We start from the raw sequence: 97,557 nt of genomic DNA, 5'->3' as shown, positions 1-97,557 counted from the left end.
CGGTACAGTGACTATGGGGCTATAGCTGCATGAAACTGTCCGAAGTGTTGATAAGAGTAATGGGCAATCGGGGGCTGAGCTTCGTCTGCGGGAGTGGCGTCCAGTGGATCTAAGTCACCGCCTACCGGGAGGTGGCTATATTTCCACGCCCAGTGATCTGGTAAAGCTCGGTGCTCGCTACCTCGATGAAACCTACATAAGCGCTGAAACCCGGGAAATTTTTTGGGCACCACAAAAGCTAGCGAATGATGAGGTGAATCAGCAGGATTACGCTTTGGGGTGGCGTTATCGCGAACAAGAAATCCCTGGAGTGGGATTATTACGTCACGCTAATCACGGTGGTGTTAGCCGCGGCAGCCAAAGCTGGCTGATGGTAATACCGGATTACAACCTGTCTGTTGCGGTGAATATTAATCGTAAAACCGAGGTATTTTGGGACTTTGGCCGTGTCTCGCTGGATATTGCCAGCGCTTTTATCCGTGCGCAGGCTTCTGCGTCCTGCCAATAAAAAGAGCCGGCCAAAGACTGATCTTTGGCCGGCTACAAATTGAAATGTATTTCCTAGCTTTAGTGGCGGAACCGTTTTTTTACTGGGTATTTACCATTATTTCGGTTTCGGCGAAGCTTTTTTCGCCGTTGCCGTGGATCAAAATACCCAGTGCGCGGGTGTTTGGAGTGAGGTTAATCCAGTCCAATGAAATCGAACCGTTGGTATTTATCTGTACCTGGGTCGGTGCATCCACAGTGGTATTACCGGCATCCCCAGCCAGGTTAAAGTTGAACAGACTGAAGTTGGTTGGGCCTGCTGCAGTCGCATAATCGACAACGACAGCGGCATATTGCCCCGCGCTGGGACTCACGAGAGTGACAGATTCTGCGGAGGTGGCGTTGCCACTGGTTCCCACTTCCGGATAGTTGGGGGCGGGTCCATAGACCTCAAGGTCCAGATCATCGCCACCGCTACCATCGCCGACATCGGCATCAAACATAGCGATATGAGCTTGTTGCGTTCCCTCCGGGATATCAAAGAAGATAACTTCAATATCGCCATCTTCGATGGTGGTTGCCGTGACCTCTCCCTCAGCCAAGCCGATCAGGTCTACCTGATAGTCACCGTCATAGCCGAAGTGCACATCGAGATCGAGGCTGCCATCAGTGCCGGAGGCCGAGAGTTGTTTCGGCGCAGACAAGGGCACAGGCCGAATCGCAATAGGGCTGCGCACATCGATCTGGGTACCTACCGATTTCCAGGTCAGCTCACCAAAAACCCATTCATTCATTGCTGCGGAATCTGTACTGGTGACAGTAATTTCAAACTCGGCACTTTCCCCCTCCCTGAGACGCAACACTTTCGGATTGACGCTTACATCGATACCTTGAGGCGCATTTATCGTAGCCCAGTACCAGCGCTGGCCCGGGGCGACACTGGTCACACGACGCTTGATGGTTTGGCTGCCAACCAGATCCGCAACAGCCATGGAGGCCAAGTTGAGGTCGCTGGAATCCAGGGAATAGCCAAGAGACGTCAAGGTGTCACAGGTGGCGTTATCAACCATTTGCGGCTGAAATTCTGCACCGCACAGGAAAGCGAGATAGTCATTAAAGCCAGCATCGTAAACCAGTCCGGGCTTGAAGGCGTCCGTGGGGGCTATGGCTCCTGCGCCGATATCAAATGGGTCTGCATCGACAGGTCCATAGGACTTAAGCAGATTGTTGCGCGCGGTCGTCATCAGTGCAGATTTGGCCATGGCGGGGCTCCAGTCCGGATGCGCCTGTTTTAACAGCGCCATAATGCCGGCTACATGGGGACTGGCCATGGAAGTACCACTTTTCACGCCAAACAGGCTGCCACCGCTCAGCACCGGAGAAGTACCGGCGAGAATACCGACACCCGGTGCCGCGATATCGGGCTTAATAATATCAGGAGCTCCGGCGTTGTAGCCACGGGATGAGAAATTGGCCGTGCGGTCTTCACGGGGAACCTGCAGACCTGGGTCCAGTATGCCGTTAAGTCCGCTGAAGCCAGCGAGCAGCTCTCCATCGGCATAGCGGATCATCATACCGGGAATAGCGGTGTCCGGTGCCGACATCACGATGGGGTCCATACGGTCTTCTGCTGTGCCGTCGTTGTACACAACAATGGCCACGGCACCGGCTTGCGCGGCGTTGAGGTATTTATCGGTAAAGGAGCAACCGCCCCTTTTTACCAGGGCTATCTGTCCCTCCACTGCTTCACTATTGGTCAGTTCGGAGCAGGCCTCCAGCGGCTCACTGCGCACAACTGCACCCGACAGGGCACCGGTGGATTCCAGGCCTACCGAGCCATTGCCTTCTCGCCCCTCGTAAGTCCCTGAAATCGCTTCCGATGAGACTTGTAAGGCCAAGCCATAACTCTGCTCATCCTCAGAGGCCCCCACCGCAGTGATCCAGGGGACACCGGAGGGGGTGCCCATGGTTTGAGGCCCAGGTCCATTATTGCCGGCCGATGTGGCGACAAATACCCCGGCATCGGCGGCAAACAGGAAGGCTATATCGTCAGCACCATTAAAAGTGGTGCTGGCTCCACCGATAGAGAAGTTTATGACATCGACACCATCGGCAACGGCTTCGTCAATGGCCGCCATTGAGTCTGCAGATGAGCAACCACTGTCATCGGGATCTGGAGCGTCCCAGCACACCTTGTAGGCGGCGATCCGGGCTCTGGGCGCCATTCCGGTGAGGACCTTTCCATCCGGGGTTACTACGCCGTAATTGCCCGCGGCTGTAGTGGCGGTATGGGTGCCGTGCCCATCGGCATCTCGCGCCGACATAAATTCATAATCCGCCAACACATTGCTGGAAAGGAAAGCTTCGGAAAATGACTTGGCTTTGATCAGTTTGTTGTTGCAGGAAAACTCTGCATCGCTGGGGTTGTATTCGACGTTGCCAAATTCACAACCCTCACTGGTGAAAGTGTCTGGAATTGGTCCGTAGGGAATCTCACGTCCCAAGTTGCCTTGGCGTGGAGTCGCCATATCGGCGACGCTGAGGTGCTCTGGGTGAATTCCTGAGTCGATGATCCCCACCACTATATCTTCTCCGGTAATACCCCACAGCCAGGGGCTGGGCATGCGGGTGATACCGAGAAAATCGGCAGTGGAATCGGTATGAGGTTTAAGCAGACGATCTTCCCAGACCCCTTTTACATCTCGTCGGTTGCGCAGTGCGGCCGCGTCTTTTTCACTCATAACGGCGGCAAAACCATTAAATGCCGTATCGTATTCATGCACTTTGTGTGCGCTGGGAATAGCGGATAAAACCTGTTGGCGACGGGATTTGAGAAAATCTGAATAGTGTCTATAGCTACTGCTGTGGGGGTCGAGCTTGCCGCGATTACTGGGCTTGGTCGCCGACAAACCGGGTATGGTGCCACTGTAGGAAGATAGCGGTGCTCCATCGAGTTGTACGATATAAACCTTGCGCTGTTTTTCGGATCTAAGGTTAAGCCCCCCGCTGTCCGATGCAGCCATGCTGCCGCCGGATAACAGTAAGCCGGCCAACAGTGCGGATATCACTTTGATTTTCATTGAAGTATCCCTTTTGTTGTTTTTTGTAGGTGGCAGCAAAACAAAAGGCTTAAAGGTGGGCTCTCCGCAGAGGCGACAAGTATCAACCCCTCCCCCCGGCAGAACTGCTAAGCGCGTCTTATAGGCCTTGCCCTTCCATGGTCTGGCATAAATCGCTGATACAACACTGGGCTTGCCACCCTGCCAGTCGCTTTTATAGGAATCTGTCGCGCAACTCAATAACTTGGCGCTGGCTTTAACATCTTGTGTCGAATAGGGAGCACCAGGTCGGATACTGGGCGTTTATATCATCCTGACACTATGGCAAGAGAACAGCTATTGAGGGAGTATAAAGTCTGAGAAATGCGCTAGATCTGCAAAAACGGATGTAGTAGCCAGACGGGGTTCCGGCTGGGCGATCAGGTGTTGCAAGGTTTGCTCACCCGCGCCGGTTTTCACTAGCACCGGCTTACATCCCTTTTCCAGGGCAAGGTACAGGTCTGTCAGCTTGTCCCCCACCAAATAGCAATTGTGTAGGCTGGTATCGAATTCAGCCTCGATAGCATCGAGCAGGCCCGCCAGAGGCTTGCGGCAGCGGCAATTGTCTTCGGGACCATGGGGGCAGTAGAAAATTGCGGTAATCTCACCGCCGGCATCCTCCACTTTTGCACGCATCTTGGCGTGTATTGCCTCCAAATCGTCCAGGTCAAACTGTCCCAGGGCTAGACCGCTCTGGTTCGTGGCAATCACCAATTGGTAACCGGCAGCGCTCAGCGCGGCCAAAGCCTTAATGCTGCCGGGCAGGGGCTGCCATTGGTCAGCGGATTTGACGAAGTGATCGGGATTATCGTTAATGATCCCATCGCGCCCGAGAATAATAATTGGCATGACTGACTCGCCCTGTTTGTTTGAATCGGGGCCTATGGCCCCGGTTCAGTTGGCTTTTACTTGGCGGGCACCAGTAGCGAAATGTCGGCAACCTCGAGGAATAGCGCACGCAATTGGGCCAAAAGGGCCAGGCGATTGTTACGTAGCTGCTCGTCGTCGCTCATCACCATCACGTGGTCGAAGAAGTTGTCGACAGTTTCACGCAGTCCAGCCAGGCCGGCGAGGCCCTCGGCGTAGAGTGCATCACGATATAGCGGCTCCACTTCGGAACGGGCTACCTGCACGGCGGCGAACAGGGCTTTCTCCGCTTCTTCTTGCAGCAACAGTTCATCGGCATTGCTGGGTACGGCGGTATCCAGCTTGGCGAGAATATTGGAGACGCGCTTATTGGCAGCGGCCAGGGCACCGGATTCCGGCAGCTGGCTAAAGGCATTTACAGCATGTACGCGGTTGTCGATATCCAGCGGGCGTGACAGCTTGCGCGCGGCCACCGCCATAAACACCTCGGTGGCGATGCCCTGGTTTTCGTAGCGGGCGCGGAAGCGCTCCAATACGTACTGCAGAGTTTTTGCCACGACAGTGTCGTACTGGCCCAAAGCGGTGCGCGGGTAATTGTCGCGAGCCAACTCCAACAGTTCGTGCAGATCCAGGTCGAGACGCTTCTCCACCAGAATACGGATAACGCCCAGACTGGCGCGACGTAGGGCGAAGGGGTCGCGGGAGCCGCTGGGCGGCTGGCCGATACCGAATATACCCACCAAAGTATCCAGGCGATCCGCCAGCGCGGTTACGGTACCGGTATCGCTGGCGGGTAGCTCGTCGCCGGCAAACTTAGGCATGTATTGCTCGTACATGGCCTTGGCCACATCCAGCGGTTCACCATCGTTTTCGGCATAGTAGTAACCGGCGATGCCCTGCATATCGGCGAACTCGAACACCATCTCGGTGACCAGGTCCGATTTACACAGGCGGCCGGCGCGTTCGGCCCAATCGCCGTTATTACCGAGTTTTTCTGCAATGGCGCGGGCCAGGGTGGAAACCCGCTCGGTCTTGTCGTAGATGCTGCCCAAATGCTGCTGGAAGACGATTTGGCGCAGTTTCTCACGACGCGATTCCAGGCTGATCTTCTTGTCGGTCTCAAAGAAAAAGGCAGCATCGGCCAGACGTGGGCGGATGACGCGCTCATTCCCTTGGATTACCTGGGCGGCATCCTGGCTCTCGATGTTGCAGATGGTGATAAAAAACGGCAGCAGTTGGCCATCCTCATCGACAACGTGGAAATATTTCTGGTGTTCCTTCATCGAGGAGATCAGTGCTTCCGCCGGTACTTCGAGGAACCGCTCCTCGAAGCGACCAGTCAGGGCTACGGGCCATTCCACCAGCGCGGTCACCTCGTCGAGCAGGTCGTCGTCAATGACCGCATCTCCGTTGACGTTGTTGGCCTCAGCGATCACCTGGGCGCGAATCGCCTCGCGGCGCTCGGCAAAGTCGACCATCACGTAACCGGGTTCACGCAGCACCTGGGTGTAGTCGTGAGCGGAGTGGATTTCCAGCTCGCGGTTACAGTGGAAGCGGTGGCCGCGGCTCCTGTTGCTGGCTTTGAGGCCAAGCACTTCACCGTTGACGACTTTGTTACCGAACAGCATGACCAGCCAGTGTACCGGGCGCACAAATTCCTCGCGGCGCGCACCCCAGCGCATGCGCTTGGGGATGGGCAGTTGCGCCAGTGCTTTGTCGACAATCGCCGACAGCAGGGATTCGGTTTCAGCGCCCTTTTGCTCACTGACAAAAGCCAGTCGCTCGCCCTTGTCGGTGTCCTTGCGACCCAATGCCTCTACGGTTACCCCGTTACTGCGGGCGAAACCCTCGGCGGCTTTGCTGGGCTTGCCCTCTTTATCGAAGGCGGCCTTGATGGCCGGGCCCAACTTTTCAATCTGTTTGTCCTGCTGCTTGTCCGCCAGGCCGAACACGGCCACCGCCAAGCGACGTGGAGCAGCGTAGGCTTTGACTTCGCCAAAGGACAGCTCGGCGCTTTTTAGACCCTGGGTGATACCGTCGGCGAAGGCGTTCATCAACTTGTGCAACGCTTTTGGCGGCAGCTCTTCGGTGCCCAGTTCTACCAGAAAATCCTGAGCCATTACTGCTTCTCCTGTTGCTCGGCGTCATCGGCCAAAATATCTGCGCGGAGCGCATCATCTGCTAAGGGGAATCCCAGCGCGCGGCGCGCATCGTAGTAAGCCTGCGCCACTGCGCGGGCCAGAGTACGCACGCGCAGGATATAGCGCTGGCGTTCGGTGACCGAGATAGCGTGGCGCGCATCGAGTAGGTTAAAGGCGTGAGAGGCTTTCATTACCTGCTCATAGGCGGGTAGCGGCAGGCCCAGCTCGATCAAGCGGCTGCTCTCGCGCTCGCAGTGATCGAAGGTGGCAAACAGGAATTCCACATCGGCGTGTTCAAAGTTGTAGTGCGACATCTCCACTTCGTTTTGGTGGAAAACATCACCGTAGGTGATGGGGCTGCCGTCCGGGTTGCGGGTCCACACCAAGTCGTAGATCGATTCAACCCCCTGAAGGTACATGGCGATGCGCTCAAGGCCGTAGGTGATTTCACCGGTAACCGGATAGCACTCGATCCCACCGACTTGTTGGAAATAGGTGAACTGCGTTACTTCCATGCCGTTCAGCCACACTTCCCAGCCGAGGCCCCAGGCACCCAAAGTCGGGGATTCCCAGTTGTCTTCTACGAAGCGGATATCGTGGACAGCCGGGTCTACGCCCATGGCGCGAAGGCTGTCGAGGTACAATTCCTGGATATTATCCGGGGACGGTTTCATTACTACCTGGTATTGGTAGTAGTGCTGCAGGCGGTTGGGGTTCTCGCCGTAGCGCCCATCGGTGGGGCGGCGGCAGGGTTGTACATAGGCCGCGTTCCAGTTTTCCGGGCCTATGGCGCGGAGGAAGGTCGCCGGATGAAAGGTGCCGGCGCCCACTTCCATATCCAGAGGCTGTAGAATGACGCACCCTTGGCGCGCCCAATAATCCTGCAGGGCAAATATAAGTCCCTGAAAGGTACTGAGATCGTATTGCTTGGACACCGCTATCTCCAGATCAGTATCTGCTGTGGGCAAAGGGGCGCAATTATAGCGGCAGCGGCTCCCGTGCTTAAAGCGCTATAGCTGTGCCGAACGGGTTCAATGGCCATACTTGGCCAACACAACCGCTGTAAAGCGGCTTTTTGGATAGGAAGTAATTCAGTGGATATTAAGGGGCGCCTTGCTGTAGGGGCACTGAAACTTATCGGTAAGCTGCCGTTGCACTGGTCGCGGCGCCTGGGTTGGTTTGTCGGTAGGATGGCGGTGTGTAGCCGTTCTGAGGGGCTGCGCTTAAGTAGAATTAACTTGGCGCTTTGCTACCCGGCGATGGATCCCAGACAGCGTGAGCGGCTGGCACGCGAAAGCGTGATCAGCACGGCGATGACCGGCTTTGAGATGGCCGCACTGTGGAGTAAGCCCTGGGCAAAAAATGAGAATGCGATAGTGCGGGTGCGCAACCAGCAATTACTCAGTGCAGGTGAAGCCGAGGGACGAGGTACCATTGTGTTGATGCCACATACGGGAAACTGGGAAATTTTTGGTTTATATGTAGGCACTCTGGCTCCTTGTACCGTGCTTTACCAGCCTCCCAAGATCGAGGCTCTGGACCCGGTGATTCGCGGCGGACGGGAAGTGACTGGTGGCAAGATGGTCCCCACTAACGTGCATGGGGTACGCGCGCTGCTTAAGTCTCTCAAGGCTGGTAACTTGGCTCTGATTCTTCCCGATCAGGAACCGGATATGGGCGGTGATTTTGCCCCTTTCTTTGGCCGTCCCGCGCTGACGATGACCCTGATTCATAATCTAATACAGCGCACCCATTGCCATGTGGTATTTGGTTTTGGAAAGCGAGTAGAAGGTGGATTTGAGCTGGTTTTTGTCCCAGCGGAAAAAGCTATTTATAGTGATGAGCAGAAAGTTTCCCTGGCAGCGATGAACCGGGGTGTGGAGGCCTGTATCGCCCAGGCACCGGAACAGTATCAGTGGGAATACAAGCGCTTCAGAAAGCAGCCGGAAGGCAAGAGCAAAGTTTACCGCAAGAAAAAATAGGGGCTCCTGAATAGAAGCCCACATTTAAAAAGTGATTAAGTCGCGTGCCGGAATGCGACTACGACCGGCATGCGCGCCGCGCGCCAGGCGGGAAAAAATCCACTGATAAACCCTATCACCAGCGCTAGAACAGCACCCTGGACAAACAGATCCGGGGACATTTCAAAGCTGAACACTACTTGGGTAAAACTGCCCCCCAAGGTTGATGTGTTGAGGCCATCGAAGAACAGATAGGCGGCCAGCGAGCCCAGCAGTCCGCCGGTGGCCGCCAGTACCATGGCTTCAATGATGGTGCCGCAAAAAGCGGAGAAATTGCTGAAACCGAGAGCGCGCAGAGTGGCGATTTCACGGGCGCGATCTGCCACTGAGGTGTACATGGTATTGAGAGCCCCGGCTAGGGCACCAAGCGCCATCACAGCACTGATAATCCAGCCAAAGGTGGCGATGTATTGCAGCTGCTTACCCTGGCTGGCGAAATATTCCTGCTCGGTTTGAACCTCCAGGTTGAGGCGTGGTTCCCGCTGAACCGTCTCCTCAATCGGCTTCAGGTCGCCGTTATTTTCCAGCTGTAAGCGGATCGATTGGTAACTGCTTCCCCGGTTGTAGTGGCTCTGGATAATTTTAACATCTGCCCACAGCTCACTTTCAAAGATATTGCCCCCTGTGGAAAAGGCCCCGACAACTGTCCACAGGTTTTTCCCAAAGCGTACTTCTTTACCAATATCGAAACCGTCAAATTCGCGCAGTACCCCTTCACCGACAATCATTTCGTTGGTGCCGGGGGTAAACATACGCCCCTCTACCAAGTGCATATTGCTACGCATGGCCATGCCGATTTTATTGAGACCGCGCAAGGGGATATTAGCTTCAGTTCCAGTGGATTTCTTGATACCGTCGACAATGACGTAAAGTTCCGGTGAAACCAGCGGGCCGTTGGCGTCCCTGGTCACGCCAGCCGATTCTGCAATCAGGTTGACCTGATCCTGCAGAATAACGGAGTTGAGCTCAGTTGAAGACCCCTCGCGCATCAGGATCGCAATCTGGCTAGAGCCGGCTCCACTCATGGTTGCTTCGAAACCTTTGGCCATCGCGAGAAATGCCAGCAAGATTGCGACGACAACAGCAGAGGCAAATACCATCGCCAGAGACATCCACAGGCGCCGCCGCAGGCTGCCCAGGTTCATTAAGGTTACCGAAACAACTTGTGCAATAAGAGAACCCATAATTTCCTCTCCTTAAAGGCGTCCCCAGTGAAATCCGCTTTATGGATTCAGCGGGTCTGGCCCAGTCTTATTGTTGTCGGTTAAATGCGGTCACTATGTTGAGACGCAGTGCCTGAAAAGCCGGCATCAGCCCGGTGATCAAGCCCAGTAGCAACATAAACAGAATTGCCTGCAATGCGATATCCCCACCCAAAATTAAATTGGGCAGGAATCGGGCCAGGAAGGTTTTTACCCCCTCTACCAGCAGCCAGGCTGCGGCTAAGCCGGAAAGGCCGCCGACAAAGGCAATTAACAGGGACTCAGACAGCACCATGCGGAAAATACGGGTGCTGGAAAACCCCAAGGTTTTCAGCACGGCGATTTCCCCTGTGCGCTCGCGAATAGTCAGAGCCATAGTGTTGCCAACCACCACCAGAATGGTAAAGAAGGCGGTAAAAACTACAGAAAAAATAATCAGGCCGATATTGCCAATTTGCTCAATAAAAGCCTTGTTAAAAGCTTTTTCTGTACTGGTATCGGTTTCGCTTTGGGAGTTGGCAAAATTATCATCGATAGTTTTTGCCACGGTTTCGTTAATGGCGGGATCGTCAGTGGTCAGTGCCATCCAGCCGATCCAGTCATTGCCAAAGGTCTGTGTTTCCATAAAATATTTGTAGTGAAGCAATAACTGACGCGTATCGTACTGCTCAGTATCGCCTTTAAATATTCCAGAAACCACAAGCTCCCAAGTATACCCCCCATCATTGTGAGTAAAAATGTTGGAGGATAGAGGGATTCTATCACCGATTTTCCAGGCGTAAATTTCCGCGAGTTTTTCCCCGACCAAGGCTCCTTGGCGATTGTTAAACCAAGCCTGTTTTTGATCTTCAGGAACAACTATTTCTTCATAGACTTTTAAATAAGACTCTGGATCTACGGCCATTGACACCACTTGCCTGCTCGGTTCCTGATAGTAACCGCCAAACCAATTCAGGTGAGTCACATTTTTTACCCCGTCGACTGCGGCAACCTTTTGAACATAGGCAATTGGCAATGTCTGGGTGAAATTGATCCGGTTAAAGACTACCAGTCGATTGTCAGCAGATAATTCCACACTGGAATTTAATGCAGACTTGAGACTGGTTACAGCGCCAAAAATCAGGAAGGCAATAAAAATTGCGAAACAGGTGAGGAACAACCGCAAGGGTTTCCTCGTCATGTTTTTGTAGATTAAATAAAAATCGCTCATGCCACTATTTCCCTCTGCACAAACTGTCCCTTATCGAGATGCAGGGTGCGATTTGCATATTTTGCAGCGGCGGGGTCGTGAGTAACCATCACGATAGTTTTACCATGATCGCGGTTTAGCAATTGCAGCATTTCCAAAATTTCATCTGCAGTAGCCCTGTCCAGGTCGCCTGTGGGTTCGTCACACAGAATCAGTTTGGGATCGGAAACGATAGCACGGGCAATGGCAACCCGTTGTTGTTGTCCACCGGACATCTCGCTGGGCATATGCTTGGCGCGATCACTCAACCCCACCAGCGCCAGCGCAGTCTCCACATTATGGCGACGCTGGGACTTGGATAAATTAGTCAGTAATAATGGCAGTTCCACATTGCGCTGGGCATTGAGCATCGGCATCAAATTATAAAACTGAAAAATAAAACCGATATTTCTCGCCCGCCACTGGGTCAGTGCACCTTCGCTGAGGGAGTCTATGCGCTCACTATCAAACCATACTTCACCACCACTGGGCTGATCGACACCGCCGAGCATATTCAAAAGTGTTGTTTTCCCCGAGCCCGACGGTCCCATGATGGCAACGAAGTCACCACAATCAATTTCCATATTCAGAGACTCAAAAATGGAAATGGTCTCTTTGCCTTTCACAAAATTTTTGCTCACACCCTTTAGCTGAAACAACACTTCCTCTGACATCTCAAATACCCTCGTATAAGAATAAAATCTCTTTTGTGTTTTTCCGTGTTCCTAGGGTGCTGCAACCTCTCCAGCGAGAAAGCCCACCTTAACACCCATATCCGGCAGGATTCGGACGTCTTTATTATCGATTGCGATTCGTACCCGGACGGTGGCCTTGGCCCGGTCGGCAGTTGGGATTATGGCGATAACAGTGGCTGGGATATTCCAGTTCGGGTAGGCATCCAAGTTAGCGTTAACTTTCTGGCCTTTGGCAACCCGGCCAATAAAGGCCTCATTCACATCTACTTCTATCTCGAGTGAACTCATATCTACGATGGTGCAGATACCGGTGCGGGTAAAACCGCCGCCGGCGGAGCTGGGCGCGACTATCTCGCCAGGTTGAGCGTTCTTTGTGGTGACAACACCGGCAAAGGGAGCACGGATAGTATGGTCTGCCAAGCGTTCACGCTGTCTTTCCGCTTCGAGAACAGCGACTTGTATATTGGCCTGGGCGCTGTTTAGGTCAGCCCGGAGCCCTTCCACAGAAGCTTCGCTCTGGGTTAACTGTGCTTTGCTGGAATAATTTTTGTCGCGCAATCCAGCGAAGCGGCGGTACTGGCGTTCAGCTTCTTTCAGTTTCGCGTGGATACTTGCTTGCTGGGCCTGAAGAACCAGGATTTGTGCTTGGGCGAAATCCAGTGCTACCCGCGCCTTGGCATCATCCAAACGGGCCAGGACCTGACCCTCTTCGACCTGCATACCCTCCTCGACATCGACACTGCTGATCAGGCCCATTACCTCTGCAGAGACAGTGGCCATACGCCGCGGTGTTATATAGCCGGAGGCATTGAGTATGGTTTCACGGAATTTGTCCTCTCGGGGGATCAGCGTGAGAGTATTGGCTTGGGGCTCACGGTTTTGGGGGAGAACTGGCGCTTTATCCTCTGCGAAGAGAGAGGCACCGGCAAGACCAATAACAATGCCGGTAATTATGCCGACAGATGCCGCCAATAAAATTTTTCGCGATGAGGATTTGGGCTCGGGCGCTGTTTCCCGATCAATCTTGAGTTGACCGAGCAACGCACTGGTGTCTCTGCTCATACAGCCTTTTTTATGAATTACTTCCTGTAAACAACTACTGTGGCAGAAACTAAAAAATATTGCCACGCGTTAACGTGGCTATGAAATATTGTGTCGTTAATGGCGCCAAAAAGCCGGGGTAAGTAGTACTAGCAGGGTAAAAATTTCCAGACGCCCCATCAGCATGGCGAGGATCAGGAACCACTTGGCGACCTCATTGACTGCGCCATAGTGAGCGGCAGCTTCGCCCAGGGCGGGGCCGATGTTACTTAGGCAGGAAGCCACGGTAGTAACAGAAGTGACGAAGTCCTCGCCAGTGGCAATCACAATAATGGCGAGAATAAAGAACGATGAAACGTAGACCGCGAAGAAGCCCCAGACTGCATCGGTAACCCGGTCGGGAACTATTTTGCGATTGATCTTGATGGGAATCACCGCATTGGGGTGTACCAATCGATTCAGTTCGCGCATACCGGATTTCATAATCAGCATACCGCGCACGGCTTTAATCCCCCCCGACGTGGAGCCGGCACAGGCACCAAGAATGCCCAGTAGCAACAAAACATAGGGCAAAAATACCGGCCAGGCAGAAAAGTTCTCCGAGGCGAAACCGGCGGTGGTACTGATAGAAACCACCTGGAAAAAGCCATGTAGCAGGCTGTTGCCGGGAGAGAAAATATTCAATATCCACAGGTAACAGCTAATCAGCAAACCGGCGCCAAGGATCAGCATGACATAAAAGCGAAACTCTGAATCGCGCCAATAGTGCCTCAGTGTTTTGTTGCGGAAGGCGAAGAAATGCAGGCCAAAGTTAATGGCTGCAGTAAACATAAATACGATGCAGATAATCATGATGGCGCGGTTGTGGGCATAGAAGCCCATGCTGGCATCGTGGGTGGAGAAGCCCCCATTGGCCACGGTGGAATAAGCGTGGCCAATGGCATCGAAGACCGTCATGCCCGCCCACCAGTAGCCGATACCGCAAAGGATGGTGAGGATGATGTAGATAACAATCAACGCCCGCGCCGTTTCGGCGATACGGGGGGTCAGTTTGGTGTCTTTGACCGGACCGGGAATCTCCGCTTTGTACAGCTGCATACCGCCGATACCGAGCATGGGCAGAATCGCCAAGGCGATAACAATTACGCCAATGCCGCCAAACCACTGCAATTGTTGTCGATAGTAGAGGATGGCCGGGGGCAGGGAATCCAGCCCGGTTATGACCGTAGCACCAGTGGTAGTGAGGCCGGAGATGGATTCAAAAATAGAGTCGGTAACACTCAGGTCCGGTTGTGGACTGATAATAAAGGGAAGGGCACCGAAGCTGCCTAGTAGCAGCCAGAACAATGAGGTCACCACGAATCCGTCACGGGTGCGCAGGTCTTCGCGCAAGTCGTGTACCGGCAACCACATAAAAAGGCCGGTAAGCAGGGTGATTACGAAGGCGGCGACAAATGCGCTGTGGGTACCATCTTCGTACCATAGGGAGACCCCTATCGGTGGCAGCAGTGTCAGGCTGAACACCGTCAGGAGAATTCCAAAAACTCGCGCAATTACCGCAATTCGCATTGGCGCTTATCAGCCTATTGTTATTTGTTGCAATGTTATCTGGACGACGCAGGTAGTTGTCACCGGATGATGAAAAAAATTCAGGAGATCAGAAAAAACCAAAACCCACTTGGAACAACTGTTCTACATGCCGGGTTTGGCGGCGATCGATCAGGAAGACAATTACGTGATCATCGCTTTGTACAATGACATCATCGTGGGCCATTAGCACTTCGCTGCCGTTCTCTGTCTCTCGAACTATGGCGCCGATTGATGCGCCTTCGGGCAGATCGATGTCCTCTATTTTACGCCCCACCACTTTGGACGTGCGCTCATCACCGTGGGCGATAACTTCGATCGCTTCTGCGGCACCGCGGCGAAGCGAGTGTACGTTGACCATATCCCCGCGGCGCACATGGGTAAGCAGGCTGCCGATAGTATTTTGTTGGGGAGAAATCGCAATATCGATTTCTCCCCCCTGCACAAGGTCGACATAGGCACGGTTGTTGATCAGGGTCATTACCTTGCGCGCACCCAGGCGCTTGGCCAATAGCGACGACATGATATTAGCTTCGTCGTCATTGGTGAGGGCAAGAAAAACATCGGTATCCTCGATGCTCTCTTCGAGCAGGAGTTCCTGATCGGAGGCACTGCCATGCAAAATGATGGTGTGAGATAACTGCTCGGACAAAAATACACAGCGCTCGTGATTCTGCTCGATAATTTTTACCGAGTAGCGATTTTCAAGGCGCGTGGCTAGGCGCAGACCGATATTGCCACCGCCGGCAATAACCACCCGCTTGTAGCCGTGCTCAAGTCGGCGCAATTCGCTCATAACCGCGCGAATATCCGCTCGTGCGGCAATAAAAAATACTTCATCGCCAGCTTCAATCACCGTATCACCCTGGGGAATTATCGGGCGGTTACGGCGGTAGATAGCGGCCACACGAGTATCCACTTTGGGCATATGCTCGCGCAGATAGCGCAACTGCTGCCCTACCAGCGGGCCACCTTGGACGGCCAGCACTGTGACCAGCTGTACGCGGCCACCAGCAAAGTCCAATACCTGCAGTGCACCGGGATGTTCCATCAGGCGGGAGATATATTCCGACACCAACTGTTCCGGGCTAATCAGGACATCGATGGGAATTGCCTGGGTATCAAACAACTCCGGATACTGCAGGTAAGAGGAGGCGCGCACTCGCGCAATCTTTGTGGGTACGCGAAACAGCGAGTGCGCAATCTGGCAGGCCGCCATATTGGTCTCATCGTTATTGGTGACCGCTACCAGAATATCGGCATCCTCAATACCGGCCTCCATAAGGATATTCGGATGAGAGGCGTGGCCGAGTACCACGCCAATATCGATGCGGTCGCGCAGTTCGCGCAGGGTTTTCTCGTCGCTGTCCACCAGGACAATATCATTGCGCTCAGAGGCTAATGCCTCTGCCAGAGAGCCGCCTACCTGGCCGGCGCCGAGAATGACAATTTTCATATCGGATGAGACTCGCGGCTAGTGCCGCTGTTATTCGGCTTTGCTCAGCAGAGCGTAGTAGAAACCGTCACCGCCACCGGTTTGGGGAAGAAGCTGCATACCCGCAACTTGTTTCTCTCCCCAGGGCTTATCGTTCAGCTGTTCAGGAGTATTGTCGCTCGCATCTTCAGTGTCCGCAATGAACGCGGCGACGACTTCACTATTTTCTGTGGGTAGGCTGGAGCAGGTGGCGTAGACCAACTGACCGCCGGGTTTGAGTAGTGGCCACAGAGTGCGCAGGATTTTGCTTTGTAATGTCGCTAGCTCGACAATATCGGTTTCACGACGCAGCAGTTTGATATCCGGATTGCGGCGAATAACCCCGGTTGCTGAGCAGGGTGCATCCAATAGAATATGATCGTACTGCTGTCCGTCCCACCAGGCATCTGGCTGTGTAACATCGGCACAGATCAATTCTGCATGCTGTCCACAGCGTTGTAGATTTTCCTCTATCCGAACCAGACGCGTTTCCTCAATATCCAGTGCACTCAAGTGAATGGAAGCTTGTTGCTCCAACAGATGACAGCTTTTGCCACCTGGTGCGGCACAGGCATCCAGTACTCGGGCACCTTCAAATGGGGCTAACAGCAGGGCTGCCAGTTGTGCAGATTCATCCTGCACACTTACTAAGCCCTCGGCAAAGCCCGGCAGTATGTTTACTGATACCGGCTCGACCAGGGTGATACCCACTGGTGAAATAGCACAAGCCTCGGCGGACAGTCCGGTGTCGTCCAGTTGTTGCAGATACTCGGCGCGGGAGATTTTGGCGGTGTTTACCCGCAGAGTCATGGGTGGGTTGGTATTGTTGGCGCGGAAGATGTCCGACGCCTGGCTGGGCCAGGCAGCCTTGATTTGTTGTTGCAGCCAAGCCGGGTGCATGGAACTGAACTGTGGGTTGCCGGACAGTTTGCGCTGTAATTGCTCAGCGTTGCGTAGGGCGTTGCGCAGCACCCCATTAATCACGCCGGTAGCGCGATCGAGACCCAGACTGCGTGCAGCATTGACGGTGGCGGAGATCGCGGCGTGATCGGGAATGCGTGTGTACTCGAGCTGGTAGAGCCCCAACAGGATCAGTGCGTTGACTGCGGCATCGGTGGGCTTCTTGCGCAGCAGCTTTGCGGCGATCAGTTGCAGGCGTGGTGCGGTGCGGGCGCAACCATAACAGAGTTCTCGCAATAGAGAGCGATCGCGCTCTTCCACTTTGTCCTCAGCTGCCGGCAACAATCTTGCCAGCGAGCCACGCTCTTCCAGTAATGCGGTAATGACTCGGGCGGCCACAGCGCGTACATCTCTGCTCATAATTATCCCAGTTGTGTGCCCGGGGTAAATTGCTCCCGGTAGCCTTTCAAAATTTCTGCCGCGGGCAGTGCTTTCTTGCCCGGCAGTTGTAGTAATTGCAGCCGCAGGGCCTCGCGGCCACAGGCCACCAGGATGCCCTCGTCATCGCAGGCGAGAATAGTGCCGGGTTGATCGCTGTGACAGCCGCGTTCAAGCGCAGCACTGTAGATGCGCAGGCGCTGCTCGCCTTTTTTGTCCTGATATGTCGTCCAACATACCGGGAAAGGATTAAAGGCGCGTATCAGCCGATGCAGTTCCTCGGCGGGGCGCTGCCAGTCAATTTGCGCATCTTCCTTAGTGATTTTATTGGCGTAGTTGGCCCGCGTATCATCTTGTAGTTGTGGGTTGGCATTGCCGCTTTCCAGCAATGCCAGGGCCTTGAGGAGAGATGGTCCGCCGAGTTCGGCCAGCTTGTCATACAGGCTGCCACCGGTATCGGTATCAGTGATTGCGCAGCGACTCTCTATCAATACCGGCCCGGTATCCAGTCCGGCTTCCATCTGCATGATGGCCACGCCACTTTCGTTGTCGCCGGCTTGGACTGCCCGCTGAATGGGCGCGGCACCGCGCCAGCGCGGCAGCAGCGAGGCGTGTACGTTGATGCAACCCCGTCGCGGGGTATCCAATACTGCCTGGGGCAGTATCAGGCCATAGGCCACCACAATCATGATATCTGCCCCGAGCGCTTTCAACTCCGCTTGCGCGCTTTCATCGCGCAGACTCAGGGGTTGATACACCGGGATATCGTGAGAGAGCGCCAGCTGTTTTACCGGGCTGGCAAGCAGCTTCTTACCGCGCCCGGCGGGTCTGTCTGGCTGAGTGTAAACGGCGATAACATGGTGCTCACTGTCGAGCAGGGATTGCAGGTGCACGGCGGCAAAGTCCGGCGTGCCGGCAAAGAGAATGTTCACTGGCTTGCTCTCAGATAATAAGGTAGGGAAGCTGCCGGCATCGGGCAGCTCCGGGCTCCTGTGGTCTGCGCGGATCAGGCGCGACGGCGCTGGGACTTTTCCAGTTTGGAGCGAATGCGGTTGCGCTTGAGCGGGGAGATGTAATCCACAAACAGTTTGCCGTCCAGATGGTCGACTTCATGCTGAATGCACACTGCCAGCAATCCCTCTGCCTCCATAGCAAAAGGCTCACCGTTACGATCAAGAGCCTTTACGCGCACTCTGCGCGGACGTTCCACGGTTTCATAGAAACCGGGCACCGACAGGCAACCCTCATCGTACTGATGGATCTCCGGGTCCAGCACTTCGATCTCCGGGTTGATAAAACCGAAAGGTTCGCTGCCATCTTCGGATATATCAACCACGACAATACGTTCCTGCACATGGACCTGAATAGCGGCGAGGCCGATGCCGGGCGCGTCGTACATGGTTTCAAACATGTCGTCGAGCAGTTGGCGGTGAGCGTCGGTCACTTCAGCGACGGGTTTAGCGACCTCGCGCAGACGCGGATCGGGAAATTCCAGTATCTCGAGTTTAGCCATAACACCTGTGACAAACTTCTAGTATTCGTTGAACGTGCGCTGATAACATTATGATCGCGCTCAAAATTTACCGAGTGGACCCCTGTTTTGCCAGCGCTGCGCGCCCGGGTCCGGTCTCACTCTCCTTGCGGGAGTGACCCGGCGCTGAGAATTATAGCGATAAAGAGCATAGGAATGCTTCCATGAAAAAAATTATCCTGGCCGCGGTTTCGATGTTAGCGGTTGCCTTTGGCGTCGAAGCTCAGGATCAAGTTCGTCTGAACCCCGGCCACACCGATGCCTACGTGGTGCAAAAGGGCGATACGCTTTGGGATATTTCCAGCCAGTTCTTGGTTCAGCCCTGGTACTGGCCGGAGATCTGGCAGGTGAATCCTCAGGTGGAAAACCCACACCTGATATATCCCGGAGACAGCCTGTACCTGGTTTACGTCGATGGCCAGCCGCAGTTGCAGTTACAGCGCGGTCCCCGCGCTTACCACCTGTCGCCGGGAGCCGACGGTAATCGCCTATCTCCCCAGGTCCGCCGCCAAGCGGTAGAGGATGCGATTCCAGCGATTCCGTTGGATGCGATCAATGCCTTTTTATCGCGCACCCGTATCGTCGAACCCGGCGCCTTTGAAGGGACACCTTATGTGGTTTCTGGCTCCGACAACCATATCCTAATGGGCTCGGGTGACACCCTTTATGCCCGCGGTGACTTTGGTGCGCCATTGCCCTCCTATGGACTCTATCGCCCTGGCCCTGTTTTTGAGGACCCACTTACCGGCGAAATCCTCGGGCGCCAAGCCCTCGGGGTGGGCGCTGTGGATCTGCTGCAATTGGATCCGGACAGCCTCCCCGGTTTTTCTGTGGCGACCATGGGCGTGCGCAATACTTCGCGGGAGATTCGCCTGGAAGATCGTCTGATGCCGGTGGAAGAACGTTCGATCGACGCCCTGTTTCACCCCAGTGCGCCGAGCATCACAGTCGACAGCCTGATTGTGGGAGTCGATGAAGGCGTTAGCCAGATTGGTAAATTTGATGTGGTGATACTAAACGCCGGTGATCGCGACGGGCTGCAAGCGGGCAATGTCCTGGCTGTGTACAAGAGTGGTTCTGTGGTGCGCGACCGCATTGCCGGTGACAGCGTAAAGCTTCCCGATGAGCGCGCTGGCGAAATGATGGTATTTCGCACCTTTGAGAAAATGAGCCTCGCTCTGATTCTGGATGCGCGACGGCCGCTGGCAGTGATGGACTTGGTGCGCAACCCTTAGCGAGACCGCGGTATTAATCCCGCGGCAGGCGTTGCTGTTTGCCCTGCTGCGATTTCTTCAAGACAGAGTAATGGTATGTCGCATGGATGCGTTAACCGCCAGCATGGCATTGCTGCGTTTGGAGGGCATAGGTCCGGCCCGCTATTGGCAGCTTTTGGAGCACTTTCCCAGTTCGGTCGAAGCGCTGTATCAATTTCCCCAGGCGCTATTACACAAGTTACCCGTTCGCGCTCAATCTCAATGGCGTGAGTTCTCGCAAAAAGAGGCATGTAGCGAATTAATTGCTTGGGTGGAAGAGGAGCGCGCTCGCTGTGCAGAGCTGGGAGTGGAATTAGTTTGTCATTGTCACAGTGACTACCCCCCGCTATTGGCAGAAATCTCTCGACCTCCCCCTATCCTCTACGTTCGTGGAGACAAAACAGCTCTGCACCGCCCGCAGATAGCGATGGTCGGTGCACGTCGCGCTACCGTTGCTGGGCTGGATAATGCGCGGGCATTTGCTGCAGAGCTGGCCTCGGCCGGATTTGCCATTACTTCAGGCCTGGCACTGGGTGTCGATGCGGCCGCCCACCGCGGTGCCCTGCAGGGCGGTGGCAGCACGATTGCAGTGCTGGGCAGTGGGGTAGATTGCATTTATCCGAGGCACAACCGCACCCTGGCTGCGGATATGCTCAGCGCGGGGGGCACTTTAGTCAGTGAGCTGCCCATCGGCACTCGGGCCGAAGCAAAAAACTTTCCCAGACGCAACCGAATCATTAGTGGCCTCTCCATGGGGGTGTTACTGGTGGAAGCTGCGTTACGCTCCGGCTCACTGATAACAGCGCGTCTGGCCCTGGAACAAAATCGCGAAGTTTTCGCTATCCCTGGCTCCATTCACAATCCGATGGCCCGTGGCTGTCATCACCTGATCAAGGAGGGCGCTACGCTGGTGGAAACGAGTGGAGATATCGCCAGTCAGTTGGGTGGACTGTTAGCCGTGCCCACCGTCACCGATACTATTGCGGTAGAACGGCTGCCCGCATCCCAGCAGTTATTGATCGATGCCCTGATCGGTGGCCCCCGCAGTATCGAAGTACTGGCCCGCGATAGCGGCGAAGGCTCGGGAGAGTTAATGGCGCTGCTGATGCAAATGGAGTTGGACGGCCTGGTGGAACAACTGCCCGGTGGGTATCAATTGACGTTAAAAGGCAGCGCCTATTCCCAAGCATTGTCAGTTGTGGAAACAGCAGAGGATATCGAGTGAAGGTGTAGCCGCCGCTGGGTTCGCGCAGATTGATAGGTGCGTCAATACTCAGGGGATTCCAATACCGGAGGTTGACCATGGCGGACAAACCAAAACTCACCACCGATGCCGGTGCGCCCATACCGGATAATCAAAACGGTCTCACCGCGGGGCCGCGTGGTCCCCTCTTAATGCAGGACTACCAGCTGTTAGAAAAGCTGGCTCACCAGAATCGCGAGCGTATCCCCGAACGCGCTGTACACGCTAAAGGTTGGGGGGCCTACGGTATTCTTCGGGTTACCGGGGATATATCTCGCTACACCTGTGCGCGGGTATTACAGATGGGTGTGGAGACGCCGCTACTGGCTCGTTTCTCGACGGTGGCCGGTGAGCTGGGTGCCGCTGATGCGGAGCGGGATGTACGCGGATTTGCGGTGAAGTTTTATACCGAGGAGGGCAACTGGGATATGGTCGGCAATAATACGCCGGTTTTCTTTGTACGCGATCCTTACAAGTTCCCGGATTTTATCCATACACAAAAGCGACATCCGCGCACGCACCTACGCTCCCCCACAGCCATGTGGGACTTTTGGTCTCTGTGCCCGGAAAGCCTTCATCAGGTCACTATTCTTTTTTCTGATCGAGGTTTACCGATATCCCCATTGCATATGAATGGCTACGGGTCCCACACTTACTCTCTGTGGAACCAAGTCGGTGAGCGCTTCTGGGTGAAGTTTCACTTCAAGACCCAGCAGGGCCACAGACACTACACCAACACTGAGGCTGAAACGGTGGTCGGGCAAAGCCGAGAAAGCTACCAGGAGACGATGTACCGCACGATAGAAGTGGGTGATTGCCCCAAGTGGACAGTGCAGGTGCAGATACTGCCAGAGGCCGACGCGGGGCAACTCCCCTTCGATCCCTTTGACTTGACCAAGGTTTGGCCCCACGCCGAATTTCCCCCTATCGACGTGGGCACCATGGAGCTGAACCGGAATGCTGAAGACTATTTTGCCGAAATCGAGCAGGCGGCTTTTTCCCCTTCCAATATAGTGCCCGGTATTAGCTTCTCACCGGACAAGATGTTGCAGGCGCGTATTTTTTCTTACGCCGATGCCCACCGCCATCGCCTCGGCACCCACTATGAAAGTCTCCCTGTAAATGCGCCGCGCTGTCCTGTGCACAATTATTATCGCGATGGTGAAATGAACAGCACCGGTATCCGCAGCGGCAACCCGGATGCTTTCTACGAGCCTAATAGTTTTTCTGGTGCCGAAGAGGACCGGACAGCGATGGAGCCTCCGCTACCCGTTTCGGGGGCAGCTGATCGATATGATCACCGTAAAGGCAATGATGACTACAGCCAGGTGCGGGCCCTATATAATCTTTTCGATGAAGAGCAAAAGCAGCGCCTGTACCGCAATATCGCAGAAGCGATGGCGGGTGTGCCGGATGAAATAGTGCAGCGACAACTGACCGAGTTTAGCAAGGTGCATCCGGACTACGCGACAGGAGTGAATGCGGCGCTGTGACCTGAGAGAAATTCCACAGGCGTTGTGCGCAGAATGTCACGATCTTTTGGTGAGAGCGAATCGATAAGGGGAGTGCGGCGGTTACAACTTGTGCCCGGCAGCGCAATCCGCTAGATTGCCGCGCTTCCCCCGCTTTGACAGCAAAGAGAGTTGAAATGAGCAAGCCTTTTGTAGCGATCCTGATGGGGTCCGACTCCGATCTGCCAGTAATGGAAGCCGCCTTTGGTGTTCTGGAGAAATTCGATATTCCATTTGAGGTGAAAGTTACCTCTGCCCACCGCACCCCTGAAGCCACCCACAGCTATGTTACCGATGCTGACAAGCGTGGTTGCGCAGCATTTATCTGTGCTGCAGGTATGGCCGCTCACCTGGCCGGTGCTGTTTCTGCCACCACCCTGAAACCTGTGATTGGTGTACCGATCAATGGGTCCCTGGATGGCCTGGACGCGCTGCTCTCTACCGTTCAAATGCCCGGTGGTATCCCTGTGGCAACGGTTGCGATTGGCAAAGCTGGCGCTAAAAACGCTGCCTACTTGGCCGCTCAGATCATTGGCTCTTCTGACGCAGAAATGCATCAGAAACTGGTAGATGAACGTCGTGCCAACGCCGAGGCGATTATCGCCAAGGACGCGCAGCTGCAAAAAGATTTGCAACAGCGCAACGCGAAGTAAGACAAGCGTTGCGATGAAGTACTCACCCCTCGCCGTAAAACAGGCCGTCCGCGCCCTGGCGGCGGGTGGTGTTATTGCCCACCCCACAGAGTCTGTGTGGGGGCTGGCCTGTGATCCCAACAACCTACAGGCCGTCAGGCGCTTACTGGAACTCAAGCACCGCCCGCTGGAAAAGGGGCTGATCCTGGTCTCCGGTGACACAACCCACTTCGCCCCCTTTCTGGAAAATCTCAGCGATGAGCAACAGAAACGGCTGGACGGGAGTTGGCCGGGGCCCGTGACCTGGCTTTTACCTCATCGGGATCGAATACCCTCCTGGGTTTGTGGTATGCACAGATCCGTAGCCCTGCGTTGTACCGACCATCCGTTCACCGCAGCGTTAACGCGCGCCTTTGGTGGTGCTATTGTATCCACTTCTGCCAATCCGGCCGGGGCTCAGCCCGCCCGAAACAAATACCAGGTACTGCGTTATTTCGGTAGCAGCCTCGATTTCGTCGGCGGTGGCGCAACCGGAAGCCGCAGCGCCCCCAGTGAGATTCGCGATCTGCTTAGCGGCCGTGTGCTGAGGGCGAGTGTCTGATCTCAAAACAGAGACGTAGTGTTCGCATATGAGTGAAATTGATACCAAGGAAGTAAAGGCCTACCTGCTCGATCTACAGGATCGCATCTGCAGTGCGCTGGGACAGGAAGATGGTCAGCTATTTCGCGAAGATAACTGGGACAGGTCCGGTGGTGGTGGCGGTAGAACTCGGGTTCTGGAAGAGGGCATTTTGATCGAAAAAGGCGGAGTGAATTTCTCCCACGTTTACGGGGAGGGACTGCCGCCATCTGCTACCGCGAATCGACCAGAACTTGCCGGCTGCTCTTTTGAAGCGATGGGAGTATCTCTGGTGATTCACCCGCGTAACCCCTATGTGCCGACAAGCCACGCGAACGTACGGCTATTTGTTGCTAAAAAGCCAGGAATGGAGCCGGTTTGGTGGTTTGGGGGCGGTTACGACCTCACACCATATTACGGTTTTCAGGAAGATGTAGAGCACTGGCACCAAACTGCCAAGAACGCCTGTGAGCCCTTTGGGAGTGATGTCTACCCGCGCTTCAAGCAATGGTGCGACAAGTATTTTTACCTGAAACATCGGGACGAGGCCCGCGGAGTTGGTGGACTTTTCTTTGATGATTTCAATGAAGGAGGCTACGACAACGCTTTTGCGCTGATACGTGCCATTGGCGACAGTTACCTGGATGCTTATCTACCTATAGTGCAGAAACGCAAAGACATTGAATACGGTGAGCGCGAACGGGATTTCCAACTCTATCGCCGCGGCCGTTATGTGGAATTCAACCTGGTATTTGATCGCGGTACACTGTTTGGACTGCAAAGTGGTGGGCGTACAGAGTCAATCCTGATGTCTCTGCCTTCACAGGTGAGCTGGAAATACGACTGGCAACCGGAGCCGGGCTCAGCAGAGGAAAAGCTGTATACGGATTTCCTCCCGCATAGAGACTGGGTATAGACAGGCAACTTGTCACAAAGGAGGTTTGCTGTGCAACCATCGCGACTGGAAGGTATCAATTCTTTGTTCCTCGATTACAGACGGCACTTTGAGACAGGAGATGTCGAGCAGATAGCAGACTTTTATCGTTTCCCCTTGCTCTACTATCGGGAAGATGGTGTCAAACTTTCAGTGAACCGCGATGAATTTATCCAGCAGGTCGCCAAGTTACTGAATGCCTATTGTCGCCTTGGTGTCTGTCAGATCCTCGGTACGGTTACTGAGGTGATCGAACTCAATGACTACTGCACGCTGGCCAGCGTGCGCTGGACTCTGCTGCACCCACAAGGAGATGACAAAGCCATTGAGCTGTACAGCTCCCACACTCGCTATTTAATCACCGAGGCCGGTGAGAGTCTGCAAATAGATGGCCTGATAATCGTCGATGAGAGCGCCAAAATCCGCGAAGCGGCACGTGCGCGCAAGAGGGCGCAGCGATGAGTGAGCGCTATGCGGTCGTCGGTAATCCTATAAAACATTCTCTCTCGCCACAGATCCACAGCGCCTTTGCTGCGCAGACCGGCGAGGATATTGTATATAGCAAACAACTTGTTCCCCTGGATGGTTTTGCCGACTTTGCGCGCAGTTTTTTCGCTGAAGGTGGCCGGGGGCTCAACGTTACTGTTCCTTTCAAGTTGGAAGCCTTTGAGCTGGCGGATACCTTAACGGATCGAGCGGCCTCTGCCCGTGCAGTAAATACACTGCTACTGGATGAAAAGGGCGAAATTCTCGGTGATAACACCGATGGCGCTGGCTTGGTATTCGATATCTGCAACAATCTCGGTTGGCAAATCAGAGGTAAGAAAATTCTTTTGCTGGGGGCTGGCGGGGCTGCCAGAGGTGCACTTTTGCCATTGCTCGCCGCGCAGCCAACACATTTACATATCGCCAACCGAACCGCAGAAAAGGCTGTGCAGCTTGCCGCAGAATTCTCTCAGTTAGGCGAGCTGAGTGGTGGTGGCCTAGAGGCATTGAGAGGCTGTTACGACCTGATTATTAACGCGAGTTCCGCCAGCCTGGACAAGGTGTTGCCACCCCTGCCAGAAGGATGTGTCGCTGATCAAGGCAAAGCCTATGACATGATGTATGGGGCAGACTTAACGCCCTTTAGCCATTGGGCTCAGGCCCAGGGTGCGGATGTCGCCGATGGTCAGGGGATGTTGGTAGAACAGGCCGCGGAGTCATTTTTTTTGTGGCGCGGTGTGCGTCCTAAAACGACTCCAGTGAGGGCCAAGCTGCGCCAGGACCTGAATAAAACAAGCCATAAATAATAAGAGAGAAAACGTTGTGCGTGAAATTGTGCGAAACCTGTCGATTTGTTTTGCAGTAGGCAGCTTCGGCGGTCTTTGCTATGCCTTGGGCCTCTGGGCTATGGGCCACTACGGTATTACTCAGTGGCTGGGTGTCGATCTAGCACCGTCGCTCAGCAACGCCTACCTGTATCAGCGTGTGGTCTGGGGGGGCGTATTTGGTCTGCTGTTTTTGCTGCCCTGGCGAAATGCCTGGCTGATGCGCGGGGCTCTATTGTCATTGTTACCGGCAGGGTTAATGCTCTTATACCTCCTGCCTCAGCGAGGTTATGACTACGGCGCCTTGATCTTGGGTCAGATGACACCCCTGGTCATTATCCTCGCCTGCGCTATTGGCGGCATCGCTGCATCGGCCCTGCTGCGTTTACAGGGTAAATAATGGGCCCAGAACCCCCAGGGCCCTGACTCGAATTATAGTTTCAATTCAATATCCATCAGGCTGCAGCTCTGGGTCTCACCCATTGCCCGCTTGATGGTAGGGAACACAGAGGCGGTCGCCACACTGACGCCCATTTCGATACGCTGTCTCCTATCGAGTTGCGTGTCGATACGTTGGCTTAGCGTCGGATCAATGGCCTTGTAACTGGCCACAGCTGTCGCAAAATCAAAAATATCCTTGAGGTTCTCGGGCAGGCCACTGCCGCCCTGAATGCAAGCTTTGACTAAGCGCGCTTCAACGCCCTCCTCCAGCGCCATACGCACATTGAGTTGCAGGCACATGCCACAGTCGGCCACTTGCATCGCGGCGATCTTACTCACCCAAAATACGTCTCGGGGCAGAAACTCCCGGTGCATCGCCAGTGGCTTGAAATTGGCGAACTTCTCAAACCCTTCCGGGCTGCTTTCAAGAAATTCCCGCAGGTAATTCATATCGTATTGATATTTACGCGAGAAGGTCTCCATTTCCTCAAGGTGTTGTTGTGTGGACATAATATCGGCTCCAGGTGTCAGCAGATTTGATCAATGGCTCTCAGCCACCGAAGCCAATTTTTATGTAAAAATTTGATAGGTGAAAGTTAGTTTCTATCGGTAATTTCGATAGGTGGGCTGTAATAGTTCCCGTAGAGGCGACGGGCCTCTCGCGCAAACCACTGGCCAGCTGAGCCCCGAGGGATTTGGTTGGCGCAGAGCAGATCGACCCCCAGGCACCAGGTATTGAGTGCATTGGTTAAATTGAGTTCGATCAGCCTGCCACTTTTCAGGAAAGGCCGCGCCAGCTCATAGGGGGCGTTGACCCAACCGATGCCTTTGCACGCCAGGTCCAGCGCCTGAAGCAGAGAATCACAACTCCACATCTGTGCCGACAGTTGCCAGCGGTGCCGGTGGGCGTCCGATGCCGTAACAATCTGTCGATGGCGGGCTGCCTCTCCCAGGGAAGATTGATTTTGCTGTGCCAGGGGATGTTCGGGGCAAGCCAGGCTCAACACCCTTTGTTGACCCAGATTAGTAAAATCGAGAGCGTTGGGATAACTGTCTCTTGAGGTCACAAAAGCAAAATTCGCTTCTCCTCGAGCCACTCGGGCAACCGCGTCCTCACCGCTGGTACTGCTCAATTGCAGTTGCGTGTGGGGGAAGCGATTGCCGAAGCTAGCCAACATATCGTTGAGTCTGTCCGGCATCACTAGCTCTTCAAACAAAATATTGAGCGAAGATTCCTCACCGCGCTCGTATGAGTCTGCAGCTTGCTGAAAGCGGTGCAACTGTCCTAACGATTGGCGCGCTAAGGGAAGTAATGCTAATGCAGCGGCAGTGGGCCGAGGGTATTTCCCCTCGCGATCGAACAGCACCAGTCCCAAGTCCAACTCCAGGTTTTGGATTTGATGGCTGACCGAAGACTGAGCCCGCCCCAGCTCTCTGGCCACCGCAGAAAAAGACCCCATTTCGCAGGCGCGAATAAAAATATGAAGCTGGTCCATGTTCAGGTTGAGCATACTGGTGGCAGGTCCCAGGTTAAGGTTGTTCTTTTAGGCGGTATTGATCTTTTAACTGAACGTAATTTTCAGCGGAATAGCGGAAGAAAGCCTTTTCTTTGTCGGATAAAGGGCGAGCCTTTTTACAGGGAGCTCCGACGTAGAGGTAGCCACTTTCAAGGGTTTTTCCCGGCGGAACCAAGGCCCCTGCTGCTAGTACCACCTCGTCTTCAATCGTTGCGCCGTCAAGTACGATAGAACCAATTCCAACCAAAACCCGGTTGCCGATGGTACAACCGTGCAAGCAGGCGTTGTGACCGATGGTGACATCATCACCGATGGTCAGTGGCCAACCGTCAGTATTAAACGGTCCGGCATGGGTGATATGTAACACGGCTCCATCCTGTACACTGGTGCGCGCGCCGATACGAACTTTATGCATATCCCCGCGTACAACGGCCATCGGCCATACGGAGCAATCGTCCCCGAGAATAACATCGCCGATCACGGCCGATTGAGGATCGATATACACGCTGTCGCCAAGTTGCGGAAATTTCTCGCCAAGGGAATTATCGTGGCTACGCAGTGGGGACATAAAGAAGCTCCTGTACAATGAATCCTCTATCATAGCGTTATCCTAATTCGAGCACAGAGTCTTGTATGTCCAATCCACTGTTGAATATCCCACTGTTGCCCCCTTTTGAAAAACTTGAGCCAGAGCTGGTGGAACCGGCCATTGCCGAGCTTGTGAAGACGTGTGAGCAAACCTTGCAACAGGGATTGAAGGCGCCGAGTTGGGAGAATACGTTGGTGCCATTGGAACAGGCTCAGGATCAACTCAATAAGGCGTTCTCGCCGGTAAGCCACCTTAACAGTGTGCTGAGTGGCCAATGGCGGGCGCCCTATGAGGCGGGTCTCACTCAAGTGACCGCTTACTGGACCGAGCTGGGACAAAATCGTGCACTTTACGACGTCTATCGCCAACTGGCCCAGTCCGCTGAATTTGAAAATTGGCAGCAGCCACGCAAGCAGTCGATCGAACTGGGCTTGCGAGACTTTGAGCTGAGCGGTGTTGGATTACAGGGGCAAGCCCGCGAACAGTTTGCCGCGAACAGCCGGCGCTTGGCAGAACTGTCCAGCCAGTTTGCCAACAATGTTCTGGACGCGACCAGCGCCTGGACCTGGCACACAGAAGATGAGTCCCAACTATTCGGATTGCCGCAAACGGCACTGGCCGCTGCACACAGTGCTGCAGAGGCCAAGGGCCTGGACGGCTGGCTGATTACTCTTGAAGGCCCCAGCTATTTGGCGGTAATGACTCATGCTGAAAATCGGGAATTGCGCCGAGAGGTACATACTGCCTTTATCAGCCGCGCCTCGGATACTGGGCCCCAGGGAGGCGAATACGATAATTCTGAGGTCATGGAGGCCATTCTCACGTTACGCGCAGAGCAAGCTAATCTACTCGGAATGAAAAACTATGCTGAATTCTCCCTGGCCAGCAAAATGGCAGCAGATGCCGAGGCGGTGCTGGAGTTTCTCAATGACCTGGCTGAGCGCGCTAAGCCTGCTGCACGCAGTGAAATCTCTGAGTTACGTGAATTCGCTACGGATAAGCTCAATGTCGATGCGCTACAACCCTGGGATATCGCCTGGGTAGGGGAAAAACTAAAACAGCAGCGCTATGCCATTAGTCAAGAGGAGCTTCGCCCCTACTTCCCCTATGCCAAGGTGCTGAGCGGTTTGTTTACGGTGGTTGAAAAACTATTTGCTGTGACGGTTGAAGAAGGCACCGACATCGCCACCTGGCATTCGGATGTACAGTTCTTCTGGTTGCTTAAAAATGGCGAAAAGATCGCGGGCTTTTACCTGGACGCCTTTGCGCGTGAAAAGAAACGAGGCGGTGCCTGGATGGATACGGTTAGCAGCCGCCGTCAAACACCAGAGGGCCTGCAGCTGCCTATCGCGTACCTCGTCTGTAACTTCAGTCCGGCAGTTGGCGCTATGCCTTCGCTGCTTACCCATACCGAAGTGACTACACTGTTCCACGAGTTTGGCCACGGTCTGCACCATATGCTGACACAGATTGATGTAGCAGCGGTTTCCGGTATTAACGGTGTGGCTTGGGACGCAGTGGAAATGCCCAGCCAGTTTCTGGAAAATTGGTGCTGGCAACCGCAGGCAATCGCTATGATTTCTGCACACTATGAAACTGGGGAGCCTCTTCCCGAGGTTCTACTGGAAAAAATGCTTGCTGCAAAAAATTTCCAATCAGCAATGTTTACTGTGCGTCAGCTAGAATTTGCACTGTTTGATTTCCGTCTGCATGCCAGTGACGCACCGCTGAAAGCAGAACAGGTACAGTTACTTTTGGACGAGGTGCGCGAGGAGGTCGCCGTAGTGCCAATCGCTTCTGAGAACCGATTCCAGCACGCTTTTAGCCATATTTTTGCCGGTGGTTACGCAGCAGGCTATTACAGTTACAAGTGGGCAGAAGTGCTCTCCTCAGATGCTTTCTCGCTCTTCGAGGAAGAGGGCATTTTTGATCGTAAAACCGGTGAAAAATTCCTCCACAATATACTGGAGCAGGGTGGCAGCCGCGATGCACTGGACCTATTTGTACACTTTAGAGGCCGTCAACCTAACATAGATGCCCTGTTGCGCCACTCCGGTATAGAGCAGCAGGAGTTGAATATCAGTCCCTCATAAGGGACTGTGTATCATGAAATATTGAGTAGTAATCATGATGAAAAAAGAAAGTTCCCCTCAGCCTGGTAAGGCTGTAAAAAAAAGATTTATCGCTGGAGCCGTGTGTCCCCGATGTAGTGAAATGGACAAAATCATTAACTATCTCATGGACGGGAAAAATTACCGGGAATGTGTTTCCTGTGGGTTTAAGGATGAAATTCGGTTGCAGTCAGGGCCAGCAGAATTGTCGACTCGCTTAACTAAAGATAAAGAGGTTCACGAGCAGACAGTGGCATTAATCCAGCCCACAAGTAATAGAAAAAAGTGAAAAAAATATATTTATTAGCACTGGTGGTTTTGGTTGCTCTAATGGTTTTGGGCTTGTACGGCCTGGATCACTATCGAAAAAATAAGGAGCGGCAAAGAGAGCAAACGGCACATCTGCTGACAAGTTGTGTCAATCAGGGTATTTTAACTCTGTTTAGGTTACAGGCTAATAACTGGAAAGAGCAGCCTGACTTCTATATTGAAGAAGAAAAACGCCTGAATGCCAAGATTGAGGCGCTCCCGGCAAAGATACTCGATGATGCGCCTTATGAGAATTGGAATTACGCGGTTAAAATGTGTGGAAAATTAACCAGAAACAGTAATTTACAGCATGTTACCATTTTCCACCCACTGGGGGATTTCGCTTCAGCTGATATTACCAATGTTAAAGCTTTGAAAGATCGAGGCGCACTGCGGAAAAGAAAAAAAGTAATTAACGCATTATATGAGTCCTCAGAAGCGGCTGACCGCTATATGAAAGATCTGCGGCGAGATATCAATACTCAACTTAAGGCGTACCGATTCTCCAAGCAGGATAGGGAAGCAGTACTGCAACAGATAAGTTCTGAGGTTCTTGATTACTATCAAAAGGGTAGTTTTTCAAAAAGGCAAGTAGATACCTATCTGGAAAGAGTTTCCCAGTTTTATAAAGTTATGGCAGAAAACCCAAAGTCTTATAGCGCCAGAAATGGCAGCTTATTCTTCTATAAAAAGGGCTTGAGAGAAGAAGTTGAAGGTATATATGGTGCCGTAATGCAGGGAGAGGGGCCTTTTTATGCTAATTTTAAACAAATATTAGTGCATAAGCAGGTTCAATCTTCAAGTCTTTAAAAATGGCGAGCTGGCTTTTTAATTTATAATTATACCCGCTCAGTATTTACCATCCTGAGATAATTTTTCTTGTGTTTTCTGGGACATCTCTGTAATAAGGATTTAGAGGTGGTTTATTTTGTGCTCTAACCTGTAAGAATATAGATTACTCCTCAGTTAACGTCCTTTTGAGTAATGTAACGTATATTTTGCGATAATCGCGCGTCAAGAATTATCTAGGGAAGCTCTGAAAAGCAGCTTCTACTCCTTCATCACCTTTTACAAAATCAAAAAACGCTTATTTTTTAGTCGAAACTCAGGTTTCCATGCGTATTTATCTCCATTTCTATTGCCCAAAATCCGCATTTTACAGATTTTGGGCGCACTGACCCTAGGTCACCAGATATTTTTTCCCAATTAACAAGTTGGTGAAGCCTGCCAAGAGGTACAAGCGCTGAGCGTTTTTTTCTAAACCTCGATAGCGTACTTTTCCATACCCGAAGATATTTTTTATATATCGGAATGGGTGCTCTACTTTTGCCCTAATCTGCGCCTTTATTTTTTCTACCTTTCTCAACTCAGCACGCCCCGGACGATGTTTCAAGCGACTTCGTTTCTCTGCAATGTGCCACTCCACCTCTTTAGATTTAAGCTCTTCGCGCTTTTCCGCACCCGTGTAGCCAGAGTCTCCCCAAACACGCTTCTCTTTACCATGTAGCAATTTACCTGTTGCGGTAATGTCATGCTGGTTAGCGGCTGTTATGTCGAGGCTATGTATGAGCCCAAGGGTGTCATCTGTACCAATGTGCATCTTCATACCAAAGTGCCACTGATTCCCTTTTTTAGTTTGATGCATTTCTGGGTCGCGCTCCTTCTTTTTATTCTTCGTCGAAGTTGGTGCGGAGATAATCGTGGCATCTACAATGGTACCTTCACGCAGTGCCAGGCCATTCCCCGCGAGATGCTTATCTATTTCCTCAAATAGAGCTGTACTCAGCTGATTGGACTCCAATAAGTGGCGAAAGTTAAGAATCGTTGTCTCGTCGGGAATTGGGCCACTCAAAGTCAATCCAGCGAAATTACGCATTGATTCAATTTCATAGAGGGTATCTTCCATAGCAGGGTCGCTGAGATTGTAAAACAGCTGCATACAGTGAATGCGGAGCATGACACATCAATGGATACGGCTGCCGGCCACGTTTGCCTCGTGGATAACAAGGTGTTATCCGAGCTTCTAGTCGCTGCCATGGGATGAGGGTATCCATCTGAGAAAGAAACTTCTCTCGGCGAGTTATACGGCGCTTTAGATTGTATTCTGCTTCGGCAAAGGTGACTTGGTGCATGATCTATCGTAGTCTTGACGGGTAACTGAATACTACCAAATTAGCTCGGAATTATTCAGAGGTTCCCTAGTTGTAATAGACTTCTTAGCCTATTACTTTATATTTCTAGCCAAGTATTTCAGATCCATCAGCTTTGTTTGTGCAACCAAGAATTGGTTACAGTGTAGTAGTGATAATAGCTAATAAGGCCCAAAGATCGTGTGCCAATCCATAAAAATAAGCTAAACCAAATGCCAGTGTTGCCCCAGCCCCTGGTTAGCCACCAACAGGGAAAGAAAATTACTACAGAAGCGATAAACATCGTATTGCGCATATCACGGCTTTTTCCCGCACCGATAAATACACCATCGAGCTGATAACTCCATACCGCAATCAAAGGCAGAGCACAAAGCCACCAGTATACTTGCTCAGCCTGCTCGATCACCGATTCAATATCGGTAAATAACGATAGTATCAGGGGCTTACCTAGCGTCAGTATCACCGTAATCAAGGTGGCGCTGGCCAGCGCCCAAAGACCAGCGCTGCGCACTGTAGCTTCAAATAAGCGTTGAGATTTCTTGGCCATTGATTCGCCGACCAATGCCTCGGTTGCATGGGCAAATCCATCCAGCGCATAAGAAGTCATCATAAGCAGCTGCAGCAGTATCGCGTTAGCGGCAAGGACCGAGTCGCCTTGAGCGGCTCCCTGAGCGGTAAAGAATGTCAGGGTTAAGAGAAGTAGGCAGGTTCTGATAAAAAGATCAGCATTTATCTTCATCAGGTTTAGCCAGGGGGTGGAGTCAATCCACGGAAGAAAATTTTTCTTTCGAATCTCTATGCAGATATAGGGCCAGATGTTTTTATTGACGCGAGAAAGTAAATATAAGCCCAGTAGGAAGGCGAAGACATCAGCGCAGACCGTAGCTGCGGCTGCTCCTCTGGCCCCCAGACCAAGGCCAAGGATAAGAAGGAAATCCAGCGCGATATTGAGTAGATTGGCCGCTAGAAGAATATACAGGGGGGCACGACTATCCTGCCGACCAATAAAGAACCCGAGAATGGCAAAATTTGCCAGAACTAAAGGTGCAGAGAGCAAGCGAATATTCAGGTAGGCAAGTGCATGGGGACCGGCCTCGAGACTGGCGTTCATCCAGCTGACAATAAAGCCAAGCAGAGGAAAAGCGATAAAAATAACTAAAATACCCAGCCCGACAGCCAATATCAACGCGCGTAGTAACCACTGGATCCCCAAGTCCTCACTTCTGGCGACTAGCCCGGTAGTTCCCATGCGCAGGAATCCAAATGCCCACAGAAGCATAGACATCACGCTAGCGCCGATCGCCACTCCGGATAAATAATCGGGGGAGGACAGATGCCCGAGTATTGCAGTGTCCACGATACCTAGCAAAGGAACTGAAATATTACTGAGAATCATTGGCCAAGCCAGGTTCCAGACTCGTGACAAAGGTTGAGAATCTGTGTGTGCAGTAGACATAGCTAACAATGACTGATCAAAAGAGTGAACACTTGTTGAAGTGCGTAAAGACTGAAGTTGAACTGATACTTATGAAATCACATCATGGACTGTATGACTTCTTGTGTTGAGATAGCAGCAAACATTATTCACCAAGTTTCACGAATTTTTTACTCTAAACAACGCAACATCATAGGTTGATTTGGCGTCCGTTTCATTGGACCGGAGAGGAGATAGTACAAGAGATAACCACATGCTGGAAAACTTATTCGCATCAAATTCACGCAAATAGAGAGATACGGGTCCTGTCCATTTCAAAGAGTGCTTGATTTGTTGCAAAGTGAGTGCAGGAATACTCCTTTAACATTCAGCTATATCGTGGCTGATGGACTTTTATCCCCATTCTTTCAGGTAACCGAGAGTCGATGCTTGTTGTCATAATTTAGTATTAAGAATTTTTGACATTCACAGCAGTACTCAGATATCGAGTAGATTAAAAGCTTGCCTGGGATTGGGTGTGTATAAACTGGTAGAAAGTTGTCATATTTTGCCAAACAAGTTGTTCTAGTTTAATAATTTCCTCACTCTCCGAGCAAGTAGAAAAATATTCCAGCTAAGTGGTTGAATTTATTTGTTGATTTCACCAATTTCAGAAATAAAGCTGAATTTTTCTAACAATACATCTGATTGACTTTTCTGCAGCAATGTGTTCCTTTTGTACCTGCAGTAGTTGCAATAAATAAAGAAAAAACTGGTTGTTGGTTGTACCTTTCCGGACGACGACATCTGGAGTAAAAAATCTTTTATTAAGAATAACAAGTTGCACTGTCGGCAGTAGCGCGGGGAGATCTCCTCGCCCAGTGTATGTTGTCTTGTGTTACTACAGTATGTCCACAATTTTTGTGTGGGATTAATCCTGTAAGACAGTTAATACAGGTGAGATTCGTTTATCCGTGAAGGCCAGTGGCCAAAATAGAAATTACGGGTTTCGCAAGGAGACCCGCAACCACGGAGATCTGTAGGCGATGTTGAGAGGCTTCGATCGGCTGTTCGCCTTGCTGGCTACTTCGCTATCTGTACAAGCTGTCTTAGCGGACGAGCAGGATGTTGAGCGCTGGGGTTTAAATATGCCCCGGGGGGTGACGGAAGTTGCCCAGACCACCTACCAGTTACACATGTTGATATTCTGGATTTGTGTAGCCATAGGTGCGTTGGTGTTCGGCATTATGTTTTACAGTATGTGGCGTCACCGCAAGAGTAAGGGTTACAAAGCAGCACAGTTCCATGAGAGTACAGCTGTGGAGTTGATTTGGACCATCATACCCACCGTTATCTTAATTTTGATGGCAATACCGGCCACCAAAACACTTTATGATATTTATGATACTGAGGAAGCAGACCTCAATATCCTGATAACCGGGTATCAGTGGAAGTGGAAATACGAATACCGTGGGTCTGAGGTTTCATTTTTTTCCAATCTCTCCACTCCTAAAGCAGAAATTGATAATCTGCAACCAAAGGGGGTTAACTATCTTCTCGAGGTAGATGAACCTCTCGTTGTTCCCATCAAGAAAAAAATACGTTTTCTGATCACAGCAAATGATGTGATCCATGCTTGGTGGGTGCCAGATTTGGCCGTCAAACAAGATGCGATCCCAGGGTTTATCAATCAATCCTGGACGCGCATTGAGGAGCCGGGAATCTATCGTGGTCAGTGTGCTGAACTGTGCGGCAAAGATCACGGTTTTATGCCTATTGTAGTGAAAGCGGTCCCGCAGGCTGAATATGATACATGGTTGACTTCTCGCGCCGCCGATGCGGTCAAATTGAAAGAGCTTACCGCAAAAACTTTCACTTTCGATGAGCTGTTTGCTCAGGGAGAGAAAGTCTACAGTCGTACGTGTGCCGCCTGCCATCAGCCAAATGGGCAGGGTGTTCCCGGCGTGTTCCCCGCGATTGCGGGTTCCAAAATCGCCACTGGCCCACTTACTGGCCACATGAATATCGTTATCGACGGTTCCGAGGTGAATCCCGCAATGCAAGCCTTTGGTGAACAACTGTCAGAGGTTGATCTCGCAGCAGTGATTACCTACCAACGAAACGCATTCGGTAATGAGATGGGTGATACGGTGCAGCCCGTAGATATTCTCAATTTTAAGAATAAGCAGTAAGCGCTCGGAGGAATTTTACAATGGCACATGGCCCTCAGCCCGGTTTAAAGCGTTGGCTCTATACAACCAACCACAAAGATATCGGTTCTATGTATTTGTGGTTCAGCTTTGCAATGTTCTTACTCGGTGGGTGTATGGCCCTTGTCATACGTGCCGAACTGTTTGAACCCGGCTTGCAAATTGTTCAGCCGGAATTCTTTAACCAAATGACAACTATGCATGGCCTTATCATGGTATTTGGAGCAGTCATGCCAGCCTTTGTCGGCCTGGCAAACTGGATGCTTCCGATGATGATAGGTGCACCCGATATGGCATTACCACGCATGAATAACTGGAGCTTTTGGATTCTTCCTTTTGCTTTTGCCATGCTGGCTTCCACGCTATTTATGGAAGGGGGCGCTCCAAATTTTGGATGGACATTTTATGCCCCGCTATCTACTGAGTATGCCCCACCCAGTGTGACCTTCTTTATCTTTGCCATCCATATAATGGGTGCATCCTCGATTATGGGAGCGATCAATATTATTGCAACAATCCTGAATATGCGTGCTCCGGGTATGACCCTGATGAAAATGCCGCTATTCGTATGGACCTGGCTAATAACCGCCTACCTATTGATTGCAGTAATGCCGGTTTTGGCTGGTGTTGTGACCATGATGTTAATGGACATACATTTTGGAACGAGTTTCTTTAGTGCGGCAGGCGGCGGCGACCCGGTATTGTTCCAGCATGTATTTTGGTTCTTCGGCCATCCAGAAGTTTACATCATGATCTTGCCAGCCTTTGGTATCATCTCTGCAATTATTCCAACCTTTGCTAGAAAGCCACTGTTTGGATATAGCTCCATGGTTTATGCAACGGCAGCCATCGCATTTTTGAGCTTTATCGTATGGGCGCATCATATGTTCACTGTGGGGATGCCGATTGCCGGTGAGCTATTCTTTATGTATGCCACAATGTTGATTGCCGTACCCACCGGAGTGAAAATTTTTAACTGGGTCTCAACCATGTTTCGCGGGTCCATGACTTTCGAAACTCCAATGTTGTTTGCAATTGCGTTCATAATTCTGTTTGCAATCGGTGGTTTTTCCGGCTTAATGCTAGCGATTGCTCCAGCCGATTTTCAATATCATGATACCTACTTTGTTGTTGCCCACTTTCACTATGTACTGGTTCCTGGAGCAATTTTCTCCATCACTGCTGGGGTCTATTACTGGCTGCCAAAGTGGACCGGGAATATGTATAGCGAAGTCATGGGGAAAGTACATTTCTGGCTGGCGTTTATAGGTCTAAATGTCACCTTCTTCCCAATGCATTTTGTCGGTCTCGCTGGTATGCCAAGACGCATTCCGGATTATGCACTGCAGTTTGCTGATTTTAATCAAATTTCCAGTATTGGTGCATTTTTGTTTGGTGCAGCACAGATCGTATTCCTATTTAATGTTGTGCGCACAGTGATGGGTGGCAAGAAAGCCTCTGATGAAGTTTGGGATAATCCAGAAGGCTTGGAATGGACCGTACCTTCACCGGCTCCCTATCACACTTTTAGTACACCACCGGTTATTCGCTAACCTATGAGAATCGGAGAAAATACAAAGATTTCCATCAAACTGCTGGCGTTTGCAGCCAGCATGTTAGTTTTCTCTATTTTTATTTTGCCGCCAATCTATGATGCATTCTGTGAAATTACTGGATTAAATGGAAAGACTGGCGGACGTTATCAAGCGGTACCAGCGACCGTCGATAAAAGCAGGATAGTTACCGTTCAATTCGTTGCTACCAACAACGAGAATATGCCATGGGAATTTCGACCAAGCGTCATATCGATGAAAGTTCATCCTGGTGAAGTTAAAGATATGGTGTTTATTGCCGCTAACAGTACTTCAAGAAATATGGTCGCCCAGGCAATCCCAAGCCTGGTTCCATTTAAGGCGGCGCAGTATTTCCATAAAACAGAATGCTTTTGCTTTAACCAACAGGAATTAATGGCGGGAGAAAGTGCCGAATTACCATTGCGTTTTATCGTAGATCCAGATCTTCCTGACGGTATTAATACAATAACTCTTTCCTATACTCTGTTTGATGTGACGGAAAGATTTGCCAATAAAACTGATAAGAATGAGATCGACCCCGAGCGAGAGGGATAAATACTATGGCGAGTGAAAGCAGTTATTACGTTCCAGAGCAGTCTAAGCTTCCAATTTTTGCAACGCTAGGTCTATTCATGATTGCCTTCGGTGCGGCTAATTGGATCACTGGCGGAAGTTCATATATTTTCTTCACCGGCGCCTTGACGATGTCAGCGGTCTTGTGGTTCTGGTTTGCAGCGGTGATCAAGGAAAATATGGCGGGTTTAAATAGCGCCCAACTGAAAAGATCCTATGTGTGGGGCATGGGATGGTTCATCTTTTCTGAAGTGATGTTCTTTGCCGCTTTCTTTGGCGCACTGTATTACATTAGAAATTTCACGGTGCCATGGCTGGGTGGTGAGGGAGACCGGGGTATTTCGAATATGCTTTGGGAGGGGTTTGAAAGTAGCTGGCCCCTATATGTAACCCCAGATGCAGCTGTCCATGGTGAAACAGCAAAAGTAATGGGCCCTAAAGATGTAATTGATCCATGGCATCTACCGCTATGGAATACCATGATTCTTCTAACCTCCAGTATTACTGTGCATTTTGCGCATGTTTTTTTGAAGAAAAATCAAAGGAAAAATTTTAATATTTTGCTGGCGCTAACGGTAGCTCTGGGCGGGATGTTTATTTTCCTACAAGCCAAGGAGTACTATGAGGCGTACCAACATCTAGGATTAACACTAGAGTCTGGGATTTATGGAACAACCTTCTTTATGCTAACGGGTTTCCATGGGGCACACGTTACGCTTGGTACCATAATGCTACTTATCATGCTGCTAAGATCAGTGATCGCCAATCATTTTAAGCCTGATGATCATTTTGGATTTGAGGCTGCCAGCTGGTATTGGCACTTTGTGGATGTGGTTTGGGTGGGATTGTTCATTTTTGTCTACGTTTTGGGTGCATAGTATTAGAGCCTTTCTTTGTGTGCTGAAATCACATCAAAGGAAGGCTAATACTAAATTAATATTTGTCTGCCCAGGGAGCAGTCTTTGAAAGAATACCGCTTTCAAAGCCGTACCAAATAGAAATTAGTAGCAGAACAGCAAGAAAAATTCTGATGCCCAGTGCATAAAGTGTACGTTTGGATTGAGTGGTTCCAATATCTTTCAACAGAAAAAAAAGAGCGCTTGACAGACTAATAAGCACTGATAGGAACAAAATAGCAATAACAATTTTCAGCCACATTTATTATTTTCCATTATTTATGTAGTTGCACATGAAAGTAGAGACACCATCAGTTTTCGCGAAAAAATTCAGTTTACCACTGATTCGCAATTGGCCCATCACTATCTTTTCAGTGGGTATGTTTTTTCTATTCATTCTGCTAGCTGTCTGGCAACTACAAAGAGCAGAGCAAAAAACAATTCTGCAAACAGAGATGGATGCAAGGCTTTCTGCTCAGCCTCAAATGCCTGAAGATCTATCTGACCTTAGGGCCTATAGAACGGTCAAATTATATGGCTATTATCAAGATGCGATCTATTTTTTAGATAATCGAACGCGAAATGGTCGAGTTGGTTATGAAGTTCTTCAAGTTTTCTCAACACCAGACTCTAACTGGCTAATCAACCGCGGCTGGGTGGCCCTTGGGGATGGCAGGAAATCTTTACCTAAATTAAATATCCAAAAAGGGTTTCACCTGGTGCATGGTTATTTATACCCAGTCGATTCTATTAGTAATCTAAATCCTCCTCTTTCTGATAAATTAAATAGAAGAATTCAAAAAGTTGACAGAAATTTCACTCAAGGTTTGCATGTGTCAGAAAAAAATTGGTCTGTGCGGTTATTTGCTGACTCAGCAACGGCACTAGTAACAGAGTGGAATTTTTTGAATAGCGGACCAGAAAGACATAGAGCCTATGCTTTTCAGTGGTTTTCGATGGCTATCGCAATACTCTTTCTTTGGGCGTATACAGCAACTAGGTTTGTACAAAATATAAAATATAAGATATGCAGCAACAAAAATAGGGATTTTAAAAGTGAAAAATAGTATCCACTCGACGCCACCAGAAAAAAATGTGAAAAAAACTTTATTTGGTGGGAGGAAGATACAGAGTATTTCCATTATTGCATCGGTGGTTCTTCCAATCGTAGCTGCATATATTGTTTTTTATACGGGTATCGGTATGCCGAATAATACCGCAAATCAAGGTGAGCTATTACAACCAGCATTTGATATTAATACTATTAAAATTATTAAGCATGGAGAGGAGCTACCAATAATTACTAGAAATTCCGCAAAGTGGCGCTATCTGATCTTAAGTGATAGAGATTGTGGAAAAGATTGTGAAGATTTACTGTACATTAGTAGACAAGTACATATTCGTCTTGGTGATAAAGCCAATCGTGTAGAGCGTGTTCTTGTCGTCAGTGAAATGCTTGATAGCAAGAGACAAAAACAGTTGCAGATAGAGCATCCTAAATTAAAAATTGTTAGTTTAAATAGTAATACATTTCTTGAATTATTAGAAAATACAGACAATGACCGGGTTGCCTTAACTAAAACGATTCTTGTTGACCAGGAAGGATTTGCAATGATGGCTTATGATAGCCAGCATAGTGGAAATCAGCTATTGAAAGATATAAAACGGTTATTGAAATACTCCTACGAGAAATAATGGATGGAGTTTCGCTAGATGCACACTCAAAAATCACTCAAGCGGTTAACACAGTGTATTGTAGGGGCTGCATGTGTTATTACAGTCGTCGTTGTCACTTTAGGAGCATTTACCCGCTTAGTGGATGCGGGTTTGGGTTGTCCAGATTGGCCAGGGTGTTATGGACATCTGACTTGGCCAGTCGAACAAAGTGAGATTAGAGCGGCTAATAGTGTATATCCAGAATCACCGGTTGATGCCAGTAAGACTTGGCCAGAAATGGTGCACCGATATTTCGCAGGTACCCTACTTCTGCTGGTAGGTTTTCTAGTTTTCCTGATGTGGAAAAATCCAAATACCCCAACCTTTAAGCAAACGCATATTCTATTATTGGTTATCTTACTACAAGCTGCGTTTGGTATGTGGACAGTGACACTAAAGTTGTGGCCCCAGGTAGTAACAGCACATTTACTCGGAGGTATGGCAACGTTATCCTTGTTGTGGATTATTTACGAGAGATTACACCAACGTGAGTGGCGTGTACCCATAGAGCAACTTCGGGCTTTAAAACGTCTACGACCTTTGGCACTAGTTGCAGTTGTAGTAGTGATACTGCAAATAGCTTTAGGTGGCTGGACCAGTTCTAATTATGCGGCACTGGCTTGTCCAGATTTCCCAACTTGTCACGGCGAATGGTTGCCCAGAGCCGATTTTTCGGCAGGATTTAACATCACCCAAAAAATTGGTCCCAATTATTTAGGGGGAGCACTCGAAAATGATGCCCGCACGGCTATTCATTTCGCGCATCGTTTAGGGGGCCTACTAGTGACTTTAATCGTTCTTATCCTGGCCACTTATACATGGCGTACCGGAGCAATTCGTTGGGCTATTTGGCTTTCTGGAGTGCTAACTCTCCAGTTGAGTTTGGGGATTGCTAATGTCGTTATGTTTTTACCCTTAGGTATTGCAGTTGCCCACAATGCGGGAGCAGCCCTTCTGTTATTAAGTATTCTGACTTTTATATATCGAATAGGTATATTGAAGGCAGCCAGAATTGATCGGGATGAGATTCAACTTGGGAGAAGCGTACAAGAAAGTGCAATAACGCTTGATTCATGAATAGATATTAAAAAAACAATAGATAAACTGAATAGTAGGTGTGACTATGGCCATCAATACAGCCCGGATTACCGACCTGCAGTGGCGCGATTATTATGAATTAACCAAGCCTCGCGTAGTTATGTTAATGCTCCTAACCTCTTTAATTGGGATGCTATTGGCTGTGCCTGGAATGGTTCCAATAGATATATTGATATTTGGAAATCTGGGCATTGCATTGTGTGCCGGTAGTGCGGCGGCAGTGAATCACTTGGTTGATCGACATATCGATATAAAAATGGCACGAACCAGTAATCGGCCAATCGCCAAAGGCAGAGTTGAACCGCGCAGGGCAATAATATTTGCACTGACACTCGGCATCGCGGGGATGTCTGTTCTATTGGTTTTTGTCAATGTTCTAACTGCCTGGCTAACTCTAATATCATTACTTGGCTATGCAGTTATTTATACCATGTTTCTTAAGCGGGCTACCCCTCAAAATATTGTGATTGGTGGTCTCGCCGGGGCAGCACCACCTCTTTTGGGCTGGACGGCGGTTACTGGAGAGATTCATGGCCATGCATTGTTATTGATGCTGATTATCTTTGCATGGACGCCGCCACATTTTTGGGCATTGGCGGTACACCGCAAAGAAGAATATGCGCGTGCGGATGTACCCATGTTGCCAGTCACTCACGGTATTCCTTACACAAACCTGAATATTGTTCTGTACTCCTTCATCTTATTGGCGGTAAGTCTATTGCCATTTGCTACCGCAATGTTTGGCTGGCTCTATCTACTTGGTGCTGTAGTGCTCGGTCTCGGGTTTATTTACTGGAGTTTCATTATGCTTCTAGGGAGAAATCCAAATGCCGGCATTGAAACTTTTAGGTATTCCATAATCTATCTAATGGCTCTATTTTGCATCATGCTTTTGGATCACTATTTAGTTGCTGTATGAGGCATAAATGAAAAATCAATCAATGGGTATGGAAAAGCACACTGCCTTGAATAATCAAAAGCGTGGAATTAGGATTACTGTTTCTGTTCTTCTCGTATTTATACTGGCTGTACTTGCTGGGTTTATGCACAAGTTAGGACAACCCCGAGTAATCAGCGATACTGAGCTAAGGATTAATGGAACTGTAAAGCTACAACGTCCGAGGGTAATAGATAACATTGAACTATTATCTGATGACAGTAAACCTTTCCACACGGAAAATTTTCAAGGCCGGTGGACGTTGGTATTTTTTGGTTTTACCCATTGTCCAGATATATGCCCGACAACTTTATCCACACTCAATACCTTCTATAAAACGTTAGATCGGAACACCAAGGAAAATACGGATGTTGTTCTTGTTTCTGTCGATCCAGGCAGGGACAATCCTGAACAGTTGAGTCACTATGTTCGTTATTTTAATCAAGAATTTCGTGGTATTACCGGTGATTTTTTTAAATTGAAAAGATTCGCAACGCAGCTTAATGTACCTTTCAATAAAGTAACTCTAGAGGATGGGGGCTATACGATAGATCATGGATCACAAGTTGTTCTAATTAATCCTCGCGGACATTATCATGCCTTTTTCAAAGCTCCTTTAGATCCAGCAAAGATGAAGTTGACCTATAGATCAATACGAGCAACATTTAAAGGGTAATGTAATCTTTTGTTTTTTGATTAAACAAGCGGCAGAGTTATAAGGGAAATAATGCGAAATGGGGTAGTCGATAAACAGGCAGATCAATACCCGGGGCAAGTACGAAAAATTAGCCCCTGGGCGGCCCCCCTGTTATTATTGTTATGTATTATCCCATTTGGTTGGACCGGGCTTGTTGCTCCTCTGACGTGGATTGCTTTGGTGGCAATAGAGTCTAGTAGCGGCTGGAAACGCGCTCTGTCATTTGTTTCTGTGGCTGTATTAATGCTGGTTACAGGTCTTAATTTTCTACCAGGAGGTGAACATATACAGATTACTGCTCCTTATTCAGATGCGGATGGTAACTTGGTCTATGCGAACTTAAATGGTGGGAAGGCGGTCATTGCAATCGCGTTGCTGGCTTTTATGCTGCGATTAAGACAATCATTCCGATTTTCTGATTTACCATTCCTTCTTTTAGCGATATCGCTTCCTATTCTCGTTGGGCTTTTCATCTACCCTTTGTCCTTAAAGTTTTCATGGGCAATACTAATATATGCGTTAATCAATTTACTGGTTGTTTGTATTAGCGAAGAAGGATTTTTTCGCTGGATCTTGCAGCGAGGAGCTGGGGAAGTATTGGGAGGATGGCGCTGGTTATCCGTGCCAATGGTAGCTTGTATATTTGTACTACTTCATGGAGGTAGGTCTACAGATATTGCGGCATTCTTGTTATTAGGATTTGCTTCTTTATCCTATGCCTTGCTCTGGTATCTACGGCAAAATTTTTGGATTTGCGTATTTGCACATTGGGGAGTCAACCTCCTGCACATTCTGTTATTGCCATATCCCCTGCCAGGATAGAGCAATACTGTCTAAGGCACCCTTTCGGTATCAGTTCACAGCTCCATTTTAGAGATGTTCTAGTAGTACCCTGAGAATCTGCCAATTCACTACGGTCTGAAAGACATTTCCGAATCCTCTTCTGGCTTAACTGCTTTAAATGAGGTATTAAAAACATAGCTTAAAGATAGTAGTCGTTTGATGAAATCAGAGTTGAAAATTATTTCTAATAGATCATTTAAGGAGATTATAAATTGAAAGCCAACTTTTTAGCCGGTGCCTTATGTATTGTCGCTAGTGGTTTTGTGTTCTCAGGAGAAAACAAAAATCTGGCAGAAGAACTGACAAAAAAGCATCTTATTATTGATGGACATGTGGATGTTCCCTACCGGTTAACTCATAGTGAGGAAGATGTTGGGGTTAGTACAAAAGGAGGGGATTTCGATTTTCCGCGGGCCAAGATCGGAGGATTGAATGCACCATTTATGTCTATTTATGTACCAGCTGAGAAGGAAGCTCAGGGCAATGCAAAATCTTATGCCGATTCACTGATAGATAAGGTGGAAGCGATGGTAAAAAAGCACCCTGATAAGTTTGCTATACCCCGATCTATACAGGAGCTACAAGCTCAGGTAAAGACGGGACTTATTTCTTTGCCGCTCGGAATAGAGAATGGCGCTCCCATTGAAGGAGATCTTGCAAACCTGCGCCACTTTTCTAAAAGAGGGGTGCGATATATAACTTTGACTCATTCAAAGAGTAATCATATTTCTGATTCCTCCTATGATGAAAATCGTCCCTGGGAGGGTTTGAGCGCTTTTGGCAAGCGGCTAGTCCGTGAAATGAACCGAGAGGGGGTTATGATAGATATATCGCATGTTTCGGATGATGCTTTTTGGCAGGTTGTTGACCTATCCGCAGTCCCTATAATTGCCTCGCATTCCTCTGCCCGACATTTCACCCCAGGATTTGAGCGAAATATGAGTGATGAGATGATCAAAGCGCTCGCTGATAATGGAGGCATAATTATGGTTAATTTTGGCTCCACTTTTATTAGCGAAATATCGCGTGATTCTTATGCTGAAATCAGTGCATCAGTGGAGAAATTTATCAAGGATAAAGGGTTTTCTAAAGATAGTACTGAAGTGAAGGAATTTACTGACAAACTTTCCAGTGAAAAATTTATTTTCGCTGATTTAAAAGATGTCCTTGATCATTTTGATCATGTTCGAAACTTGGTGGGTGTGGATCATATTGGAATCGGTTCAGACTTTGATGGTGTTGGTGATAGCTTGCCAACGGGTTTAAAAGATGTTTCTCAATACCCGAATCTGGTACAAGGTTTACTGGAGCGAGGTTATAGCAAAGATGATATTGAAAAAATATTAGGTGCCAATCTGGTGAGGGTTTGGCAAGCCAATGAAGAATATGCCAAAAGCCGCAAAGGGTAGAAACTGTCTTTCCGGTTGATTGCAGATGCACTATTCTATCGGTAGAAATTTGCTCGGTGAAATCTTTATGCTGGAAATAATCACAGAATATTCATTTGGCTAGCTATTTTCGATTAAAGACAACGCGGTTGATCTTCGGGTGGATAGGTCTGCTGATAGCAGGTTTAGTCTTTCTGTGGGCCATAATCGGATTTCTCGATTTTGTTCCCTCCATTTTAGATGTTTTTGGTGTGTTGGGGTTAAGAATTCCGGCAGGTATTGCTGTATTTGGATTGCTATTGGCTGCAGTCGGATTTTGGGATTTTGACGAAGATTCGAGGGAATGAAAGGTGCTTAAAGCGTCAGATTTTTTTATCTTATTGGCGGTTTTTATTTGCTTTGTTCTAACTGCATGGCTTTGGTTCAGTGGATACAAAGAGCAGGGTATTTTTACTGCTCTTTGGATACCTACGGTGCTGGTCTTGGGTATTTATTTTAAAGTATCGGCGCTGTTAGCTCGCAGGAATTAAATATGCCAGAAATCTACCTGCTTTTTATTGGTCTGGCAGTGTCATTGTTTGAGTTTATCGGTATCTTGTTGGGAATCCACGAATTCCGAAAGGCGGGGGTGGAGTTGGCCAAACAGCGTTTATCTCTCGAAGCAGAGGCAATAAAAAGAAAGCGAGGTAAAGTTAAATAGTAACTATGTACAAGAATAACGCTGTATCCAAGGGATAAAAAGGGAAGCCACAGGCTTCCCTTTTTATCTGGCAACCAATTCCTACTAGCTTTTAGAAGCTGTAAGTCATTTTGCCATAGATAAAGCGGCCGCGTGGGTCGTGCTGTGATTCGACATAGCCATAGAGGTCTGAATTACCGTCACCGATCGCGAAGGGTGGCTCTTCATCCAGGATATTATCCGCACCGAGGCTCAGCACCATATTTTCCAGGCCGGTGTAACGAGCTTGTAGGTTCATGGTGAGGAAAGAGTCCACAGTACGAGAGCTGTTGGTGTCGTAATCGAGGGTGCCATCGAAATCGATATCCGGGGTATCCTCAAATTCACCGATATAGCTAAGCCCTGCACTAAAGCCGAAGGTGTCAAAAGTCCAGTCCGCGGTAGCGTTCCAGCGGTGTTGAGGGTATTCATACTCCCCCGCTAAGTCACGAGTGATAAAAGCGTTGCCGGAAGAGTTGAGCTCAACACGCTCAAATTCAGCCAGGTAGGAGTAGTCCAAACGCAGGCCCAGATCGCCACCTACCAGTTCTATCCCGCTGTACACAATACTTAAATCAATACCAGAGACCTCTTGCTCACCGATATTGGTGAAACTGCTGTCAATGGACTGAAGGGCACCGAGAGACTCGCCATCGAGAGGTGTGTCCCGGCGGCACACAGTGCTGTCCTGGTCCCAGCAGTAGAGGGTGTAGATATAGCCGAAGGGAACTTCGTCAATCTTACCTTCCTGAGTGATATTCCAGTAGTCGAGAGATAGTTGCAGGTTTTCGATAGGTTCAAAAACGGCGCCGATATTATAAGACTCGGACTCTTCCGCATCCAGATCCGGATTACCGGAGAAAATGATGTTGTAGTCGGTGCTATTACAGTAGGTTGGATTAACCTCGCAACCATAGGAATCGATAAAGAACAGAGACTCCTGCGATGGGCCCAGACCTACTTGTGCCAATGAGGGGGCGCGGAAGCCTGTTCCCCAGGAAGCGCGTAGAGACAGTGCATCCGTCGCGGTCCATAGCAAGTTGGCCATAGGATTGGTGGTGCTGCCGAAATCACTGTAATCGTCATAACGAGCCGCCAAAGTCAGGTCGAACCTAGCGGGAAGAGGAATAGCGAACTCGACAAAAGCTGAGGATATATCTCGGCTGGCATTAGCTGATACTGACTCAGTGCCAAAAATCAAACCGCGCTGAAACTGGTCGTCCGGAGTGTCCGATGCTTTTTCTTCACGGTATTCCAGACCCGCAGCCATAGCAATGGTGCCATTAGCGGTATCGAACAGGTCTCCGCTGATAGAAAAATCGTAGCTGGTGAGATCGGATTTTCCCTGACGCACTAGACTCGTAGTGATGTCATTAATCACTGAATCGGGGTTTTGTACGCCGCCAAACGGATTGTAGCGTCCGGCATTAATTTCCTCTTGTAGCAGGTCGGTACGAACCCAGCCCTGGGATCGGCCGCCGGTCTGAGTAGATTCACTGCGAGCGCGCTGCACGGAAGCCTCCCAGTCCCAGTCGGCGATAGTACCGCGCAGGCCAAAAACACCGCGCAGATTGTCTGTTTCGATATCCCACTGGCGCGGTCCGGCATCTACCGTGCGATAGCGGAAAATATCCACATCCTCGCCAAACGGATTGTTGGGGTGATCTGCAAGTACGTAGAGCCCTGCGTCACCGTCCAGGGGCGTGGGAGCGCCCTGCGCCACTGAGGTATTGTGTTGAACAGCGATCTCGCTGAAGAACTCCACCCCTTCCGTCAACTGGGTATGGCCCAGCATAATCAAGCCGGTGCGCTCAGCTTCGGGTGTAATGAGCGTCCAGGGGCCGTAGTCGTACACACAGACCTCACCAGTATCACGCTCCTCGGGACAGTTTGGATCGGGAACAATAGTACCATTAACGCTGAAGCTGCCGGGATATCCTCTGGAGGAACGGAAATCCATGCCACCACGGCTGGATTGATTGGCGGTATCCAGTCCACTGCGTTCGGTGCTGGATAGACGGCTGTTTTTATGGTGATCAAAAATGACAGTTAGGTTTGATTCATCACCGTTGACCCCCCATATCGCAGAAACTGATTGCTCGTCGTAGCCATCGGCACCGCCGTAATCGACAGAGACTTCAGCGCCCTCAAAGTCCTTGCGTAACACCAGGTTCACTACACCGGCGACAGCATCGGAACCGTAGATCGCAGAAGCTCCGTCCTTTAATACTTCGACTCGCTCAATGGCGGCGAGTGGCACACTATTGATATCGACAAAGCTGGTGGTGATGCTCTCGGCAAAAGCACTGATAGCCACGCGCCGACCATTGACCAAGACCAGGGTCGCATCGGCGCCCATACCACGCAGGCTCACGGCCGCAGCGCCATTGGCGGTGGAGTCCTGATTGTTTCCGCGGGTAGAAAAAGTACCGTTACCTGCAGCAGGGTTTTTCTCAAAAAGTTGTTGCAGGTTGGTGTAACCGGATTTCTCAATGGCTTCACGATCCATAACCTGGATAGGTGTGGCTGTTTCGAACTCCGAGTTACGGCTGATGCGCGAACCCACGACGGCGACTTCTTCCATCGTCTGGTCTTCAGCAGCAAAGAGTACCTGCGGGGTGGTGGCTGCCGTTGCAGCCAGTATGGCAGTTGTTAATACCTTGCGGTGGAGAGAGAATTTTTCCATATCGTTGCTCATCCATTTTATTGTCATTATCCGTGACTGGCCTAATGGGGCTGGTCGTCGGGCAACACTAGCAATGGCGGAAAACTGACACAATTGGCGAATGGCTAGCCATCCGCTTATTGCGGAAATTGGTGACCAAAATCTCATTATTTGGTGGATTAAGGCGACAATTTGCGACAATTGCCTTTTAGGAATAGGAATTTAGGATGAGTTTGTCGTCACCGATTAATCAGGTGGGGCGCGCTTGTGAAGCGAGGAAGAACACTGCAGCGGCGAGGACTATGGAAGGACCTGCGGGGGTATTCCACAGGACAGAGGCGAGGAGGCCGAGCACTACCGCAAGGCAGCCGATCATAGAGGCCAGTACTGCCATGCGTTCCGGCGTGCGGGATAATTTGCGCGCCGCAGCGGCAGGAATAATCAGAAGAGCGGTAATTAACAACACCCCCACCACTTTCATGGCGATGGCAATCAGTATGGCCAACATCAACATCAGGGCGATGCGCAAGCGCTCTACCGGTACGCCCTCGACGGAAGCCAGCTCCTCATGAAGGGTAAATGCCAACAACTGTTCCCATAAAAAGTACAGCAAAATCAGGATTGCCGAGGCGGCAATGGCCATCAATACCAGATCCTGACTGCTCACGGCGAGCAGATCTCCCAATAATAGAGACAGCAAATCCACTTTAATCTGGAAGAAGCTGACAGTGACAATCCCCAATGCCAGCATTGAGTGAGACAGGATACCGAGTAGGGTGTCTACCGCCAGTTTCTGGCGGCGCTGCAGATACATCAACAGTAAAGCGAGTGCGCAACAGGTAATCCCTACCGCGAGGGTTGGCATTATTTGAAATACAAAACCGAGCGTAACGCCCAGCAGAGCGGAGTGTGCGAGGGTGTCACCAAAATAGGCCATACGTCGCCATACAGCGAAGCATCCCAAGGGACCGCTAATAATGGCGACCAACAGGCCGGCGGCGAGGGCGTACCAGAGAAATTGGCTTTGCAGTAATTCGCCGAAATCGACCACTTATTTTTGCTCTTTATTTTTTGGGGTTGAGTCTGGGTGTCGGTTAGACGTGTTGCCAGCCACTGCAATATCACCACTCAGTTTGTGTTGGTGGTTGTGCTGGTGAGTATATGGCGCCACTTTGTCGCCGAATAACTCCAGATAGGCTGGATGGCGGCTCACCTGCTCGGGGTGGCCGTGGCAACAGATATGCTGGTTGAGGCAAAGAACCCGGTCAGTGGCAGCCATTACCAGATGGAGGTCGTGGGAAACCAGTAAAACACCACAGTCCAGTTCGTCGCGAAGTGTAGCAATCAGTTGATACAGCTCACTCTGCCCACCCACATCGACCCCCTGAGTTGGTTCATCGAGTACCAATAGCTGGGGCTTGCGCGATGCCGCCCGAGCGAGTAATACCCGCTGCATTTCGCCTCCAGACAGATTGGCAAGTGTGGCGCCGATCAATTGTTCGGCACCGACTCTTTGCAGGGCCGACCTGGCTTGGGACAACTTCATCCTCGGCTGGCCCAGTTGCAGGAAGCGCTCCACCGACATCGGCATAGAGCCATCGATATGCAGCCTTTGGGGCATGTAACCAATGCGCAGCCCCTCTCTGCGCCAAATACGGCCCTGACTCGGTTGGCTGAGGCCCAGTAAAAGACGTAGTAGGGTGGTCTTTCCAGCACCATTGGGGCCGATTAAGGTGACAATCTCGCCTTGCGACAATTCAACCGTGATGTCCTTGAGTAGCTGCCTGCCGCCCACCAACAGGGCGATATTGTCAGCAGTGATAAGCGGCTGGAGTGGGTTCAGGGTGCAATCTCCGAGGGGAAACATATAAGGTATTTGGCTTAATGGCACTGGTGCAGCACACCGATCATGGCCGACTGGACTGGCGGCTTGGGGCCGGTTGTGATTATATCGCAATTTTGCTTCGCCTAATGTTTCTTATGCCTCCGTTCAAATGCCGTATTAAGTACTCTTTGATGTTATTGCTCGTTCTCAGCCTAGGGGCTTGCAGTAAACCTGATGCCGGTGAGGAGCGCGCGCTGGTTGTCAGCGTACGTCCCCTGGCGTTGATTGCCCAGGAGATCACCGGTGGTGATATTCCGATACGGGTGCTTATCGAAGGTGCTGACCCGCACCACTATGCGCCTAGCGTTTCAGATCGGGCTGCGCTGGAGCGAGCCCTGTTGCTGGTGTGGTTGGGACCACAAATGGAGGGGGTGCTGGCTAAGCAGGCAGCTTTGCTACCTATCGAAAAGCGAATGCAATTACTGGGGGGGAGCGCTTTTGAATATCAGGGGGCCAGCCCCTCAGATCCCCACCTCTGGCTGCGCCCCCGCAATGCCGCAATAGCGGCGGCACAGATTGCTCAGCGCTTGGCAGAACTGCGCCCACAGCAGGCAGAGCTGTTTATAAGGCGCGCGAGGGTATTTTCCAGCGCTATGGCAAATTTACAAAAGGTGCTCGACCGGGCTTTGTACGGGTATCGCCAAGTGCCTATCGTTGTTACCCACGATGCCTATGGTCATTTCTTTGGTTCAGCGGGCGTGGTGACACTCCCCCTCGGCGATGGCAGTGGTGGCGGACATGGTGCCAGGGCGATGTTAGCGCTTTCCTCGGTTGGCAATGGTTGCCTGTTTGGGGAAGTACCCGCCAATGACCGCGACCGTCAGCTGGCGGAGAACCTGGGATTACGTTATGCCGCATTGGACCCATTGGGTGAGCAGCTTGGCCCCGACGCCAACTATCGAGACCTGATTGAGTCGCTCCTCACCCAGGCCCGCAGCTGTTTGAGCGAGATTCCCGACAATGGTGGGGATTAAAAGTAATTCCAAGGCGTAGCGGGAAGCATAATAACCCCGCCCAAGGCCCAAGTCGGCGGGCGGGATTGCAGTAACCGAGGCGATGTCAGGATCTGTCTTTTATCTCCTGGAGCTTCTCTGTGCGGACAGCATTTCGCTCAGCCTGCTGCTGTAGTTTTTCAAGATGGCGCATCTGCCTTTGCAGCAGGTCATTTTCCTTTTCACGCATGGCTTGTTTGAGCATAAGCTCGGGGTTCCTTTCCTCTGGTCGCTTGGCTTGCGCTTCCCCGGCTGTCCCAGCCTGGGTAGTAAGCCCAGTATCGCAATCCGAAAATGCACTGGCGGGAATAGCCAGTACATTGACGGTCAGCAGTAGGGCCGCAGGTATCACTCCTCTCATCTTTAGAATCCTTCCTTCAACATCAGGGATTTCAATTTTTCGGAAAAAAAGGTTTCCGACTGCCTGCTGGCAGCCTGAGCAGATTTAATTTCCGGGGGATAGCGAACGCATGGGTCGCTACCGGCAAGACTAGACAAGCCTGAAGATTTGGTGAGGCTGTTGCGCCGATAGTTTTAACTTGTGCGTTGAGATGAGTGGGCTTTTGTGCAATTGCACTTTGTACAGGGCATTAGCGAGCGGAAAAACTGTGCGAAGGGCGTTATCCTATCGGCCTGCCGCGCGCCATGAGCGCCAAACTAAGCAAGCAAGAATCCCGTAATTTATGAGTAAACAAAGCAACTCAGCCGCCCCGTTGATTCTGGTGGATGGCTCCTCCTATTTGTACCGCGCCTTCCACGCCCTGCCTCCGCTGACCACCAGCCAGGGCCGACCCACCGGTGCAGTACGCGGTGTGATCAGCATGCTGCGTCGACACCTGAGGGAGCACCCGGATAGCCCCGTAGTAGTGGTATTTGATGCCAAGGGTAAGACTTTTCGCGATGAGATGTTTGCTGAATACAAGTCCCATCGTCCGCCGATGCCTGATGATCTACGTGAGCAGATTCAACCGATTCACGACATTATTGATGCCATGGGTTTGCCGCGCTTGGTTATCGACGGGGTTGAAGCGGATGATGTGATCGGCACCCTGGCGCTGGAGGCCCAGCGCCAGGGACAGCAGGTGATTATTTCCACCGGTGACAAAGATATGGCGCAGCTGGTGCGTCCCGGTGTCACCCTGGTGAACACCATGAACAACACAGAGATGGACGGCGAGGGTGTTACAAAGAAATTTGGAGTTGGCCCCGAATTGATTATCGACTTCCTCGCGCTGATGGGGGACAAGTCTGACAATATCCCCGGCGTACCTGGGGTCGGTGAAAAGACTGCATTGGCGCTGTTGCAGAACCTCGGTGGGCTCAAGGATATATATGCGGATCTGGATGCAATAGCACCACTGGGTTTTCGTGGTTCCAAAACCCTCGGCAAAAAAATGGAAGAACACCGCGAAGCGGCGGAGCTCTCATACAAGCTGGCCACAATCAAGACCGATGTAGAGATGCCTTACCACCCACAGGACCTGCACAACTTAGGGCCTGATACTGAGGCATTGATCGAGCTATTCACGCACAGTGAGTTCCGTGGCTGGCAGGAAGAACTGACTCGTGAAGAGGTCGATGAGGCTATGGCTGAGGCGGTTGAGCGCGACTATGTCATTGTTACTGAAATGGCAGAATTTGACAGCTGGCTGCAGCAGCTCAAAGGCTCAGATATCTTTGCCTTCGATACCGAAACTACCAGTCTTAACTACATGCAGGCAAAATTAGTGGGGGTGTCGTTCGCTGTAGAACCCTACCGTGCCGCTTATGTTCCCCTTAGCCACGATTACATGGGCGCCCCGGAGCAACTGCCATTCGATGAAGTAATGGCGAAACTGAAGCCATTGCTGGAAGACGAACAACAGAAAAAAGTAGGGCAGAATCTTAAATACGACAGCCACATCCTGGCTAACTACGATATCGAACTGCGCGGTATCTCGCGTGACTCCATGCTGGAGTCCTATGTGCTCGACAGTACCGGTAGCCGTCACGATATGGACAGCTTGGCGCTCAAGTACCTGGGTGAACACACGGTACATTTTGAAGATATCGCCGGAAAAGGCGCCAAGCAGCTCACTTTTAACCAGATTGAGCTGGACCAGGCGGGCCCCTATGCGGCTGAGGATGCGGATATCACCCTGCGCTTACACCATGAGCTGAATACACGCCTGGAGCGCGAGCCGACTTTGCTGAAGGTTCTCGATGAGATTGAGATGCCGCTGTTGCCGGTACTCGCGCGCATGGAGCGCAATGGTGCTTACATAGATGCGAAGATGCTGGCAGTACAAAGTGCTGAGTTGGAGCAGAAGATGCACGAGCTGGAGCAGAAGGCCTACGAGGCTGCCGGTGAAGAGTTCAATTTAGGTTCTACCAAGCAACTGGGGGTCATACTCTTTGAGAAACTGCAGATTCCGGTAATCAAGAAAACGCCTAAGGGGGCGCCGTCAACGGCGGAGGCCGTACTGCAGGAGCTGGCTCATAACCATGAGTTACCGGCGTTGATTATGCAGTATCGCGGTCTGGCCAAACTGAAAAATACCTATACCGATAAGCTGCCGAAGATGATTGATCCCGCCACTGGTCGGGTACACACCTCCTACCATCAGGCGGTGGCGGCCACCGGGCGTCTGTCCTCCAGCGACCCCAATCTGCAGAATATTCCCATCCGCACTGAGGAGGGGCGCCGTATTCGTCGTGCCTTTACCGCAGACCCACGTATCAACGGCGGCAGCAAAATCATTGCAGCGGATTACTCTCAGATCGAACTGCGTATTATGGCGCACCTGTCCGGTGACAAGGGCTTAGTGGATGCGTTCGCCCATGGTGCTGACATTCACCGTGCAACGGCGGCGGAAGTATTTGAAGTGGCTCAGAATGAGGTGACCGATGAACAGCGCCGCCGCGCCAAGGCGATCAACTTTGGCTTGATTTATGGTATGTCGGCTTTTGGCTTGGCCAAGCAGCTGGATATTCCGCGTCGCGATGCACAGGCTTATATCGACCGCTATTTCGAGCGTTACCCCGGAGTGCTGCGCTATATGGAGGATACCCGTGCCCAGGCTGCAGAGAAGGGCTATGTGGAGACTCTATTTGGACGCCGCCTGTACTTACCGGAGATCAACTCGCGCAACGGCATGCAGCGTCAGGCTGCGGAACGCACTGCGATTAATGCACCCATGCAGGGTACAGCTGCCGATATTATCAAGCGGGCTATGATCGCCGTCGATGCCTGGCTCAGCGAGCAAAAGCTAACCACCAAGTTGATTATGCAGGTTCACGATGAGCTAGTGCTCGAGGTCCCCAAAGACGAAATCGACAGAGTGGCCGAGGGTATCGTCGAGTTGATGCAGGGCGCCGCAGAGCTCCATGTTCCTCTGATTGTGGACTTGGGACAGGGCAAGGATTGGGATCAGGCGCACTAACGATCGTTATATTCTCCGCCAGCTGAGAGTTCGATAAGTATCGAACAGAATCAGTTGGCGCATATAGATATATTTTGATGAATAAAATGCCATTTTGTGTGTTTTATTAGGCGTTTATGCGTTCTTTTTGAAAATCCGTGGAACTGTTCCGGCGACAAGCCCTCTAAAAAGGCAAGATCGTTGGAATGCGTCATCATCCCCCAAGGAAGTCAGATGTTTGCCCCGGTACTCCCCCAAGTCCGGGGCATTTTTTTGCCTGCTGTCACCTGTAATATTTCTAACACATCTAGTCACGGCGGGCTGGTCTAGTCTGTCCTCTACTGGGCACTCGCACTATCCGTGAGTTCTCATTCTGTTTCCCCCACTGCTTGCTTTTTCTGCTGGTTATCTGAAAAAGCCGGGAAAGGAGTCTTGGCCCCGATGACAGCCGTTCGCCTACTCAATACTGCCATATTTATTGCTCACCGGGTCATAGATACGGAGCTACTCGCCGGCTCGATATACCTTATTATCGGTCGACGGCCAATGGTGTGCTTATGAGTCGCCTTAAACTTTTTAGCCTGGATGTGGGAGCGGATTTTGTCGGGCGTGTTGCAGCCAGTCTGGGCGAGCCGGTTTCCCGTCATGAGGAGCGACAGTTTGATGATGGTGAACACAAAGTCCGGCCACTGGACGATGTAGAGGGGGCTGACGTTTTCCTGGTGCAATCCCTGTATGGCGATGCTATTAGCTGCGTTGACCAAAAAATAATGCGCAGTCTGTTTTTCATCGGTGCTGTCCGCGATGCAGGAGCCGCACGAGTGACTGCCGTCATTCCTTACCTCTGCTACGCACGAAAGGAGCGTCGGAGCCACCTGCGTGATCCGGTGCCAAGCCGCTATTTGGCCACTTTTTTGGAAGCCGCGGGGGTTGATGTGGTGGTGACCATGGATGTCCACTGCCTTTCCGCATTTGAGAATGGCTTCCGTTGTCGCACGGTTCATTTGCTCTCTCGTTCTCTGTTCATTGAAGCGGCACGGGTCCGTCTATGCGGTGATGCGGGGCCACTGATAGTGCTGTCACCGGACGAAGGCGGAATCAAACGCGCTGAAAAATTTCGCTTGGCCCTCAGTGATGAACTGGGTGTGCCGGTGGCAAGCGCCTTCGTGGAGAAATACCGTAGCGGCACTTTGCTAAGTGGTGGCACGTTGGTCGGAGAGGTAAAAGATGCCGCAGTGCTTATTGTCGATGATCTGCTCGCTACCGGTGCCACTATCTGCAGAGCAGTGCAAGCGGTAACAGCAGGAGGAGCGCGGCGGGTCTTGGTATTTTGTGCCCACGGTCAATTTAGCCGTGATGCTCATCACAATATGGCGAACCTGCCGGTGGAATCTGTCACCGTGACCAACTCACTGCCCCAGATACAAACCAGCGGTCATGTTGAGTGGGTTGATTGTGCGCCGTTGATCGCTGATTGTATTCGTCGTATTCACGACAATGGTCCTGTGACTGAATTAACGATCTAGGGGTTTAAAAATAACTGAGGTGGTTTTTCAGCAACCGATGCACCCCAAAAATCACAGTTCTAATCATTTGAGCGATTTTCGCGCCTAATCATGGGCTTCATTTACACTTATTTACTTAAGCGTTGGGAACCATCAAAGGATAAGTTGCATCCAAGTAAGCAGTTCATTGTTGCTCCCTAACCCCAAAGCGTTAAGCTTTTTCCCCCCGGATGATCCCCAACTCCGGGGTTTTTTTTGTCTGTGGTTTTTGCGGTCTAGCCAGGAAAAATCAAAAAAATCTATTTTCAGGTGATATTGAAAAATATTTTGTTGCCGTGAATGGAATCTATTTCCGGAATTAATCTGTCTCAGAGCCTAATATAGGCTTACTTCCATGGGCGCAAAAGATGTGCTTGGGAAGCAAAAAAAGTGAGCTTACTATTCGACTACGTATAGGGAATATGCAGCGTAAAGAACCCTCAAGCGTACCCGTCCCCCTGGATACGCTTGATAAGTGCCCCACCCCAAGGGCACTGTCCCCTGGCCGGCAGTCCCCATCTGCCGGCTTTTTTTTATGGGTGATTCCCTCCTTCAACACTCAAAACATCACGATTCAATCGTTCGGCCGCCCTCCTCCCGGGAAATCCACAACAAATGCACTTGCAAATGATAATGGTTCGCATTACCTTTGATGGCCTGTTAAATAGGGGGTTACCGTGAATTTACGTTACCTGTGTGCCAACCACCGTCAATGGCTGACCGCTGATACGGATCGTACGGAAAAGGCCTGGCTCGACTGGATTGAGCGCGGCAAGATTTTGACTGAAGAGTGCGACCATGCACAGGCGATTTCCTATCTGGGATGCGCCTTTGATCTGGCCAGTTTCCTGCTGGAAAAACAGTGGCCGACTTATGCCATCTCAGCGGCGCGCTTTAGTGAGAGCGCGATCTGGTTAATGGCTGCCTACCGGGAGCGAGGCGATGAAAAACTTCGTAGCTACATACTTGCCGGCGCCAGCTCATACCTTGCCCGTGAACTGGGAGACAGCCACAAGCAAAGGATCGCAGCAGACTGCATCAGCGCTCTTTATCCAGAAGAAACCCAGCTGCAGTTACGTGATCAATCCCGAACCAGATTTTCCGCCTCTATCAACGGCGGAAACAGCCTGCACTGAGGAGGCTGCAGAGATGGATAGCCATGGCAATTCCCGTTTTTTGATGATTGCCATTCGCGAGGAGACTCTGATCGCTCTCCTTGCCCAGAGATACTTACATGCAGAGGAATTGCATTGTTTAACTCCGGGGGCGCGCCGGCAGTTACACCGCATACTGCTCCGCTCTCTGGTTTCCGTTCAGTAGGGTGAAACAATTACTGCCGCTATGCCCGGAGTTCATTTTTAAGTTGTGTTTGAACTGAACTTATCTGCGAGCCTGGGGGCGCTGTGCCCCCAGGCTCGCAGTTTATTTTTTAGTGCTCAGTCTTCAGTGGCGTCCGGCTCTGAAACCTCGGCCAACCACTCGTTAAGTCTTCGCTCCAGTTTGTCGAGCCCGCTCTTTTTGGTTGATGAGAAGGTCTGTAGGGTTACGCCCCGGTTCAGTCCCTGTTCCTTGAGCGCTTTCTCCACCGCAAATCGGGTGTTACTGGCTGGGCCATTTTTCATTTTGTCGGCCTTAGTGAGCAGTATATGCACTGGCAGGCCAGCTTCGACGGCCCAGGTGAGCATGTGCAGGTCGAACTCCTTCAGGGGCTGGCGAATATCCATCAGCAGCACTAGACCGCGCAGGCACCCTCGTTTCTCCAGGTAAGTCGCCAAGTGTCGTTGCCACTCGTCCTTCATACTGCGAGCGACCTTAGCGTAGCCATAGCCGGGAAGATCGACCAGCCGCTGCTGTTCTGAAATACGGAAGAAATTGATCAGCTGGGTGCGTCCCGGAGTCTTGGAAGTACGCGCCAGCTTATTATTTCCGGTAAGGGCATTGATAGCGCTGGATTTCCCCGCGTTGGAGCGGCCAGCAAAGGCCACCTCGGCGCCAAAGTCCTCTGGACACTCTGTCAGAGTCGGTGCACTGGTGAGAAATTCTATGGAACGGTAGTCCAGTTTTGGTGCTTGAGCTTTAAATTCAGTATTTGACATCGTATAAGTCTGTTTATTCGGTACACTAGCTTGGCGCGCAAGTATATAATGCCGCGGTTTTCGCGTCGCAGGACTATCGGGGGCGGAGCGAAACGCCATCTCTCAGCGCGCAACGGGACGACGTATGAACAGCATTATCAAGAACACTGCTTTGGCACTCGGTTTGGTTTTCGGCATGGGCGCCGTGCCCATGGCTATAGCTGCCGGCGATGCTGCTGCGGGTAAGGCCAAGGCCGCTCAATGTGCCGCCTGCCACGGTAACGACGGTAACAGTCTTTCACCAGCATTTCCAAAGATTGCTGGCCTCGGTGAAAAATACCTGTACAAGCAACTTAAAGATATCAAAGGTGACTCTGAAGGCAAGAAAGTCCGTGATGTACCACAGATGATCGGCCAGTTGGATAATTTCAACGACCAGGACCTACAGGATATCGCCGCTTACTTTGCTTCACAGCCGATGCAGCTGTCTGGCTCTAAAGCCATTTCGGTCATGTTGAACGACGGTGAAGATGTCGATGGCCTGAACCTTGGTCGAAAAATCTACCGTGCAGGTAATATGGAGACTGGAGTTCCGGCCTGTATGGGCTGCCACTCACCCACGGGTCAGGGCAATGCGCCGGCTGCCTATCCGCGTCTGTCCGGTCAGTATCCCGAGTATATCGAAGCTCAGCTGAAAGCCTTCCGTGCCGGCACTCGCAAGAATGACGGAGAAGTTCGCATTATGCGTACCGTCGCCAAGCAGTTATCCGATGCAGAGATCAAAGCGCTGGCCAACTACATTGCCGGCTTGACTAATTAAACTGATCAGTTACTAGGTTTAAGTACATTGAGGCCGGCTATTGACCGGCCTTTTTTACGTCCACTGCCTGGCTCTGTGTGCCCTGATGGTGATCAATTGGTCAGTTTTTGCAGTGTTTCCTTGCGTGAGAGTGCGGGAACTTAAATAATCAGCGCTGTCTATTGTGTCCTGAGTGGCCCGACAGCCCGCCGCTTTTTGGCGTTCGCACTACGAAATAAAAGTTGGAGATGACTTATGAGAGCAGTTCTCGCCCCGATCACGATGGTTTTGGCTGTGATGTTCAGCCTTGTTGCCTGCGCCCAGGAAAGTGGCGAGTTTAAAGCGGGCCAGCACTTTGAAGTATTACCGCAAGCAGTGCCGCAGAAAAGTGATAGCAAGATCGAAGTGACCGAGATGTTCTGGTATGGCTGTGCCCACTGCTTTCATTTTGAGTCGACGCTGGACCGCTGGAAAGAAAAAATGCCCAGCGATGTGTCGCTGGTGAAATTGCCGGCCATCTGGCGGCCAGTGATGGATGTACACGCACGTCTTTATTACGTAGCAGATGCTATGGGCGTATTGGAAAAAATGCACACTCCGATCTTCAATACCGTTTACAACCAGCGGCAGATGCTGGCCATTCGCGAGGGCCGTAATTTGAGCCCCGACTTGAAGGCCATTGAAGAGCTGTTCAACAAGAATGGTGAAGATGGAGTCAAAGCGGCCAAACTGATGAATTCCTTCGCTATTAACAGCAAGGTGAAACAGGGTATGGCCAACCAGCGTGCCTACAAGATGACCGGTACTCCTGAAGTGGTTGTGGCAGGTAAATACCGTATCAGCTCATCCTTCCCCGGTTATAAAGGAAAGAGCAACGGTCAGGAGTTAATGTTGCAAGTGGCGGACTACCTGATTGCAAAAGAGCGAGCCGATCGCGGTTAAGTCTCCCCGGTTTTAAGAACCCCGCCCAGAGCGGGGTTTTTTATTTCCCTATTCTTAAAAGGGTACTCCGCAAGCACCAGGGCAGTACCTGTCTCTGCAAATTATTGCTCGATCCGGAAGCTACCTATGCGATGCAAATGGATTTGGTTTCTTCTGCTATCTATTTACACAGTGCTGCCTTTTAAGGGATTTTCGGCCCAAGAGCAGCCCTCAAGTGATACGGTAGCAGCGCAGGCCAGCAATCTCCTTTCGTATATCGCTGTGAACTATGGAGATGCGGTCAGTGGTGGACAGCTTCTCAATACACCTCTATACGCTTTTCAGCGTCGTCATATCGATGAAATTCTTATATTGGTAGGCCGGCTTCCCGACAGGCCGGGGCGGGCCAATCTGGAAGAGAGTCTGGGGGTATTGAGAGAGGCGATCGAAAACAAAAAATCCGGAGCAGAAGTGCGCCGCCGCGCCAATGCTATCGCTGATCGACTAGCTGCGCTCTACCAACTGCAGCGCTCACCCACTTACTCATTGCCCTCTGCGGATTTTATGATGCCGGTTTACCAACAGCGCTGTGCCAGTTGCCATGGTAACAATGGTGAAGGTAGCTCCAAAGGGCCGGATTTCAGTGACGCTAAGCGGATGGCCGGTTTCAGCCTCTACGATCTATATAACACTTTGGACCCCTCCGTGGATTCTGTTCACGGCAGCGATATTGATGGAAACCTGAGTGGACTGCAGCGCTGGGCACTGGCGGTAACCGTTGCTTCTTTCGCAGTGAACCATCAGTTATCTCCTTCCCCGGATCTGGCTCGGCGCTATCCCGGGCTCTTGGGCCTACCCGGTTTGGCAACAAGCCAGCCGGCCGAACTCCCGCAGGAACTGCAAGAGGCCTTGATGTGGTGGCGTGGCCATCCTCATCTGATCAGGGCCCTGGAACATCCATTGGTGCGGGCCGTTGGCTTGCTGCAGTTGGCTGAGACTGACTATCGGGCAGGGGACAGCTCAGCGGCCTACAACAAGTTAATACTGGCTTATCGCGAAGGATATAGACCTTTGCGCCCGCAGCTGCAGGTGCGGGATAAATTACTGGTCAATCAGCTACAGGCTCAGTGGCATCAGCTGCGCAGTGACTTGATTAGCGGTGCCAGCAGCACAGAGATTATTGCCGCACTACAAAACTTGCGGGCAAGCCTCAATGTGGCACATACCAAGTTGGAGCCTCCGCTGAGTCAGAGACGCGGCTATCTCTGGGCGGCGCTGCTATTCTCACTGGCGCTTGGCTTGGGGCTTTTACTCTGGTGGGGATTGCGCGAGCGAAAGCGGTCTAGACTTTGAAAAGGTTTATCCGCCAAACCTTTGGCTGAGCAGTGAGGGCGCCATGGAAAAAGTACTAACCGCAGTCTTTGTTCTGTTCTTGGTGACGAGTAGCTATGCCGCAGAACCGTTGGATGCTTTCCCACTCGACGTGAATGGTAAGTCACGCCATGTAATAGTGCTGCCTAAAGTTGTGGATGAAAGCCGCTTCAGGGTGGAGCTGATACCGGGTAGAAGTGAAATTGCGGATTGTAATCTGCGTAGTTTCAGTGCGCCATTACAGCGGGAAGTGCTCCCAGGTTGGGGCTATCCCTACTATGTTTTATCTGATCTTAGTTCGACTATGGACACCCGCAAGGTATGTGCCCCAGGCACTGAGACCCGGCGATTTATCACGGTCCGTGGCGACGGATTACTACTGCCCTATAACAGTAATTTACCGCTCGTTGTCTACCTCCCCAAGGGTGTTCAATTAAAGTATCGGGTTTGGCGGGCGGATAAAAATTTCTCCGATGCAAAGTCCAAATAGTTGAACCTCCCTTTTCAAGCTGACTCTATATTCTCATTGGGAATTTGACGTTAAATTGAATATTTTTAATGTTTATCCTGCCACCGTTGTAATTTGCGTCTAGCCTTACTTTTCAAGGGATGTGAAAAATAGCGCCTCAGCAATTTTTCACACCGATGATTGAGGCTGTAGCCCGGTAATCGAAAAGGAAAATTGGCAGTTTAACCCCTGCCTTTTGCAATAACCCGACCCCTGTATTTTCCAGGGGCAGATACCCGTAGGGCAGCGCATGAAGTATTTGCGTCATTTATTAAAACGTCTTTTCGGCAATTTTATTAGACCGCTTATTACCGCTGTTTTTTTGTTAATTCCACTGCTTTGTTCGGCGGAATCGGCACAGAAAAAATGGGCCGGAAATTGGCTGGTCGTAAGCGAGGGAGACGATCAGCTAGTGTGGCAACTTGAAGCTGATGGTTCCGGGTTTGCCTATGGATTTAGTGCCAAAGGCTTATTGACCCATGGATTTGCTATTAACTGGCAATTGGATGGTGATCGGGTCCGGGTCCGGACGGGTACCTCTGTGCGCTGTAAGGGTGGAGTAGTTTCTGTAGCTTTCCGGGATTGGAGCCGTGCCACTTTACTATTCGCCGTGATTGATGGCCGCCACTGGTTGCAGGCGGGTGGAGGACTTTTAAGCTTCCAACGTCGTCTGGCCGATTGGAGAACACCAAAAGCCGGTGGCAGTTGCCCGGATATTGTCAGTCGCTAGCAGTTTATTACCGTGCGTATTGTCAAAAGGCACAGCGCTCTGTGGGCGATGCCAAAAATGTGTAGCGGCTGGGTATTGCTAAAAGCTTATCTCATCTCAGCCCTGCTTGTCTTTGGTGTTGCTTCCACGGTGCACGCCAGTGAAGAACGCCGTAAAAGAATAAGTGATGGCTGGCACGCTAAGTCGCGCTACGATGCAAAGCAATGGGTGGGCTCCTGGTTGATTTCCCGCGATGGTGAAGCCCGACATGTGTGGAGCTTAAAAGCTGATGGTACTGGGCGCTCCTACGCATTCCTCCGGCGCAATGGGGAAATGCAGTTTGTGTTCGGCTACGACATCAACTGGTATTTTGACCCCTTTACGCAAATGGCGAATATCAAAACAGGTAGAAGAATTATTTGTCGCCAAGGAAAAATTTATCCCTACTTTCTCACCTTAAAATCCTATGAAAGCGATTATGCTGTACGGGGTAAATTTTCATGGCAAACGACTTGGACTGAAGTGAGTATCGGACGAAATCGTTTGCACAAATCACTGGTTGTATTTGTTGCTCCTTTGTCTGCATGGCACGATCCGGGACCGGACTCTCCTTGCCCTAAATTCCCCAGTGTACGATTGGAAAAAGATATTGATGCGGTACTTAGAAGCTGGGAGACAGAAGAAGCCTTGCAGGATGTGGATACGACCCCCTCACCGGATGAGCCTGAATTTGATGGGGAAGAGCTCCGTAATCCATAGAGGATTCGTATGGCCGCTGATAAATAGAAATTCTATTTTTTATATTTGCTGCTAAAAATATACAGTTTCATCGAAGTTGCCTGGAAAATTCAACGATAAAAAACCTAGAACAATAGTATTTCTTTTGCCTTAACAACCTTTTGTTATTAAAAATTCGTACCAACCAATTAAATTATTCTGAAATAAAAATAAGTGAATAGACTTTCGTCAAATTAAAATATGATGCCCGGTTAGAATCCTACTCCCCGCTCTCCAAGCAGCGGCTTATAGAGTGCTGTACCTTTGCAGAGGTGGAAGTCCCATGAGTTCAGGGAAATTCAGCCCTCATCTGATACTGCCGGGTTAAATAAATTGGCGTTGCCAAGTAACTGGGAAACTACCTTGAGATGGCAATAAGGTATGAAGGCTGACGTATCTCAACAAAAAGTAGTGAAAACCCTGTACCCCAGGTTACATGACGAAATTTATGTTTTTTGTCAGGTGTCGGATACGCTCCTGACGGAGGTACTGGCCGAAAGTCTATGTTTTTTTCGCGAAGGTGAAGGAATGAGTGTAATACTGCCTCAACGTTCGGCTCAGCATTTTGATATGGCCGCAAGTGCACCTTTCCGCCAGATTACTTTACAAGTGCCGGCTGGGGTTAATACGGTAAAGCTAATCCCCATTATTGTCCATGAATTAACAGAAGCGGGGATTGATATTAATGTGGTTTCTGCACTTAAATTTGATCATATTTTTGTGCCTGAAGACAGTGCGGAGTTCGCCCTAAAAATTCTGCGTGGGGTACGCAGCCGGTTTCAATATGTTTGATCTGAAGTCAAATTGTGCGTATTAACTACCCCTCCACTGAACCCCATGGTGAGATTCGTCAGCTTTTGCCCAATTTTTTTTATGTGCCCGGTACTATCAAATTAGCACCAGGGGCTACTATTAATCGGAATATGGGTATTGCCCGATGGGGAGACCAGCTTACTTTGATTAACCCTGTGCGACTGCGTCCGCAACAGGAGGAAAAATTAAAAGATTTAGGCAGGGTGTGTCACGCAATCCGCCTCGGTTATCACCACGGCCAAGATGATCTCTATTACCGCGATCGTTTCAACCTGACCTTTTGGCGGCAGTGGGGCTCAAATTTTTATCCTCCTGAAGCTGACAAAGTACTGCGCGGGGCAGGGCCATGTCCCATACCTGGAGGGCGTATTATCGCTTTCTCACGCAGCCAGTTTCCCGAAGCAGTATTGTGGCTTCCCTACAATGGTGGACTGTTGGTCAGCTGTGATGCGCTGCAGTACTGGGATTCCTGGCACGGTTGCAATTGGTTTGGACGCAGCCTGCTTAGGTTCTCGGGAATACGCAAAGGCATGCAAGTGGTGCCGGCTTGGCGGGCGAGGGTGACCGCTGTAGGTAAAGATCCCGGCTTATGGTTAGAGCAGGACTTCCAACGCATATTGGAGCAGCCGTTTTTACACTTTCTTGCCGCGCATGGAGATTTTTGTGCAGATAGTGCTTATGAACTGGTTACTTCTGCTGTAGGCCGGGCATTTGCCGGTGTTAAGAAAGCGGCATAGAACGATAAGTACAAATGGTCCTTTTCGTTAAAGTAAGCGCTTACTCAAATCTGACAAAATTGGCCAGGTTCATGATAGGATTGGTCGATATTCAAGGTCGTACAAACGTCCTATTGCTCATAGACTATAAGGTCTGTCCGAGTACTAACACGCTTTAATTTCCCTGAAAAGTAGTACTTCCCATGAGAGCCAAAATTCTGCTGGGTGCCTTGGTTGTGGCACTGTTAGTGGCCTGTACCACCCCGAACTTTACGACGGTAACCCCCTCTGCAAACAGCGATCAACTTCGCCGAGATATCAATTACCTGGCCTCTGCCGAACTCGAAGGTCGGGATACCGGTAGTGAGGGATACCGCAAGGCGGCCCAGTATGTCGCAGAGCAATTTGAACAGATAGGCTTGGCCCCAGCTGGTGAACAAGGTTATTTCCAGGATGTGGCTTTTCGCAGTGCCAGCTGGAATGGCGGTGAGCCTGAACTTGTTTTGAAAGACAGCGAGAGCGAGATTGCTTTGCGGTTTGGCGAGGACTTCCTCGAAGCACCCTCCGCCCTAAGTGAGCGCTCACAAATTAGTGCGGAGCTGGTTTTTGTAGGCTATGGCATTGAGGCGCCTGAATACGATATCAATGATTATGCCGAACTGGATGTGCAGGGAAAAATTGTGGTTATGCTGTCCGGGCGTCCGCAGAGCCTGCCCAGTGAAGTTGGGGCTCACTACGCGTCTTCGCGTACTAAGCGCGAAACAGCTGCCAGTCATGGCGCCATTGGTTATATTAGGCTGCATACACCAGAGCGCGAGAAGCGTCGGCCATTTGAATACTATGTAGAACACCGCTACGACGACACATTCGACTGGATTAAAAAAAATAATATGCCTGGCAGTGCCACACCAGGGCTGCATTCGGGAATTATGTTAAGTATTGCTGCGGGGAGGAAGCTATTTAAGAATGCAGAGCGCAGTCTTGAGAGCATTTTTGCCGATATTGAGAGTGAAAAGACCCCCAAGGGTTTTCCCTTGGGGTATCGGGCGGAGCTGAGCAGCAGTTCCAAGCACCAGCGGATTGTGAGCCCTAATGTGGTTGCGGTGTTACCGGGCAGCGATCCCCAATTGCGCGATGAATACGTCGTTTTTTCAGCACACTTGGATCATATCGGCAAAAAGAAAGATGGCCAGATTTATTACGGTGCCCAGGATAATGCCGCCGGTATTGCAGTGATGCTGGAGACTGCACGCTTATTTATGGAATCCGGGCACGCTCCGCGCCGATCACTGCTGTTTGTCGCGGTAACTGCAGAGGAGAAAGGCCTGCTGGGATCGGACTATTTTGCTGAGTATCCTACGGTGCCGCTGCAGTCTATCGTGGCTAATATCAATCTGGATATGCCGATATTGCTCTATCCATTCCGCGACATTATTGCCTTCGGTGCAGAACACTCCTCCCTGGGACAAATAGCAGAAAACGCAGCGCACCGCTCAGGACTCAAACTTAGCCCCGATCCCATGCCGGAAGAAGTGATCTTTGTGCGCAGTGATCACTACAATTTTGTTCGCCGCGGCGTGCCAGCGATATATCTGATCACTGGTCGGGAGGCCAAAGACCCCTCAGTGGATGGCACGGCAATGCAAAGCGCTTTTCTGCGAGAGCGTTACCACAAGCCTGGAGATACTGCCGATGAGCAGATTAACTACGAGGCGGCGAAGCAGTTTACCGAGGTGAATTATCTGATCGCGCGGCAAGTTGCAGATACGGATCAGCGGCCCTATTGGTACGAAGGAGATTTTTTTGGCGAGTTGTTTTCTACTCATTAACACGAAAAACAATAGAGTACTCAAAAGCCACCCGTGAGGTGGCTTTTTTATGCTTGCCGACACAACTCCAACCAGCGTTTTATTCCCGCGCTCCGATATTTCTGCCGATGCAATGCAAAGTAAAATTCTCTGCGTAGATCCCGCTGAGGGACCTGTAGCTCAACCAGTGAGCCGCGTTTCAATGCATCTGCCAGTGACACTCGGGATAGACAGCTGATACCCAGCCCCGTCTCCACGGCCCGCTTAATTGCCTCTGTGTGTTGTAGTTCCAAGAGAATATGTAAATGGGGCAAAAGCCCGGACATGGCTCTGTCAAAAGTCTGACGGGTGCCCGAACCGGATTCCCGGCTAATCCAAGTGGCGTTGATCAGGTCCTGGTCGGCAAGGCGCTTGCGCTCTGCCAGTGGGTGGGAGGGGGCACAAAAGACGACTAATTCATCTCGGCGCCAGGGGATCATTTCCAGGTCGGGGTGATTGATTTCCCCCTCGATAAGTCCCAAGTCCAATTCGAAATTGAGCACCCGTTCGGCAATGGCTGCGGTATTGGCAACCTCCAGTTGAACTTGTGTGCCGGGCTGTTCTTCCATATAGCGGGCCATGACGCTGGCAGCCAGGTAGTTGCCAATGGTAAGGGTGGCTCCAATCTTGAGGCTTCCGAGCTCGCGATGGGTCGCCAGTGTCTGCTCAAGTTCCTGGGCTCTCTCCAGCAGCTCTTCTGCCCGTGGCCACAGCTGTCGACCCAGTTCGTTGATACGCAAGCGCTTGCCGGTTCGCTCGAACAGACGCAGTTCAAACTGCTGCTCGAACTCTTTGAGTGCCGCTGAGGCAGCGGACTGGGACATGTTCAGACTCTCTGCGGCGCGGCTCACATTCTCGTGGTGGGCGCAGGCGAGGAACACTTCCAGCTGGCGTAGGGTATAGCGCAACCTGGTATCTCCGCTTAATCGTTAAATTAGATAAGGAATATCGAAATATCCCACTTTGCCAATAGATGTTCCAGGGCTAGAATTCAACTATCAAGAGGCTTGCGGAATAACCGGTTTTAAGTTTATGTCCAAATTGAATATAGAAAAGGTGTTGGATGTCCATCACTGGAACGATACGCTGTTCAGCTTCAAGACTACCCGGGACTCGGGTTTTCGCTTTGAGAATGGACATTTTACGATGATCGGTCTGCAGCAGGACAATGGTCGCCCCCTGCTGCGCGCTTACTCTATTGCCAGTGCCAACTATGAAGACGAGCTGGAGTTTTTCAGCATCAAGGTTCCCGATGGCCCCCTGACCTCGCAGCTGCAGAAGATCAAACCCGGAGATGAGATCTATGTAAGCCGCAAGCCCACCGGTACTCTGGTGGCAGACCACCTGTTGCCGGGCAAGCGTTTGTGGCTGTTGTCCACCGGTACCGGTCTGGCGCCTTTCCTCAGCATCATTAAAGACCCGACCGTTTACGAGCGCTTTGATCAAGTGATTCTCACCCATGGTGTGCGCTATGTATCCGAGTTGGCTTATGGGGATCATATTGAGAACGAGCTGCCCAAACACGAGTACTTCGGTGAAATGGTGAGTGAACAGCTGCTTTACTACCCCACAGTGACCCGTGAGCCCTATCGCAATACCGGACGTCTGACCGATCTGATGTTGTCCGGCAAGCTCTTCACCGACCTGGGTGTACCCAAACCGAACGTTGAAGAAGATCGCTTTATGCTGTGCGGCAGCCCGGGAATGCTGAAAGACCTTACCAATATTTTGGATGACTGGGGATTCAAAGAGACTCGTGCAGGAGTGCCTCACGAGTATGTGATCGAGCGCGCTTTCGTAGAAAAATAAGCTGGTTTACCCAGTGATAAAAAAACCACCTGCGGGGTGGTTTTTTTATGGGTGAAATAGGCTCCACAGAAACTATCCTGAGTGTGTAAAACATCTCCCTTTTACCCTGATTCGAAGGCATTTTTTCTGGGAGTGTCGAAATGAAGTTGTTTTCGCTGGGTTTATTACTGCTCTCTTTCCTATGGCTGGGTGCCTGTACACGGGTACCGGATGGGGTGGAGCCAGTGCAGAATTTCCAGCTGCAGCGCTATTTGGGTCATTGGTATGAAATTGCTCGGCTTGATCACTCTTTTGAGCGGGGTCTGACTTTGGTGACGGCGGACTATAGCCTCAACCCTGACGGTTCGGTCGCCGTGGTAAATACCGGCTACTCCAAAGGACGGGATGCCTGGCAGCTGGCGGAGGGACGGGCCGAGTTTGTAGGCCCCGAAAATGTGGGCCATTTGAAAGTCTCTTTCCTTGGGCCTTTTTACTCTGCCTATATAGTGATTGCCCTGGCAGATGATTATCAATACGCGATGGTATCCGGTTACGACAAGTCCTATTTGTGGATACTATCTCGCACCCCAACTATGCCTCAGGCCGCGCTAGAGCAATTTTTACAGAAGGCCAAGGCGATGGACTATCCTGTCGACCAGCTGATCTTTCCCAAGCAGGAAGCCCAACCGGTTATAAAAAACTCAGTGCAGCCTTCAGCACCAGGCTCAGTGCAATAAGGCGCGCTCGCGCCACCAGCTTAAACAGACCAGTAATAGTAAAAGTAGGGCCGGCCATAGGCGTCCGATCGGGACTTTGCTTGAGTCGGTATTGTCTATCGGCCCCAGACGCGCAGTGGCCATTTGCTGGGTTTGTTGGGTATTTAGGGCGTGCTGCCAGAGAGGCCAGTCCTTTTTGGCAAAGACATAAAAATCAAATGGAAGATCTCTGTTATTTTCAGCTTTTAGCTGGTGCCAGCCAGCACTGCTTGGCCAAAAAGTATGGCACTGGCCACGGGTGTTGCTACTTTCAGCGACGCCACTGATGGGCTGGGATTCATTTCGAGTATCAAATAATAGTGGACTGGTGCCGTTAAACTTTGGGCTGCACAGGGTGATGCGTTGCTGGGCACGCGGTAGTTCACTGGAGAGTATGATTGGCAGCCGTGAACCCAGATGCTTGAGTTGGTGATTGATAATGGATTTCCATAGGCTGGCGAATTCTGTGGCGAAGCCACTAGTGAGCCAGCGATGGCTGTCGCTAAATAGGATAAATCCCAAATGCTGTTCCTCGGTTGAGCGTCCCCAGAAGAGTGGATTTTCTCGATTGCCCATTAAGAAATCAGTTGCGCCGGGCTGTATGACTTGAAAACCCAGTGTAGCCAGGGAAGGAGTAGTAGCGGTGTGAGCTTGTTGAGAACCAAAGCCGATCGAGTTGTTGCTAGCAGATTTGGTATTCCCTGCTTTATGCAGTGACATGGACTGGGTGCTGCTGTACTGGAGAAAGGCTTTGGAATAATCACCACTCACTATCCATAACAGAGACTTCTGTGAGTCCAGAGAGTCAAGCTGCCGCCTTTGTTGAGGGGTAAATTGTGGCCACAGGTCACTATCGAGAATCAACAAATCGAAGGGGCTTGTCTCTGCCAGTAGATCCTGTGCCTCGTTAAGCTGCAGCCCGTTTAGTGTTTCCATTCTTATAATTTCAGGTGCTAACTGGGTCATCACCTGTGTCGCTACGCCAGATTGACGCAACCAGCGGGATAGGGCAGCTGTTTCGAAAGAGGGGCGAGCAAGCCACAGCAATACCTTGGGCTGGAGCGGTTGCTGAACCACGACAGGCAACGGCTCGAAACGACTTTCGCCAGCAGCACTGTCAATTCGCACCTGGTAAAGCTGTGGGCCACTGAGTTTGGGGGTGGCACTGAGTTGTGCTTGTACTTTTTCTCCCGCTTTCAAGTCAAGGCTATCTTCGATATCGCCGTAGGGATTCAACAAACTGAATTGTGTGTTTTCTGCCAGTGGCTGAGTGCTGTGAATCTGAAATTGCAGGGACTCGCCCAAGGTGACTTGTCGCTGCCAGTAGAAGCCCCAGCCGGCATCGTGAATTGGGGTACTGGATAAATTCAGGCGCACCGGGGCCAAATCGCGCAGGGCGTCGCGGCTGAGCGGCATACCGCTCAGTGTGAGGGTTTCCACACCGCTGAGATTTACCGGTAAAGCACTGGCAACTTCTTCGCTGTCGAGGTGGGCATGGCGTTCGGCCGTTACTATTGCCGGTGGCTGCCAGAGCATCCAGGCACTCAGCCATATGGCCAGTTGCAGTCCATAGTCGAGTGGATTGGCGCGGCGGCGGTTTCGCAATAGGAAAATTGAAGCTGTACAGGCCAGCAGGCACAGGCCGGGTATCACTAACTCAATCACTGTTTACTGTTCCCTTACTGGTGCAGCCAACGGCTGAAATTACTCTTTTGTTCGGCTTGTAATGGCAGTGAAGGGGCAGCCTTCGGTATGGGTAAAAGTTGATAGAGCAGCCGGTTAAGGGATTGCCGACATTCAGTGCATGACGGCTGCTGTTGGTAGAGGCGCAGTTGTTTGGAAAGCTCCAGTCTGATGTCGGCGGCCTGTGTTGTGGCAATTTTGCTGATTTGTTCCTGGAAATCGATGTCGAGATCGGCTCCTGTGTGTAGCTGCTCCATTAATGCCAAAAGCTGCACTCTTTCAGGCTGTTCAAATTCACTGCTGACAGTTTGTGGGGCTACGGCTTCCCGCTCGCCACTGAGACGGCGGCTCTCATCCAGTAGCGGTGCTTCGAAGCCAACTCTTTGCAGGTAAATACGCGAGGCCTGCTGCACTTCTTTGATAAAACGCAGGGCCCGGTGCTGGTGGGGCAGAGAAGTTAGGGGCTCGATCACCGAGAGATCGCGGTGGGAACTCCACATGGCATTGAGGGCATTGCGCAGCAGTTCCTTGGTTTGCGGATCAAACAGGGTGGCATGCTCCGAGCTGTCGTGCAGGTGGCCGGCGGAAGCGGCAATGCGCTCGGTCTGTTCGAAGTGGGAGTCCCGCTGGGCAAAGGGGCTAGCACTTTTTTCGCTGTGCGCCTGATGCTCATCCTGTTCCGGAGGTTGGTGATTCTCACTGTGTTCGGCGTTTTCCTCATCTGCGTGCTGTGCCGCTGTGCTGTCAGCATGCTCTGCTTCGGAGTCCTCCTCACCGAGGAAGCGGCCGTAACGCATACGCAGCAGGTTCTGCTCATAGGCCAGCCCTTCAGAGCGCTTGCGGAATTCCTCCGGCGGCAGCTTCTCGCGTTCGATCAACAGGGCTTCGGTATCAATAATTAGTTGACGCTGGCTGCGGAAATACTCTGGTAATACCTTGATCGCCATTCCCACGCTGTCACTCAGGCCGAAGATTTCATCCTGTGGCCAGCGTAGGATAAAGTGCTGGCTCTTGGATATATTAGCGCTGGGCTCACGGTTATCCCTAGCTTCCAGGTACCAGTAGAGTTCATCGCCGGCTTCCATGGAAAACTGGTCTAGGGGTAGTGAGAAATTGTAGTGAACATTATTGCTGTTAATTAAGGGGCTGGGCTGCAAGCTGGCGAGTGCGATACGCTCTTCGCGAAAGCGTAAATTTTCCCCGTTGCCACTGGCGAGGGTTACCAGCAGGTCCGCCGAACTGACTTGATAATCGTCGCTAATTACGACTTTCACAGGAATGGTTTTTGAATGCCCATATGTTGTGTCTATACGCAGGCTCGGCGCCTCGAAGACAAACTCAGGAGCGCTGTCTTTTTGCACCTGAATATTATGTATTTCCGGCAGGAGTTCTTGGGTATCTGAGACCTGCACAGAGAGCTGGTAAAAATCTGCCTTAGTGATCCTGCGCTGCAACTGCCACTCTTTGCTGGGGACTTCTCCCTGGGGAGAAAAAATAAAATTTTCTGATTCCGCCAGCATTTCCAGGCCGTCTACCGGTGTATTGAATTCAATACTCCACTGTACCTGTGTCTGCTCTGGCACATCGACTAGCAGGCCTTGGCGGGACGCCGCGAGGCCGGTATAGCTGGGTGGTTGAATACGGGTCTCTGCCCCCACGATGGCGAGCTTTTCCGTTGTGGCAATAGCGGCGCTTTGTTGAGCGACTCCCGTTTTATCTGTTACAGAAAAAGGGCTGCCGACAACAAATAGCCAAAGCCCCAGGCAGACACCAAAGGCGTGAGTAACAGGACTACGCAGGTGAGCTGGACCCAGTGATATTTTTTCGGGGTCTTGTCGTAATCGTTGCAAGGTCTTGTCGATACGCTTGCGCTGCAGTTGTTGCACAGGGCTCAGGTCGGTTTCCCGCTGCCACAACAACGAGCTGCTGTCCTGTAGCTGGGGAAACTGTTGGTCCAGGTGTCGGCATAACTGTGCCTGGCTCGGGCGCCAGTTGCGATCCAACAACAACCCCAGCGCAATAATTCCGAGCCAGGCGGGTAGTAGCCACAGGGGCCAGTTGAGTAGGTATACGCCCAAGCCAGCCAGCAGGCTGAGTGCGCTGCCCAGCCACAGGTAAGGTTGCAAAGCTGTCTGTTGCCAGCGTCTGCGCACAATGCCAATAGTTTGCAGGCCTTTATCCATGACGCGGCTCCTCAGAACTTCCCGGAGGCGTTTTACTTCTTCTATGCGCTGGAGCGCGCGACAGGGCCAGCAGACGCTCAAGCGTCAGCAGCAGTAGCAGGGCGATAATCATCCCGGGTTGCAGCTGTTCGCTGCGGCGTCTTTCGATATCGGTGTCTGCCACAGCAATACCCATAGTGACGCTACCCGACCACTGTCCGCGGTTGAGGTGCTGTAGTGGCCAGTCTTGCGCCGACCACTGTTGCCACAAAGCGTTGGGCAGGTCCGCACGCCGATAAAAATCAGCGCTGTGCCAATCCTTTTGATAGCGAAGCCAGCTGCCCCGCCCCAAAGGAGCTGCCTGTACCGAGTGATTCTCGGGCACAAAGACAAAGGCCACATCGCCAGGGGCTTGAATACTGTTATCGGTGATCAACAGACCGCCGTTTACGACAAAATCGCTAACCGCTTGGGGTAGGGGGGCAGGGCCTGCATAGATCAGCCAATCTGTTTGTTCGGCATTGGGTATTTCTTCCGTTCCCAGAGTTTGTACCGATAGCCCTGGCATGGTGCGGCGCCAGTCCTGCAATAACGGTATCCACCAGTTGGGTACTTCGCCCATTGTTGCGAGGCGCGGCAACAACGGGCTTTGCGGTGTGGTGGGCTTATTCAGGCTGTGCCACTGCCAGTGGGGGCTGCTTCGGAGCGCCTGGTGGGCTGTGGGGAAAGTGTTGTTTATCAACAGGATATGGGCGTAACGCAATTCGGCGCGGCGGGACAGCAAAGATAAAGTTTTCCACAGATCGACATTTTGTTCTGGGGGTGAGGTTATGGCTGTGGTTTCTGGGGATAACCACAGTACTTTGTAATTGGCCTCTGTAAGTTGCGGCAGAGAACTGTGGATAAAATCCATCGCCGTTTCCGCCGGAATCCGTGAATCCACCAGCACAACTATTTCCTGGGGATAAAAATTCCGCTTTATCAGCGGCTGGCTCAATAAAATAGCCAGTATGGCAACAATCAACAGGCGAAACAGCAAAAGCCACTTGTTATCCACAGCGGGGCGGCGCGCGCGACTCTGTGAATATCTCTGTACCCACTGGAGGGCGGCAAAGGAGATCTGCTGTGGATTACTTCGGCGCAGTAGGTGGATGGCAATAGGAATCGTCAGGGCGGCGAAAAGCCACAACCACTGTGGGGATTGGAAAATACTATTTATCCACAACATCTCAGCATAACCTGCCGTGACGTTGGATAAACTGGTGCAGGGACTTTTCCACAGGCTGCTCGATTAGGTTGCTTTGCAATAAACAGTCCTGAGCGGCGAAGCGCGCTTTGAGTTCGGTCTGCGCTTGGGCAAAGGCATTCAGGTAAGACTGGCGCTGTTGCTCGGCATCGACCTCCAAAGCTGCTGGGCTATTGGAGTTAGCTTCGGGGTTGAGCAGCTTCAGCTCACCGTCAAAGGGGAAAGTCTGTTCCGCTTCGATCAACAATTGTAGCGGCAGGCAGGGTCGGCCGGCGGCGTGCAGGCGTGCGGCAAAATGGCTGATCTCATTGTCCTGTTCAAAAAAATCACTCAGTAAAACCACTTGGCAGGGGCGTTCGAAGTATTGCCACAGTGGAGCCAGTTGGGATTGATCCGGCCAGTGGTCGCTGGCAGTGAGCCGCTGTAATTGCAGGGCGATCTGGCGCTGGTGATTTTCGCCTCGGCCTTCGGGCATATGGATGCTGTGCTGATTGTTCAAGGCCAACAGGGAAAAGCTGTCCCCCTGGGCACTGAGCAGCCAGCACAGGCTGGCAATCCAGCACTTGGCGTAGTGCAGTTTATTCAGACTGGGCTCGACAAAGCTTGCCTGGCCCAGGGAGGCGCTGGTGTCGAGCACAAAGCACACATGCATGCGGCTTTCCTGCTCGGTTTCACGCACATAATAGCGATCGCTGCGGGCGAATAATTTCCAGTCGATATGGCGAATGGCATCGCCGGCCTGATAGCCACGGTATTGGTGAAACTCCAGGCCGGTGCCGCGGCGCTGGCTGTGCTGGACGCCGAGCATTACCCCTTCGGCAATATGTCGAGATAGCCACACCAAATCGCGACAGCTGGCCAGGGTTTTGGGAGATAGGTATTCCATGTCGATCAATCCCGACCGGGTTCCGGGACCACCGCCAATAATTCGTTAATCAGCTGCGGCATTTGTACTCCGTCCGCCTGGGCCTGGAAGCTGAGCAGCACCCGGTGGCGCAGCACTGGCAGCAGCAGGCAGTGGATATCCTCGCGGGTCACGGCGAGACGTCGCTGTAACAGGGCGCGGGCCTTGGCGGCGAGGATCAGTGCCTGGCCTGCGCGGGGGCCGGCACCCCACTTGACCCACTGCTGCAGGGTGTCACTGCCACTGGTCTCGGCGCGAGTGGCGCGTACCAGTGCCGCCACATAGCCGTACAAGTCATCGCTCACATGAATTTCCCGCACCAGCTTTTGCATCTCGCGCAGTTGCTCGGCATCCAGGCTGGGGCTGGGTTTTATCCTGGCGGCGCCAGTGGTGGAGCGCAGGATTTCCACTTCATCCTGTTCATCCGGGTAGTCGATATGGATATTCAGCAGAAAGCGGTCCAACTGTGCCTCTGGCAGTGGGTAAGTCCCGGCCTGTTCGATGGGGTTTTGCGTGGCCAACACGAAATAGGGATCGGGCAATTCCAGGGTTTTACCACCCACGGTCACCGAGCCCTCCTGCATGGATTCCAGCAGGGCGGCCTGGGTTTTTGGTGGGGTGCGGTTAATTTCATCCGCCAGCAGGATATTGGTAAATATCGGGCCGCGCTGGAATTTAAAAAAGCGCTTGCCGGTGCTGTGGTCCTCTTCGAGGATCTCACTGCCGAGAATATCGCCAGGCATTAAATCCGGGGTGAACTGCACTCGCTTGAAATCCAGTGCACTGGCATCGGCGAGGGTTTTTACCAGCAGAGTTTTACCCAGCCCCGGCACCCCTTCGAGCAGGGCGTGGCCACCAGCCAGCAGGCAGATCAGCATCTGCTCCACCACGGGCTTCTGGCCGACAATGACTTTTGCAATTTCCTGTTGCAGATTGTCCAGGTTGTGCAGTTGTTGTTCGATACTATTTTCCAGGGTGGTCAGCATAGTCAGCTCGTCAATGCGTAAATAACAATGTTCACGGCAAATTTTGTGTTGTCGATGGCGAGCCAGCGCTTGTTGCGGTAGTCGTAGTCCCACTCGCAACCGAAATCCTTGTTGCTGTAGAGCACGGCGATGCGCCCGTTAACGACGATGGCTTTTAGGTAGTCATGTACCAGATCATCGCCCCAGCCATTTAATTCAAAGCTGGTTACCGGCAGTTCGTCGAAGGGGAAGAAACAGTGGTAGAGATCGTGATCGTCTGGGAGTTTTTGCAGGCAGTCGTGGCCGAACAGTTCAGCCATTTGCGCTTCGAAGGATTTGGCAAAGAGGCCATCGATATCGTGGTTGCAGTCGTCGACAAATACAAAGCCGCCGCGATTGACATAATCGCGAAAATTTCGCGCTTCCTCCGTGGTGAACTGCACCAGCTTGTGCCCGGCCAAGTAGCAGAACGGGGCCAGCAGCATTTTATTATCCGCCAGCGGCACTATGTGCTCTTTGAGGTCGACCTTCAGGTTGGTGTACTCCACCAGCGAGTTGAGCAGGTTGGAGGGCATGCGCTGGTCTACATCCCAATCACCGGACTCGTACATTAAGCGGGTGAAATAAAAATCGTAGTGCTCCCGCCTGTTACCCGATTCAATATTTTGCGCACGACTGCCCAGCGGCAGCGCTGCGGCGCAGCTGCCCAGGATCAGGTGCTGGAGAAAAGCCTTACGGGTGAGGGACACGGGATAACTCTATTTACTGCGTTGGTTTTTATTGTCGTGAGGGAAGGAAAGAAGGTGCTTAGTTCGGGACACGCTGTGAATACATCTTGGTGCGCGCTTAATCGGCATCCATGCCTCATACGGTCCCGAACGGAGTACCTTCTTTTCTTCTACCAATTTATTTTCAATACTGGGAGTTAGCCGGTTTTTCGGCTTAACCCATCGTGGATCAATAATTAGCCCAGTTTGCGCTTGGTGTTGATCACATTGATGCCGTCAAAGCGTGCAGTGGAACTACCATGGGACACCGCACTGGTTTGCATAGGCTGGCCTTTGCCGTCAAAGAAGGAACCGCCCAGGCGGTAGTCGTCCTTGTCGCAGACCTGCGAGCAGGCATTCCAGAATTCCTGGGTGTTGGATTGGTAGGCAACGTCCTCCACCATGCTGGTAATCTTGCCGTCTTCAATTTCGTAGAACAGTTGACCACCGAACTGGAAGTTGTAGCGCTGCTGGTCGATGGAGAAGGAACCGGCACCGACTATATAAATGCCTTTTTCCACATCCTTGATCATATCGTTAACGCTCAGCTCTTCTTTGCCGGGCAACAGCGAAACGTTGGACATGCGTTGGAATTGCACACTGGACCAGCTGTCGGCGTAGCAGCAGCCGTGGGATTTCTTTTGCCCCAGCATATGTACCTGGTCGCGGGTGGCCTGGTAGTTCACCAATACGCCGTCTTTGACCAGATCCCAGTTACGGGTCTTCACGCCTTCATCGTCGTAGCCGACGGCACCGAGTGAACCGGGCTGTACCTTATCGGCAAACAGGTTGACCTTGTCGCTGCCGTATTGGAATTTGCTGCTGCGCCATTTATTGATAGTGGCGAAAGAGGTGCCGGCAAAATTGGCCTCGTAGCCGAGTACCCGGTCCAGCTCCAGCGGGTGGCCGACGGATTCGTGAATAGTGAGCCACAGGTGGCTGGGGTCCAGCACCAGGTCGTACTTGCCTGGTTTGACCGATTTAGCTGTGAGTTTTTCCTGGGCCTGCTGCGCCGCCAGGCGCGCATCTTCGGCCATATCGTAGGAATCGCGGTAGAGCACGGTTTGCGATTGGATCTTGTCTTCAGCGCGGCCCTCCAGGTACTCAAAGCCGCGTCCTACCGGCTGGCTCAGGCCCTGGCGGGTGCGGAAGCCGCCGGTTTTCTTGTCCACTGCCGTTACCGAGAAGGGCGCCCACAAACGGTGGACGTCTTGATCGATATAGGAGCCGTCGGTGGAAGCAAAGTATTTTTGCTCGTTCACCAGGTACAACATGGAGTTGATATAGCTGGCGCCGGCCTCCAGGGCGGACTTGTTCACGTCCATCAACAGATCCACCTTGTCGGCCAGGGGGATCTGCATAGCGTTTTTCTGGATCGGTGTCTGCCAGCTGACTTCGCCATGGCCTTTTACCGGGGCCAGTTGTACTGGCTCCTGCTGGTACTTGGCATTGGCTTTGGCGGTGGCGACTGCCTGGCGGGTAGCGCGGGCGACGCCATCGGCCGTCAGGTCATTGGTGGCGGCAAAACCCCAGGTGCCGTTGGCAATAACGCGAATCCCCATACCGATGGATTCGGTGTTCACCACATCCTGCACTTTCATCTCGCGGGTGACCACGTATTGATTCAGGTAGCGGCCAATACGCACATCGGCATAACTGGCGCCGAGTTTCGTGGCGGTATTCAGGGCCACATCGGCAAATTCTTTTTTAACGGCGAGATCGATACCACTTTGGGTGAGTTTGCTCTCGGCTACCAAGTTGCCAGATAACGGCAACATGGAAACACCGAGGCCGGCACCGCTGAGCTGGAGAAATTTTCTTCTATCCATTTCATTTTCCTCAATGGGTGCGGGCTGTTACACGGCGTCGGAAAGGCTGCTGAAGGTAAAGTCGCGGACTTTCAACGCTGGGATCATGGCGGACATGCCCCACATACCGACGCGCTGGGGGATGCCCATATCCTCAATATTGTTGAGCATAATCACCGGGCTTTCGTTAAAGCGAAAGTTCTTCACCGGGTATTTGATTTTGCCGTTTTCGATATAGAAGGTGCCGTCGCGGGTGAGTCCGGTGAGCAGCATGGACTGCGGATCGACCATACGGATATACCAGGTGCGGGATACCAAAATGCCGCGGCGGGTGTTTTTGATCAATTCTTCGGTGGTTTTATCGCCGCCGACCATAATCAGATTGTTGGGCTCTGGCACTACCTCACCTTTGCTTTGCTTTGCCCAATAGCGATTACGCGCCAGATTTTTCACCACGCCGTCTTTGATCCAGTCGGTGCGCTGTAAGGGCATAAGGTCGTCGTCGGCCCAGGGCTGTGCGGGCACATTGAGATCGGCGGGGTCGGAGTAGAAGTGCACGCGCTTATCGAACATCTTCTCACCGGTACGGTTGCCACCGCCTTTTTTGCTCATAAAGCTGCGGCCCTCATCGGCGTTGCGTGCATCGAAACCACTCAACATATAACCCACCAGGCCGGAGACTGCGTTAGGTTCCAGGATCACGATGTACTTGCCCGGCTCCAGGGCACGGGCTTCCTGGGAGAGTACGGCCTTGTCGATGGCCACGGAGGAAGTACTGCCGGTATTCATAGTGCCAAAGTCGGTGACATCGCTTTCGGCCCAGCCGGAACCCAGGCCATTTTCGGTGCGCATGGTGACGGTGAAGTTAGCGGACGTGGAGGCGTGGTAGCCGAACAATCCCTTGGTCGTGGCGACTGCAGCAAAGGCGCGCGCATCTTCCAGGTAGCCGGCGGCAACCACTTTCTTTTCTTTTGCTGCAATGATGGAGTCGGCAGCTGCCTTGGCGCGCTGGTCCGGAGTGATATCGGCCGTAGACTTGGCATAGCCGTCCACACTCACATACTTCTGTGCGCCCAGCATGGGCATGGCTTCCGGGTTTTCCGGTGAGAGCTTAGCCAGCTCCTCTGCACGGCGCATCACTTTTTCCAGGGACGCATCGCTGAATTCGTTGATGGTGGCCACACCGGATTTTTTACCGAAACGGGCCTCAACGGCCAGTTCGATATCGTTGACGATACCGCTGGTGGAAACACTGTTGCGCGCGTAGCGAATATTGCCGGTTTCGCTGCCGGCTAGTTGCGCGCTGGCTTCATTGGCGCGGCTGAATTTTAAAACCTTATCGAGAATACGCTTCGCTTCACTTCTACTTAGAATTGCCATTGCCTTTTCTCCAATTACTTATTCTTGTGCGCTGCCGTTCAGGAAATCTTGCGCTTGGTATTAATTACATTGATTTTGTCGAAGCGGGAGGTGGAACAGCCATGGGACACCGCGCTCACCTGGCTTGGCTGGCCCTTGCCATCAAAGAAGGTGCCACCCAAGCGGTAATCGCTGTTGTCACAGATCGCTGAGCAGGAGTTCCAGAATTCCTGGGTGTTGGACTGATAGGCGACGTCCTCTACCTGGCCGACGATCTCGCCGTTTTTGATTTCGTAGAACAGCTGTCCACCGAACTGGAAGTTGTAGCGTTGTTGGTCGATGGAGTAGGAGCCGCGCCCGACGATGTAAATCCCTTTTTCCACATCGCGGACCATATCTTTGGCCGAGTACTTTGCCTCACCCGGTGCCAGGGAGACATTGGGCATACGCTGGAATTGCACACTGGACCAGCTATCGCCGTAGCTGCAGCCGTGGGACTCCTTTTGGTCGATCATATGGACCTGGTCGCGGGTGGCTTGGTAATTCACCAGAACGCCCTCTTTTACCAGGTCCCAGCGCTTGGTTTTCACTCCTTCATCGTCGTAGGCGACGGCGCCGAGGGAGCCGGGTTGTACCTTATCGGCGAACAGGGTGACTTTATCGCTACCGTACTGGAATTTGCCACTGCGCCATTTATCCAGGGTGGCAAAGGAAGTGCCGGCGTAGTTGGCCTCGTAGCCCAGTACCCGGTCCAGCTCCAATGGGTGTCCCACAGATTCATGAATGGTTAGGCACAGGTGTGAGGGTTCCAGTACTAGGTCGTACTTGCCCGGATCGATCGACTTGGCGGACAACTTGGCCTTGGCCTGCTCGGCGGCCAACATCGCATCCTCGGCCATATCGTAGGAGGCTTTGTAGAGGGTGGTCTGACCGCGGATTTTGTCTTTGTCGTGCCCGGCCAGGTATTCATAGCCTCTACCCACCGGATCACTGAGGCCATTGCGGGTTTTAAATACACCGCTTTTCTTGTCTACGGCCGTCACCTGCATCGGTGCCCAGAGGCGGTGGATATCCTGATCGATATAGGAACCATCGCTGGAGGCGAAGTATTTCTGCTCATTGACCAAATATAGGGAAGAGCGGATATAACTGGCCCCGGCCTTGAGCGCGCCGTTATTAACATCCATCAGGAAATCGACTTTTTCACTGATGGGCACTTGCAGGGCATTCTGTTTGATCGGTGTCTGCCAGGAAACCTCACCTACACCTTTAACTGGCGCTAAGCGCACCGGTTCGGTCTGGTACTTAGCATTGGCCTTGGCCACAGCGACGGCCTGGCGTGCGGCGCGGGCAACGCCGTCGGCAGTTAGATCATTGGTGGCGGAAAAACCCCAGGTGCCGTTGGCTATTACGCGGATACCAGCGCCGAGGGATTCTGTATTGACGATATCCTCGACATTGGTTTCGCGGGTCATCACGTACTGGTTGAGATAGCGGCCGATGCGCACATCGGTATAGCTGGCACCGGCCTTGCGCGCTGTATTTAGAACCACGTCCGCCAAGTGCCGCTTGTGAGAACTGTGCATGCCCTCGTTGAGCAACTGCTCTGCACTGACTTGCATACCTTGTAGTGGCAGTAAAAGACCACTGGAGCCGACGCCGGCGATCTTGAGGAATTTTCTTCTTTCCATTGGCTACCTTAGTTCCGCCAGTACGCTTTTATGCCCTGGGGGTGTAGTTATTGTTATGGTGCCCGGTGGTACATCAAGGGGCCTGACGGGCACTGCATTCAGACTTTGGGTGAGTACAACTAACAGGAGCAAGTGCTTCTTGTAAAGTGGTCGCTCGGTAGAGTGAGGTCTGGCAGGGGCGAGTGGTTGATAACTCCGAGGAAGGTTAGTGAGGCGCGCTCTTCGGAATCTTGGCGAAACGAGTGTTCATACCAAAAGTGAAATTTTCGATACTCGGATGATTAGTTTCAGTGTCATAAATATGTATCAAACATTCGATACTGCCAATAGAAAGCTGTCCGAACCCAGTCACATTACGTCGTTTTTCCTTTAAGATAATTGCCAGCTGTTTTCAATCGCTTTTCAAAGGCTGTGATGTTTTAAAACAATTTTCTCTCTGTTGAAATGTTAATCGTCGACTGTGGGCCAGTAGAATATTCTTAGTTTTATCAAGCAGTATAAAATTAGGGGACATTTAGGTAGTTTTTTGAACGATCCCAGTAAATCCAAAAACTACTAAAAGTTCGTTACGCAATATAACTGCTGGTATCAGAAGTCCCTGACGTTTAGTGGAGATAATGGCTGATTTTATAGTTATCAATATAAAGGCTAAGGTTTTCTTGAAATAGGTAAAATTACTGTTGTTTGCTACTGCCCTGTTCATTGGATCTATTAATCGGCACTGGCCTTTCCCATAAGTCTCCTATTGTCAGAGCGTGTAATTGCTTTTATAACTGAGGTTTAATTTAATGGTTAAAGGTGCCGGAATTTTTCTTTTGATGAAAAGACTCTTCGGTGCAGGCCTTTTCCCCGTCTATATATTGACCTGTAGTATACGGTTGTGTACATTTGTATACATGGTAAGAAAGGGAGCGATATGCTCAATAAATCCCAGTCTATTTCGGCGCGATTGTCGGCAGTTGACTACAACTACTTAATGTCGATTGACCGCAATGGGGCAATCACACAAAGTGAAAAAGTGCGTGAGTTAATTGCTATGGCGAGAGACTCGACCAGGCAAGTGAATTCGGTCCAGGCTTACCTTTCCTCAGCTGAAGCCCTGCTTCCATTAAAAGCGCGCTACCTGGAGGAAAGTCAACGTAGCCTTTTGATTGAAGCCGTATTGGAGTTGCTCGCAGAAAGTGCGGCAGTAGTGCATAACAGCACCGACTGTGAGCCTATTGCGCCAGTACTGGAGAGAAATCTCCTGCCTGCCGTTGATGCTTTCCTGGAAAAAATGGTACTCCTGTCTCGCCAGGGGGTTCCGCGCAGTATCCACCGCGAAACGGCGGAGAAAATTCGACATCGGTTGGAGTTGGAAACTGCCGATTAAATAGTGATTAACGCTATTTTATTTTTTAGTGAGAAGAAGGGATTTAATTATGGGGGAGGGACTTATCAAACGTATTTCGCGCTTGATTTCGGCGTCTGCCAATGCGGTAGTAGAGTCGGTTGAAACCTCTACGCCAGAGTTGATGATGGAGCAGGCAATCAGAGAGATCGAAGATGCTATCGCTGATGTGCGAGGTCAACTAGGTAAAGTGGAAGCGGCAAAATATCTTAATGGCAAAGCACTAAACGATGAAAATTCTCGCCACGGCGCGCTGACAGTACAAATTGAAACCGCAGTGAAAGAAGAGCGGGATGATTTGGCCGAGGTTGCTATTGCCAAACAAATGGACATCGAGGCACAACTGCCGGTGCTGGAAAAAGCCATTAGTGAAAATGATGTAGAAATGCAGGAACTCAATTCTTACCTCAGTGCACTGCAAGGTAAAAAACGTGAAATGCGTGAGCAGTTACAGGAATTTATCCAAGCCAATGAGCACATGAGAAAAGGTGTTATTGGTGACGGCCCTGGCAGCAGCCGAAAAACGGGAGTTCAGGTAGAGCAGGCCACTGATGCCTTCAATCGGGCACTTGGGCATACCGGTATATCGACCTCCCGCTGTAATATAGATGCAAGCAAGCTGGCGGAACTCGAGGAGCTTGCGCGAAACAACTGCATCAAGGAGCGTTTAGCCAAAATTAAGTCGGGGGCCTGATGGTATTTTTATTACAAGACCAGAATCTGCTTTTTACCGGCGCGCTGGTTTTAATGTTTATGATAGCGCTGCTTGAAGGCGTGATGACATTGATTGGCATTGGTATTTCAGATTTGCTCGACAACCTACTGCCAGATTTTGAAGTGGACGTACCGGATACCGGACTTTCTGGCGGCTTGACAAAATTACTAGGCTGGCTGCGTTTTGGTGAGGTACCCGCCCTTATCTTACTGGTGACATTCCTGGTTAGCTTTGGTGCAACAGGTCTGATCATCCAGATGCTCTTAGAGTCCATTTTTGGGTTTTTATTGCCAGGTGGTCTGTTGGCGTTAGGCGTTATTTTTCTGGCGTTGCCGCAGGTTCGCTTCGTAGGCAATATTTTGCGGCGTTTTGCCATCGGTGATGAAAGTGAAGCGGTGGGAAGAGATTCCTTTATTGGCCGTATCGCAATAATTACCATTGGCAAAGCTGAAGCTGGCTCGCCGGCGGAGGCGCGCTTTAGTGATGAGTACGGCACCACTCACTATGTGATGGTGGAGCCGGATACAAGTGAAACATTTAACCAGGGGGAAAAGGTGTTACTGGTAGAGGAATTGGGAGCGCATTTTCATGTAACCCGCCCGACCAGCCAACACCTGATGGAAAACAACTAAATGGAGAATCTAGCAGTGATAGGAAACCTTCCCGTCATAGTGTTTATTGCCGGTGCTGTACTGGTCGCCTTAATTGTCACCGGAACCATTTTTGCAAGGCTGTACACGCGTGCCTCCAAGGAGCGTTCCTTTGTACGCACCGGTATGGGGGGGCAAAAGGTCATTATGAATGGCGGTGCTTTGGTGCTGCCAGTTTTGCATGAAATTATTGCAGTGAATATGAATACTCTGCGGCTTGCGGTTTCACGCAAAGAGCATCTGGCATTGATCACCAAGGATCGTATGCGCGTAGATGTACTGGCTGAATTCTACCTGCGGGTGAAGCCGGATATAGATGCCATTGCCAACGCTGCTCAAACTCTGGGCCTGCGTACGCTTGACCCGGATGCCCTCAAGGAAATGATTGAGGGTAAGTTTGTCGATGCCCTGCGTTCGGTGGCAGCGGAAATGGAAATGGCCGAGTTGCATGAACAGCGCAGCCAGTTTGTCCAGAAAGTGCAGCAGGTAGTGTCTGAAGACTTGCTGAAGAACGGTTTGGAACTGGAGGCGGTCTCGCTGACGGGTTTGGACCAGACCCACAAAGAATTCTTTAATCAGGACAACGTGTTTGATGCCGAAGGCCTTGCCAGTATGACCCGCTCTATCGAAGCGCGTCGCAAGGAAGTTAATGACGTCGAGCAAGAAACCATGGTGCAGATCGAGACGAAAAATCTCGAAGCTGAGCGCCAAAAACTGGAGATCGACAAAGAAAAACGCTACGCCCACCTGGAACAGCAGCGCGAACTGGAAAATCGCGAAGCCGCACAAAAAGCGGATATTGCCCGTGAGCTGGCTGAACAGGAGCGCGCTGCGCGCAAAGCGGAGATTGAAGCCCAGCGCGAGGTAAGTCAGTCGCAAATTGCTGCTGAGCAGGCCACCAAACTGCTTGAAATTGAAAAGGAGCGCCGCCTGGAGGAGCAGGAAATCGAGCGTGCGCGAATTTTGGATGAGCAGCGTATTTCCAAACAGAAATCCGTTGAGATAGCTGAACAAGAACGCGCGATTGCGGTTGCCGAGAAATCCAAAGAGCAATCTTTGGCAGATCAGCAGGCCAACGTAGCCCTGGCCGAAGCAGTAAAAGCCGAGGAACAGGTCCGCACGGCTAAAGATGTTGAGGTCGCCGAGCGTGACAAGCGTATTGAAATTATTGAAGCACAGAAAGTTGCTGAACGTCAGGCCACCGGTATCAAGGTGATGGCAGAAGCGGAAAAATCAGCAGCTGAGGATAAGGCTGAGGCCCTGCGTCTGCAAGCTTCTGCTGAGGCCGAAGCGATTCGTATCAAGGTTGAGGCAGACCGTGAAAAGTATGCGGTAGATGCTGAAGGCCAGCGCTTGATGAACGAAGCCTACAACAGCCTGAACGAAGCTCAAATTGCTCTTAAGCAAGTACTCAGTTTGCACGAAAATCTTCCCAATATTATTCGTGAGAGCGTCAAGCCGATGGAGAGGATTGAGGGTATGAAGATTATTTCCGTCGAAGGTCTCAATGGCGTTGACGGTCGCGCATCTACGGGCATTCTCGACGGTGATGCTGAAGCCAGGAGCCAGAGTTTACCTGAAGCCCTGGTAGGCAGTGCCCTTAAGCACCGCGCTATGGCACCACTGGTGGACTCCCTGCTAAAAGAGGCCGGAGTTGGTAATCTTAATACATCAGTCGAGACTGAAAAATAATAATTTTTTAATAAAGCGTTTGGCGAATAAAAATTATAAGCGCTGAACCCTATAGTCCAGACAAACCGATTTGGTTTGTCTGGACTATATCTGCTGGGATTGCTTTAAAGGTTCGATTTACGGGCGTCCAATTACCCATTGATTAATTATCAAAATATTAATTCAATGTTATTCTATTAGTGATAGCTAAATGATGATAATGATTGCATCAAATACCATATTCTTTATGTTGTCCAACCATCATCAGTACCATTAGAGGCCTCTGAATAATTCCGTGATGCCTCTGAAAGTTACGGGATTATTGAGAAGCTCCTTAGATAAGTCCGCCGGTATAAGAAGTGCCGATGGTATTAAAATTTAGAGTTGGATCGTTATGAAAAGCTGTACCAGTTGCAAAAGTGGTGTTCTTGAACCGGGCTTTATCGAAGCCCGACTAAATGTGCACACTTGTTCATTCTGTAGGGGAAACTGGATTTTGATTGAGGATTTCCTGGCATGGAAGCGCCAAAATCCTGATTATCAGTTTAGTGATAATCTCGATATGGAGACACTTAGTGAAGTAGCCGCAGAGGATACCAAGCGGGCCATTTTATGTCCTATCGCTGGTGTGATTATGCAAAAAATCAGGATACAGGCTGGTAGCGAACACCGTTTAGATTATAGTCCGGCAGTTGGTGGTATTTGGCTGGATAAGGGAGAGTGGGAATTACTGAAGACGGAGGGACTTGCGGGCTCATTGAATTTTCTTGTGACACATGAATGGCAAATGCAAATCAGGGAAAGTAAAGCACAAGAGACATTTTCTGAGATATATAGAAGCAAATTTGGCAATGAACTATACAGTAAGATGAAAGAAGTTCGCGAATGGTTATATTCACAAGAACATAAAGCGGATATTTTAGCTTATTTGAATGCAGAAGATCCCTACTCTGCTAAGCGTTGATGCCCAATAACTATAATAATGCTTTTTAAGGAAGTTATTAATATTTTTATTTTAGGTTTTTGATACTGGATATTTGAGCGAAAATAGTTTGACTGCGTTTGCCATGGATCGGTACTACATTATTGGATGTGAGAACTTTATTTCTCAGCATTTCCTACCTATTTTGTACTTTAAGACAGCCCCGAGTATTTATATATAAATACTCATAAATCACGCTGCTTAATCATTGCGTATCTCAAATCTGTATGATGAGCGCATATAGCTTTCTATTTTTTAGTCTAGACAATAGGTGATTTTTGAATGGCCAAAAAACTAACAGAGAAAGAAGTACACCGCGCGCGTATTTGCTTTGAATGTGGCTGCTTACCCAGTCGAAAATTTTGGAGTGACATGATAAATGACAAGGGAGAGCAGTACGATGCTGTTATGTATTTTGCCAAACAATTTCCTGTGTCTGAGGATGAAATAATAACAATAGAGGAGCTCCAATCCAGGGAGGAGATTCATGCTGTAGCAGACAACTATCACTGGGATGATAATACTCTAGACAGCCTGTATGCCTTTATAAACCATCCATTATGTGATGCGGGTACAGCTCTTCTTTTGTTCTGGAAAGGGGCGGGATACCGTATTTTATCCCATAATTCATGCCCCTCAGATGACAAGGAGGAGAAATTATTTTTTAGCGAATTAATATTGCGATTTAAGGCTAAAGGCTTTAATTCTTATGATATTGCTTTTAATCCATATAGCGACCACTATATACCACCATTAGATGAGTGTTTAAAGAAAGGCTATTTGATCCCCGGTGAATTTCTGTGTCCATATAGTACTATGTATGTAGATACAAATTTGTAGTCGTTTTGCAGAATAATTAATGTATAAGGGATTTTTTATGCTGGATATTTGAGCAAAAACTGTTTGACGGCATTTGCTATGTATAGGAGCTTCGTTATTGATTGATATCCTTATTTTTTAATGTCTCCTACTTATTTTGCGCGTTAAAACTATCTGAAGTATTGCAGATGGAACCATTGAGTATTTGGAAAAATCAATATTCTATGAGACAGTTTATTAACTTTGTTTTATGGCGCCGCTTTTCTAATCGGCGCCTCAATATCGCTAACAGTATGAACGGTTGATATTCAAACAGTAGCTACGCCACTTTTACCTCTACAAATATATGGCGAATGCTCCCATCATCGGCTTTTATTAAAGCCATGGAATACAAGGACTACTACAAAATTCTCGGTCTGGATCGAGGCGCCGATCAGGCGCAAATCAAGCGTGCTTATCGGAAGTTGGCGCGCAAGTATCATCCCGATGTTAGCAGTGAGCAGGATGCTGAAGAGCATTTCAAAGCCGTCAATGAGGCTTACGAAGTGCTCAAGGACCCTGAGAAACGCGCAGCCTACGATCAACTGGGCAGTGGATTTCAATCTGGACAGAATTTTCGGCCACCGCCGAATTGGGATCAGGGCTTTGAATTCCATGGCGGTGGTTATACCGATAGCGACCCGGAGGCTTTCAGTGACTTTTTCGAAAGCCTGTTTGGCCGTGGTGCTTTCCGCCAGGCCCAGGGCGGTGGGCGGCATCGTTCCTATAGTGCCCAGGGTGAAAATACTTATGCGCGTATTACCATTGAGTTGGAAGACAGTTATCGGGGTAGCACGCGCCAGATTACCTTAAAGCATTCCGTTCTGGGTGCCGACGGGCGGCCGCAAATGCATGAGCGCTGCCTCAATGTCAAAATTCCGAAGGGAATCACTGAAGGGCAACAGATCCGTCTGGCTGGACAGGGGGAGTTGGGTATTGGTGACGGCCGACCCGGCGATCTCTATCTGGAAGTTGCCTTCAATCCCCACCGTCACTTCCACATAGAAGGCAAAACGGTATATCTGGACCTGCCCTTGGCACCTTGGGAGGTAGCACTGGGCGCCAAAGTACTGGTACCAACACCGGACGGCCCCGTAAAAGTAACGATTCCCGCCAATAGTGCAAATGGTAAAAAGTTGCGCCTCAAGGGCCGCGGTGTTCCGGCGAAGCAGCCGGGAGATTTGTATGTGGTGATGCATACGGTTACACCTCAGGCAACAACGGAGAGTGAGCGCGAAGCTTATCGACAATTCAGTGAGGCATTTAACTTCAATCCGCGCCAGTTTATCGGGGGATGAAAGTGACAAGTAAGCAGGTTGAACAGATTGCGGGTGTTCTTCTCGATGAAGACAGTGAACTGACTCTGGGTGAGCTGTGCCGGGCCTGTGGTGTTCCGGCGGAGCGCATAATTGCGCTGGTGGAAGAGGGCGTCATTGAGCCGCGCAACAAAGAAGTCCGATGGCGTTTTAGCGGAATTTGTGTGCGCCGTGTTCGTCGGGTTTACAGTTTGGAGCAAGACTTGGGGATTAATCTGGCTGGGGCGGCCCTGGCTATTGAATTATTAGAAGAAATAGAGAGGTTACAGGCGCACCTTGCGTGGCTGGAGGAGCGGCACAAGAAGTAGCTGTATTCTTAGTCTTGATGTGCTTTTAGGTAGGGGCCAATCACCTCTATTTTTTCGATCCACACTGCTCCGCTATAGTCGCCCGGTAAATAAGCCAATTCTTTCGGCAGATAGATACCTGGCATGCCCTGTTTTCCACTGCGATGGTCAACGACCATCATCATGCTGCCGGCCTGAGTAACTCGGTCGATATAGCGATTGGGCCAGCCCCACAGCGCCCAATGCCAAGTATTTGGTGCAATAACGAGACTATTGCGGCAGTCTTCTGGTACATATCCGCTCCAGCCTATTAACAGGTAGTTGAGAGCGCAGCGCTTTACGCTTTCTCTACTAAAAGCGAGGGCGCCTGGTCGTAATGTTCGCAGCCTTGCTATGGGGTTGGCACCGCCGTAGACCATCAGACGAGTGTTTTTTACTAATTGGCGCTCACGCAGGTAACGATCCAGTTTCTCTGCCTCACTTGAATCATTACTTTTAATATTGATCAGGAATTGCCTATTGGGAAAGGAGCGTAAAATTTTCTCCAGTGTGGGCATTAGGCCAACCCCCTGGGCGCGAAATGGAAAGGTTTTGCCTCCATCGAAGGTATACCCATAACCGATATCCAGTTTGCTTAACGCCTCCATGGTGTGCTCGCGGGTCACTCCCTCGCCGTTGGTGCGGCACTCCAGAGTCCAGTCGTGGAATACAGCGAACTCGCCATCGGTGGTCGGGTGGATATCAATTTCAACAATATCTGCACCATGGGAAAAGGCGGCCTCAATGGAAACGGTGGTGTTTTCTAGATAGTCGTGTTCTGGTGGGTAGATTCGTACTGCAGTGCAGTCATCCCGTTCCAGATTGTCACGGCTATAGGTCTGGTACACGCCTCGGTGGGAAATCAGTGTGGGTTTCCCCATGGGAGGGCGGGCCAGCCAGGAGGCGTTTAGAAGATAGATTGCCCCGATACCGAGCAGGGATGCCAGCGCAGCGCCTCTGGTGATTGTGCTCCGCTTCATAAAGTTATCTCCGCATTTTTCTCTTGGAAGGCGCCGCAAATATTAGCTGGTTTTGGTGAGAGAAAAGGGGCGGAGCTATGGCAAGTTGTGGCGAATTAAGACGAAGAAATTTTTTGGGGGGTGGCCTTTGACCACCCCAGGCGAACGGCTCAGAGCGCGGCTTTGGTAATGGTGCCAACCAGATAACCGGTATAGGCGAGATAAGCCATCAGCAGGGCAGCACCCTCCCAGCGGTTAATGCGGCCCTGGCCGCGGAAGCCATAGGCAAATATAAACAGAGCAATGGTGAGCCCGAGTACCATTGGCCAATCCCTCGACAGTACCTCGTGGGGCACAATCGGCATCGGTGCGATAGTGCCTGCGATGCCCACCACCGCCAACAGATTGAACATATTGGAGCCGACGACATTGCCGATAGCGATGTCGTGCTCACCTTTGCGTGCAGCAACAAGGGTTGCTGCCAGTTCGGGCAGGGAAGTGCCCAGGGCGACAATCGTCAGGCCAATGACAAGGTCGCTGACCCCGAGTGACTCAGCGATAGTTATAGCGCCCCATACCAGGAGGCGAGAGCTGATGATCAACAGCACCAGCCCGGCTACCAGCCAGAATATGGCGGTATTGAGGGGCATGGGGTTCTCCTTCAGCTCTGTCTCCACTTCACCTTCTAGTTGATCACCTTTGTTGCGCAGAGCCGAAAAAATGCTCCAGCCAATCAGCGCAAAAAAGCCAATCAACAAAGTAATTCCTTCCCAGCGCTCCAATTGCCCATTCCAAAGGAAGGCCCCGCTCAACAACGTGATTGCCAACAAAAGAGGCAATTCTTTCCGCACAATCTTTGAGTGCACAGAAAGTGGGATAAGCAGTGCACTGATTCCCAAAATCAGGCCGGTATTGGCAATATTGGAACCGTAGGCATTCCCGAGAGCCAGGCCCGGGTTGCCATTGAGTGCAGCGATGGCAGAGACCACCATTTCCGGGGCAGAAGTGCCGAAGCCGACGATCACCATACCGATCAATAATGTGGGCATACCACAGTGCTTGGCAGTGGCAGCAGCGCCATCCACAAAGCGGTCGGCGCTCCAAACCAGCACAACAAAACCGGCGATGATGGCAACAGCAGCGAGAAGCATAGGGGGTCCTCAATAGATACATTCCTGCCGGGGGATTACCCGACAAACGGGGACCGATTGTACCGGCTCTGGGGAATACAAAAAGGTATTCAGTTATGTGGCTGGTGTAGGCGGGGCAAATTAACATAAGTGTCCCGTCAGTCAGATGGTTTCGCTGCCAGTGTGAACTACAGTCAATGCAAGGCCCGGTAAATCTGCAGGGTGACATCTGGGTGGCGCGTCCAGTCGCAAGCCCTCTCAACCGGTGGATATATCGGGTATAGCTACGCGGGTCGCACAGAGCAATGCGCGGCAGATTCCGCGATATACATGTCACCGGCCACTAAGCCGGGTATTTAGGAGGCCCCTATGAGACTCAAAGCTTCAATTGGAATACTGGCCGCGGCGATGGTATTGACTCTGTCTGCCTGCGAACAGCGTAAGAAGGATGAAGGGATGGATGGCAGCAAGGGCATGGGAGCCGCTGAAACCGGCTGTTGCCAGCATGCTGAGAATGCCTGTGCCGGCGATGTGAGCAAAAGCCAATGCGATCAAATGACGGGTAAATTCCACAAGGATCATATGTGCCGCACGGATACTGGTAAATGCACCCGTAAGTAACACCGGTTGCGCACGGGTGTGGCGCACTGCGTGTGCCGCACCCGATAATTCCCTCACCCTCCCTCCGCTTCAGTGATCACTCCTGTTACTTGGGTCTAATCTGACGACATTGCAGCGCCTGGCATTAGGTGACCAGAATGAAGCTTCTGGTGCCCGATTTCTTGCCGACCTGGGGCCTCTTGACATTAGTTACATCTGCAACTAACTTCGTTTGCGTTTTAAATACACAATCCGCAGCCCCGAATGATGGCGCCGCGATGATAAGAGACGGAGGGCTGCATGGCCGACTTATTTGAAAACCCGATGGGTCTCAATGGCTTTGAATTTGTAGAGTTTACCGCGCCAGAAAAAGGCATTCTCGAGACCGTTTTTGCCGCGATGGGCTTTGAAAAGGTGGCCCGTCACCGCGCCAAAGAAGTGGAGCTGTGGCGCCAGGGTGATATCAACTTTATCACCAACTATGAGCCCAACAGCCATGCCTATTATTACGCTCAGGAGCATGGTCCTTCCGCCTGTGGCTTGGCATTCCGAGTTAAGGATGCCAAATTTGCCTACCAAGAGGCATTGCGTAAAGGTGCCCAGCCGGTAGATGTTCAAACCGGCCCGATGGAGCTGCACCTGCCGGCGATCAAAGGTATTGGCGGAGCCACTCTCTACATGATCGACCGCTATAAAGATGGCGAGTCCATCTATGATATCGACTTCAACTGGGAGGAAGGTGTAGAGCGCCGCCCTGAAGGCTGTGGCTTCCACACCCTGGACCACCTGACTCACAACGTATACCGCGGTCGCATGGATTACTGGGCCAAGTATTACGAAGACCTGTTCAATTTCCGTGAGATCCGCTACTTCGACATCAAGGGCGAGTACACAGGCCTGCTGTCCAAGGCCATGACAGCGCCGGATGGCAAAATACGCATCCCGCTGAACGAAGAGGCAGCCGGTGGTGGTGGTCAAATTGAAGAGTTTCTAATGAAGTACAATGGCGAGGGCATCCAGCATATCGCCTTTGCCTGTGACGACCTGGTAGCTTGCTGGGATCGCCTGAAAGAGCAGGGCATGGAGTTTATGACTCCGCCGCCGGAGACCTATTACGAAATGCTGGAAGAGCGTCTGCCCGGCCATGGTGAGCCCACCGTGGAATTTCAGAGTCGCGGTATCCTGCTTGACGGCACCACCGAAGGTGGCGAACCACGTCTGTTGCTGCAGATTTTCTCTGCGAACATGCTCGGCCCGGTATTCTTTGAATTTATTCAGCGCAAGGAAGATGACGGATTCGGTGAGGGCAACTTCAAGGCCCTGTTCGAATCTATTGAGCGCGACCAGCTTAAGCGCGGCGTCATTCAAGAAAAGGAATAATAAGCGGAGGCTTCAATGGGCATTAAGCGTATTCACCACGTAGCGTATCGCTGCAGGGACGCCAAGGAGACGGTAGAATTTTATCGCGATCTCCTCGGCATGGACTTCCAGCTGGCTATTGCCGAAAACGAGGTACCCTCAACCGGCGAGCCGGACCCCTACATGCATGTGTTTATGGATGCGGGTATGGGGAATGTGCTCGCCTTCTTTGAAATCCCCAACTCGCCGGAGATGGGGCGCGATGAGAATACCCCCAAGTGGGTGCAGCACATCGCTTTCGAAGTGGAGTCGATGGAAGAAATGCTTACGACTAAAGAGCGACTGGAAGCGGCCGGGGTCGATGTACTCGGCCCCACCAATCACACCATTTTCGAGTCGATCTATTTCTTCGATCCTAACGGCCACCGTATTGAGCTGGCCGCCAACACCGCCAAGCCCGGTATGCACAAAGAGCTGAAGCGGGTTGCCGAAGATATGCTGGAAGAGTGGTCGCGTACGAAAAAAGCCCCGAGGCACGCCGCCTGGATGCACGGGGAAAAAGAATTTGTGGAAAAAACTGAAGGGGAGGCACAGTGAAGTTAGCCAGCCTTAAATCCGGCCGCGATGGCCAATTGGTTGTCGTCAGCGACGATCTCACCCGTATGGTGACAGCCGGCGATATCGCGCCCACGATGCAGTGTGCACTGGACAACTGGACAGCAGTGCGTGGTGATCTGGAGAAATTGCACGAGCGCCTGCAAAACGGTGAAATTCAGGGCGTAGCTTTCGATCAGGCTCAATGCGCTTCACCACTACCGCGCGCCTATCACTGGGCCGATGGCAGTGCTTATGTGAACCATGTGGAACTGGTGCGTAAAGCCCGCGGTGCCGAGGTACCGGAGAGTTTCTATAGCGACCCGCTGATGTACCAGGGTGGGTCCGATACCTTCCTGGCCCCGCGCGAGCCTGTGAAGATGCCGCAGAGCAATGGCTTTGGTATCGACTTCGAAGCGGAAATTGCCGTTGTTACCGACGATGTACCTATGGGGGTGTCCGCCGAGGACGCGCTGCCCCATATCCAACTAGTAATGTTGGTGAACGATGTTTCCCTGCGTGGACTAATTCCAGCAGAGCTGGCTAAGGGGTTTGGTTTCTACCAGTCAAAACCCTCCAGCGCTTTCTCGCCGGTGTGTGTGACCCCCGAGCAATTAGGAGACCGTTGGAGCGAGGGCAAATTGCACCTGCCGTTGATTTCCCAGCTGAATGGGGAAAAATTCGGTGAGCCCAATGCCGGGCAGGATATGACCTTCCATTTCGGTCAGCTGGTTGCCCACGCAGCCAGAACTCGCTCGCTTTGTGCTGGCACGATTATCGGATCAGGTACCGTTTCCAATAAACTGGATGGTGGCCCCGGTAAACCGGTTGTGGAGGGCGGTGTCGGTTACAGTTGTATCGCCGAGATACGCATGATTGAGACCATCCAGAATGGTTCTGCAAGCACGCCGTTTATGGACTTTGGTAATACCATTGCTATTGAAATGCTGGATGACCAAGGCCAGTCAATTTTTGGCCGTATCGAGCAGACTGTAGAGCAGGTTTAATTCCGACAGCCCGATAGAATTGAATACCCCGCAAGTTTTTTGACTGCGGGCTTTAATTTGGTCGGGCTTCTATTTGACCACTTCTTTATTGGTGAATATTCACTATCTTCCTTGCGCTTTCCGTATCGATTTCTCCATTCATACCTCATGATCGACATTGAAAGGCTTTTCTTAAGCAATCACATGCAGAACGGTAATAAAGTTAGCGTTTTAATAGAATTGTATATGCAATTAATTTCATAGCCTTGTGGTTGTGCTATTTATGTGCCCTGTATTACTTCTGGATAATTATTAACCCGTTGCGTTTTGTATATCGTGGTCAGACAAAAGGCCGTTTCAACCCGTTGAGATTAAGAATAATAGCTATTTGCAAGTTAAGGGGTAATTCTAATCTTTATTTTTTCAACACTTCGGACAGTTTCATGCAGCTATAGCCCCGTAGTCACTGTACCGTTCG

89 protein-coding genes are annotated in these 97,557 nt (G+C 51.1%); 53 read left to right on the top strand and 36 right to left on the bottom strand.

The features are described from left to right. Positions 1-25 precede the first annotated feature (25 nt). Positions 26-508 carry a serine hydrolase domain-containing protein gene (locus MO867_RS01900; RefSeq protein WP_256473699.1) on the top strand — a complete coding sequence of 161 codons (483 nt, stop codon included), beginning with the start codon at positions 26-28 and terminating at the stop codon, positions 506-508. Between the two features lie 79 nt (positions 509-587). Here MO867_RS01900 and MO867_RS01895 read toward each other — a convergent pair whose 3' ends face one another. The 4 genes from MO867_RS01895 to glyQ all read right to left on the bottom strand — a co-directional run bounded on the left by MO867_RS01895 (position 588) and on the right by glyQ (position 7,527). Next, positions 588-3,566 (bottom strand): S8 family serine peptidase, encoded by a 2,979-nt coding sequence (locus MO867_RS01895; RefSeq protein ID WP_252464251.1) that lies wholly within the window; start codon positions 3,564-3,566, stop codon positions 588-590. Positions 3,567-3,881: 315 nt separating this feature from the next. Further along, positions 3,882-4,433 carry a D-glycero-beta-D-manno-heptose 1,7-bisphosphate 7-phosphatase gene (gmhB, locus tag MO867_RS01890; RefSeq protein WP_252464250.1) on the bottom strand — a complete coding sequence of 184 codons (552 nt, stop codon included), beginning with the start codon at positions 4,431-4,433 and terminating at the stop codon, positions 3,882-3,884. 56 nt (positions 4,434-4,489) lie between these two features. Then, a complete protein-coding gene (gene glyS, locus MO867_RS01885) occupies positions 4,490-6,571 on the bottom strand; it encodes a glycine--tRNA ligase subunit beta (RefSeq protein ID WP_252464249.1) in 2,082 nt (693 codons plus the stop codon). Further along, positions 6,571-7,527, bottom strand: coding sequence for a glycine--tRNA ligase subunit alpha (gene glyQ / locus MO867_RS01880; RefSeq protein ID WP_252464248.1), 957 nt, complete (start codon positions 7,525-7,527; stop codon positions 6,571-6,573). Before glyQ ends, glyS begins: the two co-directional genes overlap by 1 nt. A gap of 159 nt (positions 7,528-7,686) precedes the next feature. Here glyQ and MO867_RS01875 point away from each other — a divergent pair, with 159 nt between their 5' ends. Then, positions 7,687-8,574, top strand: coding sequence for a lysophospholipid acyltransferase family protein (locus MO867_RS01875; protein ID WP_252464247.1), 888 nt, complete (start codon positions 7,687-7,689; stop codon positions 8,572-8,574). A 35-nt stretch (positions 8,575-8,609) separates the two neighbouring features. Here MO867_RS01875 and MO867_RS01870 read toward each other — a convergent pair whose 3' ends face one another. The 9 genes from MO867_RS01870 to def all read right to left on the bottom strand — a co-directional run bounded on the left by MO867_RS01870 (position 8,610) and on the right by def (position 18,691). Next, a complete protein-coding gene (locus tag MO867_RS01870) occupies positions 8,610-9,797 on the bottom strand; it encodes an ABC transporter permease (protein ID WP_252464246.1) in 1,188 nt (395 codons plus the stop codon). 67 nt (positions 9,798-9,864) lie between these two features. Continuing rightward, positions 9,865-11,025 (bottom strand): ABC transporter permease, encoded by a 1,161-nt coding sequence (locus tag MO867_RS01865; RefSeq protein WP_252464245.1) that lies wholly within the window; start codon positions 11,023-11,025, stop codon positions 9,865-9,867. Further along, the gene (locus MO867_RS01860) at positions 11,022-11,717 is read right to left on the bottom strand and encodes an ABC transporter ATP-binding protein (RefSeq protein WP_252464244.1); all 696 of its coding nucleotides are present in this window, start codon (positions 11,715-11,717) and stop codon (positions 11,022-11,024) included. The genes MO867_RS01865 and MO867_RS01860 overlap by 4 nt, the downstream gene beginning before the upstream one ends. Before the next feature lie 51 nt (positions 11,718-11,768). Then, positions 11,769-12,800 (bottom strand): efflux RND transporter periplasmic adaptor subunit, encoded by a 1,032-nt coding sequence (locus MO867_RS01855; protein ID WP_252464243.1) that lies wholly within the window; start codon positions 12,798-12,800, stop codon positions 11,769-11,771. Positions 12,801-12,896: 96 nt separating this feature from the next. After that, a complete protein-coding gene (locus MO867_RS01850; protein ID WP_252464242.1) occupies positions 12,897-14,348 on the bottom strand; it encodes a TrkH family potassium uptake protein in 1,452 nt (483 codons plus the stop codon). Positions 14,349-14,436: 88 nt separating this feature from the next. Continuing rightward, positions 14,437-15,822 carry a Trk system potassium transporter TrkA gene (trkA, locus tag MO867_RS01845; RefSeq protein WP_252464241.1) on the bottom strand — a complete coding sequence of 462 codons (1,386 nt, stop codon included), beginning with the start codon at positions 15,820-15,822 and terminating at the stop codon, positions 14,437-14,439. Positions 15,823-15,852: 30 nt separating this feature from the next. After that, complete coding sequence (rsmB, locus tag MO867_RS01840) at positions 15,853-17,160, bottom strand: 16S rRNA (cytosine(967)-C(5))-methyltransferase RsmB (protein ID WP_252464240.1); 1,308 nt, start codon at positions 17,158-17,160, stop codon at positions 15,853-15,855. Between the two features lie 2 nt (positions 17,161-17,162). Beyond that, on the bottom strand, positions 17,163-18,110 hold the full coding sequence (gene fmt, locus MO867_RS01835) for a methionyl-tRNA formyltransferase (protein ID WP_252464239.1): 948 nt from the start codon (positions 18,108-18,110) through the stop codon (positions 17,163-17,165). Between the two features lie 74 nt (positions 18,111-18,184). After that, positions 18,185-18,691, bottom strand: coding sequence for a peptide deformylase (gene def / locus MO867_RS01830; RefSeq protein ID WP_252464238.1), 507 nt, complete (start codon positions 18,689-18,691; stop codon positions 18,185-18,187). 182 nt (positions 18,692-18,873) lie between these two features. On the opposite strand from def, the gene MO867_RS01825 reads away from it, so the two are divergent. The 9 genes from MO867_RS01825 to MO867_RS01785 all read left to right on the top strand — a co-directional run bounded on the left by MO867_RS01825 (position 18,874) and on the right by MO867_RS01785 (position 26,611). After that, a complete protein-coding gene (locus tag MO867_RS01825; RefSeq protein WP_252464237.1) occupies positions 18,874-19,944 on the top strand; it encodes a LysM peptidoglycan-binding domain-containing protein in 1,071 nt (356 codons plus the stop codon). A gap of 82 nt (positions 19,945-20,026) precedes the next feature. Then, positions 20,027-21,187 carry a DNA-processing protein DprA gene (dprA, locus tag MO867_RS01820; protein WP_252464236.1) on the top strand — a complete coding sequence of 387 codons (1,161 nt, stop codon included), beginning with the start codon at positions 20,027-20,029 and terminating at the stop codon, positions 21,185-21,187. 77 nt (positions 21,188-21,264) lie between these two features. Beyond that, entirely contained in the window at positions 21,265-22,698 is a 1,434-nt protein-coding gene (locus MO867_RS01815) for a catalase (protein WP_252464235.1), read from the top strand. 155 nt (positions 22,699-22,853) lie between these two features. Beyond that, positions 22,854-23,369, top strand: coding sequence for a 5-(carboxyamino)imidazole ribonucleotide mutase (gene purE / locus MO867_RS01810; RefSeq protein ID WP_252464234.1), 516 nt, complete (start codon positions 22,854-22,856; stop codon positions 23,367-23,369). 13 nt (positions 23,370-23,382) lie between these two features. Continuing rightward, the gene (gene tsaC / locus MO867_RS01805; protein WP_252464233.1) at positions 23,383-23,949 is read left to right on the top strand and encodes an L-threonylcarbamoyladenylate synthase type 1 TsaC; all 567 of its coding nucleotides are present in this window, start codon (positions 23,383-23,385) and stop codon (positions 23,947-23,949) included. A 28-nt stretch (positions 23,950-23,977) separates the two neighbouring features. After that, positions 23,978-24,883, top strand: a complete 906-nt coding sequence (gene hemF / locus MO867_RS01800; RefSeq protein WP_252464232.1) for an oxygen-dependent coproporphyrinogen oxidase — start codon at positions 23,978-23,980, stop codon at positions 24,881-24,883. Between the two features lie 30 nt (positions 24,884-24,913). Next, positions 24,914-25,363, top strand: coding sequence for a DUF6841 family protein (locus tag MO867_RS01795; RefSeq protein WP_252464231.1), 450 nt, complete (start codon positions 24,914-24,916; stop codon positions 25,361-25,363). Then, positions 25,360-26,193: a shikimate dehydrogenase gene (gene aroE, locus MO867_RS01790; RefSeq protein ID WP_252464230.1), complete on the top strand. Its 834-nt coding sequence runs from the start codon at positions 25,360-25,362 to the stop codon at positions 26,191-26,193. Before MO867_RS01795 ends, aroE begins: the two co-directional genes overlap by 4 nt. A 16-nt stretch (positions 26,194-26,209) precedes the next feature. Beyond that, on the top strand, positions 26,210-26,611 hold the full coding sequence (locus tag MO867_RS01785) for a hypothetical protein (protein ID WP_252464229.1): 402 nt from the start codon (positions 26,210-26,212) through the stop codon (positions 26,609-26,611). 32 nt (positions 26,612-26,643) lie between these two features. On the opposite strand, the gene MO867_RS01780 is transcribed toward MO867_RS01785, so the two are convergent. From MO867_RS01780 to MO867_RS01770, 3 genes are all read right to left on the bottom strand, one after another. Further along, entirely contained in the window at positions 26,644-27,162 is a 519-nt protein-coding gene (locus tag MO867_RS01780) for a carboxymuconolactone decarboxylase family protein (RefSeq protein ID WP_252464228.1), read from the bottom strand. A gap of 86 nt (positions 27,163-27,248) precedes the next feature. Beyond that, positions 27,249-28,163 (bottom strand): LysR family transcriptional regulator, encoded by a 915-nt coding sequence (locus MO867_RS01775; protein WP_252464227.1) that lies wholly within the window; start codon positions 28,161-28,163, stop codon positions 27,249-27,251. Positions 28,164-28,182: 19 nt separating this feature from the next. Beyond that, a complete protein-coding gene (locus MO867_RS01770) occupies positions 28,183-28,737 on the bottom strand; it encodes a gamma carbonic anhydrase family protein (protein ID WP_252464226.1) in 555 nt (184 codons plus the stop codon). Between the two features lie 65 nt (positions 28,738-28,802). Between MO867_RS01770 and MO867_RS01765 the strand changes: the two genes are divergently transcribed. Genes MO867_RS01765 through MO867_RS01755 form a run of 3 tightly spaced genes read left to right on the top strand, consistent with a single transcriptional unit; the run spans position 28,803 to position 31,988 of the window. Next, positions 28,803-30,851 (top strand): M3 family metallopeptidase, encoded by a 2,049-nt coding sequence (locus MO867_RS01765; RefSeq protein ID WP_252464225.1) that lies wholly within the window; start codon positions 28,803-28,805, stop codon positions 30,849-30,851. Positions 30,852-30,885: 34 nt separating this feature from the next. Further along, entirely contained in the window at positions 30,886-31,158 is a 273-nt protein-coding gene (locus tag MO867_RS01760) for a YheV family putative zinc ribbon protein (protein ID WP_252464224.1), read from the top strand. Continuing rightward, positions 31,155-31,988: a hypothetical protein gene (locus tag MO867_RS01755; RefSeq protein ID WP_252464223.1), complete on the top strand. Its 834-nt coding sequence runs from the start codon at positions 31,155-31,157 to the stop codon at positions 31,986-31,988. Before MO867_RS01760 ends, MO867_RS01755 begins: the two co-directional genes overlap by 4 nt. A 370-nt stretch (positions 31,989-32,358) precedes the next feature. On the opposite strand, the gene MO867_RS01750 is transcribed toward MO867_RS01755, so the two are convergent. Both MO867_RS01750 and MO867_RS01745 read right to left on the bottom strand, forming a co-directional pair. Next, a protein-coding gene (locus MO867_RS01750) for an IS5 family transposase (RefSeq protein ID WP_373565857.1) occupies positions 32,359-33,310 on the bottom strand; the annotation gives its coding sequence in 2 pieces (ribosomal slippage) (positions 32,359-33,141 and positions 33,143-33,310; 951 coding nt in all). Positions 33,311-33,437: 127 nt separating this feature from the next. Continuing rightward, positions 33,438-34,724 carry an MATE family efflux transporter gene (locus MO867_RS01745; protein ID WP_252464222.1) on the bottom strand — a complete coding sequence of 429 codons (1,287 nt, stop codon included), beginning with the start codon at positions 34,722-34,724 and terminating at the stop codon, positions 33,438-33,440. Positions 34,725-35,788: 1,064 nt separating this feature from the next. Here MO867_RS01745 and coxB point away from each other — a divergent pair. The 4 genes from coxB to MO867_RS01725 are packed head-to-tail and all read left to right on the top strand — an operon-like array spanning position 35,789 to position 39,977. Continuing rightward, positions 35,789-36,934, top strand: coding sequence for a cytochrome c oxidase subunit II (coxB, locus tag MO867_RS01740; protein WP_252464221.1), 1,146 nt, complete (start codon positions 35,789-35,791; stop codon positions 36,932-36,934). Between the two features lie 20 nt (positions 36,935-36,954). After that, a complete protein-coding gene (ctaD, locus tag MO867_RS01735; RefSeq protein WP_252464220.1) occupies positions 36,955-38,505 on the top strand; it encodes a cytochrome c oxidase subunit I in 1,551 nt (516 codons plus the stop codon). A gap of 3 nt (positions 38,506-38,508) precedes the next feature. Then, positions 38,509-39,081: a cytochrome c oxidase assembly protein gene (locus tag MO867_RS01730; protein WP_252464219.1), complete on the top strand. Its 573-nt coding sequence runs from the start codon at positions 38,509-38,511 to the stop codon at positions 39,079-39,081. A gap of 5 nt (positions 39,082-39,086) precedes the next feature. Beyond that, positions 39,087-39,977, top strand: coding sequence for a cytochrome c oxidase subunit 3 (locus tag MO867_RS01725; protein WP_252464218.1), 891 nt, complete (start codon positions 39,087-39,089; stop codon positions 39,975-39,977). A 55-nt stretch (positions 39,978-40,032) separates the two neighbouring features. Here the strand turns inward: MO867_RS01725 and MO867_RS01720 are convergent, their stop codons facing one another. Then, the gene (locus MO867_RS01720; RefSeq protein ID WP_252464217.1) at positions 40,033-40,257 is read right to left on the bottom strand and encodes a DUF2909 domain-containing protein; all 225 of its coding nucleotides are present in this window, start codon (positions 40,255-40,257) and stop codon (positions 40,033-40,035) included. 31 nt (positions 40,258-40,288) lie between these two features. Between MO867_RS01720 and MO867_RS01715 the strand changes: the two genes are divergently transcribed. From MO867_RS01715 to MO867_RS01680, 8 genes are all read left to right on the top strand, one after another. Continuing rightward, entirely contained in the window at positions 40,289-41,062 is a 774-nt protein-coding gene (locus tag MO867_RS01715; protein WP_252464216.1) for an SURF1 family protein, read from the top strand. Beyond that, positions 41,052-41,690, top strand: coding sequence for a redox-active disulfide-containing membrane protein (locus MO867_RS01710; RefSeq protein ID WP_252464215.1), 639 nt, complete (start codon positions 41,052-41,054; stop codon positions 41,688-41,690). Before MO867_RS01715 ends, MO867_RS01710 begins: the two co-directional genes overlap by 11 nt. A gap of 18 nt (positions 41,691-41,708) precedes the next feature. Then, positions 41,709-42,788: a COX15/CtaA family protein gene (locus MO867_RS01705; protein ID WP_252464214.1), complete on the top strand. Its 1,080-nt coding sequence runs from the start codon at positions 41,709-41,711 to the stop codon at positions 42,786-42,788. A 46-nt stretch (positions 42,789-42,834) separates the two neighbouring features. Next, positions 42,835-43,728, top strand: a complete 894-nt coding sequence (gene cyoE / locus MO867_RS01700) for a heme o synthase (RefSeq protein ID WP_252464213.1) — start codon at positions 42,835-42,837, stop codon at positions 43,726-43,728. A gap of 7 nt (positions 43,729-43,735) precedes the next feature. Next, positions 43,736-44,422: an SCO family protein gene (locus tag MO867_RS01695; RefSeq protein WP_252464212.1), complete on the top strand. Its 687-nt coding sequence runs from the start codon at positions 43,736-43,738 to the stop codon at positions 44,420-44,422. 51 nt (positions 44,423-44,473) lie between these two features. Then, positions 44,474-45,265: a CPBP family intramembrane glutamic endopeptidase gene (locus MO867_RS01690; protein ID WP_252464211.1), complete on the top strand. Its 792-nt coding sequence runs from the start codon at positions 44,474-44,476 to the stop codon at positions 45,263-45,265. A gap of 233 nt (positions 45,266-45,498) precedes the next feature. Then, positions 45,499-46,695 carry a dipeptidase gene (locus MO867_RS01685; RefSeq protein WP_252464210.1) on the top strand — a complete coding sequence of 399 codons (1,197 nt, stop codon included), beginning with the start codon at positions 45,499-45,501 and terminating at the stop codon, positions 46,693-46,695. A gap of 511 nt (positions 46,696-47,206) precedes the next feature. After that, positions 47,207-47,374, top strand: a complete 168-nt coding sequence (locus MO867_RS01680) for a hypothetical protein (RefSeq protein ID WP_252464209.1) — start codon at positions 47,207-47,209, stop codon at positions 47,372-47,374. Positions 47,375-47,465: 91 nt separating this feature from the next. Here the strand turns inward: MO867_RS01680 and MO867_RS01675 are convergent, their stop codons facing one another. The 3 genes from MO867_RS01675 to znuC form a co-directional block, all read right to left on the bottom strand. Then, positions 47,466-50,105, bottom strand: a complete 2,640-nt coding sequence (locus MO867_RS01675) for a TonB-dependent receptor (protein ID WP_252464208.1) — start codon at positions 50,103-50,105, stop codon at positions 47,466-47,468. A gap of 202 nt (positions 50,106-50,307) precedes the next feature. Continuing rightward, a complete protein-coding gene (locus tag MO867_RS01670) occupies positions 50,308-51,108 on the bottom strand; it encodes an iron chelate uptake ABC transporter family permease subunit (RefSeq protein ID WP_252464207.1) in 801 nt (266 codons plus the stop codon). Further along, the gene (znuC, locus tag MO867_RS01665) at positions 51,109-51,924 is read right to left on the bottom strand and encodes a zinc ABC transporter ATP-binding protein ZnuC (protein ID WP_252464253.1); all 816 of its coding nucleotides are present in this window, start codon (positions 51,922-51,924) and stop codon (positions 51,109-51,111) included. A gap of 17 nt (positions 51,925-51,941) precedes the next feature. On the opposite strand from znuC, the gene MO867_RS01660 reads away from it, so the two are divergent. After that, positions 51,942-52,916, top strand: coding sequence for a metal ABC transporter solute-binding protein, Zn/Mn family (locus tag MO867_RS01660; protein WP_252464206.1), 975 nt, complete (start codon positions 51,942-51,944; stop codon positions 52,914-52,916). Positions 52,917-53,001: 85 nt separating this feature from the next. Here MO867_RS01660 and MO867_RS01655 read toward each other — a convergent pair whose 3' ends face one another. Next, positions 53,002-53,295 (bottom strand): hypothetical protein, encoded by a 294-nt coding sequence (locus MO867_RS01655; RefSeq protein WP_252464205.1) that lies wholly within the window; start codon positions 53,293-53,295, stop codon positions 53,002-53,004. Positions 53,296-53,617: 322 nt separating this feature from the next. Here MO867_RS01655 and polA point away from each other — a divergent pair, with 322 nt between their 5' ends. The 3 genes from polA to MO867_RS01640 all read left to right on the top strand — a co-directional run bounded on the left by polA (position 53,618) and on the right by MO867_RS01640 (position 59,015). Further along, positions 53,618-56,356 (top strand): DNA polymerase I, encoded by a 2,739-nt coding sequence (polA, locus tag MO867_RS01650; RefSeq protein WP_252464204.1) that lies wholly within the window; start codon positions 53,618-53,620, stop codon positions 56,354-56,356. A 536-nt stretch (positions 56,357-56,892) separates the two neighbouring features. Beyond that, positions 56,893-57,861 carry a ribose-phosphate diphosphokinase gene (locus tag MO867_RS01645; RefSeq protein ID WP_252464203.1) on the top strand — a complete coding sequence of 323 codons (969 nt, stop codon included), beginning with the start codon at positions 56,893-56,895 and terminating at the stop codon, positions 57,859-57,861. A gap of 695 nt (positions 57,862-58,556) precedes the next feature. Then, positions 58,557-59,015, top strand: coding sequence for a hypothetical protein (locus tag MO867_RS01640; protein ID WP_252464202.1), 459 nt, complete (start codon positions 58,557-58,559; stop codon positions 59,013-59,015). 300 nt (positions 59,016-59,315) lie between these two features. On the opposite strand, the gene yihA is transcribed toward MO867_RS01640, so the two are convergent. Next, the gene (yihA, locus tag MO867_RS01635) at positions 59,316-59,975 is read right to left on the bottom strand and encodes a ribosome biogenesis GTP-binding protein YihA/YsxC (protein WP_252464201.1); all 660 of its coding nucleotides are present in this window, start codon (positions 59,973-59,975) and stop codon (positions 59,316-59,318) included. Positions 59,976-60,099: 124 nt separating this feature from the next. Between yihA and MO867_RS01630 the strand changes: the two genes are divergently transcribed. From MO867_RS01630 to MO867_RS01590, 9 genes are all read left to right on the top strand, one after another. Next, complete coding sequence (locus MO867_RS01630) at positions 60,100-60,774, top strand: c-type cytochrome (RefSeq protein WP_252464200.1); 675 nt, start codon at positions 60,100-60,102, stop codon at positions 60,772-60,774. 234 nt (positions 60,775-61,008) lie between these two features. Continuing rightward, a complete protein-coding gene (locus MO867_RS01625; protein ID WP_252464199.1) occupies positions 61,009-61,695 on the top strand; it encodes a thiol:disulfide interchange protein DsbA/DsbL in 687 nt (228 codons plus the stop codon). 126 nt (positions 61,696-61,821) lie between these two features. Then, positions 61,822-63,027 carry a c-type cytochrome gene (locus MO867_RS01620; protein ID WP_252464198.1) on the top strand — a complete coding sequence of 402 codons (1,206 nt, stop codon included), beginning with the start codon at positions 61,822-61,824 and terminating at the stop codon, positions 63,025-63,027. A 43-nt stretch (positions 63,028-63,070) separates the two neighbouring features. Beyond that, positions 63,071-63,535 (top strand): ecotin family protein, encoded by a 465-nt coding sequence (locus MO867_RS01615; RefSeq protein WP_252464197.1) that lies wholly within the window; start codon positions 63,071-63,073, stop codon positions 63,533-63,535. 268 nt (positions 63,536-63,803) lie between these two features. Continuing rightward, positions 63,804-64,283, top strand: coding sequence for a hypothetical protein (locus MO867_RS01610; protein ID WP_252464196.1), 480 nt, complete (start codon positions 63,804-63,806; stop codon positions 64,281-64,283). 12 nt (positions 64,284-64,295) lie between these two features. Continuing rightward, positions 64,296-65,021: a hypothetical protein gene (locus MO867_RS01605; protein WP_252464195.1), complete on the top strand. Its 726-nt coding sequence runs from the start codon at positions 64,296-64,298 to the stop codon at positions 65,019-65,021. 399 nt (positions 65,022-65,420) lie between these two features. Further along, positions 65,421-65,831, top strand: a complete 411-nt coding sequence (locus MO867_RS01600) for an ACT domain-containing protein (protein ID WP_252464194.1) — start codon at positions 65,421-65,423, stop codon at positions 65,829-65,831. Between the two features lie 14 nt (positions 65,832-65,845). Continuing rightward, positions 65,846-66,589, top strand: a complete 744-nt coding sequence (locus MO867_RS01595) for a hypothetical protein (RefSeq protein ID WP_252464193.1) — start codon at positions 65,846-65,848, stop codon at positions 66,587-66,589. A gap of 182 nt (positions 66,590-66,771) precedes the next feature. Beyond that, the gene (locus MO867_RS01590) at positions 66,772-68,397 is read left to right on the top strand and encodes a M28 family metallopeptidase (protein ID WP_252464192.1); all 1,626 of its coding nucleotides are present in this window, start codon (positions 66,772-66,774) and stop codon (positions 68,395-68,397) included. A gap of 47 nt (positions 68,398-68,444) precedes the next feature. On the opposite strand, the gene MO867_RS01585 is transcribed toward MO867_RS01590, so the two are convergent. Further along, complete coding sequence (locus tag MO867_RS01585) at positions 68,445-69,323, bottom strand: LysR family transcriptional regulator (protein WP_252464191.1); 879 nt, start codon at positions 69,321-69,323, stop codon at positions 68,445-68,447. Between the two features lie 124 nt (positions 69,324-69,447). Between MO867_RS01585 and MO867_RS01580 the strand changes: the two genes are divergently transcribed. Next, positions 69,448-70,224 carry a ferredoxin--NADP reductase gene (locus MO867_RS01580; RefSeq protein WP_252464190.1) on the top strand — a complete coding sequence of 259 codons (777 nt, stop codon included), beginning with the start codon at positions 69,448-69,450 and terminating at the stop codon, positions 70,222-70,224. 140 nt (positions 70,225-70,364) lie between these two features. Continuing rightward, the gene (locus MO867_RS01575; RefSeq protein ID WP_252464189.1) at positions 70,365-70,940 is read left to right on the top strand and encodes a lipocalin family protein; all 576 of its coding nucleotides are present in this window, start codon (positions 70,365-70,367) and stop codon (positions 70,938-70,940) included. Here the strand turns inward: MO867_RS01575 and MO867_RS01570 are convergent. The 9 genes from MO867_RS01570 to MO867_RS01530 form a co-directional block, all read right to left on the bottom strand. Then, complete coding sequence (locus tag MO867_RS01570) at positions 70,929-72,623, bottom strand: hypothetical protein (protein ID WP_252464188.1); 1,695 nt, start codon at positions 72,621-72,623, stop codon at positions 70,929-70,931. The two genes, MO867_RS01575 and MO867_RS01570, sit on opposite strands and share 12 nt — an antisense overlap. 14 nt (positions 72,624-72,637) lie before the next feature. After that, positions 72,638-74,824 (bottom strand): hypothetical protein, encoded by a 2,187-nt coding sequence (locus MO867_RS01565; protein ID WP_252464187.1) that lies wholly within the window; start codon positions 74,822-74,824, stop codon positions 72,638-72,640. Next, positions 74,817-76,031, bottom strand: coding sequence for a BatA domain-containing protein (locus tag MO867_RS01560; RefSeq protein ID WP_252464186.1), 1,215 nt, complete (start codon positions 76,029-76,031; stop codon positions 74,817-74,819). Before MO867_RS01560 ends, MO867_RS01565 begins: the two co-directional genes overlap by 8 nt. Before the next feature lies 1 nt (position 76,032). Then, a complete protein-coding gene (locus MO867_RS01555; RefSeq protein ID WP_252464185.1) occupies positions 76,033-76,935 on the bottom strand; it encodes a DUF58 domain-containing protein in 903 nt (300 codons plus the stop codon). Between the two features lie 5 nt (positions 76,936-76,940). Next, positions 76,941-78,032, bottom strand: a complete 1,092-nt coding sequence (locus MO867_RS01550) for an AAA family ATPase (RefSeq protein WP_252464184.1) — start codon at positions 78,030-78,032, stop codon at positions 76,941-76,943. Then, complete coding sequence (locus MO867_RS01545; protein WP_252464183.1) at positions 77,942-78,667, bottom strand: DUF4159 domain-containing protein; 726 nt, start codon at positions 78,665-78,667, stop codon at positions 77,942-77,944. The genes MO867_RS01550 and MO867_RS01545 overlap by 91 nt, the downstream gene beginning before the upstream one ends. A 215-nt stretch (positions 78,668-78,882) precedes the next feature. Further along, on the bottom strand, positions 78,883-80,514 hold the full coding sequence (locus MO867_RS01540; protein WP_252464182.1) for a TldD/PmbA family protein: 1,632 nt from the start codon (positions 80,512-80,514) through the stop codon (positions 78,883-78,885). A 27-nt stretch (positions 80,515-80,541) separates the two neighbouring features. Continuing rightward, entirely contained in the window at positions 80,542-81,873 is a 1,332-nt protein-coding gene (locus MO867_RS01535) for a TldD/PmbA family protein (protein WP_252464181.1), read from the bottom strand. Positions 81,874-81,911: 38 nt separating this feature from the next. Further along, a complete protein-coding gene (locus MO867_RS01530; protein ID WP_252464180.1) occupies positions 81,912-83,543 on the bottom strand; it encodes a TldD/PmbA family protein in 1,632 nt (543 codons plus the stop codon). Positions 83,544-84,459: 916 nt separating this feature from the next. Here MO867_RS01530 and MO867_RS01525 point away from each other — a divergent pair. From MO867_RS01525 to MO867_RS01490, 8 genes are all read left to right on the top strand, one after another. Beyond that, the gene (locus MO867_RS01525) at positions 84,460-84,915 is read left to right on the top strand and encodes a hypothetical protein (protein WP_252464179.1); all 456 of its coding nucleotides are present in this window, start codon (positions 84,460-84,462) and stop codon (positions 84,913-84,915) included. Between the two features lie 49 nt (positions 84,916-84,964). Next, positions 84,965-85,627: a PspA/IM30 family protein gene (locus MO867_RS01520; protein WP_252464178.1), complete on the top strand. Its 663-nt coding sequence runs from the start codon at positions 84,965-84,967 to the stop codon at positions 85,625-85,627. Next, the gene (locus tag MO867_RS01515; RefSeq protein WP_252464177.1) at positions 85,627-86,280 is read left to right on the top strand and encodes a YqiJ family protein; all 654 of its coding nucleotides are present in this window, start codon (positions 85,627-85,629) and stop codon (positions 86,278-86,280) included. Before MO867_RS01520 ends, MO867_RS01515 begins: the two co-directional genes overlap by 1 nt. Continuing rightward, positions 86,281-87,990 carry a flotillin family protein gene (locus MO867_RS01510; protein ID WP_252464176.1) on the top strand — a complete coding sequence of 570 codons (1,710 nt, stop codon included), beginning with the start codon at positions 86,281-86,283 and terminating at the stop codon, positions 87,988-87,990. Between the two features lie 475 nt (positions 87,991-88,465). Continuing rightward, on the top strand, positions 88,466-88,933 hold the full coding sequence (locus tag MO867_RS01505; RefSeq protein ID WP_252464175.1) for a TFIIB-type zinc ribbon-containing protein: 468 nt from the start codon (positions 88,466-88,468) through the stop codon (positions 88,931-88,933). Between the two features lie 300 nt (positions 88,934-89,233). Further along, the gene (locus tag MO867_RS01500) at positions 89,234-89,791 is read left to right on the top strand and encodes a DUF4274 domain-containing protein (protein WP_252464174.1); all 558 of its coding nucleotides are present in this window, start codon (positions 89,234-89,236) and stop codon (positions 89,789-89,791) included. Between the two features lie 332 nt (positions 89,792-90,123). Beyond that, on the top strand, positions 90,124-91,107 hold the full coding sequence (locus MO867_RS01495; protein WP_252464173.1) for a DnaJ C-terminal domain-containing protein: 984 nt from the start codon (positions 90,124-90,126) through the stop codon (positions 91,105-91,107). A gap of 2 nt (positions 91,108-91,109) precedes the next feature. Next, the gene (locus MO867_RS01490) at positions 91,110-91,433 is read left to right on the top strand and encodes a chaperone modulator CbpM (RefSeq protein WP_373565856.1); all 324 of its coding nucleotides are present in this window, start codon (positions 91,110-91,112) and stop codon (positions 91,431-91,433) included. 8 nt (positions 91,434-91,441) lie between these two features. Here MO867_RS01490 and MO867_RS01485 read toward each other — a convergent pair whose 3' ends face one another. Continuing rightward, positions 91,442-92,431: a glycerophosphodiester phosphodiesterase family protein gene (locus tag MO867_RS01485; protein ID WP_252464171.1), complete on the bottom strand. Its 990-nt coding sequence runs from the start codon at positions 92,429-92,431 to the stop codon at positions 91,442-91,444. Between the two features lie 149 nt (positions 92,432-92,580). Further along, positions 92,581-93,561 carry a calcium/sodium antiporter gene (locus MO867_RS01480; protein WP_252464170.1) on the bottom strand — a complete coding sequence of 327 codons (981 nt, stop codon included), beginning with the start codon at positions 93,559-93,561 and terminating at the stop codon, positions 92,581-92,583. Between the two features lie 348 nt (positions 93,562-93,909). Between MO867_RS01480 and MO867_RS01475 the strand changes: the two genes are divergently transcribed. The 4 genes from MO867_RS01475 (at position 93,910) to MO867_RS01460 (ending at position 97,100) form a co-directional block, all read left to right on the top strand. Further along, complete coding sequence (locus MO867_RS01475) at positions 93,910-94,161, top strand: hypothetical protein (RefSeq protein WP_252464169.1); 252 nt, start codon at positions 93,910-93,912, stop codon at positions 94,159-94,161. 279 nt (positions 94,162-94,440) lie between these two features. Further along, on the top strand, positions 94,441-95,520 hold the full coding sequence (gene hppD / locus MO867_RS01470; RefSeq protein ID WP_252464168.1) for a 4-hydroxyphenylpyruvate dioxygenase: 1,080 nt from the start codon (positions 94,441-94,443) through the stop codon (positions 95,518-95,520). Between the two features lie 15 nt (positions 95,521-95,535). Beyond that, positions 95,536-96,096: a VOC family protein gene (locus tag MO867_RS01465; RefSeq protein ID WP_252464167.1), complete on the top strand. Its 561-nt coding sequence runs from the start codon at positions 95,536-95,538 to the stop codon at positions 96,094-96,096. After that, positions 96,093-97,100 (top strand): fumarylacetoacetate hydrolase family protein, encoded by a 1,008-nt coding sequence (locus tag MO867_RS01460; RefSeq protein WP_252464166.1) that lies wholly within the window; start codon positions 96,093-96,095, stop codon positions 97,098-97,100. The genes MO867_RS01465 and MO867_RS01460 overlap by 4 nt, the downstream gene beginning before the upstream one ends. Positions 97,101-97,557 lie beyond the last annotated feature (457 nt).

The organism is Microbulbifer okhotskensis, from assembly GCF_023895975.1.
GTDB lineage: Bacteria > Pseudomonadota > Gammaproteobacteria > Pseudomonadales > Cellvibrionaceae > Microbulbifer > Microbulbifer okhotskensis.
The sequence above is the reverse complement of the archived record's forward strand: the minus strand, read 5'-3'. Positions and strand labels throughout refer to the sequence as shown.

What these genes read in the sequence shown, in the direction of transcription:
- MO867_RS01895 (WP_252464251.1), bottom strand. Translation starts at nt 3,566, where the DNA reads ATGAAAATCAAAGTGATATCCGCACTGTTGGCCGGCTTACTGTTATCC.
- gmhB (WP_252464250.1), bottom strand. Translation starts at nt 4,433, where the DNA reads ATGCCAATTATTATTCTCGGGCGCGATGGGATCATTAACGATAATCCC.
- glyS (WP_252464249.1), bottom strand. Translation starts at nt 6,571, where the DNA reads ATGGCTCAGGATTTTCTGGTAGAACTGGGCACCGAAGAGCTGCCGCCA.
- MO867_RS01870 (WP_252464246.1), bottom strand. Translation starts at nt 9,797, where the DNA reads ATGGGTTCTCTTATTGCACAAGTTGTTTCGGTAACCTTAATGAACCTG.
- MO867_RS01865 (WP_252464245.1), bottom strand. Translation starts at nt 11,025, where the DNA reads ATGAGCGATTTTTATTTAATCTACAAAAACATGACGAGGAAACCCTTG.
- MO867_RS01860 (WP_252464244.1), bottom strand. Translation starts at nt 11,717, where the DNA reads ATGTCAGAGGAAGTGTTGTTTCAGCTAAAGGGTGTGAGCAAAAATTTT.
- MO867_RS01855 (WP_252464243.1), bottom strand. Translation starts at nt 12,800, where the DNA reads ATGAGCAGAGACACCAGTGCGTTGCTCGGTCAACTCAAGATTGATCGG.
- MO867_RS01850 (WP_252464242.1), bottom strand. Translation starts at nt 14,348, where the DNA reads ATGCGAATTGCGGTAATTGCGCGAGTTTTTGGAATTCTCCTGACGGTG.
- trkA (WP_252464241.1), bottom strand. Translation starts at nt 15,822, where the DNA reads ATGAAAATTGTCATTCTCGGCGCCGGCCAGGTAGGCGGCTCTCTGGCA.
- rsmB (WP_252464240.1), bottom strand. Translation starts at nt 17,160, where the DNA reads ATGAGCAGAGATGTACGCGCTGTGGCCGCCCGAGTCATTACCGCATTA.
- def (WP_252464238.1), bottom strand. Translation starts at nt 18,691, where the DNA reads ATGGCTAAACTCGAGATACTGGAATTTCCCGATCCGCGTCTGCGCGAG.
- MO867_RS01825 (WP_252464237.1), top strand. Translation starts at nt 18,874, where the DNA reads ATGAAAAAAATTATCCTGGCCGCGGTTTCGATGTTAGCGGTTGCCTTT.
- dprA (WP_252464236.1), top strand. Translation starts at nt 20,027, where the DNA reads ATGGATGCGTTAACCGCCAGCATGGCATTGCTGCGTTTGGAGGGCATA.
- MO867_RS01815 (WP_252464235.1), top strand. Translation starts at nt 21,265, where the DNA reads ATGGCGGACAAACCAAAACTCACCACCGATGCCGGTGCGCCCATACCG.
- purE (WP_252464234.1), top strand. Translation starts at nt 22,854, where the DNA reads ATGAGCAAGCCTTTTGTAGCGATCCTGATGGGGTCCGACTCCGATCTG.
- tsaC (WP_252464233.1), top strand. Translation starts at nt 23,383, where the DNA reads ATGAAGTACTCACCCCTCGCCGTAAAACAGGCCGTCCGCGCCCTGGCG.
- hemF (WP_252464232.1), top strand. Translation starts at nt 23,978, where the DNA reads ATGAGTGAAATTGATACCAAGGAAGTAAAGGCCTACCTGCTCGATCTA.
- aroE (WP_252464230.1), top strand. Translation starts at nt 25,360, where the DNA reads ATGAGTGAGCGCTATGCGGTCGTCGGTAATCCTATAAAACATTCTCTC.
- MO867_RS01780 (WP_252464228.1), bottom strand. Translation starts at nt 27,162, where the DNA reads ATGTCCACACAACAACACCTTGAGGAAATGGAGACCTTCTCGCGTAAA.
- MO867_RS01775 (WP_252464227.1), bottom strand. Translation starts at nt 28,163, where the DNA reads ATGCTCAACCTGAACATGGACCAGCTTCATATTTTTATTCGCGCCTGC.
- MO867_RS01770 (WP_252464226.1), bottom strand. Translation starts at nt 28,737, where the DNA reads ATGTCCCCACTGCGTAGCCACGATAATTCCCTTGGCGAGAAATTTCCG.
- MO867_RS01765 (WP_252464225.1), top strand. Translation starts at nt 28,803, where the DNA reads ATGTCCAATCCACTGTTGAATATCCCACTGTTGCCCCCTTTTGAAAAA.
- MO867_RS01760 (WP_252464224.1), top strand. Translation starts at nt 30,886, where the DNA reads ATGATGAAAAAAGAAAGTTCCCCTCAGCCTGGTAAGGCTGTAAAAAAA.
- MO867_RS01745 (WP_252464222.1), bottom strand. Translation starts at nt 34,724, where the DNA reads ATGATTCTCAGTAATATTTCAGTTCCTTTGCTAGGTATCGTGGACACT.
- coxB (WP_252464221.1), top strand. Translation starts at nt 35,789, where the DNA reads ATGTTGAGAGGCTTCGATCGGCTGTTCGCCTTGCTGGCTACTTCGCTA.
- ctaD (WP_252464220.1), top strand. Translation starts at nt 36,955, where the DNA reads ATGGCACATGGCCCTCAGCCCGGTTTAAAGCGTTGGCTCTATACAACC.
- MO867_RS01730 (WP_252464219.1), top strand. Translation starts at nt 38,509, where the DNA reads ATGAGAATCGGAGAAAATACAAAGATTTCCATCAAACTGCTGGCGTTT.
- MO867_RS01725 (WP_252464218.1), top strand. Translation starts at nt 39,087, where the DNA reads ATGGCGAGTGAAAGCAGTTATTACGTTCCAGAGCAGTCTAAGCTTCCA.
- MO867_RS01720 (WP_252464217.1), bottom strand. Translation starts at nt 40,257, where the DNA reads ATGTGGCTGAAAATTGTTATTGCTATTTTGTTCCTATCAGTGCTTATT.
- MO867_RS01715 (WP_252464216.1), top strand. Translation starts at nt 40,289, where the DNA reads ATGAAAGTAGAGACACCATCAGTTTTCGCGAAAAAATTCAGTTTACCA.
- MO867_RS01705 (WP_252464214.1), top strand. Translation starts at nt 41,709, where the DNA reads ATGCACACTCAAAAATCACTCAAGCGGTTAACACAGTGTATTGTAGGG.
- cyoE (WP_252464213.1), top strand. Translation starts at nt 42,835, where the DNA reads ATGGCCATCAATACAGCCCGGATTACCGACCTGCAGTGGCGCGATTAT.
- MO867_RS01695 (WP_252464212.1), top strand. Translation starts at nt 43,736, where the DNA reads ATGAAAAATCAATCAATGGGTATGGAAAAGCACACTGCCTTGAATAAT.
- MO867_RS01690 (WP_252464211.1), top strand. Translation starts at nt 44,474, where the DNA reads ATGCGAAATGGGGTAGTCGATAAACAGGCAGATCAATACCCGGGGCAA.
- MO867_RS01680 (WP_252464209.1), top strand. Translation starts at nt 47,207, where the DNA reads ATGCCAGAAATCTACCTGCTTTTTATTGGTCTGGCAGTGTCATTGTTT.
- MO867_RS01675 (WP_252464208.1), bottom strand. Translation starts at nt 50,105, where the DNA reads ATGACAATAAAATGGATGAGCAACGATATGGAAAAATTCTCTCTCCAC.
- znuC (WP_252464253.1), bottom strand. Translation starts at nt 51,924, where the DNA reads ATGTTTCCCCTCGGAGATTGCACCCTGAACCCACTCCAGCCGCTTATC.
- MO867_RS01660 (WP_252464206.1), top strand. Translation starts at nt 51,942, where the DNA reads ATGGCACTGGTGCAGCACACCGATCATGGCCGACTGGACTGGCGGCTT.
- MO867_RS01655 (WP_252464205.1), bottom strand. Translation starts at nt 53,295, where the DNA reads ATGAGAGGAGTGATACCTGCGGCCCTACTGCTGACCGTCAATGTACTG.
- polA (WP_252464204.1), top strand. Translation starts at nt 53,618, where the DNA reads ATGAGTAAACAAAGCAACTCAGCCGCCCCGTTGATTCTGGTGGATGGC.
- MO867_RS01645 (WP_252464203.1), top strand. Translation starts at nt 56,893, where the DNA reads ATGAGTCGCCTTAAACTTTTTAGCCTGGATGTGGGAGCGGATTTTGTC.
- yihA (WP_252464201.1), bottom strand. Translation starts at nt 59,975, where the DNA reads ATGTCAAATACTGAATTTAAAGCTCAAGCACCAAAACTGGACTACCGT.
- MO867_RS01630 (WP_252464200.1), top strand. Translation starts at nt 60,100, where the DNA reads ATGAACAGCATTATCAAGAACACTGCTTTGGCACTCGGTTTGGTTTTC.
- MO867_RS01625 (WP_252464199.1), top strand. Translation starts at nt 61,009, where the DNA reads ATGAGAGCAGTTCTCGCCCCGATCACGATGGTTTTGGCTGTGATGTTC.
- MO867_RS01620 (WP_252464198.1), top strand. Translation starts at nt 61,822, where the DNA reads ATGCGATGCAAATGGATTTGGTTTCTTCTGCTATCTATTTACACAGTG.
- MO867_RS01615 (WP_252464197.1), top strand. Translation starts at nt 63,071, where the DNA reads ATGGAAAAAGTACTAACCGCAGTCTTTGTTCTGTTCTTGGTGACGAGT.
- MO867_RS01610 (WP_252464196.1), top strand. Translation starts at nt 63,804, where the DNA reads ATGAAGTATTTGCGTCATTTATTAAAACGTCTTTTCGGCAATTTTATT.
- MO867_RS01600 (WP_252464194.1), top strand. Translation starts at nt 65,421, where the DNA reads ATGAAGGCTGACGTATCTCAACAAAAAGTAGTGAAAACCCTGTACCCC.
- MO867_RS01590 (WP_252464192.1), top strand. Translation starts at nt 66,772, where the DNA reads ATGAGAGCCAAAATTCTGCTGGGTGCCTTGGTTGTGGCACTGTTAGTG.
- MO867_RS01580 (WP_252464190.1), top strand. Translation starts at nt 69,448, where the DNA reads ATGTCCAAATTGAATATAGAAAAGGTGTTGGATGTCCATCACTGGAAC.
- MO867_RS01575 (WP_252464189.1), top strand. Translation starts at nt 70,365, where the DNA reads ATGAAGTTGTTTTCGCTGGGTTTATTACTGCTCTCTTTCCTATGGCTG.
- MO867_RS01565 (WP_252464187.1), bottom strand. Translation starts at nt 74,824, where the DNA reads ATGGATAAAGGCCTGCAAACTATTGGCATTGTGCGCAGACGCTGGCAA.
- MO867_RS01560 (WP_252464186.1), bottom strand. Translation starts at nt 76,031, where the DNA reads ATGTTGTGGATAAATAGTATTTTCCAATCCCCACAGTGGTTGTGGCTT.
- MO867_RS01555 (WP_252464185.1), bottom strand. Translation starts at nt 76,935, where the DNA reads ATGGAATACCTATCTCCCAAAACCCTGGCCAGCTGTCGCGATTTGGTG.
- MO867_RS01540 (WP_252464182.1), bottom strand. Translation starts at nt 80,514, where the DNA reads ATGGATAGAAGAAAATTTCTCCAGCTCAGCGGTGCCGGCCTCGGTGTT.
- MO867_RS01535 (WP_252464181.1), bottom strand. Translation starts at nt 81,873, where the DNA reads ATGGCAATTCTAAGTAGAAGTGAAGCGAAGCGTATTCTCGATAAGGTT.
- MO867_RS01530 (WP_252464180.1), bottom strand. Translation starts at nt 83,543, where the DNA reads ATGGAAAGAAGAAAATTCCTCAAGATCGCCGGCGTCGGCTCCAGTGGT.
- MO867_RS01525 (WP_252464179.1), top strand. Translation starts at nt 84,460, where the DNA reads ATGCTCAATAAATCCCAGTCTATTTCGGCGCGATTGTCGGCAGTTGAC.
- MO867_RS01520 (WP_252464178.1), top strand. Translation starts at nt 84,965, where the DNA reads ATGGGGGAGGGACTTATCAAACGTATTTCGCGCTTGATTTCGGCGTCT.
- MO867_RS01515 (WP_252464177.1), top strand. Translation starts at nt 85,627, where the DNA reads ATGGTATTTTTATTACAAGACCAGAATCTGCTTTTTACCGGCGCGCTG.
- MO867_RS01510 (WP_252464176.1), top strand. Translation starts at nt 86,281, where the DNA reads ATGGAGAATCTAGCAGTGATAGGAAACCTTCCCGTCATAGTGTTTATT.
- MO867_RS01500 (WP_252464174.1), top strand. Translation starts at nt 89,234, where the DNA reads ATGGCCAAAAAACTAACAGAGAAAGAAGTACACCGCGCGCGTATTTGC.
- MO867_RS01495 (WP_252464173.1), top strand. Translation starts at nt 90,124, where the DNA reads ATGCTCCCATCATCGGCTTTTATTAAAGCCATGGAATACAAGGACTAC.
- MO867_RS01485 (WP_252464171.1), bottom strand. Translation starts at nt 92,431, where the DNA reads ATGAAGCGGAGCACAATCACCAGAGGCGCTGCGCTGGCATCCCTGCTC.
- MO867_RS01480 (WP_252464170.1), bottom strand. Translation starts at nt 93,561, where the DNA reads ATGCTTCTCGCTGCTGTTGCCATCATCGCCGGTTTTGTTGTGCTGGTT.
- MO867_RS01475 (WP_252464169.1), top strand. Translation starts at nt 93,910, where the DNA reads ATGAGACTCAAAGCTTCAATTGGAATACTGGCCGCGGCGATGGTATTG.
- hppD (WP_252464168.1), top strand. Translation starts at nt 94,441, where the DNA reads ATGGCCGACTTATTTGAAAACCCGATGGGTCTCAATGGCTTTGAATTT.
- MO867_RS01465 (WP_252464167.1), top strand. Translation starts at nt 95,536, where the DNA reads ATGGGCATTAAGCGTATTCACCACGTAGCGTATCGCTGCAGGGACGCC.